General features: G+C 31.4%; 92 protein-coding genes and 2 tRNA genes (1 of these 94 running past the window's edge). 50 read left to right on the top strand and 44 right to left on the bottom strand.

The window, feature by feature from the left end; genetic code table 11:
* The 13 genes from C4S75_RS01730 to dut all read right to left on the bottom strand — a co-directional run.
* Positions 1–245: hypothetical protein (locus C4S75_RS01730; protein ID WP_146105544.1), on the bottom strand; the 245-nt coding region annotated here is incomplete at its 3' end.
* Between the two features lie 28 nt (positions 246–273).
* A complete protein-coding gene (locus C4S75_RS01735; protein ID WP_146105545.1) occupies positions 274–732 on the bottom strand; it encodes a hypothetical protein in 459 nt (152 codons plus the stop codon).
* Positions 725–7,390: an RHS repeat-associated core domain-containing protein gene (locus C4S75_RS01740; protein WP_105296606.1), complete on the bottom strand. Its 6,666-nt coding sequence runs from the start codon at positions 7,388–7,390 to the stop codon at positions 725–727. The genes C4S75_RS01735 and C4S75_RS01740 overlap by 8 nt, the downstream gene beginning before the upstream one ends.
* A 29-nt stretch (positions 7,391–7,419) precedes the next feature.
* Complete coding sequence (locus C4S75_RS01745) at positions 7,420–7,878, bottom strand: T9SS type A sorting domain-containing protein (RefSeq protein ID WP_105296607.1); 459 nt, start codon at positions 7,876–7,878, stop codon at positions 7,420–7,422.
* A 144-nt stretch (positions 7,879–8,022) separates the two neighbouring features.
* The gene (locus tag C4S75_RS01750) at positions 8,023–10,074 is read right to left on the bottom strand and encodes a prolyl oligopeptidase family protein (RefSeq protein WP_105296608.1); all 2,052 of its coding nucleotides are present in this window, start codon (positions 10,072–10,074) and stop codon (positions 8,023–8,025) included.
* Positions 10,075–10,221: 147 nt separating this feature from the next.
* Positions 10,222–11,142 carry a PfkB family carbohydrate kinase gene (locus C4S75_RS01755; protein ID WP_105296609.1) on the bottom strand — a complete coding sequence of 307 codons (921 nt, stop codon included), beginning with the start codon at positions 11,140–11,142 and terminating at the stop codon, positions 10,222–10,224.
* A gap of 193 nt (positions 11,143–11,335) precedes the next feature.
* Positions 11,336–12,250: a DUF3078 domain-containing protein gene (locus tag C4S75_RS01760; protein ID WP_158254196.1), complete on the bottom strand. Its 915-nt coding sequence runs from the start codon at positions 12,248–12,250 to the stop codon at positions 11,336–11,338.
* Between the two features lie 439 nt (positions 12,251–12,689).
* A complete protein-coding gene (locus tag C4S75_RS01765) occupies positions 12,690–13,298 on the bottom strand; it encodes a DUF4254 domain-containing protein (protein ID WP_105296611.1) in 609 nt (202 codons plus the stop codon).
* Positions 13,299–13,335: 37 nt separating this feature from the next.
* Positions 13,336–13,530 carry a twin-arginine translocase TatA/TatE family subunit gene (gene tatA, locus C4S75_RS01770; protein WP_105296612.1) on the bottom strand — a complete coding sequence of 65 codons (195 nt, stop codon included), beginning with the start codon at positions 13,528–13,530 and terminating at the stop codon, positions 13,336–13,338.
* Between the two features lie 77 nt (positions 13,531–13,607).
* Positions 13,608–15,146: a murein hydrolase activator EnvC gene (locus tag C4S75_RS01775; RefSeq protein WP_105296613.1), complete on the bottom strand. Its 1,539-nt coding sequence runs from the start codon at positions 15,144–15,146 to the stop codon at positions 13,608–13,610.
* Positions 15,146–15,940, bottom strand: coding sequence for a DUF4292 domain-containing protein (locus C4S75_RS01780; RefSeq protein ID WP_105296614.1), 795 nt, complete (start codon positions 15,938–15,940; stop codon positions 15,146–15,148). Before C4S75_RS01780 ends, C4S75_RS01775 begins: the two co-directional genes overlap by 1 nt.
* Before the next feature lie 5 nt (positions 15,941–15,945).
* Positions 15,946–16,956, bottom strand: coding sequence for a sugar phosphate nucleotidyltransferase (locus C4S75_RS01785; RefSeq protein WP_105296615.1), 1,011 nt, complete (start codon positions 16,954–16,956; stop codon positions 15,946–15,948).
* Positions 16,957–17,006: 50 nt separating this feature from the next.
* On the bottom strand, positions 17,007–17,441 hold the full coding sequence (dut, locus tag C4S75_RS01790; protein ID WP_105296616.1) for a dUTP diphosphatase: 435 nt from the start codon (positions 17,439–17,441) through the stop codon (positions 17,007–17,009).
* A 218-nt stretch (positions 17,442–17,659) separates the two neighbouring features.
* On the opposite strand from dut, the gene C4S75_RS01795 reads away from it, so the two are divergent.
* The 7 genes from C4S75_RS01795 to C4S75_RS01825 all read left to right on the top strand — a co-directional run bounded on the left by C4S75_RS01795 (position 17,660) and on the right by C4S75_RS01825 (position 25,058).
* Entirely contained in the window at positions 17,660–19,219 is a 1,560-nt protein-coding gene (locus C4S75_RS01795) for a helicase HerA-like domain-containing protein (protein ID WP_105296617.1), read from the top strand.
* A gap of 26 nt (positions 19,220–19,245) precedes the next feature.
* Positions 19,246–20,511: an exonuclease domain-containing protein gene (locus C4S75_RS01800; RefSeq protein WP_105296618.1), complete on the top strand. Its 1,266-nt coding sequence runs from the start codon at positions 19,246–19,248 to the stop codon at positions 20,509–20,511.
* Positions 20,512–20,677: 166 nt separating this feature from the next.
* Entirely contained in the window at positions 20,678–21,694 is a 1,017-nt protein-coding gene (gene hemH, locus C4S75_RS01805; protein WP_105296619.1) for a ferrochelatase, read from the top strand.
* A gap of 71 nt (positions 21,695–21,765) precedes the next feature.
* Positions 21,766–22,641 carry a lysophospholipid acyltransferase family protein gene (locus C4S75_RS01810; protein ID WP_158254197.1) on the top strand — a complete coding sequence of 292 codons (876 nt, stop codon included), beginning with the start codon at positions 21,766–21,768 and terminating at the stop codon, positions 22,639–22,641.
* On the top strand, positions 22,605–23,621 hold the full coding sequence (locus C4S75_RS01815) for a glycosyltransferase family 2 protein (RefSeq protein WP_105296621.1): 1,017 nt from the start codon (positions 22,605–22,607) through the stop codon (positions 23,619–23,621). The genes C4S75_RS01810 and C4S75_RS01815 overlap by 37 nt, the downstream gene beginning before the upstream one ends.
* Before the next feature lie 68 nt (positions 23,622–23,689).
* Positions 23,690–24,904, top strand: coding sequence for a diaminopimelate decarboxylase (gene lysA / locus C4S75_RS01820; protein ID WP_105296622.1), 1,215 nt, complete (start codon positions 23,690–23,692; stop codon positions 24,902–24,904).
* Positions 24,905–24,973: 69 nt separating this feature from the next.
* A tRNA-Ser gene (locus C4S75_RS01825) sits at positions 24,974–25,058 on the top strand.
* A gap of 612 nt (positions 25,059–25,670) precedes the next feature.
* On the opposite strand, the gene C4S75_RS01830 is transcribed toward C4S75_RS01825, so the two are convergent.
* From C4S75_RS01830 to C4S75_RS01845, 3 genes are all read right to left on the bottom strand, one after another.
* Positions 25,671–26,036 (bottom strand): hypothetical protein, encoded by a 366-nt coding sequence (locus tag C4S75_RS01830; protein WP_105296623.1) that lies wholly within the window; start codon positions 26,034–26,036, stop codon positions 25,671–25,673.
* Positions 26,037–27,064: 1,028 nt separating this feature from the next.
* Positions 27,065–28,927 carry a hypothetical protein gene (locus C4S75_RS01840; protein ID WP_105296625.1) on the bottom strand — a complete coding sequence of 621 codons (1,863 nt, stop codon included), beginning with the start codon at positions 28,925–28,927 and terminating at the stop codon, positions 27,065–27,067.
* 544 nt (positions 28,928–29,471) lie between these two features.
* A complete protein-coding gene (locus tag C4S75_RS01845; RefSeq protein WP_105296626.1) occupies positions 29,472–30,689 on the bottom strand; it encodes a DUF6051 family protein in 1,218 nt (405 codons plus the stop codon).
* A 418-nt stretch (positions 30,690–31,107) separates the two neighbouring features.
* On the opposite strand from C4S75_RS01845, the gene C4S75_RS01850 reads away from it, so the two are divergent.
* The gene (locus tag C4S75_RS01850; RefSeq protein WP_105296627.1) at positions 31,108–32,052 is read left to right on the top strand and encodes a 3-oxoacyl-ACP synthase III family protein; all 945 of its coding nucleotides are present in this window, start codon (positions 31,108–31,110) and stop codon (positions 32,050–32,052) included.
* 561 nt (positions 32,053–32,613) lie between these two features.
* Here C4S75_RS01850 and C4S75_RS01855 read toward each other — a convergent pair.
* A complete protein-coding gene (locus C4S75_RS01855; RefSeq protein ID WP_105296628.1) occupies positions 32,614–33,162 on the bottom strand; it encodes a hypothetical protein in 549 nt (182 codons plus the stop codon).
* Between the two features lie 253 nt (positions 33,163–33,415).
* Here C4S75_RS01855 and C4S75_RS01860 point away from each other — a divergent pair, with 253 nt between their 5' ends.
* The gene (locus C4S75_RS01860) at positions 33,416–34,936 is read left to right on the top strand and encodes a lipopolysaccharide biosynthesis protein (protein WP_105296629.1); all 1,521 of its coding nucleotides are present in this window, start codon (positions 33,416–33,418) and stop codon (positions 34,934–34,936) included.
* A 479-nt stretch (positions 34,937–35,415) separates the two neighbouring features.
* Here C4S75_RS01860 and C4S75_RS01865 read toward each other — a convergent pair whose 3' ends face one another.
* Positions 35,416–35,667, bottom strand: a complete 252-nt coding sequence (locus tag C4S75_RS01865) for a hypothetical protein (protein WP_105296630.1) — start codon at positions 35,665–35,667, stop codon at positions 35,416–35,418.
* A 55-nt stretch (positions 35,668–35,722) separates the two neighbouring features.
* Here C4S75_RS01865 and C4S75_RS01870 point away from each other — a divergent pair, with 55 nt between their 5' ends.
* Positions 35,723–37,054 carry an HTTM domain-containing protein gene (locus C4S75_RS01870; RefSeq protein WP_105296631.1) on the top strand — a complete coding sequence of 444 codons (1,332 nt, stop codon included), beginning with the start codon at positions 35,723–35,725 and terminating at the stop codon, positions 37,052–37,054.
* 93 nt (positions 37,055–37,147) lie between these two features.
* On the opposite strand, the gene C4S75_RS01875 is transcribed toward C4S75_RS01870, so the two are convergent.
* From C4S75_RS01875 to C4S75_RS01895, 5 genes are all read right to left on the bottom strand, one after another.
* Positions 37,148–38,095 (bottom strand): DMT family transporter, encoded by a 948-nt coding sequence (locus C4S75_RS01875; protein WP_105296632.1) that lies wholly within the window; start codon positions 38,093–38,095, stop codon positions 37,148–37,150.
* A 124-nt stretch (positions 38,096–38,219) separates the two neighbouring features.
* Positions 38,220–39,428 (bottom strand): hypothetical protein, encoded by a 1,209-nt coding sequence (locus C4S75_RS01880; protein ID WP_105296633.1) that lies wholly within the window; start codon positions 39,426–39,428, stop codon positions 38,220–38,222.
* Positions 39,429–39,451: 23 nt separating this feature from the next.
* A complete protein-coding gene (locus C4S75_RS01885; RefSeq protein WP_105296634.1) occupies positions 39,452–40,846 on the bottom strand; it encodes a T9SS type A sorting domain-containing protein in 1,395 nt (464 codons plus the stop codon).
* A gap of 223 nt (positions 40,847–41,069) precedes the next feature.
* On the bottom strand, positions 41,070–42,260 hold the full coding sequence (locus tag C4S75_RS01890) for a hypothetical protein (RefSeq protein ID WP_105296635.1): 1,191 nt from the start codon (positions 42,258–42,260) through the stop codon (positions 41,070–41,072).
* Between the two features lie 42 nt (positions 42,261–42,302).
* Entirely contained in the window at positions 42,303–43,685 is a 1,383-nt protein-coding gene (locus tag C4S75_RS01895; RefSeq protein ID WP_105296636.1) for a T9SS type A sorting domain-containing protein, read from the bottom strand.
* 191 nt (positions 43,686–43,876) lie between these two features.
* On the opposite strand from C4S75_RS01895, the gene C4S75_RS01900 reads away from it, so the two are divergent.
* The 11 genes from C4S75_RS01900 (at position 43,877) to C4S75_RS01950 (ending at position 61,722) form a co-directional block, all read left to right on the top strand.
* Positions 43,877–46,672: a hypothetical protein gene (locus tag C4S75_RS01900; protein WP_105296637.1), complete on the top strand. Its 2,796-nt coding sequence runs from the start codon at positions 43,877–43,879 to the stop codon at positions 46,670–46,672.
* Between the two features lie 139 nt (positions 46,673–46,811).
* The gene (gene metH, locus C4S75_RS01905) at positions 46,812–49,475 is read left to right on the top strand and encodes a methionine synthase (RefSeq protein ID WP_105296638.1); all 2,664 of its coding nucleotides are present in this window, start codon (positions 46,812–46,814) and stop codon (positions 49,473–49,475) included.
* Between the two features lie 151 nt (positions 49,476–49,626).
* Positions 49,627–50,304 carry a response regulator transcription factor gene (locus C4S75_RS01910; protein WP_105296639.1) on the top strand — a complete coding sequence of 226 codons (678 nt, stop codon included), beginning with the start codon at positions 49,627–49,629 and terminating at the stop codon, positions 50,302–50,304.
* Positions 50,301–51,659, top strand: coding sequence for a HAMP domain-containing sensor histidine kinase (locus C4S75_RS01915; protein WP_105296640.1), 1,359 nt, complete (start codon positions 50,301–50,303; stop codon positions 51,657–51,659). The genes C4S75_RS01910 and C4S75_RS01915 overlap by 4 nt, the downstream gene beginning before the upstream one ends.
* A 129-nt stretch (positions 51,660–51,788) precedes the next feature.
* Positions 51,789–52,913 carry an efflux RND transporter periplasmic adaptor subunit gene (locus C4S75_RS01920; protein WP_105296641.1) on the top strand — a complete coding sequence of 375 codons (1,125 nt, stop codon included), beginning with the start codon at positions 51,789–51,791 and terminating at the stop codon, positions 52,911–52,913.
* 15 nt (positions 52,914–52,928) lie between these two features.
* Positions 52,929–56,021 carry an efflux RND transporter permease subunit gene (locus tag C4S75_RS01925; RefSeq protein WP_105296642.1) on the top strand — a complete coding sequence of 1,031 codons (3,093 nt, stop codon included), beginning with the start codon at positions 52,929–52,931 and terminating at the stop codon, positions 56,019–56,021.
* A gap of 12 nt (positions 56,022–56,033) precedes the next feature.
* Entirely contained in the window at positions 56,034–57,317 is a 1,284-nt protein-coding gene (locus tag C4S75_RS01930) for a TolC family protein (RefSeq protein WP_105296643.1), read from the top strand.
* 94 nt (positions 57,318–57,411) lie between these two features.
* Positions 57,412–58,392: a tRNA dihydrouridine synthase DusB gene (gene dusB / locus C4S75_RS01935; RefSeq protein ID WP_105296644.1), complete on the top strand. Its 981-nt coding sequence runs from the start codon at positions 57,412–57,414 to the stop codon at positions 58,390–58,392.
* A gap of 181 nt (positions 58,393–58,573) precedes the next feature.
* Complete coding sequence (dprA, locus tag C4S75_RS01940) at positions 58,574–59,659, top strand: DNA-processing protein DprA (protein ID WP_105296645.1); 1,086 nt, start codon at positions 58,574–58,576, stop codon at positions 59,657–59,659.
* A 339-nt stretch (positions 59,660–59,998) separates the two neighbouring features.
* Positions 59,999–60,514, top strand: a complete 516-nt coding sequence (locus C4S75_RS01945; RefSeq protein ID WP_105296646.1) for a YceI family protein — start codon at positions 59,999–60,001, stop codon at positions 60,512–60,514.
* Positions 60,515–60,723: 209 nt separating this feature from the next.
* Positions 60,724–61,722: a homocysteine S-methyltransferase family protein gene (locus C4S75_RS01950; RefSeq protein WP_105296647.1), complete on the top strand. Its 999-nt coding sequence runs from the start codon at positions 60,724–60,726 to the stop codon at positions 61,720–61,722.
* A 130-nt stretch (positions 61,723–61,852) separates the two neighbouring features.
* Here the strand turns inward: C4S75_RS01950 and C4S75_RS01955 are convergent, their stop codons facing one another.
* Positions 61,853–62,269: an Hsp20/alpha crystallin family protein gene (locus C4S75_RS01955; RefSeq protein ID WP_105296648.1), complete on the bottom strand. Its 417-nt coding sequence runs from the start codon at positions 62,267–62,269 to the stop codon at positions 61,853–61,855.
* 323 nt (positions 62,270–62,592) lie between these two features.
* On the opposite strand from C4S75_RS01955, the gene C4S75_RS01960 reads away from it, so the two are divergent.
* Together C4S75_RS01960 and C4S75_RS01965 are read left to right on the top strand one after the other, a co-directional pair.
* On the top strand, positions 62,593–63,246 hold the full coding sequence (locus C4S75_RS01960; protein WP_105296649.1) for a DedA family protein: 654 nt from the start codon (positions 62,593–62,595) through the stop codon (positions 63,244–63,246).
* A 117-nt stretch (positions 63,247–63,363) separates the two neighbouring features.
* Positions 63,364–64,761, top strand: coding sequence for a dicarboxylate/amino acid:cation symporter (locus tag C4S75_RS01965; RefSeq protein WP_105296650.1), 1,398 nt, complete (start codon positions 63,364–63,366; stop codon positions 64,759–64,761).
* A 347-nt stretch (positions 64,762–65,108) separates the two neighbouring features.
* Here C4S75_RS01965 and C4S75_RS01970 read toward each other — a convergent pair whose 3' ends face one another.
* The 8 genes from C4S75_RS01970 to C4S75_RS02005 form a co-directional block, all read right to left on the bottom strand.
* Positions 65,109–66,983, bottom strand: a complete 1,875-nt coding sequence (locus C4S75_RS01970; RefSeq protein WP_105296651.1) for a thioesterase family protein — start codon at positions 66,981–66,983, stop codon at positions 65,109–65,111.
* Positions 66,984–67,095: 112 nt separating this feature from the next.
* Positions 67,096–68,196: an ABC transporter permease gene (locus tag C4S75_RS01975; protein WP_105296652.1), complete on the bottom strand. Its 1,101-nt coding sequence runs from the start codon at positions 68,194–68,196 to the stop codon at positions 67,096–67,098.
* Positions 68,193–69,299, bottom strand: a complete 1,107-nt coding sequence (locus C4S75_RS01980) for an ABC transporter permease (RefSeq protein WP_105296653.1) — start codon at positions 69,297–69,299, stop codon at positions 68,193–68,195. The genes C4S75_RS01975 and C4S75_RS01980 overlap by 4 nt, the downstream gene beginning before the upstream one ends.
* A 42-nt stretch (positions 69,300–69,341) precedes the next feature.
* Positions 69,342–70,073 (bottom strand): ABC transporter ATP-binding protein, encoded by a 732-nt coding sequence (locus C4S75_RS01985; protein ID WP_105296654.1) that lies wholly within the window; start codon positions 70,071–70,073, stop codon positions 69,342–69,344.
* Positions 70,042–70,953: an ABC transporter ATP-binding protein gene (locus C4S75_RS01990; RefSeq protein WP_105296655.1), complete on the bottom strand. Its 912-nt coding sequence runs from the start codon at positions 70,951–70,953 to the stop codon at positions 70,042–70,044. Before C4S75_RS01990 ends, C4S75_RS01985 begins: the two co-directional genes overlap by 32 nt.
* Before the next feature lie 65 nt (positions 70,954–71,018).
* On the bottom strand, positions 71,019–71,915 hold the full coding sequence (locus C4S75_RS01995) for an HlyD family secretion protein (RefSeq protein WP_105296656.1): 897 nt from the start codon (positions 71,913–71,915) through the stop codon (positions 71,019–71,021).
* 6 nt (positions 71,916–71,921) lie between these two features.
* Complete coding sequence (locus C4S75_RS02000; RefSeq protein WP_105296657.1) at positions 71,922–73,187, bottom strand: TolC family protein; 1,266 nt, start codon at positions 73,185–73,187, stop codon at positions 71,922–71,924.
* Positions 73,188–73,200: 13 nt separating this feature from the next.
* On the bottom strand, positions 73,201–73,812 hold the full coding sequence (locus C4S75_RS02005; RefSeq protein ID WP_105296658.1) for a TetR/AcrR family transcriptional regulator: 612 nt from the start codon (positions 73,810–73,812) through the stop codon (positions 73,201–73,203).
* Between the two features lie 438 nt (positions 73,813–74,250).
* Here C4S75_RS02005 and pdhA point away from each other — a divergent pair, with 438 nt between their 5' ends.
* From pdhA to C4S75_RS02040, 7 genes are all read left to right on the top strand, one after another.
* A complete protein-coding gene (gene pdhA / locus C4S75_RS02010) occupies positions 74,251–75,255 on the top strand; it encodes a pyruvate dehydrogenase (acetyl-transferring) E1 component subunit alpha (protein ID WP_105296659.1) in 1,005 nt (334 codons plus the stop codon).
* A 22-nt stretch (positions 75,256–75,277) separates the two neighbouring features.
* Positions 75,278–76,903 (top strand): 2-oxo acid dehydrogenase subunit E2, encoded by a 1,626-nt coding sequence (locus C4S75_RS02015; protein ID WP_105296660.1) that lies wholly within the window; start codon positions 75,278–75,280, stop codon positions 76,901–76,903.
* A 106-nt stretch (positions 76,904–77,009) separates the two neighbouring features.
* Positions 77,010–77,435 (top strand): nucleoside-diphosphate kinase, encoded by a 426-nt coding sequence (locus tag C4S75_RS02020; RefSeq protein WP_105296661.1) that lies wholly within the window; start codon positions 77,010–77,012, stop codon positions 77,433–77,435.
* A gap of 108 nt (positions 77,436–77,543) precedes the next feature.
* Positions 77,544–78,020, top strand: coding sequence for a cytidine deaminase (gene cdd / locus C4S75_RS02025; RefSeq protein ID WP_105296662.1), 477 nt, complete (start codon positions 77,544–77,546; stop codon positions 78,018–78,020).
* Between the two features lie 93 nt (positions 78,021–78,113).
* Positions 78,114–79,067 (top strand): methylenetetrahydrofolate reductase [NAD(P)H], encoded by a 954-nt coding sequence (gene metF, locus C4S75_RS02030; protein WP_105296663.1) that lies wholly within the window; start codon positions 78,114–78,116, stop codon positions 79,065–79,067.
* Positions 79,068–79,427: a dihydroneopterin aldolase gene (gene folB / locus C4S75_RS02035; protein ID WP_105296664.1), complete on the top strand. Its 360-nt coding sequence runs from the start codon at positions 79,068–79,070 to the stop codon at positions 79,425–79,427. It abuts the gene before it with no gap.
* A gap of 49 nt (positions 79,428–79,476) precedes the next feature.
* Positions 79,477–79,547, top strand: a tRNA-Cys gene (locus C4S75_RS02040).
* 35 nt (positions 79,548–79,582) lie between these two features.
* Here C4S75_RS02040 and C4S75_RS02045 read toward each other — a convergent pair.
* From C4S75_RS02045 to C4S75_RS02060, 4 genes are all read right to left on the bottom strand, one after another.
* Positions 79,583–81,283, bottom strand: coding sequence for an enoyl-CoA hydratase-related protein (locus C4S75_RS02045; protein WP_105296665.1), 1,701 nt, complete (start codon positions 81,281–81,283; stop codon positions 79,583–79,585).
* A gap of 205 nt (positions 81,284–81,488) precedes the next feature.
* Positions 81,489–82,667, bottom strand: coding sequence for an acetyl-CoA C-acyltransferase (locus tag C4S75_RS02050; RefSeq protein WP_105296666.1), 1,179 nt, complete (start codon positions 82,665–82,667; stop codon positions 81,489–81,491).
* A 157-nt stretch (positions 82,668–82,824) separates the two neighbouring features.
* Positions 82,825–83,889, bottom strand: coding sequence for a 2Fe-2S iron-sulfur cluster-binding protein (locus tag C4S75_RS02055; RefSeq protein ID WP_105296667.1), 1,065 nt, complete (start codon positions 83,887–83,889; stop codon positions 82,825–82,827).
* 125 nt (positions 83,890–84,014) lie between these two features.
* Positions 84,015–84,425 (bottom strand): hypothetical protein, encoded by a 411-nt coding sequence (locus C4S75_RS02060; protein WP_105296668.1) that lies wholly within the window; start codon positions 84,423–84,425, stop codon positions 84,015–84,017.
* A 189-nt stretch (positions 84,426–84,614) separates the two neighbouring features.
* Between C4S75_RS02060 and C4S75_RS02065 the strand changes: the two genes are divergently transcribed.
* On the top strand, positions 84,615–85,829 hold the full coding sequence (locus C4S75_RS02065) for an MFS transporter (RefSeq protein ID WP_105296669.1): 1,215 nt from the start codon (positions 84,615–84,617) through the stop codon (positions 85,827–85,829).
* 50 nt (positions 85,830–85,879) lie between these two features.
* Here the strand turns inward: C4S75_RS02065 and C4S75_RS02070 are convergent, their stop codons facing one another.
* Positions 85,880–86,326: a type I restriction enzyme HsdR N-terminal domain-containing protein gene (locus tag C4S75_RS02070; protein WP_105296883.1), complete on the bottom strand. Its 447-nt coding sequence runs from the start codon at positions 86,324–86,326 to the stop codon at positions 85,880–85,882.
* Between the two features lie 10 nt (positions 86,327–86,336).
* Here C4S75_RS02070 and holA point away from each other — a divergent pair, with 10 nt between their 5' ends.
* The 10 genes from holA to hisIE all read left to right on the top strand — a co-directional run bounded on the left by holA (position 86,337) and on the right by hisIE (position 95,385).
* Complete coding sequence (holA, locus tag C4S75_RS02075) at positions 86,337–87,347, top strand: DNA polymerase III subunit delta (protein ID WP_105296670.1); 1,011 nt, start codon at positions 86,337–86,339, stop codon at positions 87,345–87,347.
* A 99-nt stretch (positions 87,348–87,446) separates the two neighbouring features.
* A complete protein-coding gene (locus C4S75_RS02080) occupies positions 87,447–87,737 on the top strand; it encodes a putative quinol monooxygenase (protein WP_105296671.1) in 291 nt (96 codons plus the stop codon).
* Positions 87,738–88,029: 292 nt separating this feature from the next.
* Entirely contained in the window at positions 88,030–88,887 is an 858-nt protein-coding gene (gene hisG / locus C4S75_RS02085; protein ID WP_105296672.1) for an ATP phosphoribosyltransferase, read from the top strand.
* 73 nt (positions 88,888–88,960) lie between these two features.
* Positions 88,961–90,241 (top strand): histidinol dehydrogenase, encoded by a 1,281-nt coding sequence (gene hisD / locus C4S75_RS02090; RefSeq protein ID WP_105296673.1) that lies wholly within the window; start codon positions 88,961–88,963, stop codon positions 90,239–90,241.
* Between the two features lie 72 nt (positions 90,242–90,313).
* On the top strand, positions 90,314–91,351 hold the full coding sequence (hisC, locus tag C4S75_RS02095; RefSeq protein WP_105296674.1) for a histidinol-phosphate transaminase: 1,038 nt from the start codon (positions 90,314–90,316) through the stop codon (positions 91,349–91,351).
* Complete coding sequence (gene hisB / locus C4S75_RS02100) at positions 91,348–92,442, top strand: bifunctional histidinol-phosphatase/imidazoleglycerol-phosphate dehydratase HisB (RefSeq protein ID WP_105296675.1); 1,095 nt, start codon at positions 91,348–91,350, stop codon at positions 92,440–92,442. The genes hisC and hisB overlap by 4 nt, the downstream gene beginning before the upstream one ends.
* Before the next feature lie 117 nt (positions 92,443–92,559).
* The gene (gene hisH, locus C4S75_RS02105) at positions 92,560–93,138 is read left to right on the top strand and encodes an imidazole glycerol phosphate synthase subunit HisH (RefSeq protein WP_105296676.1); all 579 of its coding nucleotides are present in this window, start codon (positions 92,560–92,562) and stop codon (positions 93,136–93,138) included.
* 96 nt (positions 93,139–93,234) lie between these two features.
* Positions 93,235–93,957: a 1-(5-phosphoribosyl)-5-[(5-phosphoribosylamino)methylideneamino]imidazole-4-carboxamide isomerase gene (hisA, locus tag C4S75_RS02110; protein WP_105296677.1), complete on the top strand. Its 723-nt coding sequence runs from the start codon at positions 93,235–93,237 to the stop codon at positions 93,955–93,957.
* Positions 93,958–94,048: 91 nt separating this feature from the next.
* Positions 94,049–94,801 (top strand): imidazole glycerol phosphate synthase subunit HisF, encoded by a 753-nt coding sequence (hisF, locus tag C4S75_RS02115; protein ID WP_105296678.1) that lies wholly within the window; start codon positions 94,049–94,051, stop codon positions 94,799–94,801.
* Positions 94,798–95,385, top strand: a complete 588-nt coding sequence (gene hisIE, locus C4S75_RS02120; RefSeq protein WP_105296679.1) for a bifunctional phosphoribosyl-AMP cyclohydrolase/phosphoribosyl-ATP diphosphatase HisIE — start codon at positions 94,798–94,800, stop codon at positions 95,383–95,385. Before hisF ends, hisIE begins: the two co-directional genes overlap by 4 nt.
* A 56-nt stretch (positions 95,386–95,441) precedes the next feature.
* Here the strand turns inward: hisIE and ligA are convergent, their stop codons facing one another.
* Positions 95,442–97,475 (bottom strand): NAD-dependent DNA ligase LigA, encoded by a 2,034-nt coding sequence (gene ligA / locus C4S75_RS02125; protein WP_105296680.1) that lies wholly within the window; start codon positions 97,473–97,475, stop codon positions 95,442–95,444.
* A 302-nt stretch (positions 97,476–97,777) separates the two neighbouring features.
* Here ligA and C4S75_RS02130 point away from each other — a divergent pair, with 302 nt between their 5' ends.
* Positions 97,778–98,587, top strand: coding sequence for an enoyl-ACP reductase (locus tag C4S75_RS02130; RefSeq protein ID WP_105296681.1), 810 nt, complete (start codon positions 97,778–97,780; stop codon positions 98,585–98,587).
* Positions 98,588–98,651: 64 nt separating this feature from the next.
* Here the strand turns inward: C4S75_RS02130 and C4S75_RS02135 are convergent, their stop codons facing one another.
* Entirely contained in the window at positions 98,652–99,218 is a 567-nt protein-coding gene (locus tag C4S75_RS02135) for a hypothetical protein (protein WP_105296682.1), read from the bottom strand.
* 107 nt (positions 99,219–99,325) lie between these two features.
* Here C4S75_RS02135 and C4S75_RS02140 point away from each other — a divergent pair, with 107 nt between their 5' ends.
* The 4 genes from C4S75_RS02140 (at position 99,326) to C4S75_RS02155 (ending at position 105,009) form a co-directional block, all read left to right on the top strand.
* Positions 99,326–101,233 (top strand): ATP-binding cassette domain-containing protein, encoded by a 1,908-nt coding sequence (locus C4S75_RS02140; protein WP_105296683.1) that lies wholly within the window; start codon positions 99,326–99,328, stop codon positions 101,231–101,233.
* Positions 101,234–101,459: 226 nt separating this feature from the next.
* Entirely contained in the window at positions 101,460–102,335 is an 876-nt protein-coding gene (locus tag C4S75_RS02145) for a sulfite exporter TauE/SafE family protein (protein ID WP_105296684.1), read from the top strand.
* Between the two features lie 12 nt (positions 102,336–102,347).
* Positions 102,348–102,746, top strand: coding sequence for a DUF1634 domain-containing protein (locus C4S75_RS02150; protein WP_105296685.1), 399 nt, complete (start codon positions 102,348–102,350; stop codon positions 102,744–102,746).
* A 46-nt stretch (positions 102,747–102,792) separates the two neighbouring features.
* A complete protein-coding gene (locus C4S75_RS02155) occupies positions 102,793–105,009 on the top strand; it encodes an FUSC family membrane protein (protein WP_105296686.1) in 2,217 nt (738 codons plus the stop codon).
* On the opposite strand, the gene C4S75_RS02160 is transcribed toward C4S75_RS02155, so the two are convergent.
* From C4S75_RS02160 to pepE, 4 genes are all read right to left on the bottom strand, one after another.
* On the bottom strand, positions 105,002–105,457 hold the full coding sequence (locus C4S75_RS02160; RefSeq protein ID WP_105296687.1) for a YqaA family protein: 456 nt from the start codon (positions 105,455–105,457) through the stop codon (positions 105,002–105,004). The two genes, C4S75_RS02155 and C4S75_RS02160, sit on opposite strands and share 8 nt — an antisense overlap.
* Before the next feature lie 10 nt (positions 105,458–105,467).
* Entirely contained in the window at positions 105,468–106,217 is a 750-nt protein-coding gene (locus C4S75_RS02165) for a 1-acyl-sn-glycerol-3-phosphate acyltransferase (protein WP_105296688.1), read from the bottom strand.
* Positions 106,218–106,219: 2 nt separating this feature from the next.
* Complete coding sequence (locus tag C4S75_RS02170; RefSeq protein WP_105296689.1) at positions 106,220–107,185, bottom strand: type I phosphomannose isomerase catalytic subunit; 966 nt, start codon at positions 107,183–107,185, stop codon at positions 106,220–106,222.
* A gap of 66 nt (positions 107,186–107,251) precedes the next feature.
* Complete coding sequence (pepE, locus tag C4S75_RS02175; RefSeq protein WP_105296690.1) at positions 107,252–107,959, bottom strand: dipeptidase PepE; 708 nt, start codon at positions 107,957–107,959, stop codon at positions 107,252–107,254.
* A 295-nt stretch (positions 107,960–108,254) separates the two neighbouring features.
* Here pepE and C4S75_RS02180 point away from each other — a divergent pair, with 295 nt between their 5' ends.
* The 3 genes from C4S75_RS02180 (at position 108,255) to aspS (ending at position 112,153) form a co-directional block, all read left to right on the top strand.
* A complete protein-coding gene (locus C4S75_RS02180; RefSeq protein WP_105296691.1) occupies positions 108,255–108,884 on the top strand; it encodes a hypothetical protein in 630 nt (209 codons plus the stop codon).
* A 256-nt stretch (positions 108,885–109,140) separates the two neighbouring features.
* Positions 109,141–110,034: a CorA family divalent cation transporter gene (locus C4S75_RS02185; protein ID WP_105296692.1), complete on the top strand. Its 894-nt coding sequence runs from the start codon at positions 109,141–109,143 to the stop codon at positions 110,032–110,034.
* 367 nt (positions 110,035–110,401) lie between these two features.
* Positions 110,402–112,153 carry an aspartate--tRNA ligase gene (gene aspS, locus C4S75_RS02190; protein WP_105296693.1) on the top strand — a complete coding sequence of 584 codons (1,752 nt, stop codon included), beginning with the start codon at positions 110,402–110,404 and terminating at the stop codon, positions 112,151–112,153.
* 292 nt (positions 112,154–112,445) lie between these two features.
* Here aspS and C4S75_RS02195 read toward each other — a convergent pair whose 3' ends face one another.
* The gene (locus C4S75_RS02195; RefSeq protein ID WP_105296694.1) at positions 112,446–114,914 is read right to left on the bottom strand and encodes a lipopolysaccharide assembly protein LapB; all 2,469 of its coding nucleotides are present in this window, start codon (positions 114,912–114,914) and stop codon (positions 112,446–112,448) included.
* Positions 114,915–115,069: 155 nt separating this feature from the next.
* On the opposite strand from C4S75_RS02195, the gene C4S75_RS02200 reads away from it, so the two are divergent.
* A protein-coding gene (locus tag C4S75_RS02200; RefSeq protein ID WP_105296695.1) for a Kdo domain containing protein crosses the window boundary here: on the top strand, positions 115,070–115,343 show its 5' portion. The gene runs 482 nt beyond the window's last position; only the first 274 of its 756 coding nucleotides appear in the window; it begins with the start codon at positions 115,070–115,072; the stop codon falls past the right edge of the window.

A 115,343-nucleotide genomic window follows, 5' to 3' on the forward strand; every position in this document is an offset into this window, starting at 1 on the left:
AGTATTTGTCCTTCATATTTTACTGTATTTCCAAGAGTATCATATACCCAGGGGATTTCTGCCCATGCTTTTTTTATTAGTTCTCTGTTCGGTCTATATTCGGACAAAAAAACTCCTCTTGCCTTCGATTCTTCTATCGTCTCACTTATCTGAATTACTCTTGTTTTATCTTCAGCATCTATACCACATCCTATTATAATTATTAGGAAAAAACTACTAAAAACTATTTGTATCTTTTTATTCATACCATTATTCGGATCCGTATAAAAAAAACTATTTCTTCTTTATCAACAGCAATTCTCCCATACATTTTCTCTTTTTTCCTCCGTATATATAATAAATTAAAGTGTCTTTGGATAATTCTTCTTCTGTTAATATAAATGTAAGATATTTCCCCTTAACACCCACATTACCATTGGAAGTATCTCCTTGTTCGCATTCTGACCAACTATCGCTAAGACCTATACTGTCTTTGGCTTCTATGTATAACTCATGTCCTCTTTGTTTTTTGATATTTCCAAGGGTATCATATACCCAGTGGATTTCTGCCCATGCTTTTTTTATTATTTCTCTATTTGGCCTATATTCGGCCAAAAAAACTCCATTAGCCTTCGATTCTTCTATTGTCTCACTTATTTGTGTAATCTTTGTTCTATCGGGTACGTCAATATTGCATCCTACCATACCTAATAGGAATACACATGCTAAAATATTTCGTGTTTTTTTATTCATACCATTTTTTTGGGTTATAATGATAATATATGTTGTAAAATCCATTATTAGGAATAAAAGTCCCCACTCCTCCTCCATAGATCCCTATGGAGCTTAATGCATCTTTAACTACATGAAAACAGTTAGATAATAAAAAATGATATCTGGAAGAGGCACTCTGAAACGCTACATTCAATGCTTGGGCTACTTCTCTATAACTAAGCTTTTTTATAGTCATCATCTTATTATATACTCGTGATACTTTATCAAAATTCATCATAGATTCAAAGGAAGAAAAATATTCATTAGTAATCAGCGATTTTCCCCCAATTATTTCATTACCATCTTGATCACGCCCATCTTTGGATATAAAGCGATAGGATCTTGCTCCGGAGTCTTTTAATTTTCCTCCTATTGCTGAATGACCGTATCCATTTACAGCTTTTGTATTTTCAAATATATACAGCTCTCCTCGCTTAGGATCCAGCATTTTATGCGCCACATGATTTAATCCGCTTACAATTAATCCTGTAGCCGCACCTTGCCAGAAATTTCCGTCAGACAATACCGCTCCAAAACCTCCGCTTAAAGTTCCAAAAAATAGGGTTCCGCCTATTGTATTTTCGTCCATTCCTGCAAGCATACCTCCAATTCCTACTGTTGAAGATACCAGACTACTTATGCCTCCGCTGCTTATCCCTTGTTGTATATCTCCCCCGCTTATTCCCTGTATGATTCCTTGTGTCAATCCATTCATAACTCCCTCTATGCCTGAGGCTAATATGTCAACCTGTAAATTTGTCAAGGTTTGCGTAGAAGTACATATTCCGGTTCGTATTACACCCGCCAGACTTCCTACACCATAAGCAGCAACTCCACCGGCACTGCCCAAGGCTAAACCTTTTAAAAAGCCTCCCCAAAGAAAAGAATCGGTGCATAATGCATAAGTGGTATAAGTTACGGTTCCTATAGCAGCTCCTAATACTGCCGCACCTAACCAGGCTGATCCTGCTAGAGTAAATAACTCTCCGCTCGGATCGGTATATTTTAAAGGATTATTCAATACATATCCATAGCGATTGTAATTCTGTGAATTGTAAGGATCTTGGATATTATTATCGGGAGATAAAAATTGTTTTAAAACCGGATCGTACATACGTCCGTTCATATGGATCAACCCAACTTGGCTAAAATGTTCATGACCGGTATATCCGCGGTCCATAAATATAAGTTTCGGATTTTTAGTTTCTATATTTCCTTGTCTATCGGTTACTTGAATAAGTTTCCCCCAAGGATCATACAATCTTTTTTCAAGAATACCTCCTTTTTCATTTGTTATAGCCAGTATGGAACCTTGATAATCTCTATGAAAATAAACTAAAGATTCATCCGTTTTCTGATAATTCCCTTTTTTGAAATTAGTGATATTGGCAGCCGGTGCTTCGTAGGGATTCCCCCCTATATAGGTTATAATCGTGGTTGAATTCTTATCGGTAACAATTTCTACATCTTGGGCATTTGAATAATATTTTTTTTGTACTTCCTTTGAATTTAATTGAAAGGAAGCCGAACTGCGGTTACCATGGATATTGTAGATAAATTTTAAGTCATGAATATTCTTAAATTCCTTATTAGAGCCATAAGATAATTTTTCTACTGCTTTAATTGATGATGGTTTTTTAAATGCGTTGTATCTGATTTGTTGAAGTGGGGCAGTTTCGTAATAATTTCTACCCTTTGAATTAAGATATATGTCGGATTTTTTATAATGTGCCAATGTTTGATATTGATATTCTCCTACATGCGAATTTTCGGTAATTCTCCCATCGTTTGCATAGCGAAGTGTATGAATTCCATTGGCATCGTACCAGGTAACTAATCGCTCAAATCGGTCATAATCAAACTCTTCATTCCAATTGGAGTAATTATTGATTCGAGTATTTAAGTTCCCGTTTCTCCAATTAAATTCATATTCAATATCAAAGAGATGAGACCTTCTGGATGAATGCCTCATTCTTGTTATATATCCAGCCTTATCAATAGTATTATGAATATTTATACCATTACCCAACTTAATCGAAAGAGCTTGCATTCTTTCATTGACTCCTGTTATTTGCCAAACAGGTACATATTTTCCATTTTCTAAACGATCTATTTTTTCCAACATTCCGTTGTTTTCATTATAGCCGTAAGCAACTATGACAGAAGAATATAAATTACCATAGTAAACTATTTTTTCTTCGTTTACTATTTTTCCATAAAAATCATATTTATATTTATTTAAATATGTCACATCCTGCGTAATTTCTTCTGTTCCTGCCAATAGGTTATTGTTGTTGTAAGTATAATTATACGTAAAACGTTGATTGTTATAATATCCGTATTCTTTTTTCAATAAACCTGTGTTGGAATATTCATAATTAACATTTAGATAATTACCTATATCATCCATTTTTTTAGAGAGTAGTCTTCCGGTGGGAGAATAAGTATAAGTAGTAGTTCCTTCCGGAGTGGATTCTTTCAACAATTCTCCATAATTATTATATTCTTGAGTATAAGGTTTGGTGCTGACCGAAGGATCCTTAAAAGATATTCTTCTGCCCCATCCGTCATATAAATAAGTCAGAGTGTGGTCACCATATTTAGCTGTTTTTTGATTTCCGTTGGCAAAGTAGGTATAGTGAATTATTTCACCATTATCGTTAAGCATACGTATATTTCCACTTGCATCTCGAGTTAATGTTTGTTTTTTAACTTCATCATCAGTAGTAACGGACAATCCTTTATAAGTAGTCGTTATGGTTTTACCTGTAAAAAGTTTTTGTTTTACAGGTCGGCTGAATTCGTCGTATTCTATCGTATTCCATCTTAAGGGTTCTTGCCCTTCAATGTATGGTTCACTTTCTTTAATTTTTCTTCCTAATTCATCATATACGGTTTGTTTGGATATATACATTTCAGGTTGATCTCCTTTGATCGTGGATTTTATTTCATTTCCAAATATATCTTTATGTATCCGGGAATATTCATGGGTATCTTCATTGAAAGTGGTAATTTTTATTCCTCCTCCTTCTGTTCTTTCATATAGGGTAGTATTGAATAGTGGATCAATTGTAGAACCTATTATTCTTACATCTTCAACTTTCCCCCAATTATCATATCGAGATTCTGTAAGTACATCCTCTGGACTGGTATGACTCAATACCTGCCCCAAATTATTATAAGTGAAATATTCGGTTAGATTATTTATATCTGTTTTTTTAACAACAAATCTTCCGGTAGGATCATATTCTTCTTTAGTTGTTCGAGGAGATACTCCCGGAGCAGATACTGTTTTTTCTATCAAATTGCCAAAAACATCATACTTCATATCCTCGGTTATATAATCGGTACGGTGCCCTTTTTTCATTACCTTGGAAACTAAGTTACCTGAGTAGGAATATTTCTCTTCCGAAGTATATTCATCTCCATATGCTGATATTTGGCTATTGGTTTGAATTAATCTTCCTACATAATATCTGGTATCATAGGCATACGGAAAATCATCGTACGTATAATTTATGGTTTTTATTTCTACTCCATTATCGATGGTTTTTTGTTTTATATTATAAAATCCATCATAACTATATTTTGTTTTAGTTTCAATACCTGTTAAGTAATCTTTTTCATATTGTTTATCAAGTAATTTTGTCCACTTTTTATCACTTGATCTCATGATTGAATATTTAAAATCTTTTTTACTTATTAAATAGTCTTCTTTCCGCTCATTCATAATGAAATTAAGATTATTTCCTCGAGTTATCCAGTTGGATAGCGGGAGACCACGATATTGAGGTGAATATTGAGTAACATTCCAGTTAATTGAAGAAATATTTTGAGATTTCCAACTTGATTCTGCAACTTTTTTAAAACCTAGTAATCCCAATCCTTGAGCATGAGATACTAACCCGAAATATTTGTACTCTTTTTCCCGTTTTTTTCCTCCGGCTGTTATAAAGAGTTTTTTGACAACATCCAAATTAGATGCTTGTGAAATTTCTTTAAAGGGATAGTTTTCTGTTAAAGAAGAATGATAAACTCCTTCTATATTTCCTAATCCGTTATTTTTTGAATTAGGTTCCAAAGGAGCATATTCAATTTTAGTAACAATATTTCCATCAGATTCTGAAATGCCTGTCAATAATATATCTTTTCTCAAATCTTTATTAAAAGCGCCTTTCCAAATTTCATTTCCTTGTACAAAAACTAAATTCCCTGTTTTTTGATTATTACTATAATCCGCAAGAAGCAAGGTAATTGGATCACTATATCCGTATTTAGACCATATGCCGGTATCAATGGGTGAGGCAAACATCGGTTTTTGTTCTCCTCCCAAATTCTCATAGTATTGCAAACTTGCTTTTCCGTTTCTCGATCCGTCCCATCCATTTCCATATGATTCATATATTGAAATTATAAAATCTGATTTACCGTCTTTATTGAGATCTGCTACCCTATAGGTTTTATATCTTCTTCTTTTGGTTTGACTTTTACCTTTCCATAAGGGAAGATATTCTGCTAAATTTTGATAAAATACTTTTTCAAAATCGTTTCCTTTGGATAAATATAAATACCAGTTAGAAGATCCTTCCTTTTCAGGAATCAAAAGGTCTGTTTTTCCATCTCCGTTGAAATCGCCAAAAAGAACGGGTTTTATACCATCATATTCCGGTATATTACCACTTACTATAATTTTCAACTCTTTGTCTTTGGTTAGTGTCGAAATACTAAAATCGCCAACTTTTCCATAACTTGCCTTTTTAATAAAACTGATAATATCTGATTTTCCGTCTCCATCAAAATCAATCACATAATTGTTTGTATACATTAAAAAATCAGCTTTATTTAAAACTCGATAACTTTCCTTATCAGGCAATAAGGGATTCATATCAACATAATACGGTAAAATATATTCTTTACTTGGGCTGGTTATACAATGGAGGTTCGGCCTTCTTGAATGTAGATAGTCTCCATTTTTCCGGTAATCTATACCGTCTACATCACGTAATCTTTTTATACTTTTATCAGCACTCCCCAAAACTATGATCTCAGATATTCCGTCTCCATTAAAATCGCCTTCGATGAAATCATAATATACTTTATTGGTATAAGTAAATTTTTTACTCGGATCACCGGCACATTCATCTGCATGGAAACCTCCGTGCGGATACTTAATTTTTCTAATGTAGTTTTGTTCAAATTTATTTTGTTCCTTATTAAAGTTAGATACAGTCAAAATTAATTCATTATCTGTATGATTTTTGAAATCTGAAGGTGCCAAATAACTCAAATCGTTATTCTTATAAGTTACTATTGATTGAAAATTATTCATTTTACCCCGAGTTAAGGTTGAAATTGGATAATTTAAAAGCTTTTCTGTATTTATCTGAATTACACTACCACTTTCTTTTCCAAGATTTTGAAATAAATCTTTATACAACTTTCCTCCGGCTATTACATCTACTTGGCCGTTTCCACTGAAATCTCCGATCATTTTTATATTCTTTAAATCCCATAAAGCATCGGATTTATCTTTTATATATGAATCAAATGTATTATTGGTTGTATTATAAGAAAAATTAATTGGATTGGACGGATCTCCATTTCCATTAAATTCTTGTACTGAAACCACTCGTTGGTAATTGCCTGTGATTGCCTTATGTTTAATTTGATATTTTCTAAATAATTGATTACCTGCAGTTACCTCTATTTTATCCAATATACGGTTATTGACCATTTTTATTCCATGTACATAAGCAAACTCCGGACGTTCTCTTTTTTTATAATAAAATTGAATAGTGTTACTGTATCCGGTATCTTTCTTTTCATTTTTTCCCCATACTATTTTATTAATATAGGTTGTATTTTGATTCCTGTCATAAAAATATTCGATATAATTACCTTGTAAATCAACCCATTTTTTTATAAGCCATTCGGTTACACCTCGGGAATCGTCTGATGAACCGTATAATGCCATGGTCCCATCCGGAAAAAGTACTTTAAAATATTTTGGCCTTTTCCCATCTATTCCCGGCATTGATACCATACCCACAGACACAATATAAAGATTCGAATAAATTTCAGTTTGATATACTGTATTTTCTTTTCCGTAGTCTCCTTCTCTAATAACTAAACGTTGTCCATCTAAGGAATACTTATCATTTTCATTAAAATTAACTCCATCCACAAATCCATCAATATCTATTCGGGTAGAAACTAATGAAATAGAAGAAATTCCGGCTATATTACACCCATACCCGGCTACTCCATTATCTGAAGAGCTGTTGTAAGTTAAAGCTATTTGGGGAGCAACATTTTTTATTCCGGGCGGTAAAGCTATGGGAACTTTATAATTAGTTGATCCGAAAGTGGAAACATTTAATTCTCCTTTAGAATCTGCAAAGTGGGCTAATGGTCCGTTTTCCGGAGGGTACAATTCGTTGCGATCTTCTTCGATGAAATCACCTATTACACGGAGCAAAGGGTTATCAGAGTTCTCTAGATCTTTCTTATCCATTTTATTTTTAATTCCATTTACGTTTTTATCTAAATCATTATTTTCAGATAAAAGCGATTGGGCTGTAATCGGTAATGTCATAGAGAGAAAGACAGACATACCTAGGGTATATATAAATTTCATTTTTATGTAATTAGTTTGAGGGTTGTGGCTTATTTTTTAATAATGGAGTGATTAATTATTCTTCCATCTGAACAATATATTTTAACATAATATACTCCTGAAGGCTTTTGATTCATTGAGAGAACTGCTTTTTGATCCGAAGCCCTAAATTTAACTTCTTCTATCAGTTTAGCATTATAAGCAGACAATTCTATCTTAACTAATAAGTTAGCTATTTGTGTATCCCACTTGATGATTAATTCAGTTTCCACCGGATTAGGATATATCTCTAATCCATTTGTAGCAGTATACATTATAGGTTCATCAAGAACGGGAGTAATGACAGGCTCAGGATCCAGCGGTCCGGGAATGGGCTTCGGATTACCATCATATTGCAATATTCTTAACTCTTGATTTCCGGAAATATCATAATCAAAGTGAAGACTCTGGGCAGTTAAAGAGATTATTCCTATTAACAAACAGAATAGAAATAAGAAAAAATATTTCATAGTAATGAATTTAAAATAGTTATTATCTTCCAAAGATATAAAATAAAATTAAGTCAATACCATGTAATTATATTTTTATTTAAAAAAATAAGGGATTGCTATAAAATAAAGCAATCCCTCGGAGTTATTTTTGGTTTTTTGTATCTATTTTAACTCTTTAATTCCGAAATTTTTAAAAGCAAAAGCAAATTTATCTGCAGTTTCTTCAATAAGTAAATCAACAGGTTTTCCGGCTCCATGTCCGGCCCTGGTTTCAATTCTTATTAAAACCGGATTTTTGCAATTTTGTTTTTCTTGTAATTCTGCAACAAATTTATAGGAATGAGAAGGAACTACTCGGTCATCATGATCTCCGGTAGTAAGTAACGTTGCAGGATAGCAAATTCCTTTTTTAACATTGTGTACCGGAGAATAGGATTTAAGATAAGTAAACATTTCTTTATTATCTTCAGCTGTTCCATAATCATACGCCCACCCGGCTCCGGCGGTAAACGTATGATATCGTAACATATCAAGAACACCCACAGCAGGTAAGGCAACTTTGGCTAAATTTGGCCGCATGGTCATTACTGCTCCTACTAACAATCCTCCATTGGATCCTCCCGATAAGGCTAAGTATTCTGAAGAGGTATATTTATTGGATATTAAATATTCACCGGCGGCTATAAAATCTTCAAATACATTTTTTTTCTTTAATTGAGTTCCTGCGTCATGCCACTTTCTACCGTATTCCCCTCCTCCTCGAAGGTTAGCAACTGCATAGACTCCTCCATTTTGTAACCACACGGCAGTCGCTACAGAAAATACGGGAAGCAGACTGATTTCGAATCCTCCATATCCATATAAAAGGGTTGGATTTTTCCCATTGAACTGTGTCCCTTTTTTATAAGTAATTGTCATCGGTATTTTCGTTCCGTCTGATGAAGTATAAAAAATTTGTTTACTCTCAAATTGATTTGGATCAAAGTTTATCTCAGGTTTTTTGTACAGCTCTGATTTTCCGTTTTCCGTATCTAACTTAAAAACGGTTGATGGATATATGTAGCCGGTAAAGGAATAATATATTTCTTTTTGATGAGATTTCCCTGTAAAGCCTGTTGCCTGACCTAATCCGGGTAATGGTAAGGTTCGTATTAAGTTACCATTTAAATCGAATTGCTTCACTTCAGAATGTACATCAACAATATAGTTAGCAAAAAAATATTTATTAGCACCGGTCACATGTAAGACTGATTCAGACTCCGGTATGATCGTTTCCCATTTCGGCTCTTTCTGCCCTGATTGTGTTACATTCAATCTAACCAATTTTTTATTGGGTGCCTGTTCATTGGTTTCAATATATAACCAATCTCCATCGGTAGTGATTACTTCGTAATTATTGGTAAAGCCGGTTACGATGGGTTGTATTTTATTTTTATTTTGGGTGTCCAGAATATATAGTTCATTACCCGATGTTGAATTTGCTGCCGTAATTATTATATATCGTTGATCTTCGGAAACCTTTGCATTGATATATCTTCTTGGTGTTTCTTCTCCCCCGAAAATTATCGGGTCTTTGGATTGAGATTCCTTTAAGGAATGAAAATACAAGATATGATGTTCTGTTTTCCCCGATAATTGACTTCCTTCTTTCGGCTTTTGATAACTCGAATAATAAAATCCTTCATTGGATTTCCAAGCTATGTTTGAAAATTTAACGTGAGTTAAAGTATCTCCAATCTGTTTTTTAGTTTGGGTTTCAATTACTACTACTTTCCTCCAATCTGAACCACCTTCCGAAATTTGATATGCGGCTAAGCTTCCGTCTTTACTGAAAGAAATATCACCTAAAGAAGATGTCCCGTCTTTAGAAAAGGTATTGGGATCTAAAAATACCTCTTCTTTTCCTCCGGAAGTTAATTTTCTATAAAGCACCGACTGAGGCTGCAATCCATTATTTTTATAATAATAGGTATAATTTCCTTCCTCAAAAGGTGCTGAAATTCTTTCATAATTCCACAGCTTTTTAAGCTGGTCTTTTAGTTGATTTCTAAACGGTATGTTATGTAAATATTCAAATGTCAACTCATTTTGAGTTTTTATCCATTGTTTAGTTTTAGGAGATTGATCATCTTCCAACCATCTATAAGGAGCCGGAACTTTTTCTCCAAAATATTCGTCAACCACCGATTGTTTTTCTGTACCAGGATATTTCATGTGTTATGCATTTACGGTTAAGCATGAGACTAAACTTAACGTAATTATTTTTGGTTTTATCATAAAAACTTATTAATAATTATAAAATTAAAAAAAACCTTTAATTAACAAATTAAAGGTTAGATAAAATTATGGATGTTTAAAATATTAAAAGCTGTAATTATATTCGGTCAAATTTTTGAATTCATTAAGTCTATTTTCATATTCCATGGAAGATAACTCTTGTAATTTCTCTGTACCGAATTTTTCAACCGTGAAAGAAGCTAATGCACTTCCCACGATAATGGCTTTTTTCATATTTTCATAGGATAAATCTGCCGTTTGGGTTATATAGCCTGCAAATCCCCCGGCAAAAGTATCTCCTGCACCTGTTGGATCAAAAACATCTTCTAAAGGCAGAGCGGGAGCAAAAAATATTTTATTTTCATTAAACAATAAGGCACCATGTTCACCTTTTTTTATTATTACTACCTTAGGACCCATGCTTTGAATTTTTTTTGCTGCTTTAACTAAGCTGAATTCCCCCGATAATTGTCGGGCTTCTGCATCGTTTACTGTTAATACATCTACTTTGGAAATAATTTGAAGCAATGAATCCCAAGCGGTATTCATCCAGAAGTCCATAGTATCTAAGATTACCAATTTTGGTTTATCAGTCATTTGTTCTAAAACAGATAATTGTATGGCGGGATGTAAATTTCCTAACATTACTATTTCAGAATTTTTTTGAGAATCGGGTATTTTTGGCTCAAAATTTTCCAACACATTTAATTCGGTGATTAATGTGTCTCGATTATTCATATCTATATGATATTTTCCTGACCAAAAAAAAGTTTTTCCGTCTTCTATTTTTTTTACTCCTTCAATACCTATGGAATTTTTATGAAATACCTCTATATATTCAGGTTTAAAATCACCGCCTATTACAGAAACAAGGTTAACTTCTGCTCCCAGCTTGGAAGCAGCCAAACCTATATAAGTGGCAGCTCCGCCTAAAATTTTATCAGTTTTCCCAAACGGGGTCTCTATGGCATCGTATGCTACGGTACCCACTGCTAGTAATTTCATTTATTTTAATTAAAATTGTGTGTCTACAAAGATAAACCTATTGTAAAAGATAAGAAAAGTTTTAACGAAAAATATATCCTATTTTATAATTTTTTTTTACTTAAATGCCTATTTTTCAATAGTTATTTGATATATGTTTAAATTCATTCAAGTTGTTATCTTTTTTCGATAACTAATTCTATTCTCCTTACGATTATTTATTTTTTGACTTAAATCCATAGGATAAGCCTATCCCAAATGTTTGCCGTGTTTGAACTCTTTCTATTTGATCGTGATCATAAATTAAGTCAAAGGTTAGTTTCGTGGATATGTGGTTATTGACTTTCATATCAATAACACTTCCAAAATTCACATCAACCCTTTCGGTGTGAGATAAGTAATTAGTAAATAAAGACAAAGCATTATCCCAAACAACATTTTTCATGATTTCAACTTTATATTTAGCGGTAACCATTGCCCCTAGTTCCATAAACATACAGTCTCCGTCATGTTTTAATCCGTAATTATTTTTTTTCTGCAATTTTCTGTCCAGAACAAATGTATTTTTAGAGGTTATGGGTAATAATGATAATTGAAAATTTCCATCCGGTTTATATTCAAAACCAACCCCTAACGTTAAATAGCCAGGAGACATAAAAGAGGAAATTCTGTCTTTGGAAGTGTAATCCGGATGGGCAGAATAATCATATCCGTTAAACATTTGTGTTTTAAAAGACATATCTATACTTGCATACCAATTCTTTGATATGCTCCTTCCATACATCGACTCAAGTAACAAAATATCATCTGTTTTTCTCATCTTATCGTTTTTGTTGTTAACTTGACCATAACCGATGGTTATTGTATTTTTAAAAATATTTTTTCCTTTTTTGTAATCTAAGGAATATTTTATTCTTGCTGATCCTCCAAAAGAATTTGTTCCTCCGGCTATCCAATGTGAAAATGAACTTTGATTTACTATAAGTGAATGGTCTCCACTAATTTTCCAATTTTTAGTTTTCTTGGGAACAGTTACCGTATCTGTAACTGGATTTTCTGTACCTAATTGTTGAGCATAAATAAAATGTGAAAGGATGGATACAAATAAAAATAATAAAATTTTCTTCATCATTCTTGATCGATTTATTGGTTTTAAAAAAAGTTAAATATAGCAAGAATTCAATTTACGCATTAGTTTACTTTTATTTATCAATTAAAGGATTGAATTGATATTACTTTTCTTGTGTTATGTAAGTTTCTTGTTTAATGAAATAAATAATATACGAATATATTCGTATATTATCTAAATTCAAAATTAAATATGCGTATTGTTGATAACCTTACGAATAATTTATTTAAAAAATGAGAATTTTTAATTATTTATTTGTTGAAAAAATACTCCATAGAAGTATAAATGGAGAGTGTTTTATAGAGAAGTAAAATCAAAATGAACATAAATGCAAAAAAATAAAAATTACTATTATAAAAGCTATATCATATATAGCTTTTGTTTTTATTCAGCTATATATGATGTAACTAATTAATACTTACTAACTAAAATATAAATTTTATTTTTTACTGTTATAAAGAACCGGATTTAATTCATCATCATTGTACATCTTCATTTGTTTGTATACTTTCATATACTTTTTCCCGGTTGAGTAGTCGTCTAAAAGTTCTTCTATTGCTGTAGATAGATCTATATATTGCTGTTGTAAAACGTCTAATTTTTTCTGACAGCTTTCTTTGTGTTCTTGCCCTGCATCCGGACGCTCAACCTCAGCTTTCATATGATATATCTTTAAAGATAAAATCGATAAACGATCTATCGCCCAAGCCGGACTTTCCGTATTTATTTTTGCATCGGGAAGAATTTGAACGTCTTTATATTTATTTAAAAACCAGCTATCCAAATTTTCAACCCGATCAGTCCTTTCTTGATTAGATTTGTCAATCCACCTTTTTAATCGTAAGGCTTCAATCGGATCAATATTTTCATCTCTTATAAGATCTTCCAAATGCCATTGAACGGTATCAATCCAGTTTTTTAAATACAATAAGTGTTCTAAGCTATCTTGAGGATATGGGTTGTTAATTTTCTGGTTTACATCATCTTTTACATGATAATCCTGAATACTTTGATTAAATATTTTCCAGGCTTTTTCTGTAAATTTCATGTTGTTATTTATTATTTTACTAATAATTAATTTGTGATTAGTTTTCGTCTTTGGAATTAGATGATGATTGAGAATCTTTATTCTTTTCGTCATCTGACTTAGTAGCATCTTTAAACTCCTTCAATCCTGTTCCCAAACCTCTCATCAATTCAGGAATTTTTTTCCCACCAAACAATAATAATACTACAATCAATATTATTATTATAGACATAGGATGTTCAAATAATCTCATAATTTTTTTTGATTTGCTTCAAAGTTAATGAATTTTTCAAAATTCTTAACTTCAATAATACATTTTCTATAAATAACTTACATACCGGATAACCAGTTGGATGGATTTTGAGGAACAGTACCTTTCCATACCTGGAACCCTAAAAGGGTGGTATTCGTATCGTCTGTGTAAATTTTACCTAACGCTTGGCCTGTTTTTACTTTGTCTCCTACGGAAACAATAACAGTTGAAAGGTTTGAATATAAGGTAAAATAATTCCCATGACTGATCAATACTGCTTTCCCTCCTCCGGGAACTATCAAAATTCTGCTTACTGATCCGTTAAATACGGATTTAGCCAAACTACCCGGTGCAGCAGCTATCTCAACGCCTTGATGCTCTACATAAATATTCGGTACTACCGGATGTGGCGTTCTACCAAATCCCGAAACCACTGTTCCTGCAACCGGCCAAGGAAGTGAGTTTTTATTGGCTTCAAAATTTCTAGACAGTGTTTCTGAAGCACTCGTATTTATGTTAGGAATATCTAAGGACTTCTTCTTTGCAACTGCTTTTTCTTCTGCAATTTTAGCATCTTGTGCTTTTTGTGATGCTAATTTTTCGGCTGCCGACTTTTCAGCAGCTGCCTTTTCAGCAGCTTTTCTAGCGTCATCCGCCCTTTTTGCTGCTGCTTTATCATTAGCCTCTTTTTCAGCTGCTAATTTAGCGGCTAAGGCTTGTTCTGCTGCTTTTTTAGCTGCAGCCGCTTTTTGAGCAGCCATTTTTTCTGCCGCCATATGAGCCTCCATTGCTTTTTTAGCTCGTTCTTCTTCTATTGTTTTTTTTCGTAATCTTTCTGCTTCTTCTGCCTTTCTTCTTTCTTCAGCCTCTTTCGCCTTAACGACTCTAAGCTCTTCCGCAATAATTGCTTGAACCTGTCTTTCCAAATCCTTTCTTTGTGATTGTTTTTGCTTTATTTTTTCAGCTAAATCACCTTGCTCCTTCATATATCGCTCAACTAAAATTTCTTTTTCTTTCTTTTCTGTGTTTAGTTGATTAATTTGGGCTTGTTGTTGAGCCAAAACCACTAATTTTTCTTTTTTTGCGGCTTCTCTTAATTCGATGGTATGTAAAATTTGCTGTTGTTTTTCATTAATTTCAGCAACTTTTTCATCTTGGAATTCCGAATATTTCTGTAAATATTTTATGCGTCGAAAAGCTTGGGATATGTTTTCTGACGATAATATAAATAAAATCTTATTTTGAACGGATTTATTTTTATAGGATCGTATCAATACATCTGCATAATCTTCTCTCAGCTTTTTTAATTCTCTTCGTAATTTATTAACTGCTAATTGATTTAAATATATTTCTTCATCTAATACTCTGGCTTCTTTCCGTGTGGTGTTGATCAATTTTGCCCGTACGCTGATTTTTTTATTAAGATTCGCAATATATGTAATAGATGTTTTCGATTCATTTTTACTTGAAATCAAAGCCTTGTTGAGTTCGGCAATCTCTTGTTTTAATTGAGCACTCTGTTTTTGAAGGTCTTCTTTCTTATAGGGTAACTGACTATAGATAAATATAGTTAGTAAAAGAAAGAAAAATGTATATATTTTTTTATTAATAGCCATTAATTAATTTTTCTTTGCGAATATCCCTTTGGAATTTCAAAAGGCGTTTCCATATTAACGAACTCAAATTTATTATAATTCAATGTAATTTTAATCTCTTTTTCTCCTTTTATGAAAATTTTAATATTTCTTGGCAAAATTTTATTCTCAATATTTATATAATCATCATAATCTATCTGTAAATACGTATTTTTTGATGGATCATCCATACGTATCTGTCTTAAATTAGAATTGGAATCGAAGGTAAGTCTTCTTGAAAAATTTCTTGCATCTTTACCGCTGCCTACTTTCATAGTTTTTTTGGAAATAAGTATATAATAATTATTCTCAATTGAAAAATTAAAATCGTTGATATCTAAAGGAAAAAATAATTTACCTATCAATAAATCTTCAATATTTTTATAGGTTAAAAAATCAACTTTTAAAAGATTATTTAAATAATCAAAATTTGAATCAACATATGTTTTTCCTAATCTTTCGTACATCTTAAATCCTTCCGGATAAATGGAAGCTCTTGCTAAAGGAAGAATTAAAGATGCGTTAGCCCAAATTTGATTTCCTTTATCGATATATAGGGTTAAGGCTACCGAAGGATATGAATTCCCCGATTCTATATCTGCATTAGCTTTTATCTTTAGAGTAGTAAAATCGACAGGTTGAGCAATCGTTTTAACTAAATTTTCAACACTTGCATTTTCAGACTTGATTTCTTTTTCATTAATGGATATTCCTTTTTGGGTTTTACATGAAAATATCAATGCAGAAGCCAAGAATAGAATCAGTAATTTTTTCATATCTTTTATTTAGTTTCCAATACACTAAAGTCACCTAAGCTTAATGATCGAGAGACACCGATATACTTAGCAGAATTACCAATCATTGAATTGGTAAGATTTCCATGACTGATCTGAGTGTTTTCTTGTATCAACGAATTTTCTATATTACTTTTATTAATTTTAGTTCCATTGCCTAAAGAAACATTGGGACCTATTTTTGAGTTAATTATTTCTACATTTTCACCGATAAAACAGGGAGGAATAATTAAACTGTTTTCAATTTTAGCACTTTCAGGATATAAAGCTAATTCATCTTTTTCATAATTTAAAATTTTAGAATTAGTTTCTACCGTTACATCTTTGTTTCCACAATCCATCCAGTCATCTACTTTTCCAAGTGTAAATTTGGCACCTTTATCTCTTAAAATATCTAAAGCATTGGTCAGCTGATATTCATTAGCTACTTTAATATCGTTATCAATCAGATAATTTATTTCATTCATTAATTTATCTGCATCCTTGAAATAATAAATACCGATAATTGCTAAATCAGAGACAAACTCTTTCGGTTTTTCAACGATTCCTTTTATAATACCGTATTCATCTAATTTCACCACTCCAAAAGCACTCGGATCTTCCACTTTTTTAACCCATATAACTCCATCAGAATTTTTATCTAATTGAAAATCTGCTTTAAATAAAGTATCCGCAAATGCAATTATTATTGGGCCTTTCATACTTTCTTTCGCACAATGAATGGCATGTGCCGTTCCTAAGGGACATAATTGATGATATATAGTACCTTTAGCTCCTAATTTTTCAGCAATACCTATTAATTGATTTTCCGTTTCTTCTCCAAAATCGCCTATTATAAACGCTATTTCTTCTATTTTGTCATCCACTACTTTAGCGATGTCTTCAACTAATCTTTGAACGATGGGTTTTCCTGCAATAGGTATCAACGGTTTTGGAATAGTCAATGTATGCGGCCTTAACCTTGACCCTTTACCGGCCATTGGAACAATAATTCTCATAATTTATCTAATTAAAATGTTCTTAAAAAGTTTTTTTAGTATTATTAATTTTATTTGATTCCTGAACTTCCATATCCCCCTGTACCTCTCACCGTTTCACTCAGTTCTTCCACTTCTTCCCAAACTATTGTTTCATGTTTTGCTATCACTAATTGCGCTATCCTCTCTCCATCATTTATAGTAAAATCTTCTTTAGAAAGATTTACTAAAATTACTCCTAATTCACCTCTATAATCGGCATCTATAGTTCCCGGAGAATTGGGACAACCAATTCCGTGTTTAATGGCTAATCCACTTCTTGGACGGATTTGCCCTTCATATCCGGGAGGTATTTCAATATATAGTCCTGTAGGTATTATTTTTCTTTCCAAAGGCTTTAATAATACAGAAGCTTCCAAATTTGCTCTTAGATCCATTCCTGCGGAAAAGGCCGTTTTGTATTCGGGAAGCTCATGCTTTGATTTATTTATAACTTTAATTTTCATTATAATTATCCCTATTTTTATTACTTTACAAAATAATAATAAAATTCACAAATTACAAAAAATAACTTAAATTATCTAATTACTTATTTAAAGGATAGCCATTTTAAATTTACATATAAAAATGTAATATAATAATATACATTTAGCGAAGATATCCTCTTACATACTATTTAAAAATACTAACTTTACAACTTTATAATAATTATAATTTTCTTATAATGAAAGAAATGTTTATTAAAGACCTTACTTCTCGTTATAACTATAAGGGAGAAAAAATAATGCTTGGAAAAGCTATGTTAGATGGCCAAATAGTACCGGAAGTTGAAATATCGGTTCCTTTAAAAATGATAAACAGACACGGTTTAATTGCGGGTGCTACGGGTACCGGAAAAACCAAAACTCTTCAGGTATTGGCCGAGCAACTTTCCCTTAAAGGTGTTCCAACCTTATTAATGGATATCAAAGGTGATTTAAGTGGAATTGCAAAAGCCGGTGATCCTAATAACCCCAAAATACTGGAACGTTATAAAAAATTAGATTTATCTTACCATACACAAGGATTCCCGGTGGAATTATTAACTATTTCACAAGAAAAGGGAGTCAGACTCAGAGCTACGATTACTGAATTTGGACCTATTTTATTAAGTAAAATCCTTGAACTTAATGATGTTCAAACCAGTATCATGTCAATACTTTTTAAATATTGTGATGATAAGAAACTTCCCTTGCTTGATCTTGACGATTTGCGAAAAGTTTTACAATTTGTAACCGACAATGATCAAGGTAAATCGGAATTGGCTCAAAATTACGGTTCAATTGCTCCCAGCTCTTTAGGCTCAATTTTAAGAAAAATTGTTTCTTTGGAGCAACAAGGCGCCGGTCGTTTTTTTGGAGAACCCAGCTTTAATACAGACGATTTATTGGAAGTTAGAAACGGGTTGGGAGTTGTGAGTATTATTCGCTTAACAGATATTCAAAATCAACCCCAATTTTTTTCAACTTTTATGTTGAGCTTATTGTCTGAAATATATCAGACCTTTCCTGAGGTAGGTGATCTTGACAAACCTAAACTTGCCATTTTTATAGACGAGGCCCATCTTATATTTAATGAAGCTTCTAAAGCTTTACTTAATCAGATTGAAACTATGGTTAAGCTTATACGTTCCAAAGGGATTGGTTTATATTTCTGTACCCAGGTTCCGGGAGATGTTCCCGAAGGCGTTTTAAGTCAGTTAGGATTAAAGATACAACATGCTTTGCGAGGCTTTACCGCAAAGGACAAAAAAGAGATAAACAAAGCGATAGAAAATTATCCGACTTCTACATATTATAAGGCTAATGACCTGATACAACAATTAGGTATAGGAGAAGCATTTGTAACTTCATTAGATGAAAAAGGAATCCCTACACCTTTGGCAGATACATTCATGATTTCACCGAGTTCTCGTATGGATGTACTTACTTCCGATGAAATTGATGAGATTGTAAATAATTCAGATTTGGTTAAAAAATATGCGGAAGATATTAATAAAGAAAGTGCTTATGAAATTCTTAGTGAAAGAATGAATGCTGTTTCTGATAATAAAAATTCTACAACTACAGAAACTCAAACGAACAAAAAAGGAAATACAACTACTCAAAAATCCGAACCCTCTTTATTTGAAAAAATAATGAATTCACCATTTGTTAGAGATATTGGAAGAACATTTGTACGAGAAGGATCAAAAATGTTTTTCGGAGCTTTAGGGGTTAAAAAAAATACAAGAAGAAAAAACTAATTTTTGACGAGTATAGAATTTTTTATATGGACTATGCAATTTTAGATGTGGAAACCAGCGGTGGTAAATTTAATGAAGAAAGTTTAATTGAAATCGCCATATATAGATTCGATGGAGAAAAAATTACAGATTCTTTTAGCTCTTTAGTTAACCCTGAAAAGGAAATACATTTTTATGTTCAAAAGCTCACGGGCATTACGCAAAAAATGGTAAAAACTTCACCCAAATTTTATGAATTAGCAAAGCGAATTGTTGAAATCACGGATGATGCCATTCTTGTTGGACATAATATTAGTTTCGATTATCGTGTAATACGCAGTGAATTCTCTCGTTTAGGATATGATTATCAACGGCCCACCCTGGATACTATCACATTAAGCCGAAATCTAATTCCGGGTATGACCTCCTATTCTTTAGGTAAACTTTGTGATTCGCTGGGAATTCCTGTAAGCGATAGACATAGAGCTCATGGAGACGCTCGCGCTACCGTTAAATTGTTTCAGCTTTTATTAGCTAAAGATTTACATAAAAATATTATCGGCTCATCCATAAAGCATAGCAACTATCAATCTTTAAATAAAAAAATACTTTCTTTTTTAGAAAAGCTTCCCCTTGAAACCGGAGTTTTTTATTTTCATGATGAAAATGACAAAATTATATACATCGATAAAGGGTTAGATATTTCTACTAAAGCCAGACAGATTTTAACTTCAAAAAGTAAAAGGTCAAGAATTTTACAAGTTAAAACCAAGGAAATCAGCTTTGAGCTTACCGGAAATGAAATTATAGCGAACATAAAGGCTTTAAATGAAATTAAAATTAATCGCCCCACTTATAAGCCTACTAAAGTAAATTATACTACTATATTCGGTATTTTCTTTACGCCACCCACTTTAAGCATTGATTTTATAAATTTTAAAAATAAAAAACATGCTTTATTCACTTTTGAAACTTTAGATAAAGCTGAAGATGCATTACTTTCTTTACAAAAAAAAATAGACAGTGGTTTTAATATACTTTCAGAATTAAATTTTCAAACAGATACATATATTTTATTAACAGATAAGGGAAGAACATTCGGTGAAAAATCTTTTTTGTTTTTTGAAAACGGTCATTTTAAAGGATACGGTTTTTATTCACTGCACTCACAAATAAAAAATGTAGAACAGATAAAAAAAATTATGGTTCCATCCACCATAAATTCTGAAATTTTACTTCAAATACGTAATAAATTTTTCATTTCAAATAAGTTACAAAAAATTGTTATTTCAGAACCCAACCTTTTCAGTTAAATACAATTTAAACATCTTTTTAAAAGAAGTATGTCATTCTATTTTTCTATAAGGTGTGTATTACGAATTAATTAATTATTTTATAATATAATCAGTTCTTATTATGAGAAAAAGAAATTTATTACCAATAGATTCTTATTTTTGTAAATATATATACTAAAAAAAGATGAAAGGGATACTTTTGGTCAATCTGGGATCACCAAAAACTCCATCAGAACAAGATGTTCGAGTTTATTTGCGTGAGTTCCTAATGGACAAACGGGTAATTGATGCGCCGTGGTTAATTCGTAAATTCATTGTGGAATGCATGATCTTACCTAAAAGACCTAAAGAATCTGCTCATGCCTATCAAAATATTTGGTGGAAGGAAGGCTCTCCTTTAGTTGTAATTTCAAAAAGAATTACTCAACTATTGCAAAAAAAATTAAAACATCCTATCGCATTAGCGATGAGATATCAAGAACCCTCCATTCAAAATGGTCTGCTCGAATTAAAAAATCAAGGAGTTTCAGAAGTTTTGGTTATTCCATTATACCCTCAATATGCAATGAGCACAACTGAAACTGTAGTAGAAAAGACTAAAGAAGTTCAAAAAAAGTATTACCCGGATATATCAATAAGCTTTCTACCTCCTTTTTATAATGATGAAGAATATTTAAAGGTTTTAAGCAATTCTATAAAAAAACAGCTGCCCGAATCTTACGATTTGATTTTATTCAGTTATCACGGCCTTCCTGAACGTCATATTTACAAAACCGATCCGACTAAGCAATGTCGAATTGACGATACTTGTTGTTTTGAAAAAGGATTGGCATCTCATCCCTACTGCTACCGACATCAATGCTATTACGTTACCGAAAAAGTTCGCCAAAAATTAGGTTTAGATACATCTAAAATCAGGCAAACTTTTCAATCCAGATTAGGCAGAAATCCTTGGTTAAAACCTTATACTGATAAAACTTTGGAATCTCTTCCTTCTGAAGGGATATCTAAAATAGCGGTTGTGGCACCTGCTTTTGTATCTGATTGTCTTGAAACTTTGGAAGAACTTGCAATAACGGACAAAAAATTATTTATGGATTGCGGAGGCAAAGAATTTCATTATATAAAATGCCTGAATGAAGATGAGAATTGGATAAACTGGTTACAAGAAAAAATTAATACTTATTTATATCAATCTTAGTTAATGGTTTATCCAACAGAAAATTTAAATTATAAAATTCTTTATTACTTTTGTTTTAATATTCAATTGTTTTGAAAAGGTTAATAAAGAATATATTACTTCAGATATCCAAAGTATCTTTTCCCGTTCTATATGGTATCTCAACTTTTTTGTATTTTATTATATATTATATCATTGGTTATAGAAAAAAAATTGTCAGAAATAATCTCTTAATTGCTTTTCCTGATAAAACCAAGGAGGAAAGATTGAAAATTCAAAAACAGTTTTACAGAAATTTTATGGATTTTATGGTTGAACTGATTAAAACATTTTCGATGAAGGAGAAAGATTATGATGAGAGAATCAAATTTGTAAATTTGGAAGTTTCTCAACAATGCCACGAAGAAAAAAAAGATATTATTATGCTTATTGGACATATGTTCAATTGGGAATGGTTAACAGGAATTTCCATGGATTTAAGTCAGAAGCATTCGTATGCCGTATATAAAAAAGTGGCAAATAATTTTTTTGATCAGGAAGTACATGAATCTCGCGCCAGATTTGGAACTATTCCTCTTTCAGTTAAAGAGGTGGTAAGATCTATGATTAAATTGCCTAATGACGGTTCTCATGTATTTTTGTTTGTTGCGGATCAAAGCCCATTTAAAAGTAGAATTCATTATGAATTAAATTTTTTTAATCGAATAACTCCCGCTTTTAATGGATATGATAAAATTGCTCGAAAAAAAGATTATGCGATTGTGTATGTTGATATGGTTAAGGTGAAAAGAGGAAAATATGAAGCTCATTTGAAACGTATTCTTCCTGATGGCGACCAATTCAGGGAAAACGAAATTGTCGAAAAATTTTACTCTGAATTAGAACAAAATATAAAATCCAATCCAAGTCTTTGGCTTTGGTCTCATAAAAGATGGAAATACACAAGCGGAATAGACTATCAACTTTAGCAATTGCTATACTTAACTATAACGGAATTGGCTGGTTTGAGAAATTTTTACAAAAGGTAATCGATTACAGTCCGGGCTCATCTATATATGTAATTGATAATGCCTCAACGGATGATTCTATATATTACTTGCAAAAAAATTTTCCGTCGGTAAAAATCATACAAAACGATAAAAATTATGGTTATGCGGGTGGTTATAATGAAGGTTTAAAATTTATTTCGGAAGATATTTATTGTTTATTAAATTCTGATGTGCAAGTTACTGAAAACTGGACAGTACCCATTTTAAAATTATTTCAAGACAATTCGAATATTTCAGCTATTCAGCCTAAAATTAGAAGTTACAAGGAAAAAGATCATTTTGAATTTGCAGGAGCTGCAGGTGGTTTTATAGATAATTTAGGTTATCTGTTTTGTCGCGGAAGAGTTTTTTTCAGTCTTGAAAAAGATACAGGACAGTACAATGACAACTGCGAAATATTTTGGGCAACCGGAGCTTGTTTATTTATAAGAAGGGAGGATTTTTGGGAAAATGAAGGATTCGATTCCGATTTTTTTGCTCATATGGAAGAGATTGATCTTTGCTGGAGATTAAAAAATAAAGGTAAAATTATTTATTATTGTTCAGAGTCTATGGTATATCATGTGGGTGGTGGCACTTTGGATGTTTACAATCCTGAAAAGACTTATCTTAATTTCAGGAATAATCTTTTGATGCTTATTAAGAATTTACCGTCCGATCAAGTGGTATGGATTATTTTATTCCGGTTGTTATTAGATGGATTGGCCGGAATTAGATTTCTTTTTTCAAATGGTTGGAAACATTGTTGGGCCATCGTTCGGGCTCATTTTGCTGTTTATCGAATGTTGCCTAAATTTTTAAAAAAACGTAAAGCCGGAATTAAAAATTATTATAACAAAAAATACATTATATTTCAATACTTTGTTGAAAAAAGGAATACGTACACGCGCTTAAAATAAATTCTTATTAATTTATTTAGCTATCTACTTTTTTATAACTTTACAAACTGTTTATTATTTATAAAACTATGGAATTAGCAAGAATACAACAACTTGAAAATTTAGCCAAAGAATTTGGCGCTCCTCTTTATGTTTATGATGCCGATATAATTAAAAATCAATATAACAGACTAGTTAAAGCATTTAAAAGCGTTAAAAAAGTTAAGTTAAATTATGCGTGTAAAGCTAATACCAATCTTAATATTTTAAAATTTATAAAAAGCATTGGTTCCGGATTGGACACTGTATCCATACAAGAAGTTCAGTTAGGTTTAAGAGCCGGATTCGAACCAAAAGAAATTATTTACACTCCCAACGGGGTTTCTTTTCAAGAGATTAAACAAGCCGTTCAATTAGGCGTTCGTATCAATATTGATAATCTTTCAATTTTAGAAACTTTTGGTCACGAAATAAAAAATTATCCTGTTTGCATTCGAATTAATCCTCACATTATGGCAGGTGGCAACACTAAAATTTCAACCGGCCATATTGATTCTAAATTTGGAATTTCCATTCATCAGCTTCCTCATGTTTTGCGAATCGTAAATAATACGGGAATCAAAGTGGAAGGAGTACACATGCACACAGGTTCCGATATTCTTGATGTGGAAGTTTTTCTTAAAGGAGCTGAAATACTTTTTAATGTTGCTAAGGAATTTCATGATCTAGATTATATTGATTTCGGAAGCGGATTTAAAGTTGCTTATAAGGAAGGAGATCATGAAACCGATATTAATTATTTGGGTAAGAAATTGGGAGAGCGTTTTAATGAGTTTCAAAAAACGTATCCTCATGAATTGACCCTTATGTTTGAGCCGGGTAAATTTTTAGTTAGTCAATCCGGATTTTTTATTGTTTCAGTAAATGTAATCAAACAAACTACTTCAACTGTTTTTGCTGAAGTTGACAGCGGGTTTAATCATTTGATACGCCCTATGTTTTATAATGCTCATCATACCATTACTAATCTTTCCAATCCTGAAGGAAGACACCGATTCTATACTGTGGTAGGCTATATTTGTGAAACCGATACTTTTGGAACAAATCGAAAGATAAACGAAATACACGAAGGTGATTTGCTTTGTTTCCAAAATGCAGGTGCTTATTGTTTCTCCATGTCTTCCAATTATAACTCAAGATTGAAACCTGCTGAGGTTTTATTATTAAACGGTAAACCTCACTTAATCAGACGAAGAGAAAATTTAGACGATTTATTAACTACTACAGAGGAAATTTCTATTTAAAAAATTTGGAAAAAGAAAAAAGGTTTGTATATTTGCAACCGTTAAAAATAACCTACCTATAAGGTAGCCGGAGAGATGGCAGAGTGGTCGATTGCGGCGGTCTTGAAAACCGTTGACTGTAACAGGTCCGGGGGTTCGAATCCCTCTCTCTCCGCTAACAAACCCGCTTATATAGTGGGTTTTCTTGTTTTTACGCGGTTTATAGCTCTTTTTTACGTTTTTTTACCTGTGCCATATTCTGTCATATTCTGCCAATTTTTTGTTACACTTTTTTAAATTTGTAACAAAAATTTTGTTACTTTTTGAATAATGGAATAGCTTAACTCACAATAGGTACAAAATAAGAGCATTTACAGAATTATATTTTCCTTTAAAAGCGCTAAAAACTGTTGCTATCCATTTATTAACACTATTAAAGTCAGTCATAAATCCTTAAATATATTAAGCCTGATGCTAGTGAGATTTTCAACCAAAAGTATATTATTATCTAAATTTTAAGGGTTTATTTTACAATAAAATATATTTTTAAATAAATTACTTAATTGTATAAGATTATCCCATATTAAAACAATCGTTACATTAATTTTAAATGAAATTAAAAATATTTACTATTGATATGCTTATTTATGATATTTCTTATTTATTTTCTTATTCAACAGTAGTCTTTTACATGTAAAACCTATTACAATAACTAATAGTGATATAATTATTCCATAATTTGAGAATACATATTGTATATATTCCCCTCGTTGTGAATTAATCTGTTTTACTTTAGTTTCTTTAATTGGTTTACTTCTTTCGACATATGCATAATCTGCCTCATAAATTTGATCAGCGGAGTTATCCGGATCATTGGGTTGATAACTTTCTTTGGATTTATTTTTTTTCTTTTCAAATAATCTTTTAGCCCGGTAGCAGCAGCAAAGGCATCGTAATCAATTCCTGCTTTTTTACCCCCAATATATTTATAAACACGTTTATTATACTCAAGATCAGTTGAGATTTCTTTCCTAAATCTTTTTAAATCATAACCTTTTTGCGGACCATTTAAATAAATGTATAAATCGAATATATATTTATCATTCAATTTATTTTCTTTGAATTGATAATTATTTAGTTTAAAAAATCTCAATACATTTATATCTAAACATATTTAATTCAAATTTTAAAATATAAAAATATTGAGATTTAAAATCAAATACCTTTTTATAAATTTAGATTTGGAAATATCACAATAAAAATTTTCTTATTAATTGATTGATTTCTTATTTTTCCAATGTAAATATCTTAACGGTGTGACCAACAATAATAGCTTCCTTGTTGTGCACAATTTCGGCATTGGTACCCGTCTTTTTTTATTTTAATACATTGTCCGTACTGGCAATTTCTTTCTTGTGATACCTTTTCTGAATTTGTAAATGAAGCTAGAAAGCTCACAGCTGTTAAAGTAAAAGATGTGATAATTAATAATTTTTTCATGGTTATAATCATTTAATGACTTCAAACTCAAAAGTCAAATTTTTTATTAAAAATAAGCTGTAAGTTTGTAGTCTCTTAATTGTAATCTGACATAACCTTAAATAAATGAACAAGTATTTTCCCCTGTTATATTTGCCATCGTTTCTACTTAATACATATTTATCTAAATTTGGTAGAATTCAGATAACAAAAAGAAAGCTAACAGCTTAATTTAACTTATAAACTTACTCAAAAGTACAAATAAAATAAAATGTGTAATTATAATTATTTTTAATTAACTGAATAAATAAATAATTAATTATTATTATCAAGTGTAATTTATCAATAAATAAATATAAATATTGATCTAATATATGTTAAAATTATTGATATCACACATTATCGCACGATTATTAGTGAACATCTATTGAGACATCAGATGTGATTAAAAAATACTCTTAAAATTGTTGAAATTGTAAACTTAGAATTAAAAGTAAAAGCACCCTAAAGAGTAATTATCTAATTTATGAATTATATTTATTTTCTTTTAAATCAGAATTTCTTTCTAAATTTTAATTTTTTAATAAGCTTAAATACATAAAACTAATACAATAATTCATTAACCTTTTACTAAAAACATTATTTTTAGTTAATCAAACAGAAACTTAAAAAACTATAATGTTTTACATAGTTTCAAACGATTTATTCTTTTGAATGAGAATTAATCCCGTTGGTTTGAGCTTTTTCTATAGCCCAAGCAATAGCATTTGCGGTAAAGATTGAATTATATATAGTATGAATAGGTCCCCCTATATTAACATTTCCATAATTAGGCTTGGGAATAGGATAATAAGGATATGTATTATCGTTAATTGTAACTTTATCTATTAACATAGGATATTTATAAGAACTTGCATCATTTCCATTCATTTTATTGGGATAATTAGTAAGTGACGAATTAAATCCCCCATCTCCAACAAAGATTAAATTATATTTTTTATGTTTAAATGCAGAAATTCTTCCATCTTCAGTTCCTGAAAATATTTCAAGATCTTCTATAGGCAATGATTCTAAAACCACTGTTTGACTAGCATCGTCTCCCCATTTTTTTCCTCGTATGTCTCCAAAAGGACCATTTAAAACAGGACTATCCGCATCTGTAAAATCCCATACAATACCATTTCCTTTTTGATCAAGATACAATGAGCCTTTGATTGGTAAATCAGGATATAAGGCTTTAAAAAAACGTTCTACACGACCTTGATCTTCCATAAAAAGAAGCATAATCCCTTTTCTTTTAAGATACTCTACAAAAATTGAAGCTGTTTTGGGCGTGATTTCAGATGTTTGCCCGGTAATAACTATATCCGGTGGATTATCCCCCAGCAACAAATCTTCTAACTCTGTTTCTTTGGGATAATCTAATATATTTTTATTATCAATCCATCCTTTAAATTTAACTATACTGTTGGGTGAAGGTCCAAAATTTTCGGAACTATTTACCATTAAAGATAAATTACCACCATATGGACCTGTTGACAAAGCATTATAAACTCCCGCACCGGTAGCATATAATTTCACATAATCATAATAATAAGTCATGGGTACCGATGCTGAACATGTGGTTGATAATTCACTGTTAGAATATATAGTTAACTCTTTGGGTGAATAACCTTCCGGAATTCCATATCCTTGCAGCTTTACCTTTTGTGTTATTATATTATTATTGTTCTGCTGTTCATCTCCTTCTAATGTTAAATTTTCGGTCTTAAAACCAATACCATCGACAATATTTGTATATAAAGATAATGGAGCTCCAATGTTAATCCGATTAAAACTTATGGTTGCTTCAATATAATTTTTTGGAGATAATTGTGATCCACTTGTATAAGTTCCCTTTACGGATATAGAAGAACAATCTAAACTATATGCCGATTTCATTACCCGCTGTTTTACAATGACATTAAATTTACATGAATTACCTTCATTTATTTCCTGAGTTGTTAAAATAAATTCATCTCCTGAATTATTTTCAGGAGTAAAATCTATAGGAGTACCATATCCCGGAATTTCAATTGTGTAAGTTCCTATGGAAAGAAATTCTCCTGATTTTGAAAAAAAATACCTGTTATCCGGAGAAGAAACAGCATTAATTGTATAGGGCCCCGGTTTAGTAACATGTACCGTTACAGCGATTTTATTTTCCGAGGTAAGAGCTTCATCATTAACATAATTCCCTAATACTTTAATAGTGGAACAATCTATGCTGAAATCAGCATTTAACTTATTACCGCAAATACTTATCCATCTCGCTTCGATCTTATTCCAATAATTAAAGCAGTTTTCAGTAGTATTAAATATCAACAAACCATTTTTGCTAACAGCGGTTTCAATAGAATCTCTTTGTTTCTGACTTAGTCTTGGTATTAAAATTCCCTTGTTATTTTTAGGGGAAGAGATATCTAACATCGTTTGGGGATCCGGAAATTCATTTCCAATTCCTACTTGCGCATTAAGTGTGTAAATAAATAATAAGAAAATAATCAAATAGTTAGGCTTGCTCATAATCAAATTTTAGTAGTTATAGTATTATTATTAATTGTATTTTTTAAAATTATAAAATTTTTTACAATTAATTAGCCTTTTATACCTAAAATTTTGAAGATTTCTTAAAATTCTTATATAAAAATTATAAATTAATAATTAGGTTCGTAAAAATTTTACCCTTTACTTCTTGATAGCTAAAACGTTAAATATTTAAATAAGAACTATAAAATAATTTGTGCAATTAAAATTTATAAAGAACAAACATGCGTAATTATAAATCAATAGACTATTATTGGTTATTTAAAATCGATGAATTTTTAAATATACTCTGTATACCTATTATATTTAGTAAGAAAATTTTAAAAACTTACCATCTATTGATTCCAATTTGCAGAATATATTGTGTTTTTTTTAAGTATTATATGATTTAATATAAAAAATTCTAATTCTAATTCAGTATACATCAAGCTAAACCCGGATAAACTACTACTAAATTTGAAATAGTTTGTATTTTTTATACCAAGTAAATAGGATATTTTTAAATAGATGGTAGAACAATAATTTATTTTTCCATTAAGAAATTACAAATTTTATCAAATGTATAGGTAAAACATTCATTAACTTCATCTGAGATTTCTTTTCCACAAGGAAATGGATCTTCGTGAATATAGGTGTATGGATAATCCATTAATTCAATTTTTACCGGAATATCTCTTGCCGTTCCTTGTAATGTATTCATAATTTCGTAGAAGGGGATCACTTCATCTTTAGCCAAAGTAATTACATAAAATTGATCACTGATTTTTCTAAATGTTTCTTCCCTTTCTTTAATTAGGTTTTTATAACAAAGCATACTCCTGAAATTAGGCCCCTCCGGTTCAGTATACATATAGTGTCGAAGAATCTCGTCTCTTTTCATATGACTTTCCATATGTTCAACAATAAAGGAATATAACCCAACTCCGGCTTCACTATCCAAAATAAATTTGGAGACGGGTGTTAATCGGTTAAATACGGCACCTCCACAAAAAATGGCACATTTGGTATCTGAAAAATAACCATTTCTGTTGCTCATTTTTAAAACTTCAGCTAAAAAAGCACCAATGGAATAAGCAAAAAAGTCAATTTTAGCATCTTTATCAATTGCCGGATGTAGATCTTCTTTAATATCTTCAACAAAATCTATAACATCATAATAGGATTGTAAACCCGACCAAATAAACCTTTGAGGTTTATTATTTATACGTGTACTTATTGCTACATTTGAAAGGCTGGAACATATAAGTATGGGAATTCTTTTTTTTCGTTCCTCACTTACCCGATACATTTCTCTGGAATTACTCCACAACAAGGGAGCCCTATTCATATGAAATGCCATTGGAAATAAAACAATAGCTTTTCCGGTTTTTTCTGCTAAATAGGTTGCCCAGGGTAAATACTTACTCCAATACTTTTCATTAAACCCATGAAATAGAATAATTATTTCTTTTGCCTTTTTTTCTTTTTTAGGCATTATTATATGATAACGAAATTCAATATTCTCGGATATATCTGCGTCTTTTTTATTAAGCATCTTTTGTATGACATCCGGATCAAGATCGTTAATTGGATTACTTAAGAACTCATAATCATCATTATTACCTAAACCACCTGGAAGTATAAATCGATAATTTGATTTAAATGAAAAGTTTCTAATAACCAAATTCTCGTCTATTTCAATTTCATCCGCTGTATAATTTTCAATTTTCTTTAAATAATTAAACAAGTCTAAATATTTCATTTATATGTTAAAATTTGTAGTTAGGTATTGACTCACAAATAATTATACTATTATTAGGTATTTTAGGCTACAATTATAATAATTTTTCTGAATATATATAGGATATAAACCTATATTTTTTCGCAATTATAAAGATAATTTAATCTAATTATTAAAAAAAATATTCGCAGATGATTCAATATTTTCTTAAAAACAAAAAATACATTATAAATATAAATTTAGCCAATTAGTTAAATTATAATCATTTTTTTTAAATTAATTTTACAAATAATTAGCAATGGCATAAAATTTGATGTTAAATTACCCTTAATAATATGTTAATATATGCGTTCTTTTAATAAAACTCAGCTAAATAAATTAAAAAATAACTTATTAGAAGACTATATTTGCAAAAATTTTAATAATTAAATATTTTAAAATGTTTATAAATTCTAAAGGATGTTATATACCTACTAAGAGAGTTACTAATAGTTATTTTGCAAAACTTAATGATTTATCCGAAGATTGGTATTTTAAGAGGACCGGGATTTTGACCCGAGCCAGAGCTTCAGAAGAAGAAACTATAGACTACATGAGCATTAAAGCCGTTGAAGATGCTGTTAAAAATTTGCCTTACGACATTAGCGAAGTAGATTTAATTGTATTTGCTTCTTATACACCCAATGATACGGTGGGTACTACAGCTCATATTATTCAAAAAGAGTTTAACATCAACAATGCCAAAGCTTTTTATGTATCTTCTGCTTGTTCTTCTGCCATCAATGGTATGGAAATTATTAATTCTTTTTTTAAAAGCAAAATATCTTCAAAAGCATTATTAATAAGTGCTGATAGAAACTCCAGCTATTCAGATGACAAAGACATTCAATCCGGACATTTATGGGGGGATGCTGCCGTTGCTCTATTTTTTTCCTCAGAACCTATGCGTCCAAATGAAGCTGAAGTTTTAGATATTAATACACTTGGTCTTGGTAATATAGGCTATGGACCTAAAGCGGTTACTATGGAGCCTAAAAATGGTTTGCATATGCCTTATGGTAAAGATGTATTTACTCAAGCGTGTATATATTTAACAAAGTTAACAGATGCTATAATCAAGAAAAATGGTTATACGATATCTGATCTAACTTATTTTATCGGTCATCAAGCAAATAAAAGAATTTTAAATAATGTTTGTCATGAATTAGGATTAGCTGAAAATAAATCGCTTACAAATGTAGAAGAATTAGGCAATACAGGGTGTGCAAGTGCCCCTTTGGTTTTTGCTCAGAATTATGATATTTTTAAAGAAGGTGATCTTGTATGTCTTTCCGTTTTTGGAGGCGGCTATTCTTGCGGTACATGCTTAATTAAATTTAATTAAAAACTAACTGATATTAATTTTTAAGTTCTTACCATTTCAAATTTCATTGCTATAAGAATCATAAAATTTTAATATCTTGTTTATTCAGAATGTATTATAATACATTCTTAAAATTTTATTTTGCTAATTTTTAACTATACAAAATGTAAACTATTGTATAGCCGGGTATTGTTTTTTATAATTTTAAAGTGTTGTTCTTAATTAATAATATAGCTCTATGAATTCTATTAAGAAATAATTTTAAAACACATATCTATATAAACCATAATGTAGTGTGTAAATCGTTTCAGTAATTTTTAGTAATTAAGATTAAAGATTTACAAGACTTATAGAGATCTTTTATAGATTTTAAATAATTATCTTTTGTTAACTACTTCATAAGTATGATTAATTAATCGTATGTATACTTTTATAAAAGACATTAACATTTATATGTGTATTTTCAATTAAGATAGTATACTAATTTTGATAAATATTAATATTAAACAAAATCTTTATTGAACGATAATGCAAATATTTATTTTTAATAAAATTCTATAAAGCTAGTATAAATATTAATTTTTACTGTTTGAATCTTGTAAATGCCTCACAAATTACTTGATGAATCAAAGGCATATACTCATCCATATGAGAAATGGCATGTATATCATCCAATTCCAACACCTTTAAAAATTCACCAAATACTTTTTTATAATATTCCGGATAAAGAACTTCATCATTTTTAGAGATAATAAGGTGTATATTTTTGTTTAAAATATTTTCAGAAGTAGCAGAAAATATTTTTTCTTTCATTTCGGGAGGTATGCGTTTTTGATCTTTGATTTGTTCCGAAGAAAAAACAGGATTGGTCATAACATAATGAATATCTTTAAAGAAATTTACAAAATTCCAAGCAAGATTTGCCCCCATACTGTCTGCCATAATAATTTTATCCCCTTTATCCTCTTCGAAAATTTTTCCTTTTTCTTCTAAAAATTTGGGAATATCCATAAATTCATCCCATTCCCAATATATAAGACTAAATTCTTTACTATTGCGATAAAAATTTTGTAAGCAATTGAATTTTTTTCCTGAAGTTTGATATCCGTGAAGAAAATATATTTTTTTCATTTGTAATTTTAGCTTGTCTAGTAGCTATTTAGATAATTATATTTATATAGATCAGTGCAATATCATTTACAAGCTTAATAATCTTATAAACTTCTCTATTAGTTCATTATAAATTTCATTAAGCTTTTACCCTATTTAAAAATTGACACCTGTAAACCTAATCAAATTTATTAAATTTGTCAATAATATAAAATTAAAAATTATATTATAACATTTATCGTAACCGAAACAGAAATTATCTAAAAAGAACTCATTGTATAAGAAGTTATTTAGTCAGACATTAGTATATGGATTAAGCAATGTTTTAGTCCGGGTATTTCCATTTATACTTACTCCAATGTTAGTACGAGCTTTTGGTCCGTCTAAATATTCAATATATGCTGATTTTTACTCAGCTGCGGGGATACTTTCTGTTTTACTAACCCATGGAATGGAAACTACTTTCTTTCGTTTTTTTCAAAAATTTAAAGACCACGAAAAAAGACAAAATGCAGTTTATTTTACTTCATTCACATCTGTTTGCATTGTTTCTCTTTTATTCTTAGTGTTTGGCATACTTGCCAGACACCCGTTAGCCTCAGCATTTAAACATCCTGATGAGGTAATTTTTTTGGTATGGTTTCTATTTATTCTTGCTGCCGATGCTATTTCAGCCGTTCCCTTTGCAAAACTCAGAATTCAAAACAGATCCTTATATTTTGCTTCTTTAAAAATACTGAATTCAGTTACCATGTTCTTTTCCACAATTATATTAATATTTTGGATTCCTAAACAAATTGAAAATGATGGAATTGGTGCTGGTTTTTTTAGTAAGATTTACAATTTTAATTACGGAATAGGCTATGCTTTTGCTGCAAACTTATTTGCAAGTATTATTACATTCTTTGCTTTAATTCCCACGATGCTTGATGGTAAATATGCTTTTGAATTTTCTTTATGGAAAAAGATGTTAAAATATGCATGGCCAATTACCATTGCCGGTCTAGCCGGAATTATTAATGAAACCATGGATCGACAATTTATTAAATATCTCCTTCCGGAAGGCATTGCCGAAGTTCAAATGGGTATTTACAGCGCTGTATACAAAATTGCTACTTTTATAACGTTGTTTAAGACTGCTTACCTGTTGGGTGTTGAGCCTTTCTTTTTTTCTCACGCTGACGACAAAAATTCAGGAAAAACGTATGCTACTTTAATGAAGTATTATGCTATATTTAGTGCCTTCATTTTATTATTTTTAGTAGCCAACTTAGATTGGATCGGTCGTCTTTATATTAGAAACACCGACTACTGGAGCGGCTTCCAGGTTGTACCTGTTTTATTAATAGGGTCTACGTTTCTGGGAATATATCTCAATTTATCCATATGGTATAAATTATCAGACAATACTCATTATGGTGCTATTATATCAGGAATTGGCGCATTCATAACTGTTGTTTTAAATTTTATTGGATTGAAATATACAGATCTTGGCTATTGGGCGTGTGCAATTGCAACTTTTGTATCATACTTAACCATGATGCTTATATCCTATTTTTGGGGACAAAAAGAGTATCCTATACCCTACAATTACCGAAAACTGATTTTTTATATAGGCGGAAGTTCATTGTTAAGCTTTATTGCCTATTATTGCAGCAATCGCATGGCCGTGAGAATTGGGGTTGGTAATATTTTATTTTTTATTTTCTTATACCTGACTTTAAAAATTGAATATAAGGATGTACAAATTTTTAGAAAAAAACTCGTACAACTGAAAAAACACAAAAAGAACTAATTTTCAGTTGTTTTTACTGTATTCAATTTATTCCTTTTTATTATTATAGATATCATCGTTATCAAATATTCATCATTCTATAGCCCTACTATCTCTTACATATAACCAAGAACAACCTTGATTGTTAATCATACTTTTTTAAAAGACAAACAATCTTAAAGTTAAAATTTAAATTTTATTATTTTATATCATTATGATTAATAATTAAAATTTTATGAAATATATTTATAATTTATAATTATTGTTTAACCCTTTGTTTAACGTAGTTTAACCATAAAATATTTAAATAAATATATTGATTTATTCTATTAATTATAATAATTAAATATATAAATAAATATTTATAATAGCATATTAAAATAAATTTACTATATTTGCATTAATATTTATTTTATCTTATAATTATAATTTTGAGCATTCACAGATAGATATTCTTTCTATGCTGTGAAAACAAATAAAGCGGTCATTGTATGGCCGCTTTAAATTTTTAAAAAGTTTAATGCTGTGCTCAATTGTAATAAATCATATGCATTATAATAAGATATAATCAAAATTAAATTTCTTAACAAGTCATCATTGGTAACAGTTAAACGATTTCTTTGTATAAGTGGCCTTACTTGATCATCAATATTTGGAAATTCTAAGGTAATTAATACTAAATATCTTTTTCTTATTTTAAGAATCCATTTAGCAATAGGAATTATATCATTATTAAATTTACTCGAATTCATTTATTTTGAATTACTTTTTATTTACTACCTTTATTATATAACAAATAAATATAGCATGGTACTATCAAGACAAAGTTTATTTCGCGAAATAGATAATTCGCCATTGATTGTATTCCGTATACTATTTGGATTTTTGCTATTGACGGAAACTTGGGGGGCAATTTTAACAGGTTGGGTAAATATCAATTTAATTACTCCTAAAGTCTTTTTCCCGTTTATTGGTTTTAGTTGGCTCCACCCTCTACCGGGATATGGTATGTATGTTTATTTTATTTGTTTAGGTATATTGGGACTTTTGGTTATGATAGGTTATAGATATCGTTTAAGTCTTTTATGCTTTACTATATTGTGGACGGCTCAATATTTAATGCAAAAAACTGCCTATAATAATCATTATTATTTTTTAATTCTAATATGTATTATTATGCTCTTTTTACCTGCGAATGCTTATTATTCTTTGGACTCAAGAAGAAACAAAAATATAAGGTCATTGACCATGCCTCAATGGTGCTCATTCGTTTTATTATTTCAAATATCCATTTTATATTTTTTTGCGTGTATTGCTAAACTTTATCCTGATTGGTTAGATGGAACCTTTACGCGTTTATTATATTCCAATAAAACTAATATCCCTTTGATCGGCCAATTTTTTACCCAAAAATGGTTTTATATTTCTATAGCTTATCTTGGAATTCTATTTGACGGATTGGTTGTTCCTTTAATGCTTTGGAAAAAAACCCGGACATTAGCCTTAATTGCCTGTTTAATTTTTCATCTTGCTAATTCGTTTATTCTAAACGTAGGAATTTTTCCCTATTTTGCCTTAAGCTTTACCGTTTTTTTCTATCCTCCGGAAATCATCCGTAAAATATTTTTCAAAAAGCGTCCAAATCTTTCTTTTGAAGAAAATAAATATAATTACTCTAATAAAAAAACCGTGTATTTTCTTATAGTAATTTATTTCACTATTCAACTGATTTTACCTATACGTCATTATTTCATTAAAGGAAATGTATTTTGGACTGAAGAGGGGCATCGGTTAAGTTGGAGAATGATGCTGAGACAGCGTAATGGGTCAACACATTTTACTGTTATTGATAAAAAAACTAAAAAAATTCTACCCTTTCGTATGCAGGATATATTTACTGATAAACAAATACTTAGAATCAATTGTTACCCTGACTTTATATGGCAAGCGGCTCAATATGTAAAAGAGGATTTCAAATTGCGTCATAAAGATGTAGAAATTTATGCCGATACTCAAATATCCGTGAATGCTCATCCCTATAAGAGGTTTATTGACCCAAAAATTGATTTAGCAGATGTAAGCTGGAATTATTTTAAACATTCCGATTGGATTCTTTTATATGATGATTACAGAAAATAGATTTTTTATTAAATTTAACAGACAAGTGCTAAATAAAATTGATGCTTGCTATTTGTATTGTTTAATATAGTAAGAATAAATTAAATCATATAATTACTTTTTTTGGGATACTATAATCCCAAAAACACCCATTATTATGAGGAGAATACCAACTAACATCATTGAGGAAAAGGGTTCTGAAAACACAACTACTCCTATAATAACAGCGGTAATGGGCTCAAATGCGCCTAAAACTGAGGTAAGAGTAGATCCTATTCTTCTAACCGCCTCAACTAAAGTTATAATTGATACTATGGTGGGAATTAAAGCTAATAATGTTATATTTAGAACACTTGAGGTATCTTTTACCGGAAACCATTGAAAAGAACCGGTCAATAAACAGAATATTAGAAGATAAACCACGCCAATAACTTGAATATAAAAGGTATATCTAAGCACCGGCATATCTTTTACAGTTGATTTAACGGATAATACCAGAAAAAATGCATAAAATATTGCTGCTGAAAGAGCAAATACAATTCCTTTAAAATTGATGTGACCTATTCCTTCTCCCAAAGATAAAAGGGCAACACCAACAACAGCCAATAGTATTGATATAAAACCCTTAACGGAAATTTTTTCACGAAAAAAGATTCCCATAATGATGGTTACAAAAACAGGATATAAAAAATGGACGGTAGTGGTTACTCCTCCTCCTAAATACGTATAGGATAGAAAGAAAAAGAGTGAACAAGTATTGCAAAGTAAACTTAGAACTGTTAATGCTTTAAATTCTTTCAAGGAAACTGAAAAATGTACTTTTTTTATTTTCATCAGTATTGCGACAGCAATACATGCTAATAAAAATCGATAAAACAAAACAGTATCAAAATTCAATCCTTTTTTCATTAAAGGAATGCTAAATAAAGGAATTAATCCATAGGTCATGGATGAAATAATTGCGCTCAATGATCCTTTAAAAAAGGATCCTTTTCCATATTTTCCAACCAGTGCTTTTGACTTTCTTGGTAAGCGTAATAATATATACCTTGCTGCCCTCATTTTTAGTGCAAAATTTGCTGCAAATGTATTTCTTATATTTCACAAAAAAAACTAGATTATTCAAAAAATAATCTAGTTTACATATGTTTTAATTTTTTTAGACTATCAAATGCCGATTAAATAATTATTCGACTAATGGACAAAGCATTGGATCGTTTTTAGCATCAAAATTATCTGTTAAAGATAATATGAAAGTATAATTTTTATTTCTCTCATCATCCCAATTTGAAGTTAATCCTATAATATATTTATTATCATTTAAAGTTTGAAAAGAAATGATATTATTATATTTAAATTTCCTATAACTATCAAACCATAAAAAATTTCCATTTTCATCAATTCTAAATAAGCATAAAACATCTCTACCCACGGAAGTTGCAAATTTATAAATTCTGCCCCCAAAGATATATCCACCATTTTCCGCTTCGATAATTCCATAAGCAATTTCATTAATTGGCTTATCTTTACCTATATCAAACCCATACAGTTTACTGTATAAAATTGCACCTTTTTCATTTACTTTTGTTATTCTTATATCAGAATGTATTACATATTTTTCCGTAGTCGCTATTATATAATTTCCTAATTTATCTTGAATAAAATTGCCTAATTTATAATCAGAATTTGCAAAAATATTACTTACTAATTTTTTTTTCCAAGTTATTTTACCTTCATCATTAAACTTAACCAGATTCCATTTTTTTTCACCTATTTCATTAATGTCATAGGCTAATACAATATATTGGTAATCTATTGTGTTTATAACATCCACCATCTTTTGGTTATTAAATTGGGACATTGATATTTTCCATTGCTCTTCTCCATTTTCATTTAATTTATATATCCAATTATTTTCTTTATTATATTTTCCTAATAGAATATAACCTCCTTTATTAGCTGATATTAATTTTGAAGATTTTCCTACATTTCTCTTCCATAATATATCACCAGAATTATTAATTTTAACTAACTGATGTTGATTATTACCTAAATTTTTTGTTAATATTAAGAAGCCCGAATTTCCTTCTGCTATGTATTTTCCAATTATACTATCTTTTATTCCATCGGTTAAAATTTTTGACCATATAGTTTTCCCGTTTTGATCTAATTCTGCACTCCATAATCGATTCTTGTAATTAATTTCTTCACCTTTTTCCTCATTTACTTCCAATATTGGACAAAAGAAACCTGTTAAAACAAAACTTCCATTTTTAGTTTTTATTAGTGAGGATATTTCAAAATTTTCAAAAGAATTTTTTTCTACTAATGTTGGAAATTGCGCCGATAAATTAGTTATAAATAAAATACTTATTATTATAATTATATTTTTCATTTTATATTTTCAAATTATATTATCTACCTTTTTAATACTTTTTGTATATAATGACTGTTTTCGGTTTCAATTTTGATAACATATATACCCGGAGCATACATTGACATATTTATTTTATCTTGCATCTCTCTTCTTTCTATTAGTATTTTCCCGGTAATATCTGTTATAATTATTTTTTTAACTATTTGATTATCGGGTGTTTTTATATATAAATAGGTTTCAACCGGGTTGGGGTATAAATATATCGATTCATTTTTTTTATCCTGATCCTCAATTCCCAGATAAGTCTGATTATCTTTTATTTTAATAACAAAACCATTATTTTTATTCAATCCACTATATCCTCCGAAAATTAAATATTCATTATTTCCCAAATTAGAAATTTGATAATTTCCACATTTTATATTTATATCTTGCCGCCATAGGATATTCCCTTTCTTATTAATTTTAATAAGTTCATTACTTAATAATACAAAAAAGTTAGTATCTTCAGTTTCAATTAATTTGCAATTTTGATTACTAATCTCATCATAGTGACTTTTAAATATAATTTCCCCTTCATCATTTAGTTCAACTATCTGAAGTTTATTATTCTCGTTAAAATATGAAAATAAAAATTTTTTGTTTTTATTAGTGATATAACTAATTTCATTTAAATCCAAAATTTCTTTTTTAATGAGTATATCACCTTCTTTATTTAATTTTAATAAATAATTTTTACAAGACCTGTTATGATCACAGAATTTTGCTATAAAGATATATTCATTATCTATGGTTTCTCTCATGCATAGAGCTTCTATAAATTTTAATTCATTTTTCCACTTTAATTGCCCTAATTTATCAATTTTAAAAAGTACACTATTATCACCAATATTATAATAATCAGAATAGTCTATTACATTTATTATATAACCATCTTCAACAGGTTGAAGAAAATTTATCTCTATTAAGCATTTATCCAACCCACATGAATTATTTTCCCAATTAATCGGCCTGACTACTTTTGAAGAGATTTCAGTACCATTACAATCTGCATCCATCATCCATACACCACTTCTATCATTTTCCTCTATATCCGAATAGTGATTTCTATCCAGTCCAAAAATTGTATAACCATCCTGTTTTGCTATTATTTTATAAACATATCTATTTCCTCCATAGATATCCTTACCTAAATAGGTTTCTTTTAGATTTTTCCCTAGAGAATCCGTTAAAATTAATTTTGAATGTGAATAAACCTTGTTATCCAAAAAATTTTCCTCTTTAAAAGTAGCTAATGCAAATCCACCATTAGATAGCTTGTTAAAATCCTCGACTAAAGAACCAATTTCTTTATCCCAAAGTACCTCTGCACTTTGCGCATTGCTTTCTTGCAAGGTAAGAACACTTGCCCATAGAACTAGTAAAATTTTTTTCATAAATTACTTTTATTTTTTAGTGCATAAAAGTAGTAATCTTGGATAAAATACTCTACGGGATTTTAATATTTATTTTAAAAAAGTATTATCCGACTATAAACAAATGGAAACTATGTTGTTTAGAGTAATAAATTTATTTTTTATATTTCATAAAAAAACTAGATTATTTTTCAAATAATCTAGTTTTATAATTAATAAAATTTTAAATCACATTTTTTAATCTTTAATCTTCTGCCGGACACAACAACGGATTAAAGTTAGAATTTAAATTATCTGTAATTTTAAAAATTTTTGATTCTGAAAAATAATCCATTGGATTAAACTCTGAGTAGACAGAAACCATATAGGTATTTTTACCCATTGGAATTAAAGATCCGATAAAAGTAGCCTTATTAAGATTAAAAGATTCATACCATTGTAAATTTCCATTCTCATCAATCTTAAATATACTACTTTCAAAATAAGTTGTTGTATTAAATGTTTCCCTACAGCTAAAAAGATATCCTCCTTCTTCCGATTCAATAATTTTTCCTAAATAGGTTGAATAAAAGTCATTACCTATTGCATAACCATATAATTTATTAAATATTACATTAAAATCTTTATCTAATTTCACTAATCTGATATCTTCTGAACTAAAATCATATTTGACTTCATGATCAGAAGTATCTTCTGTACTGGAAACTAAATAATTACCGGACCTGTCTTGATAAAAACCTAGATTTTTATTAGATTGATAAATGATATGATTAGGTATTTGTTTTTCTGATATTATTTCACCATAATCAGTAAATTCCATTATATAGAAATTTGAAACATCTGATTTATCTTTCTTTTTTACTAACGCCAAATAATTTCCGTTTACAGATTTTTGTCTGATTGAAACATATACTGCCTTATACTGATCTTTAGTTATTTCCCATTCTATTTCACCTTGTGAATTTAGCTTTGATATCCATATATCCTCTTTATTAAAAGTGTTTGAAATAAAAAAACCTCCTTTATTTGATGCCAATATATTTCGAGGCATCATAAAACCTGTTTTCTTTCTAAAATAAATAATTCCTGAATTATCAATTTTGATCAATTGACCATCCTCTGTAAAAATTGAATACCCTTTATCATTCTCTATTAAAAAAATACCTTTTTCATCTGAATTTACTTTTTCTAAATTTCTTGACCATATAACCTTGCCTTCATCATTTAATTCATTTATTATTATGGAATAAACATTTCCAAATTCAGGCTCAAAACACCATATATTTTCTAATAGCACATAATTGCCTTTCGTATTCTTTATAATAGTTTTTACTTGACTCGGACCTTCAAAAGTAGTTAAGGTATTAATCTTAGGGTTTTGCGCATATATAGTTGTAAAAAATAGTATGCTTAGTAGTATAATTATATTTTTCATTGTTTCTATTATTTGGTGAATTATTAAATAAAAAATAATTTTTTACTTTTTAAGTATTTTTTGAACATATACTTTAGATTCGGTTTCAATTTTTAAAAAGTATACACCAGGCAGACACATTGAAACATCTAATTTATCCTGATATGTATTGTGTTCAACCACCTTTTTCCCACTAATATCGGTTACCAATATTCTTTTGATTTTTTCTCCTTTTGGAACATTTATATATAAATAACTGTCAACCGGATTAGGATATAAAAATACGTTCTCTCTTTTTTCAGTAACATCATCTATTCCTAAGAATGGCTGCTGATCCTTAAGTTTTAAAATATTAAAATTATTAAAAGCTATAAATTCATTATTTCCTAAATTAAATAGATTATTATAACTGTAATTGTTATTTACTTTTTCTTTCCATAAGATTTCTCCTTTTTTATTTATTTTAACAAATTCATTTCCTCCAATAAGATAGCAATCATCATCAGTTTCCATCCAAGTGGAATCATTTTCCATAACCTTATCATAGATAATCTTAGATATCACTTTTCCATCTTCATTTAGCTCAACTACCATAAATTTATTTTCTTCATTTTTAACTGAAAATAAGAGCTTATTTTTTTTATTTGTGATGGGTTTCATTTTAAAATCACCCAACTCAACTATTTCATGTTGAGTCAAAATCTTTCCTTCCTTGTCTAACTTGACATAAAAATTTTTATTGGATGATCTATAACTTTCTTTAATATACCCTATTATACAGTACTCGTTATGAACAGTTTCTTTTAGAACCTCAAGATTTTCAAAACTTAACTTTTCATCAAAATTAACTTCCCATAAAACTTGACCATTCTTATCGAGTTTGTAAACAACTTCAACAAATTGATTGTTTTTATCATATGTTTTTGCTGTAAGTAAGTAGCCGTCACTAATTGTTATAACAGATAGAATTTTAATCGTTTCATATCTACTATTATTCTTATCAAAAGATTTCATGCTCCAAATAATTTTTGTTTCTATTACACCACCATTGCAATCGGTCTTCATCATCCATAAATTATCCAATTTATTTTTTGATTTATCTGAAAATTTCTTTTCATCTATACCAAATATAACATAACCGTCAGAATTGGGAATTATCTTATTAGCTATTCTAATTCCACCATTTAAATCAGTATCTAAGAAATTTTCCTTGATTAATTCACCGTTTGGGTTTAGAAAAAATATTTTAGATAATACCCCTAATGCTAAAGAACAATCTCCAATTAGAGCAACTCCCCTAGATCGGGTTTTGGCCATATCATTAATGCCAGGATAACAAAGATTTCCCTCATCTAATTTTTTCTCCCAAAGTGTTTTTGGATTTTGCGCATTAAGATTTTGTAAAGTAAGAACACTTACCCATAAAACTAATAAAATTTTTTTCATAGATCATCTTTTTAATTATTAATGGGTTAAAGATAGTAATCTTGGATAAAATATTATCTAGGATTTAAATCTTTTCAAAATTAAAATTCTCTTATCATTTACTTTTACAACCCAATAATTCACTTTTATTTTTATTTTATTATTCTTGGATTTATTTTTTATATATATTTGATAAAAAAGAATCCAATTGTATGAAATGGAAAAAAATTTCATTAGGATTAATTTTTCTCTTTATTCTGGGAGTTGTACTTAACTTTGGAATTAATAGTTGGATTAAAAACAGTTTACCTGATTTCATTTCTAAAAGAAATGATACACCATATAATTTTAATTATTCTGATGTTACTTATTCGCTCCTCCGGGGAAAAATGAACATAAGTGATATCAATATTGCTCCCAAGTCCAATAAAAAGGGCATTTATACCATCAAAGTAAAGAAAATAGTAATACACGGGGTAAAATTTATACGATTTTTACTGTTCAAAGATTTAGCGGCAGATCTCATCGAAATTGACCAACCGGATATTGTTTGTAAACAATATGCGGATTCATTAAATCACAAAAATGATTTAGTAAGGTACAAACTTGGAAATTCAATTCAAATTGGAAAATTTGAAATTAATAAAGGAAATTTAGCTCTTTACGACAAGGCAGACGGAGCTAAAAAAGCTTCTTTACGAAATCTAAACCTTCATCTTTCCGGGGTATTATGGGATATGGTGGATAATGAAAAACGTATACCGCTTACTTACGATAAAGTAAAATTGGATGTGTCAGATATATTTTATCAGCTCGATGAAATTCATCATTTACAATTAAAAAAGTTTAAGTTTACCAACGGATTTCTTGAAACCAATCAAATACTTTTATATCCGAATATATCCGAAGAGAATTTTAAAACCGGAAATTATTTTCAAAAAACCTTACTTTCTATAGAGGTCCCGACCGCAAAGGTCAAAAATTTAGATTGGGGATATGATAAAAACGGTTACTTTTATCTTAAAACCTCTAAAATTGAAGTTGATTCCACTCATATCGCAATCATTGAAAAAAATTCAAATTCAAAACCTAAAAACATTACGGAACATATAGACCGAATAATCCCTTTTAATTTGAGTATTGATACCATCCAAATACTTAAATCGAAATTAAATTTCAATAATCATTTAACAAGCAATAATGTAAATATCGAAATTCTAAAAATAATCAACAAAGTTAATGATAAAATCACCCTGGAACGTTTAAAATTATATGATAATTTTTTAATTATAAAACAACCTTATGAAACTAAATCAGCTAAAAACAATGCAGGCAAATTTACCTATTTATTCGACGATGTTCTTGAGATAAAAAATTTCATCATAGCTAATTCACATATACAATATTTCAATCCGGCTAATAACTCATTATTGGAAATGGGAAACATTAATTATTCGATTCATGATATAAATATCAATACGATATTTACTAATACAAAAAAATATATTCCTTTCTCCTACTCAAATTTTCAATTGGAAGCAAACCATATATTTTATACGGGATTTAAATATTATAATTTCAAAATAGATAAAATGATTTTATCTGACAATAAATTTGAAGCAAAGAATTTAAACATTCTTCCAACTATATCTCCTCAAAAATTTGCAGCACAAAAAGTAAGCAAAAACCTTTATAAAATCCATATGGATCATATACTACTCCCGAGGATAAATTGGGATTTGAATAACAATAAATTCAGTTTACAAGCTTCTTCTCTGATTATAAATGAAATGAAAGCTTCTGTATTTCAAAATCCAAAAGTTAAAGTCAAATCAAAAAATATACATTTCAACACTTACGACCTGGATACAGAAATTAGATTAGATACATTTTTAATCGGCAAATCCTCCATCAATCAATATAACGCAGCCAATACAACACTCACTACATCAATAAAAGATTTAAAGCTTTCACTATACGATATTAAGGTAAAGGACTCATCCGATATCCATACCTTCGGTTTCCCTTTTTCTTTTTCAAAATTTAATATAACGGGTAAAAAAATTTATTATGATATGGGATCTCATACGTTACAAATGAACCATCTGTTACTTACCCATACTTCCCTATATGCAAACACTATAAATATACGGCCCCAAAAAAGTCAATTGAATTTTATGAAAAAAAAGGGTATTGATGCTTATACGATAAATCTTTCCAAAATTGCAATACCCAAAATAAATTGGGGTCCATTAGATAAACAAATCGATTTTATTGCTCCTAAAGTCATCGTTGAAAATATGCAAACCACTATCCATCAATACGACATTCCTGACAATGTTTACAAACCAGTTTACAAACCTTTTTTCAGCGAAAAACTTAGAAAATTAAAATTTAAGTTAAATATTAATGAAATTCATTTTTATAATTCTTCCTTAACGTATGAAGAAGAATCCCTTACAAACAATATTGGAAAAATTTTCTTTACCAATATCAATGCAAAAATTAAAAATATTTCCGGTGGATATAATGTTTCTCATTTACCCGATGTAGTCATAGATTTTAAAAGTACTTTCATGAAATCCGGAAAACTATCTGCCAGTTGGAAATTTAATACATTAAATAAATCGGATAATTTTACCGTTAAAGGAAATTTATACGGACTTCCTGCCGAAAAATTGAACCCATTTATAAAACCGTATTTACATGTATCGGCAAACGGAGATATCCAAAAGGTTTCATTTAATTTTAATGGCGATAATACAGTTGGAAACGGCACATTCGGTATGAATTATAAAAATTTAAAAATCACCCTATATAAAAAGGATGGCGAAAGAGAAAAAAAACTCCTTTCTTCTCTAGCAAATCTTGCCCTAATAAAAAATTCAAAAGACTCCCTAGAAATGTCGAAAATTAAAAAAGTAGAAAGAAGTAAAGACAAATCATTTTTTAATTTTCTATGGAAACTTACACTCAGTGGACTTAAAGAAACTTTATTGATTTTTTAATAAAAATAAGATTTACAAGAATAACATATATTAAATTAAACAATGTTTTCTTCATAAAATAAGTAATAACGAATAGCATAAAACATTCAACAAGATAAGTTACAAAAATCGTAACTTTGTTTATTCTTTGAATTACCCCATGCAGAATACATTAAAATTATCAGGATTAGAAGTTTTTACTGTTTATCCTGGAAGCAATTTTATAAACATCGGTGAAAGGACCAATGTTACCGGATCGCGTAAATTTTTAAATCTGATAAAAAATGAAAAATTCGATGAAGCTCTTTCAATTGCCCGAGATCAAGTGGAAGGAGGAGCTCAGATCATTGATATTTGCATGGATGAAGGCTTAATTGACGGCGTGAAAGCTATGACTACCTTTTTACGTTTGATTGCTTCTGAACCCGATATAGCACGAGTTCCTCTCGTTATCGATTCTTCAAATTGGGAAGTCATTGAAGCCGGATTAAAAAACATTCAAGGAAAAGGAATAGTTAATTCCATCAGCCTTAAAGAAGGAGAAGAAGAATTTATAAAAAAAGCCAAAATCATCAAACGATACGGAGCGGCTATGATTGTTATGGCATTTGATGAAGAAGGACAAGCCGATAATTTGGAAAAACGAAAAATTATATCCCAACGCTCCTATGATATTTTGGTGCATCAATTAAACATTAACCCTTCTGATATCATCTTCGACCTCAATATTTTTCCGGTAGGTACCGGAATGAAAGAACACCGAAGAAATGCGCTTGATTTTTTTGAAGGAACTCAATGGGTGAAAGAAAATCTTCCGGGGTGTTTCGTTTCGGGAGGAGTGAGTAATGTATCCTTTTCGTTTAGAGGAAATAATAAAGTTCGGGAATCGATTAATGCAGCATTTCTATATCATGCCATCCAATACGGATTGGATATGGGAATTGTCAATCCCACCCAACTGGCCATATATCAAGAGATTGAACCGCAATTGCTTAAAAAAATTGAAGACGTCTTATTTGATAGAGATGAAGAGGCTACCGAAAGGCTTATAGAATATGCAGAAACTATTGTTGAAAATAAGGATACAAAAGAGCAAAAAATAGAAGAATGGAGGTCGTGGCCGATTGAAAAAAGATTGGAATTTGCTTTGATAAAGGGCAATGCAGACTACATTGAACAAGATGTTGAAGAAGCCCGTTTACAAGCCAATAAACCTTTGGATGTAATTGAAGGTCCTTTAATGGATGGAATGAATACGGTTGGCGAGTTATTTGGAGCAGGTAAAATGTTTCTTCCTCAAGTGGTTAAAACTGCTCGAGTAATGAAAAAGGCCGTTGCATATTTACAACCTTTCATTGAAGCCGAAAAAAACGGAGAATCTCAATCTAACGGTAAAATACTAATGGCTACCGTTAAAGGTGATGTTCATGATATCGGTAAAAATATAGTCGGAGTCGTATTGGCTTGTAATAACTATGAAATTATAGATTTAGGAGTTATGGTTCCTAAAGAAACAATTATCGAAACCGCCATTCGTGAGAAGGTGGATTTGATTGGACTTAGCGGTTTAATTACTCCTTCTTTAGATGAAATGATTCATGTGGTTGAAGAACTCGAAAGAAGAAACCTTTCATTTCCGGTCATGATTGGAGGGGCTACTACCTCAAAAATCCATACCGCCTTAAAAATTGCTCCTAAATACAGTCATACGGTTGTTCATGTCTTAGATGCCTCTAAATCGGTTACCGTTGCATCTTCTTTACTCTCTTCACAAAGCGAGGATTTTAAGAAAAAAATATCAGAAGAATATGCCCATTTAAGAGAAGGCTATTTAAACAGAAGTACTGAAAAAGAATATCTTACGCTAGAACAAGCTCGTAAAAATAAACTAACTATTGATTGGAATCAATACATTCCCTGTAAACCCAAACAGCTAGGTGTACAAGTTTTTTGCTCCATACTCCTGGAAGATTTAACGGAATATATCGATTGGCAACCCTTTTTCAGAACTTGGCAACTGACAGGAAAATATCCAGATTTGCTTTCAGATGAAGTAACCGGAGAAGAAGCCACAAAATTATATCTCGATGCGTTACAAATGATTGAAAAAGTAATTGCTGAAAAACTATTGCAACCCAAAGCCGTAATTGGATTATTTAAAGCCAATTCAAATGAACAAGATGACATTGAAATTTACTCGAATGACAATAAACTAATCCATACATTTCGAACCTTACGGCAGCAATCTGTAAAGTCCGAAGGCAAACCGAATTTAGCCCTATCCGACTTTATATTACCTAAAAACAAAGAAAATTTACATGACTATATAGGATGTTTCGCTGTTTCTATTTTTGGAGCAGAAGCCTTGGCTAAACATTATGAAACAAACCATGACGATTATTCGGCTATTATGATAAAAGCTGTTTCGGATAGATTTGTGGAAGCCTTGGCTGAATACATGCATCACAAGGTAAGGAAAGACATTTGGGGATATGCTCCCGATGAAATGTTGGACAAACAATCACTAATTAAAGAAAAATATCAAGGCATACGTCCCGCTCCCGGTTATCCTGCTTGTCCGGATCATTTGGAAAAGCTTACTATTTGGGAATTGTTGGATGTTACGGATCGTATTGGAGTACAATTGACTGAGAGTCTTGCAATGTATCCGGCTTCTTCAATTTCGGGATATTATTTTGCCAATCCACAATCTAACTATTTCGGATTAGGGAAAATTACGCAAGAACAAGTTAAAGATTATGCTAAACGTAAAGAAATAAAACTAGAAGATGCACAATATTGGCTTAAACCTAATTTAGCCTAAGAATCTTAATATCTCACTTTTATTCTTGTTTTAAAAAGGAATGAATTAAATATTTATAAAAGCTAAACAAGAGACTACTTTTCTTTATAGAGAACATTACTAAGCCAATAATTCCTTATCTAATATAAAAAGAAAAGGTACATTTGCAATTATGAATATTCTTTTAGTTGAAGATGATTTAAGAGTTTCGGAACTGATAAAAAAGGGTCTTGAGGAACAAGGATTTACTGTAACCTTAGCTTATGACGGTTTATCGGCAAAAAATTTGTTTCTAAGCCATGATTTTGACCTGATAATCACGGATATTATATTGCCTGAAATTAATGGAATAGCTCTTTGTAAAGAAATAAGAATGTTAAAACCGGAACTTCCCATTATCATGTTAACCGCATTGGGAACTACCGACGATAAAATTGACGGTTTTGATGCCGGAGCAGACGATTATCTAGTCAAGCCTTTTGAAATGAGAGAGTTGACAGCAAGAATAAAAGCTCTGTTAAAAAGATCATCCAAAAATAAATTAGGATTTATCTTAAAATTTTGTGATCTGGAAATGAATTTGCAGACGAAAATTGTGAAAAGAAGCAATAAAGAATTAAATCTTACCCTAAAAGAATTTAAACTCCTGGAATTTTTATTGCAAAATCAAGGCAGAATTATTTCTAGAACGGAAATTGCCGAAAAAGTCTGGAATACTCATTTTGATACGGGAACTAATTTTATAGATGTGTATATTAACTATTTACGAAAAAAAGTAGATAAAGATTTTGAAAAAAAACTTATTCATACTCGCTCCGGTATGGGATTTATATTAAAATCCGATACATGAAAATTCGAACTCAGATCACCCTATTGTTTTCTTTGATTACAGCATCCATATTGCTGATATTTGCCACTATTATTTATATTTCAGCCAAACAAAACAGGGACAAAGAATTTTATTCTTTATTAAAAAAAGAAGCCATAACCAAAGCAAATCTCTATTTTAAAGCGAAAGTACCCTCACAAACTCTTCAACAAATTTATCATAACAATTATCAAACAATTCAAGAAGTTGAAGTAGCTGTATACGATAAAGAATTTCATCTTCTTTATCATGATGCGGTAGATATTGATTTTGTGAAAGAAACTCCTGACATGATTCATGAAATTTATTCCAAAGGAGAGATCAAATTTCATCAGGGCGACTGGCAAGTAATAGGACTTATCTATTCCTATAATAATAACAAATACATAATTACTGCGGCTGCCTATGACCAATACGGATACAATGAACTCAAGTCCTTATTAAGAAATTCATGTATTATCTTTATATTTTCCATACTTTTTATCATCCTTGTCGGATTTTATTTTTCCAAAAAAGTATTCCAACCAATTAAAAATCTAACCACGGAAATGAAAAAAATATCAGCCAATCATTTAATGGTTAGATTGAAAACCAAACCTGAAAAGGATGAGCTTTCCGAATTGGCAATTACATTTAATCAAATGCTGAATCGATTGGAAAATTCTTTTGAAACGCAAAAACATTTTGTTTCCAATATTTCCCATGAATTACGAACCCCATTAGCAGCCATTATTGCTGAACTGGAACTTTCTTTACATCATCAAAAAACAACGGAAGAATATCAAAGGATTTTGAAAAACGCCTTATCAGATGCTAAAAAAATCACCAAATTATCTAATAATTTGCTTGATCTGGCAAAAGCCAGTTATGATCCCTCTAAAATAACATTTAAGCCAACAAGGATCGATGAAATCCTTATAGATGCCTGCAGTCAAATACAACAAGCAAATGCTGCCTATCAAACAAAATTATCTTTTGAAGATGATTTCATTCTCGATAGTGAAACAGTACTAATGGGCAACGAATATTTGTTAAAAGTAGCCTTTATCAATCTTATTGAAAACGGATGTAAGTTTTCCGAAGATCATCTGTGCCATATATCCATTTCAACTAATAATTCAAAACTTCAACTGAAATTTTCAGACCGTGGAATTGGAATTCCAACGGAAGATATCACCAAAATTTTCACCCCTTTTTACAGAGGAAAAAATAAAAGCTTTACCTACGGAAACGGAATCGGACTTTCTCTTACTAAAAAAATTATTGAACTGCATTCCGGAACTATCAACGTAACCAGTCAATTGCATCAAGGTACTACCCTTACCATTCAATTATAACCTTTGAATTGTATTCTTTTCTAATAAAATTCTAATTTTTTTTTAAATCTTTTTTAATATTCATTAACAATTAGTTACCTTATTTTTGTATACAAAAAAAATTAAGAATTTTTAAAAAAGGCGGAAAATATGAAAACTATAAAAATCCGAAACATCAACTTACTAATTTTAGGATTATGCTTTATAACTTTTTCATGCCATAAACAAAATACAGAAGAAGAAAAGCCGGAATTTACTGTTAGTGGAAACACAATTATTTTACCGGATAATTCTAACATAAAAAATCACTTAAAAATAGAACCCGTAAAAAGTGAATGGTTAAGTCCCGACTTAGCAACCGTAGGAGTCGTCAGAGCCATACCAACCGGTTATGCGGAAATAGTACCTCCGTTTGCAGGCAGAATTACCCAATCCTTTGTAAAGCTGGGACAAAAGGTAGACGTGGGTTCTCCTCTATTTGCCATTAGTTCTCCCGAATATTTCAACGCTCAAAAAGATTATTTTGAAGCACAACAAGAATATTCCTTATCAAATTTAAATCTTAAAAGACAAAAAGACCTATTAGATCACGGAGTAGGAATACAACGAGTGGTAGAAGAAGCTAAAACCGATTACGAAACCAAAAGATCCGCACTTGAAAATGCAAAAGCTGCTTTAAAAGTTTTTAATATAAATCCCGGCAGTTTAAAATTAGGGCAACCGTTAGTCGTTACCTCTCCAATTAAAGGGGAAATTATTACCAGCAAAATAGTTATCGGTCAATATATCAAAGAAGAAGCTGAACCAATAGCCACCATAGCAGAATTAAATAAAGTATGGATTGCCGGACAAATAAAAGAAAAAGACTTAGGATTCATTAATAAACTAAAAGAAGTTACCATACAGGCAGACGCTTTTCCCGATAAAAATATAACCGGCAAAATATTTCACGTCAATGAAATGGTGGATGAAGACACCCGAAGTGTTGAAGTTTTGATAGAATGCGACAATTCGGACAGATCCCTGAAGCCGGGAATGTATGTAAACGTTCATTTTAAAAATGAACCGGAAGAAACTTTAACAGTTCCTACCCGAGCAATCTATCAAGTAAACGATGATCAATTTGTATTTGTACAAATTGATAAAAATAAATTCATCAAGAAAAAAGTTGAAACCAAAGATATTTCAAAAGACAAAACCGAAATAAAAAAGGGAATTAAAGCAGGAGAAAATATAGTGACCGAAGGAGGAATATATTTACTGGAAGCCCAATAAAACAAAAAGAAAAACATGAATAAACTTATTCAAACAACTATACACAAACGTTGGGTACTGGTTGCCCTTTTTGTTATGCTTGCCCTATTCGGGTATTATTCCTGGAAGCACCTTTCCATTGAAGCCTATCCGGATATCGCAGATGTAACATCTCAAGTGGTCACCCAAGTTCCCGGATTAGCGGCGGAAGAAATAGAACAACAAATAACCATTCCGGTGGAACGGGCACTAAACGGTCTTCCGGGAATGCATGTAATGCGTAGTAAAAGTACCTTCGGACTTTCCATTATTACCATCGTTTTTGAAGACGGTGTAGATGATTATTGGGCGAGGATGAGAATACAGGAACGATTAAATGATGTAGAATTACCTTATGAGGCAACTCCCGAATTAGACCCATTAACTTCACCTATTGGAGAAATTTATCGATACATTATAGAAAGTAAAACGCACGATTTACGCGAATTGACCGATCTGCAAAATTTCGTAATTATTCCACGAATTAAGCAAGTAGCAGGAGTTGCCGATGTAACAAATTTCGGAGGAATTACTACCCAGTTTCAAATTGAGCTGGATCCAAAAAAACTCGATCAGTATCAATTATCGTTAGGAGAAGTCATTAAAACCATTGAAAATAACAATGTTAATGCAGGAGGAAGTATTTTACCTCATGGAGATTTAGGATATGTTATTCGTGGAATCGGATTAGTTAAAAACCTGGAAGATATCGGTAAAATAGTAGTCAAATCGGAAAATGGAGTTCCTATTTTATTAAATGACATAGGAAAGCTTAAATACGGAAACATTGAACGAAAAGGAATTTTAGGTTATACAGATAAAAAAAGAAACTATTCTGAGAGTATTGAAGGAATCGTACTTTTATTAAAAGGACAAAATCCATCTAAGGTTTTAGAAGGAGTTCATGAAGCAGTAAACGATTTGAATACTCAAATCTTACCGGAAGGCGTAAAAATACATCCGTTTTTAGACAGAACCGAATTGGTGAACACCACCTTGAATACTGTTTCGCACACCCTGTTTGAAGGGATGTCATTGGTTATTGTCGTACTAATTGTTTTTTTAGGAAGTTGGAGAGGTGCTTTGTTGGTTGCCGTAACCATTCCTCTTTCCCTTCTCATTGCTTTCATATTGATGTACTTCACACATATTCCGGCAAATTTGCTTTCTTTGGGAGCTATAGATTTTGGAATCATTGTAGACGGTGCCATCGTTATGATGGAAACCATATTGCGGAAACGAGAAGAAGAACCTAATGAAGAATTGCAAGAAAAAACCATTGCACAAAGGGCTGCCGAGGTTGCAAAACCTATTTTATTTTCCACCATCATCATTATTACTGCTTATCTGCCTCTTTTTGCCTTCGAAAGAGTTGAAAAAAAATTATTTACTCCGATGGCTTTTACAGTCAGCTATGCTTTATTCGGTGCCCTTCTCGTTGCCTTATTACTGATTCCCGGATTGGCCTATTTTATATACAGAAAGCCCCAAAAACTCTATCATAATAAATGGTTGGAAAAACTGACCGATCGCTATTTTATAAACATACAAAGGATTATGAAAGCTCCGAAAAAAATATTTCTTCCTTTAGGAATTTTACTGGGAGTTACTTTTCTACTGGCTTTTTATGTTGGAAAAGATTTTCTGCCTCCTTTGGATGAGGGATCCATATGGCTTCAAGTTCAGCTTCCGCCGGGTATTTCCGTCGAAAAGTCTAAAGAATTAAGCGATACGTTACGCGCACGTACGATGAAATATGATGAAGTAACTTATATTACGGTACAAGCCGGTAGAAATGACGACGGTACCGACCCATGGACGGCATCTCATTTTGAGGTTTCTATTGGATTAAAGCCTTACAAGGAATGGAAAAAAGGAAAAACCAAATACGACCTTATCGCTGAACTGGAAAAAGAATATTCAAAACTTCCCGGTTTTACCGTCGGGTTTTCTCAACCTATGATTGATGGGGTAATGGATAAAATATCCGGAGCTCATAGTGAGCTGGTAGTAAAAATTTACGGAGATGATTTCGGGGAAACCCGAAGAATTGCCGAGGATGTTATGAAAACTTTAAAAACTGTTAAAGGAGCAGTAGATATAGCTATCGATCAAGAACCGCCCTTACCTCAACTTCAAATAATTGCAAACAGGGACAAAATTGCTCAATACGGTTTAAATGTAGCGGATGTTGCAGAGCTTATCGAAGTAGCCATTGGCGGGAAAGCCATTTCTCAAATTTTTATAGGAAATAAAGTATACGATATCATCTGTCGATATGATGAAAACAGCAGAAATACGCCTGATAAAATTTCAAATTTGATGCTCACCTCTGAAACAGGAGCCAAAATACCATTATCACAAGTTTGTGATATCAAGTTAAGTACCGGAGAAAGTACCATTACGAGAGAAATGAATAAAAGGCATTTAACGGTAAAACTTAATTTGCGAGATCGAGACTTAGGTAAATTCTTAGCAGAAGCACAACATAAAATAGAAAAAGAAGTAAAATATAATCACGAAAAATACCATATCAAATGGGGAGGACAATTTGAAAACCAAAACAGGGCTTATGCTCGTTTGGCCTTTATCATTCCTTTGTCTTTGGGAATTATGTTTATCTTATTATATAGTGCCTTCGGAAATTTCAGGCAAGCCGGTTTGCTGATGAGCATTGTTCCTTTGGCTTTATTTGGCGGAATGTTAGCATTAAATGTAAGGGGCATGACTTTAAATGTTTCTTCAGCAGTTGGATTTATTGCTTTATCGGGAGTAGCTATACAAAATGGCGTAATTATGATTTCGCATATAAACTTTTTACGAAAACAAGGACAAACACTTCTCCGAGCGGTACTATTGGGTGCAAAAGATCGATTCAGACCGGTACTAATGACCGCAACAGTGGCTATTTTAGGTTTGCTCCCGGCTTCTTTAGCTACGGGTATTGGTTCGGATGTACAACGTCCTTTGGCTACCGTAATTGTATATGGACTATTATTTTCAACTGTTATTACCTTGTTTGCCTTACCGGCTCTATATTATATTATAGAAAACAAATGGGGAAAAGATGAACAAACGGAAGAAATTTAAAATCTGAAATTTATGAAATCAATGTATAAGATTCTATCGATATTCATATGTCTCCTGTTTATACCGTTAATAGTACCGGCTCAAGTTGTTGATACTACCTTTGCTAAAAAACAACTGAACTATATTGATTTTATTCAGCAGGTTAAGAATAACAATTTGGAATATGCTGCACAAAAATATACGGTAAATCTCGCTGAAGCCGAGGTTGAAAATGCGAAAATTATTCCTGATGTGGAATGGCACATAGAAGGAAACAGCAACCAAAAACATATGGGTAACAATTTGGAAACCGGCTTAGGATGGACTATTGAGCTGGGAGGAAAACGAAAAGCCCGTATCGATTTAGCTAAAAGTCAAGTTGATTTAAATCGTTATTTGTTACAAGATTACTTGCGAAATTTATATGCGGATGCTTCTTTGCAGTTTCTCGAATGTATTCAGAATAAAAACCTGTTGGATGTACAACTCAATTCTTATAAAACATTATCCAATTTAGCCGCATCCGACAGCATTCGATATAAATTAGGAGATATTACTCTAACAGATTCTAAACAAAGTAAGTTGGAAGCTCAATTTATGCTCAATGAGGTATTTAAAGCCGAGTCGGAATGGAAAAACTCTTTACTTGCCTTAAATTTAGTAATGGGTAAATCTCAAAAAGATACTTTATATACGGCTAAAAGTAATTTTACCGACTTTAACAGAGATTTTGATTTAGCTGATTTGATAACGACCGCACAAAATAATCGTGCCGATCTACAAGCTGCTTTACAAAATAAAGAAGTTTCACAAAAAATGCTGAAGTTAGCGAAAGCCAATCGGGTAATGGATTTAGGAATTAATGCCGGAATGCAATTTAACGGAAAAGCTACCAATGAAGAAGCGCCTTCGCCGTATCATACGGGTGTAACAGCCGGACTTTCCATACCTCTTCGTTTTTTAAACAACCGAAAAGGGGAAGTGCAAACAGCACATTATACCATTCAACAAGCAGATTTAGAATATAAGCAAGTGGAACTTCAAATTCAAACTGAAGTTACTCAGGCGTATCAAAATTATGTAAATACCAAAAAACAAATGCAGCAGTTTTCCAATGGTTTGCTTTCCGAGTCCAAGTCCATTCTTGAGGGTAAAATCTACTCCTATAAGAGAGGTAATACGTCGCTTCTTGAAGTCTTAGACGCACAAAGAACGTATAATGATGTACAGGAAAATTATTATCAAACCTTATATAATTTCTGTTCTGCATTAGTAAGATTGGAAAGAACTGTAGGTATTTGGGATATAAATTTTTAATTTTCAACCCGATAATTTTTTCATACCCTTGTATTTTTTACAGACTTTAGGTATTTTAAATGGCAGATTATATCTTTGCAAAAATTTTAAATAATTGATTAAAATAGGAAACATAGAATTACCAGACTTTCCCTTTATTTTGGCACCTATGGAAGATGTGAGCGACCCTCCCTTCCGTCGTTTGTGTAAAATGCATGGAGCAGATCTTATGTATTCCGAATTTATTTCCTCAGAAGGTCTTATACGAGATGCCATAAAAAGTAAGAAAAAGCTTGATATATTCGATTACGAACGTCCTATAGGAATACAAATATTTGGCGGAGATGAAGAGGCTATGTCTCTATCTTCCAAAATAGTTGAAACCGTACAACCTGATTTAGTTGACATTAATTTTGGATGCCCGGTTAAAAAAGTAGCCTGCAAAGGAGCAGGTGCGGGAGTACTGAAAGATATTGATTTGATGGTTCGTTTAACTCGAGCTGTTGTACGAAGCACTCATCTTCCGGTAACCGTAAAAACCCGTTTAGGTTGGGATGAATCTTCCATTACCATTGATGAAATTGCTGAACGTTTGCAAGACGAAGGAATAAAAGCACTGACCATCCATGCCCGAACACGATCTCAAATGTATAAAGGGCACTCCGATTGGTCTCATATTGCGCGGGTTAAAAACAATCCAAGAATTAAAATTCCTATTTTTGGTAATGGTGATATCAACTCTGCTAAAAAAGCGATGGAATATAAAGACACCTATGGAGTTGACGGTATCATGATTGGAAGAGCTGCTATTGGAAATCCTTGGATATTCAGCCAAATTAAACATTATCTGAAAAACGGAGAAGAGCTTCCACCACCCGATTTGCAACAACGTATTGAAGCTGTTAAAAATCACGCTGCTTGGTCAGTGGAATGGAAAGGCGAACGCACCGGCCTTTTAGAAATGCGTCAACATTATTCTAATTATTTTAGGGGAATTCCTAATTTTAAAATCTATAAAACTCAATTGCTTTCAGCTCTTACGTTAGAAGAATTGAACCAAATATTTGACGACCTCCTTGCTAATCAAGCAATTTAAATTCCTATTCGAATTGATGGTTTACCTGATTAAGTAAATTTTTATTATTACTAAAATCTGTTGAAAAGGTTGATTTTTTAATTTGATTTATAAAAATATAGCCGTCACATTTTCCATAAATTCTATTACATCGATATTTTTTCTTTATCTTTATCAAGACTATTGAAAAAGCTATTTACTAATGAATCAGGAAATTGTATATCTCATTGCCCTACGAATGTGTCCTCTTATTGGCGATATGACGATTAAAAAATTAATAAGCCATTTCGGAAGCGCACAAAAAGTTTGGTCTGCAACTTCTCAAGAATTGCTTTCTGTGTATCATATAGGTCATAAAACCATTCAACATTTAGGTAATCAATCGCTTTTAGATCAAGCTTATAAAGAGTTTGAATATTGCATTACTAATAATATTCAAATAGTGCATTTATGGGATGATTCCTATCCTACTTTATTAAAGGAATGTTCGGACGCTCCTGTAATGCTCTATTATAAAGGTGCTATAAATTGGAAGCTACCTGCAGTAAGCATTGTAGGAACTCGTAAGATGACCTCTTATGGCGAAAATTTTACAAAAAAATTAGTAGAATGCTTTCAAAACAAAAAAATCAATATTGTCAGTGGATTGGCTTTAGGAGTGGATGGATGCGCTCATAAGAAAGCTAATGAACTTGCCATTCCCACTCTGGGAGTACTTGCTCACGGCCTATCTACTCTTTATCCACCACAGCACAAAGGATTAGCGGAAAGAATGGTACAAAACGGAGGAATCCTTAGTGAATTTGCACCTAATACTAAACCCGAAAAAGCTAATTTTATACAGCGTAACCGTATCATTGCCGGGTTGTCTTCTGTAACGGTCATTGTAGAATCAGGATACGGAGGCGGTGCCATTTCCACAGTAAAATTTGCTAATTCGTATCATCGTGAAGTGTTTGCTTTGCCCGGAAAAGTTACGGATGCTTGCAGCCAGGGATGCAACCAGCTTATCAGAAACTTAGAAGCACAAATACTCACCCGACCTGAAGATGTGGTATCCTTATTTGGAGAAGCTCCTATAAAAAATTTACAACAAGAATTATGGATTGATCTCACAGATCAAGAATTAAAAATTATTGAATTGTTAAAACGTAAAGGAAATTTGCAAATTGATGCTCTATCTTTAGAATTAAGTTTACCTACGTTTCAACTCATGCCGATTTTGTTACAATTAGAACTTAAAAACATCATTGAAACTCTACCCGGAAAATATTTTTCTTTACTTTGATCTCCTACTTATTCCTATAATAATATCAGTAATAAATAGTGCCCATCTCGGAAAAATTGTTTTTAAAAGAAAATCAAAAGAGAAAATAATATCCAATCACTTATTATCATTGTAAATGTTTTCGGAATCTTAAATTATTGAATTATTACTACCTAAACAATTGCTTTGGAAAAACAATAAAAAATTTCTATTAATTTCTTTTAAGAAATCAATTAAAAATAATAACCATTATCCTTTATCATTTATTCATATTATGGTACAGTATATGTTTTAAAAATATCTGATCTATAAGTATCAATAGTTAAAAAGATTATTCATTACTAATAAAAAAAAGGTAACATGCAAACAAAATGGTTAACTGATCCCGCTCACTCCGAGATCTTCTTTAAAGTAAAGCACATGGTAATATCAACCGTAACCGGAGAATTTACCAAATTTCAAGGCTCCATAGAATCTGAAAGTGATGATTTTTCAAATGCAAAATTTGATTTTTCCATCGATGTTGATTCTATCAATACAAAAATTGCTGATCGAGATACTCATTTAAAATCGGAAGATTTCTTTGACGTTTCTCACTATCCTAAATTGACTTTTACAAGTAATTCGGGTGTTAAAGACAATAAAATCACGGGCATCCTTACTATCAGAGACGTAAGTAAAGAAATTACCTTAGATGCAGATTTTGGAGGAATCATCAAAGATCCATGGAATAATCAACGAGCCGGATTTGAATTTACAGGAAAATTAAATCGTAAAGATTTCGGTTTAAACTGGAGTCAAATGACTGAAGCCGGAGGTTTGGTAGTGAGCAATGAAGTTAAATTGCAAATAAATTTAGAGTTTATCGCTCAATAAATATAATAGTAAAAAACAGACTGAATTTAAATTCAGTCTGTTTTTTTTGCTCATAAACTACTCTTGATATTCTCATTTCAATCCTTTTTTATTTATTCAATTGTATTTATCTGTTTAATTACAAGTGTATACACAAAGCGTTTATAAGAATTCTAATTTTAAGAAACTTATAATGTTTTATGTACTTTTGTATGCAGGTAACTTGTAACATGAAAATAGAAGAACTCATTAAACATAAGATTCTAATCTTAGACGGAGCCATGGGAACCATGATTCAACGTTATAAATTAAATGAAGAAGATTATAGAGGCACTAGATTCAGGGAATGGAAAACAGATTTAAAGGGAAATAATGATTTGTTGTCCATTACACAACCGGATATTATTAAAAATATTCATTTGGAATATTTTGAGGCGGGAGCTGATATTATCGAAACGAATACATTTAATTCGAACCGAATTTCCATGACTGATTATGATATGCAAGATTGGGTACATGAACTTAACCTTGCTTCTGTTCAAGTGGCTAAACAGGCCCGAGAGGAATATTGGAACAAAAATGGAACAAAACCTCTTTTTATTGCCGGTTCCATGGGCCCGACCTCAAAAACCGCTTCTATTTCTCCAGATGTAAATGATCCTGCCTATCGTGAGGTAGATTTTGATTATTTAGCGGAAATTTATAAAGAACAAGCAGTATCTCTTATTCAAGCCGGAGCGGATATTCTTTTAGTTGAAACAATCTTTGATACTTTAAATGCTAAGGCTGCTTTTTTTGGTATTGAGGAAGCTTTCGATACAACCGGCAAAAAACTCCCCCTAATGGCTTCAGGCACAATTACTGATGCGGCGGGAAGAACATTATCCGGACAAACGACGGAAGCTTTTTTAGTTTCTTTATCACATTTACCTTTATTATCCATTGGGTTAAACTGTGCTTTGGGTGCTGAACAACTTTTTCAATACTTGGAAATATTGGCTAATAAAGCTCCTTTTTACCTTAGCGCCTATCCTAATGCCGGATTACCCAATCCTTTAGGCGGATATGATGAAACGCCGGTAATGATGGCTGAAAAAGTTCAATTATATTTGGAAAATCAACTGGTGAATATTTTGGGTGGATGTTGTGGAACAACTCCTGAACATATTAAGCTTTTTAGTGAATTGGCTTCAAAATATACTCCTCGAACAATACCTCTTACCAAATAATGGGTTTTATGAATGTTGTTTTTATAGATTTATTTCCGCGCTATTACACATAAAAAAGGAGCTAAAGCATTAAAACTTTAACCCCTTTAACTAACTATAAATATTGATAGGTAAATATATAAGTAAAATTTTATTTTACTTCAATTTGTTTCGGTGCAATTTCTGTTTGTTCTTTCTTAGGTAAAACTAATTTTAAAACTCCATCATGATAGGTAGCATGTATTTTGGCTGCATCTATATTACTATCATCTAAAGTAAAACTACGTTTAAAGCTGGACTGATAATATTCAGTTCTGTGAGATTTTTTATTATGCGTTTCAGCTTTTTTATCATAGCTAATCGTTAGTAATCCTTTTTCTAAATTAACTTTAAAATCTTCTTTTTTCAATCCCGGAGCGTATAAATCCACTTCAAAATTAGCTTTATCTTCAGAAATATTTACAGGTGGAAATTTTACTTCTGCTTTATTCCATGCAGGAGCATTTGAGAAAAATTCATCTAATAAATTTCCGAAACTTTTGTTGTTGCTTTTAATTAAATCTGCCATAACTTTTATTTATTTTTTTAAGATTTTTATGTTTTATGATTTTCAAATTACAGACCAAATACTTAAAAAGAATTGTAATTTATTAAAACTAAACCTTTTAGATAAAAAGCAAATTTTAAAATCATGTCATTTTGTCTTATTTTTGATTTAAATATTCTTTTTTAACGACATTTTGTCATTATATAAAAAGAATTATGGTAGAGTGTTTTATTTTTATTTCATTTAACTTGCCTGTTCGTTTTTACTATATTTGCAATCTTAATTAAAAATTTTACTATTTTTTATTACTATTTATTAAAATAACAAGTATCAATATATTATTCATGGAAACTTTACACTATTTAGTTGATTTTATTCTTCATATAAATGTTCACTTAGATGAATTAATGCGCAACTACGGAAATTGGGTTTATGCTATTCTTTTTTTAATCATTTTTTGTGAAACCGGATTAGTAATTACCCCTTTCTTACCCGGTGATTCTTTATTATTTTCCGCGGGAGCTCTTGCTGCTTCCAGTGATGAATTTAGCATCTATTTATTAGCCCTATTATTTGTGGTTGGAGCTATTATTGGTGATACGGTCAATTTTGAGATAGGAAAATATTTTGGACATAAACTATTCAGTAATCCCAATTCTAAAATATTTAAGCAAAGCTATCTTCAAAAGACTCATGAATTTTATGAAAAACACGGAGGCAAAACCATTATACTTGCCCGTTTTGTTCCTATTGTTAGAACCTTTGCTCCTTTTGTTGCCGGAATGGGACGTATGAGTTATAAATACTTTATTTCCTATAATATTATAGGAGGCGTTGTATGGGTGTTTATTTTCTTATTCTTGGGATATTTTGTAGGTAACATTGGATGGGTTAAAAATAATTTACCTCTATTAATGATTTTAATTATTGTAGTATCTATTTTGCCTGCCATTTTAGAAATTTTACGTAATAAATTTATTGTTAAAAAGGATAAATAAAATGCTAATATTCATGTAAGAGTTTTTATAAAAAATTTTATTTTAATATATTTGTTAAATTATTATCTATAAATGGGTAATAATTTCGTAAAATTTTATAAAAAATCATAAACTTACATGAATATATCTCGTTTTTTTAATATTCTCCCTTTTATTTTTATTACTATTACAGGCGCACTGTACCTGATCAACTACTTTTTTGGAGTTATTCCGGAATCTCTTTTTTTCGCTTGTCGTTGGTTATTTATGATTTCAATAATCATCTTTGCATTTAAAAAGAAAAATTTAACCATATGGATTTTTGTAGCGTTACTAGTTGGTGCTTGTTTAGGGTATGATTTTCCGGGAGTTAGCGGAAAACTCGATATATTAAGTAAAGTATTTCTTAAGCTGATAAAAACGATTATTGCGCCTTTGATATTTGCAACCCTAGTTCATGGTATAGCCAGTCATTCAGATATTAAACAAGTAGGTAGAATGGGTTGGAAATCTCTGGTTTATTTTGAGATCGTTACTACCTTTGCGCTTTTTATCGGATTAGCAGCCATTAACCTCACTCAAGCAGGAGTAGGAACAAAAAAAATAAATATAGCCCATGAACAATTACCACAAGTCGCATCCCAATCTTGGGAGGATATTGTACTGCATATTTTCCCTGAAAATATAGCAAAGTCTGTCGCTGAAGGGCAAGTATTACAAATCGTCATATTTAGTATTTTATTTGGAGTAGCCCTTATAATGGTAACCAAAGAAAAGCGAATGTATTTAGTAAATTTTACAGATAGTCTTGCCGATACGATGTTTAAATTTACTAATATCATCATGTATTTTGCCCCTTTCGGTGTCTTGGGCGCTATGGCTTATACTATTGCACATATGGGACTGGATGCCTTAATTCCACTTATTAAGTTGTTATTAACTCTATATGGTGCTCTCATCGTATTTGTTCTCATCGTATTTCTTCCGATAGCTTTACTTATAAAAATGCCAATAAAACGATTTATCAAAGAAATTAAAGATGTGGCATTTTTAGCTTTTTCAACGGCTAGTTCAGAAGCTGCTCTACCTAAAGCCATGATTGCGATGGAAAGACTCGGCGTTCCTCGAAAAGTGATTGCTTTTGTAATGCCGACCGGGTATAGCTTTAATTTAGATGGAACTACTTTATATTTATCCTTAGCCATTATATTTGTAGCACAAGCAACGGGGGTTCATGTATCTTTTACTACCCAATTAATTATGATACTTACCTTAATCGTAACCAGCAAAGGTGTAGCCGGGGTGCCTCGTGCTTCTTTAGTTATCTTAATGGGTACGGCAAGTACTTTTAATCTGCAAGAATGGCCCATCCTAATGATATTAGGAATTGATACGTTAATGGATATGGCTCGTGCTACGGTAAATGTTATTGGAAATTGTTTAGCTACTGCTGTAATTGCCCGATGGGAAGGAGAGTTTGATCCTGAAGGAGCAGAAAAAAAGTTGTTGGAAGAAGAAAATGTTCAGAAAGCCTAAGTAATAAGTAATCTATAACCTATTATTTTTCATTTAAATTTATCAAAAACTTTAAATACATAAATTTAGTATTTTGATAATTAGCCGACTAATGTCTCATTACTGTGATATATTAAACATTAATATCCATCTTCATTTCACTGAATGTAGGATAAATTTTTTGTAAATACCGAAAAAGATATTTCGGCAGAACGTTGAGTGAATTTTTTTGAATATAGACTAATCAATTTTTATTACAGTTTTTTTAAGTCCAAACTGTTTTAAGTAATTATTTTATATTCTTTTAAAGCTTGAACTAAAATAAGTCACAACCTTATAATAGTTAAGAAATTCTTGGAAGTATTAAATTACATATAAGGCATAAAAGCTTTTATGACTTCGGGAGGAATATCCAATAATCGGTAATCTTTAGGAGAAACAAATATTAATTGTTGTTTTCCTTTTCCCAATAAATTTCCTGCGGAATCGAAAACTTGATGTTCCAAAGTGGCAATCTTTCGATTATATTCCGAAGCTCGTATTTTTACGCTTATCCTCTCGAATTCTCGAGTTTCAGTAATGTATTTGTGTTCAAAAGATCGTGTTAATATTAAATAGGTAGTACCTTTTAAATTAAAATCGGGTAATACATAATTAAAAAATAATTCGCGCGTCTTTCCAACCCAAAGAGCATAAACTCCAAAATAAACATTTCCTACAGAGTTGGTATCTGCATAAGTCGCCATAAAGGAATGCACAAACCATTTACCTTCAAAATGACTTCCCGTGCTAACTTCCAATGTTTTACCGTTAATAGCTGTATGAGTTGCTTTAGATAAATTTTTTAATACAGGAATTTCGGACGCAGCATCTATCACTTCTTCAACTTTCTCTTTCACAACTCGTAGCAAATCAGTATTTAAAACCAACCAAAACACATAGAGTATTGGAAGTATTGAGCCTATGATCATCAATACGGCCATTTGCATAAAATAACCTCCTGCAAATACCACTAATGAAAGTGCCCCTATTGAAAAAAGTTTCACTTGAGGCAAAGAATGCTGAGAATTAGGTACAAAACAACGCGCAATACCTAATGAGGCATAAGCCACAAAAAAAGTGGCATAAAATACCATAAAATATTCCAATTCAAAATTTGCCAATACGGAGAATATCGTAATTAAACCCGCCAAAATATAGGTAGGGATTGGAGAATCTGCAATTCCTTTAGGTATTATGGATAATACAGGACTATTACTGGATTTGGAAACTTCTTTCACAAACCACCGAGTCGAAACATATCCGCTATCTAAAGTTGTTAATACTGCGAATACTAAAAATAAATAATAGGACAACGGAACCCATTCGGGAAGTGTAGATCGAAAGTGGATCATATAATTCACAATTTGCTCATGACCGTATTTTATACCTCCCAATCCAACCGATGCCATATTCGGATTAAACCAATTACTGTTGAATACAAAACTTGCCAGTAATCCATGAAAAATAAGCAGGAAAAAAAATATAACGGATCCGAAAAAATATCCGGTACATATATTGGTTTCTTCTTTTTTCATTTGTATAGCGCGCTGCCATTGTTGTAAATCCAGCCAAGGCCCCACAAAAAAACCTACGAAAATGGCAACCATATAGCCTATGAAAATAGGTTTTTGAGTTTCACTTTTCACCCATGCCTCATAATTGTATATTTCTTTAGGTTGTAAATAAGATAATAAGGAAACTATTATAATTAATAAAACTGCTCCTATTAGTAGATGCCAGTATTTAATAGATTTAATCGAAAATTCTTCACCCAGTAAACAGGAAGCTGAAATAATCAATGATACTACAAGTAATAAAGAAAAAATTTGTAATATACTTCCCCCATCATCCCAGCCCGGCCAATAAGAAGTAAGCAAAGGAATAAACAAATATTTTACAGTAGCGAAAACGGTTAACGTAATTGCCAATAACTGATATAAATATAAACTGAGGCGAAACGGCTTATACCATTTTTTATAAAAACGTTCTAATGATTCTTGTCCTTTATCCCGATTGGCAATCTTTTGAGTACCGTAACCAAATAAAAATAATCCGATTGAATTTAATAAAGCAAAACCCAATAGACCTGTTAAACCGAATAAATAAGTTATTTGCACAGAAAAAAACAGTCCTAATCCCCACAACCAGGAAAGAGCAACCGAATTTCCCCAAAAAAAAGAATTTATGATTTTAGATTTCATTACTTTTAGTTTAAAGTATATGTTGTTTCATTAATTTGTTAATGTCAAAAATAATGCTTAAGAAACTTATAAAGAACATGTTCTATGCCTTTAAATAACTTTTATCAGACTCTCAATTTGTCTTTTTGTAGCTTACAATTGCACCTACATTCAACACTACAGCAAAGATAATAATTATATATAATTGATGAGAGATATCAGCCAAGGTACTTCCTTTCATATAAACCAGCCTCATCACTTCAATAAAATAACGTACCGGATTAAACATGGTAACGATTTGAGCCCATCTGGGCATACTGCTTATCGGAGTATAAAGTCCGCCCAATAAGAAAAAGATAATTATTATAAAAAACAACACAAACATGGCCTGTTGCTGTGTAGATGAAAAATTTGAAATTATTAACCCAAATCCGGTAAATGCAATAAGGTAGAAAAAACAAAATACATAAATTATTAGAGCATGACCGGCCGGAACTAACCCGTATACCAACCATGCTATTAGCATACCAACAGTAAGAATAAACATTCCCATAACCCAAAAAGGAATCAATTTTCCTATAATAAAAATATATTTTGGAATAGGAGTAACATTGATTTGCTCAATGGTTCCTGCTTCTTTTTCTTTAACAATATTCAAGGAAGAAAGCGCCCCGCCTATAATACTGAGTAGCATAACCAAAATACCGGGCACCATAAAATTACGATAATTCATTTCTGTATTATACATATAATAGGGCTTAACAATAATTTGTCCCGAACTTTGAGTCTGACTAACCAATTCACGATTGTAAGCTGCTAAGATTTGTCCTAAATACGAAGATCCCAATCCTGCTTTTTGTCCATTTATGGCATTTACCGAAAGCATAACATCGGTTGATTTTTCTCTTATAAAGGTATTTTCAAAATTATGCGGAATTTCTAAAATCAAGTCTGCCTCATTTTTTTCGACGACCTTTAATGCGTCTGAATAAGACGTTGAATAATTGGCCAATTTAAAATATCCGGATGAAATTACTTTTTGTATCAATTCTCTGGAAGCCGAACTATGATCGTTATCTATTATGCTTAATAAGATATTTTTCTGTTCAAAAGTGGCTGCCCATGGCAATACTAATAATTGAAAAACAGGCATAAAAAATACCAATCTCAAAATAGTTTTATTCCTGAATATCTGAAGAAATTCTTTTTCTAATAAAAATTTTAATGTTCTCATAACCTGTTTTTAAACATTTTGATACTTACCACTAATAAGAAAAGAGTCATACCAATAAGTATCAGACATTCTTGCCAGATAGCAAAAAAACCAAGCCCTTTAATCATTACATCTTTAACGGCAGTAATAAACCAGGTAGCGGGTAAAATGGTTGATATTATTCTAAGCGGTAAGGGCATATTTTCTACGGGAAATATTAATCCAGAAAGCAACAAAGTGGGAAGCAATAATCCCATGCCCGAGATTAACATGGCAGCTTGTTGGGTTTCCGTTATGGATGAAATTAAAATCCCTAACGATAAGGTAGATAGAATGAAAATTGTACATAGAAAAAGAAGTAAAAGTAAATTTCCTTCAATAGGCACTTCCAATATGGTAACAGATATAATTAATATAGAAAAAACGTCAATAATGGAGATCAGGAAATAAGGTACCACTTTAGCTAATACAATGCTTATAGGTTTTAGCGGAGAAACTAATAATATTTCCATAGTTCCTTGTTCTTTTTCTTTTACAATGGAAATAGATGTCATCATTGAACAAATTAACATAAGAACCAATCCCATAATTCCCGGTACAAAATTATACGCACTTTTTAATTGTGGATTATATAGCATTTTAACCTGACTTTTAATTACATAAGATCCTGAACCCGCTTTATTCATTTGTTGTTTTTGATATTCCGCTATAATTTGTTGCAAGTAGCTAACTATGGTAGATGCTTCATTAGGATCTGATGCATCTACAATAAGTTGAACTTCACTAGTTCCTTGATGATACAAGTCTTTATCAAATCCTTGAGGAATAACCACCGCCAATTTAGCTTTACCTAGTCGAAAACGTTGTTCAACCTGTTCTAATTTATCCAGATAGCCTGTAAGGTCAAAATATTTACTGGCATTTATTTGTTCTATAAGTTGTGTGGATTGGATGGTTTTAGAATTATCTAATACAATGAAAGAGGTATTTTTAATTTCTGTCGTAATAGCAAATCCAAATATCATAAGAAGCGCTATAGGCATAATTAAAAGCATAAGCATAGTTCTAAAATCACGGGTGATGTGAAAGATTTCTTTCTTTATGAAACTAAAAAATTGATTCATGCCCTATTCTTATTTTTTCTTTATTTACTTATTACTTAAAATCTATTCTCTTTTTGCTCCTCTTGCCAATATTTGAAAAACTTCATCCATTGTTTCCGCATGATATTTATGACGAAGTCCCGCAGGCGTATCCAATGCTTCAATTTTACCATCGACCATAATTGAAACCCGATTACAATATTCTGCTTCATCCATATAATGAGTTGTAACAAAAATGGTTATTCCGTTATTAGAAGCTTGATAAATCATTTCCCAAAAAGTACGTCTTGCTATGGGGTCTACTCCTCCGGTGGGTTCATCTAAAAAAACAATTTCAGGAGAATGAAAGGTCGACACTGCAAAAGAAACTTTTTGCTTAATTCCCAAGGGTAAGGATTTAACCAAAACATCCCTTTCTGTTTCTAAGGAAAGTTCCTCTAAACATTGTTCCGTTTTTACTTTAATATCCTTAGTGCTCATTCCATAAATACCACCAAATAATCGCATATTTTCTTTAATGGTTAAATCTTCATATAACGAAAATTTTTGGCTCATATATCCGATATTTTTTTTAATCTTATCCGACTCTTTGTAAATATCGTATCCTGCAACAGTTCCTTCCCCTGAGGTGGGAGATAACAACCCACAAAGCATTCGTATCGCTGTAGTTTTTCCTGCACCGTTTGCCCCCAAAAAACCAAAAATTTCACCTTTGGATACTTCAAAGCTTATATGATTGACTGCTATAAAATCGCCAAATTTTTTAGTTAACTCTTTCGTTACTATGGTTTTCATTTTTATTCATTAAATAAATAAAACAATCTTCGATTCCCGGTTCAATTTCTTTTACTTCAGCTCCCTCTATCGTAACCTTTTCATTTTTAAATGTCACGTGTAAATATTCTCCGAATATATAACTACTGTTTATTTCTTTTTGTTTGCGTAATTGCTGAAGAAGTTTATAGTTATTATCAGATCGCACCGAATATAATTTATACGGATATTCTTGCGTTATCTGCTTAGGAGTATTGACAGAAAGTATTTTTCCTTCTTGAATTAGCGCAATCTTATCACATAAACTTGCTTCATCCATATAAGGCGTAGAAACCATTATAGTAATTCCCTGTTGTTTAAGTCGGGTTAACATATCCCAAAATTCTTTTCTTGATACGGGATCCACTCCAGTGGTCGGCTCATCTAAAAATAAAACAGAAGGCTTATGTATTAAGGCACAACACAGAGCAAGTTTTTGTTTCATTCCTCCCGAAAGTTTACCTGCTCTTCTTTTTTTGAAGGGTTCGATTTGAACGTATATATCTTTAATTAAATCATAATTTTTTTCTACCGTTGTATTGAATACCCGAGCAAAAAAAATAAGATTTTCTTCAATACTTAAATCTTGATATAGCGAAAATTTACCGGGCATATACCCGACTCTTTCCCGTATTTGTAAAAAGTTTTTCTTTACATCAAACCCATCTACAAATGCCTCTCCTTTATCCGCCACCAACAAGGTGGTTAATATTCTAAACAGAGTGGTCTTTCCTGCTCCATCGGGTCCTATTAAACCGAATAATTCTCCTTTATTAATTTCAATAGATATATCTTGTAAAGCTTCAACCGGAACTTTCCCTGTATAGGTTTTTGAAATATTTTGTATGGAAATAACACTCATTATCTTTTTTTAATCTTCACTATAATTTAGTCTTGTTTACTTTTAGAAAATGAATTTAGAACTTATCAAAAATCCACATCACCATACATACCTATTTTAATAAGTCCGTCAATATTTGTTGCTGCAATTTTAACCGCATACACTAAATTTTGACGCTCATCCTGGGTCTGAATGGTTTTTGGAGTGAATTCGGCTTTATCGGATATCCATGTAATAGTGCCCGGATAGGATTTTTGTTTATCTTCAGAAATATTTATAAATACTTTAACTTTCTGTCCTATTTTAATTTTTTCTAATTGTTCTGAAACTATATATGCTCGTAAAAATAAATTTTTGGTATCTGCAATTTTATAAAGTGCTTTACCTTGGGTAACAATTTCTTTTTCTTCTACAAATTTGTTTAAAACAGTACCCTGAATTGGATTAACAATTTTACATTTTTTTAATTGATCTTCTATTTGAGATACTTGAACTGTATTGGTGTTACTTTCTTCATTGAGACTGTTAACCGATGTTGAAAGTGAATTTACTTGCGCATTTAAAGATTTTTTGAGAACTTCAATTTGTGAATTTGCATCATCCAATTGTTTTTGAGTAGCTGCGTTATCTGCCAATAATCTTTGTATTCTTCTTTTTTCAAATTCAGCTTTCGCAATCTGTTCTTTTATGGAAGAAACTTGGACGGATATGTCCGGTCTTTTTACCTGTATGGCTTTATTGGTAGCTATTAATTGTCTTTTCTTTAAATACAGCTGAATGCTGTCAACATATCCAACGTATTGCCCTTTGGTTAATTGATCTCCTTCCATTAATTGAAAAGATTCCAATTTACCATTAGCTTCCGATGAAACAATTACTTCGGTTGCTTCAAACGTTCCCGACGCATCATGCTCAAACTTATTTCGATTACAAGATAACAGGAACATAAAAGTTCCCAGGGTAAATATTATTAACTGTCTCATAGTTCTCTAATTTCCTTGTGTATATTTATAATTATAGATACTTTGTAAATATTGCATTTCATGTATAGACTGTGTTACTCGTGCCTGATTTTCTGCATTAATATCTCCGATTAAATCATTCATATTGTAAATTCCATTTTTATACTTACTCTCTCCGGCCTTTTTAACACTATTCCTCAACCGAATAATTTCATCATCTTTTACCATCAATTGTTGATATTTATTTATTTCATTCTGAATTTGGGTAAGCTGAACATGGGTGTTAAATAAAAAAGTTTCTCTTTGAGATTGAAGTGAATTCCTGTCATTTTTTAACAATCGATATTCGTTTTTCTTTGTGTATAAGTTTCCAAAATTCCAACTTAAACGCACCCCGCCAATAGCATACGTTTTAAAATTTGAGTTCAACATATTTAAACCGGGTTTTCCATATCCTCCTTGAGCAAAAAGTGAAAATTTAGGCATATTTTTAGCTTTTATCGTACTCTCTTGGGCTTCATATACTAAATTTTGCTTATCATACATCCTTAATTCCGGACGAGAAATCTCTTGTTCAAAATTGATACTATTGTCCGGTAATTTCAATTCAACTCCTTGACTTATTTCTTCATGTATAAATAAAGAAAGCATTTTTATATAAGCCATTCGTAAAGTGGTAAGCTCAATTCTTTTTTGATCGGTATTTAATAATTCCACTTTAACCAAATCTAAATCAGATACCATGGCAACACCATTTTTTAGCATGGCACTAACCAGGTTATAATTGGTTTGTAAATCGGAGGTTAAAACATCTAATTGATTCAGTTGCTTGTCAATCGTTAGAATTCCAAAATACAATTGATTAATTTTTTCCCGTACGGTATATAAGTTTACTTCAAGCTTTTGCTTTTCAAAATCTGAATTCGCTTGGGTAATTTTTTTTTGAGATCGTGTTGCTCCTCCATCCCATAGCAATTGTGTAACATCAAGAGTAATTTTGTATTGATCTTTGTCCATTTCGGGAATATTGTAACCAGGAATCTTTATGGGTATTTTAGTTACTTGAGTTTGATAAGAAGCCTGTCCACCAAGAGAAATTTGCGGTAAGTAATTTTTTGCCAAATTATCCAAAGTGTAATCTTCGGCTAGAGAAATTAAATCGTATTGTTTAATTAACGGATAATTTTCTCTTGCTTTTTCCTGACATTCTTCCAGACTTATTACCGATAATTGAGAAAACAACAGACAAGGAAGTAAACATAATTGTAAAAATATATACGTTTTAGTTTTCATAATCTCATTATTATTATACTAGCTTTAACATTGACTTTAACCAAATCGGAACTAAAGTTTTTCGTTGTTCGATGAAATCAGCAAAACTTTTTTCATCCATTATATTTACATATTTTATAATGGGCTGTCCTATTATCGGAACAATTGACATAGAGACAAGGTTTATAAAAAAATGTATGGCTGTAAAATTCAATTTTTCTTTACTTATTTGCTCATTGATCTGTTTAAACATATAACTATCTTTGAGGAAACCTTCCGTAATTTTAACTCTATTAAAAAGATGATGGGGATTAGCCTGTAATTCACTCAATAAAAAAAGAGGGAGATTTGAATTTTTGGATATTCCTTCTATATATCTTAAGACTCCTGCATCTATTTTATCAGATAAAGTTGTCTGTTTATTATTAATTATATGATCTAGATATGAAAACATTTCTTCAATGCTCTCCTGCATCACTATTTCAAATAAATTTTCTTTACTTCTATAATAATAATTCAGTAGAGCCAAATTAATACCCGCCTCTTTTGCTATATCTCGGGTACGAGTTAATCCAAAACCTTTTTTTTGAAAAACACGCTTTGCAGCTTCTTTAATTTTTTGCTCTGTTGAAACATCTCTGACCATATCCTGATTTTCATTTCCAATTTTATAACTTATTCATTGCAATCGTATTGCATTTTTTATACCACTAAATATATTTTAATGCAAATATATTTAAATTTTTGATTTAATCAAATGATTAAATAAGTTTCTAACAAAAAGAGTTTTTACTTAGATATATCCACCATAAATACCCTTAAGTTGATTAGATATATATCGAAATGAAAATTAATGCACTGAAAAATTAAAGAATAAAGATTCCTGGTAAATAAAAATAAAATAAACTATTATACGTGTAAATTATTATATTCAATTATCAAATCAACATTAAATAAAAATAAATAACCATTATTATAAATAATTTGATATAAATAATCAAGATATAAGTAGTTAAACTTATAAAATCTAAATTTTGTTAGTTCATAGTATTTAATGTAAATTTGCGTGTCAAATTGTACAAGGATGAAAGAATTTAGTAAAGAAGTATACCTCAAGTGGTTTGAGGATATGACTATGTGGAGAAGATTTGAGGACAAAGCTCGTTCTCTATATTTAAAAGATAAAATCAGAGGTTTTTTGCATTTATATAATGGTCAAGAGGCAATTGCAGCAGGTTTTACTCATGCAATGGATATAACCAAAGACAAGATTATAACCTCTTATCGTTGTCATGCTCATGCGTTAGCCATGGGGCTGGATCCTAAAGTAGCCATGTCTGAATTATGCGGTAAAGCCACCGGTTCATCTCAAGGATTGGGGGGATCTATGCACCTTTTCAGCCGTGAACACAATGTTTACGGTGGACATGGTATTGTAGGTGGTCATATCCCGTTAGGTGCCGGAATAGCCTTCGCAGATAAATATTTTGAACGCGACGCGGTTACTATTTGCTACATGGGTGACGGTGCAGTAAGACAAGGTACTCTACATGAAACTTTCAATATGGCTATGAACTGGAAATTACCGGTAGTATTTGTTTGTGAAAACAATCAATATGCTATGGGTACATCAGTTGAAAGAACTACTAATAATTTGGATATTTACCAATTAGGACTAGGGTATGAAATGCCATGCGCTCCGGTGGATGCAATGAATCCTGAGACAGTTGCAGAAGCAGCTTACGAAGCTATTGAAAGAGCAAGAAGAGGTGATGGCCCTACATTCCTTGAGGCTAGAACGTATCGTTTCCGAGGACATTCCATGTCTGATGCTGAGCCTTACAGAACGAAAGAAGAAGTGGAAGAGCATAAAAAAGAAGACCCGATTCTATTCGTAAAACATAAAATTTTGTCTAATAATTGGGCAAGCATCGAAGAATTAGATGAAATAGATAAAAGATTAAAGGATGAAATGAATGAAGTTGGTAAGTTTGCAGAAGATGCTCCTTACGCTGATGATGACGTATTATATAAATATATATACTCTGAGCCGAATTATCCTTTTTTAGATAAATTAGAAAACCAATAAAAACACGAATCAAAACCAAATTATGGCTGAAGTTATAAAAATGCCTCGTCTGAGTGATACCATGACTGAGGGAAAAGTATCTAAATGGAACCTAAAAGTAGGAGATCCTGTAAAAGAAGGCGATATCTTAGCAGAAATTGAAACAGATAAAGCTGTTCAGGATTTTGATTATGATGGTGATGATGGTATCCTTTTATACCAAGGAGTTAAAGAAGGTGATGCTGCACCGGTGGATTCTCTGTTAGCTATTATCGGAAAAGCAGGGGAAGACATCAGCGCATTAATTGGAGGTGCTAATAGCAATTCCACATCTTCCGAACCAACAACTAATAACGACTCTAGCAATACGAATACAACTTCTACCCCTTCTGCTTCTGTAGAAATCCCTAAAGATGTAGAAATTATCAAAGTTCCTAGACTTAGTGATACCATGACTGAAGGTAAAGTTTCTAAATGGAATGTTAAGGTAGGTGATACTATTAAAGAAGGTGATGTTATTGCTGAAATAGAAACAGATAAAGCGGTTCAAGATTTTGAATACGATGGTAACGGCGGAGTTTTATTATACCAAGGAGTAAAAGAAGGAGATTCTGCTCCGATTGAATCTTTATTGGCTATCGTAGGACCTGCAGGTACGGATGTTAGCGGAATTATTGCCGGAGGCTCTTCTGCTTCTACAGCAACTTCTAAACCTGCTGCTTCTGAGCCGGCAGCTGTCGCATCCAATGACTCTAAACCTTCTTCAGAAGCTAATACAGTTTCATCCGGCAACGGTAAAATATTCGCTTCTCCTTTAGCAAAGAAAATTGCTAAAGAAAAAGGAATTAGCCTAGATCAAATTAAAGGAAGTGGAGACAATGGAAGAATTATTAGAAAAGATGTTGAAAATTTTGTTCCATCAGCTTCCACAACTACAGCTTCTGCCTCTTCAGCTAAATCTGCGCCGGTTGCTCCGCAAATAACTCCGGGTGTAGACACTGAAACACCAAATTCTTCCATGAGAAATGCTATTGCTAAAAGTCTTAGCCACAGTTTATTTACTGCTCCTCATTACAATTTGGTATTTGAAATCAATATGGATAATGCTATGGAAGCTAGAAAAGCTATCAATAGCCTTCCTGATACCAAAGTATCTTTTAATGATATTGTAATTAAAGCCGTTGCAATTGCTTTAAGAAAACATCCGCAAATTAACAGTACTTGGTCCGATACTAAAATTATCCACCGTGGAAACATAAATGTAGGAGTTGCCGTAGCAGTTGAAGATGGATTAGTAGTTCCGGTAATTAAAAACACCGATTACTTATCTTTAACTCAAATTTCATCAGCAGTAAAAGACTTAGCCGGAAGAGCTAGAGATAAAAAATTAAAAGCTAATGAAATGGACGGATCTACTTTTACTATTTCTAACTTAGGAATGTTTGGAGTGGAATCTTTCAATTCTATTATTAATCAACCGAATTCGTGTATTTTATCCGTGGGAGCTATCATACAAAAACCGGTAGTTAAAAACGGACAAATTGTGGTTGGTAACACAATGCAAATATCATTGGCATGTGATCACCGTGTAGTAGATGGTGCTACCGGAGCTCAGTTTTTACAAACTCTTAAAATGTATCTTGAAAATCCGGTATCATTATTGGCTTAAAAGATTAAAATATTTAATTAAAAAACACTCAATTCTTTACAGAATTGAGTGTTTTTTTTTAACTTTATTTTATTATTACTTAGCTTAACTTTTAATATATATACCGATGTCTAATTTTACTCTTACTATGATAAAACCCGATGCTGTTTCCAAAGGACTAACGGGAACAATTTTAAAAGATATTACTGAAGCCGGTTTTAGTATCATTGCTTTAAAACTAACCTCCCTCACCTTAACAGATGCCCAAAGATTCTATTCTGTGCATCAAGACAAACCTTTTTTTGATGACTTAGTATATTTTATGACCTCCGGACCTATAATTGCAGCTGTTTTAAAAAAGGAAAATGCTGTGGAAAATTTTAGAAAGTTAATCGGTGCTACCAATCCCGATCAGGCAGAAGAAGGTACTCTCCGCAAAAAATATGCTGAAAGCACACAACGAAATGCTATTCATGGATCAGACAGCAACGAAAATGCAGCGATTGAAGCTCATTTTCATTTTGCAGAAAGAGAAATCTTTTCTTTCTTATAAAAATTGTTTTATAGGTTTTTTGTTTTAGCAAATACTTTATACAGGGTAATTATTTTACCCATTTTTATAATTAATTAGTAACTTAGGTGCACATAATAAGTATTAAACATGATTAAAGTCTTAGATCTAAAATATGAAGAGTATTCCCGGTGGGAAGACCTTTCCGACCAAGACTTAGTAGTAATTAATAAGGCTAAAGAAGCTCGTAATTCTGCTTATGCCAATTATTCTAATTTTAAAGTTGGAGCCGCCTTATTATTAGATAATGGTAAAATCTTAACAGGTAATAATCAAGAGAATGCCGCTTATCCCAGTGGTTTATGTGCTGAAAGGACCGCTATTTTTTATACTATAGCAAATTATCCGTCTGCTAAAATAATAAAAATGGCTGTAGTTGCCGGAAAGGATGATAACAGTTCCATTCCTGTCTCTCCTTGTGGAGCCTGTAGACAAGTACTTATTGAATACGAATTCAGACAGAAAATGCCTATTGAATTTCTTTTTACCGGTATGAAAGGTAAAGTAATTAAATTTAATCAATGTGCTGATTTACTACCCTTTTCTTTTAATGAAAGTGCTTTATAATTATAATGAATAAACTATAAATGATAATAATAACAACTAAAAATATTTTTCATCTCCAAATAAAATGGCCTGTTTTGAACAAAAATAATTAATATGAAAGTTACAGAACATATTTCCAATGCAAAGGGAAAAACTTTATTTTCCTTCGAAATACTACCGCCTAAAAAAGGAGAAGATTTACAAAATATATTTTCCAATATTGATCCTTTAATGGAATTTAATCCTCCTTTCATTGATGTAACCTATCATAGAGAAGAATACGAATATAGAGAGTTACCTAATGGATTGATACAAAAAATTGTTACAAGAAAACGTCCCGGTACAGTGGGTATATGTGCTGCAATTCAACAAAAGTATAAAGTTGATGCAGTGCCTCATTTAATATGTGGTGGGTTTAATAAAGAAGAAACTGAAAATATTCTTATCGATTTTAATTTTTTAGGTATTGATAATATTTTAGTTTTACGGGGAGATCCCATTAAAAGTGAGGGTATATTTAAACCACACTCCCAGGGACATTCATATGCTAATGAACTGGTGTCTCAAGTTCAAAACATGAATTCAGGTAAATATCTTCATGAAGAATACGCTCATGGAGCTACTGATTTTTGTATTGGCATAGCCGGATATCCTGAAAAACATTTTGAAAGCCCTAATTTAGATACGGATTTAAATTATTTAAAGCAAAAAATTAATGCCGGTGCAGATTACATTGTTACTCAACTGTTTTATGATAATACTAAATATTTTGAGTTTGTAAAGAAGTGTAGGAATATCGGAATTACTGTGCCGATCATACCCGGCATAAAGCCCGTATCTATAAAAAAACATCTCACTATTCTTCCAAACATTTTTCACATAGATATGCCTCAAGAATTAGTTATGGCCGTAGAAAAATGTAAGGATAATAAAGCAGTATATGAGGTGGGAATAGAATGGACGGTTAATCAATGTAAGGAATTAATGAAGCAAGGAGTACCCGTACTTCACTTTTATTCAATGGGAAGATCTGAAAACATAAGAAAAATTGCTAAACAACTTTTTTAAATGCAAAAAATAAAATTAAAAAATATAAAAATTTACGCCTATCATGGATGCTTAGAAGAAGAAGCTAAAATTGGTTCTTTTTATATAGTTAATGTGACAATACGGTTGAACTTAGAAAAATCAGGAAGATCCGATGAGCTTAATGATACTGTTAATTATGGAACTGTTGCACAAATAGTTAAAGATCAAATGGCTATTCGCTCCAATCTTTTAGAACATGTTGCCGATCGAATTATAAGAGAACTAAAATTTCAATGTAAAAAGGTAAAAGCTGTAAAAGTCTCTGTTGCAAAGGTAAACCCGCCTGTACATGTTAATTTAGATCAGGTAAAAGTAACTTTTAAAAAGAAATTTTATTAGATTTTAATTTTAATTCAAAAAAAATTGTAGATTTGCAATCCAACAAAACGGCTTCGTGGCCGAGTGGCTAGGCAGAGGTCTGCAAAACCTTGTACAGCGGTTCGAATCCGCTCGAAGCCTCAATAAAAACCATCTCAAATGAGATGGTTTTTTTATTATTCCTTATTTTGTTTAACTCTTGCCCAATTGGCTATCAATCGATCCGGAGTCTTACAAGCTCTTTTTTTAAGCACAAAACAATTTCTTTTTACAGAAAAAGAATTTCGGTCGTAAAGCATATCTTCTTTCATCTCTTCTAATTCTTTCTTTCTACATTCGGCTGCTTTTTCCGGATTAAAAGGTTTTTTCGAGGCTTTTTTATTTATTTCTTCTGCTTTTTTAGCTTGTACCCATAACCATTCATTGAAATTGTGTATTTCTCTGGGACCTATAGAATCAATTAATCCAATCTCCAATGCTCGGGTTACACTTACGGGTAAACATTCTTCGGTTAACCTTCTAGCCTGTTGCTCTCCTACCCGTTTAGGCAAAGTATATGTCCAATATTCTGAACCGTATAATCCCATCGTGGCATAATGAGGATTAAGTATTATTCCATCTCTGGCAGCTACAAAATCAGCTGTTAAAGCTAACATTACTCCTCCCGCTCCGGCACTACCTGTCACACCGGCAATTACCCATTGTTTCGTATCTAAAAGTTCTAAACATACATCGTCTATAGCATGTATATTTTTCCAGGCCTCTTCTGCCGGATTTTCTGCTGCTTCTATCGTATTAAGGTGTACACCATTGGAAAAAGCATTGTATCCTCCTTTAATTATCAACACATTCGTTTCCTGTTCTTTAGCAAATTGAATAGCTTTTATCATCCTTTCACATTGTTGGGTACTCATGGCACCATTATAAAAATTAAAGGTTAACTCTCCTATTCTTCCTTTTTGGGAATAATGTACTGTACTGTATTCCTCATTAGAAAAAACCGTATCGTACAATGAAAGGGTTAAATCTTTTAAATTTTCTGCTTTTTCTTTTAAAACTTGTACAGCCGGTAGTTTAAAGGGCAATTGGTCTTTAGCTGCTCTTTTTAACGAACCAATCCAAAGGCTTTTTTCTCCTGTTCCAATTAAAACTGCATCTTCACGGCGGGCTAAAAGTTTTCCCGCTTCACCTTCACGATGATCCAAATATGCATCATATATATAAAATTTTTCACCTTCTATTTCTGCTAATACACCGGGTATTCCTTCTGCTGAATTTACTATATTTAAAATGTCTTTTGCCGAACTAGTCCATTCAAAATGACGATCCGATTGTTTCATATTAGGTTCTAGCCTTCCCTTTACGTTTTCGTTATTATAATCTAATGGGATGGGTTTTTCATTATTTATAAATTTATCAATAACCTCAAAAATACATTTTATAGCGGCATCACTTACAAAATTGTTATAAAGCTCTGATTTTCTTATTAAAGCAGGTTTTTTAAATTCATGACTTGCCCAAATAGGACCGGCGTCCATTTCTTCTACGGCTTGTAAAGCAGTTACTCCCCATGTATCAAGATTTTTTAAAATTGCCCAGTCCAAAGAGGAGGCTCCTCTATCTCCTCTAATACCCGGATGGATAATTATGATAGGTCTTGTCTCATTTTTCCAAAGAACTTCAGGTACTCTATCTTTTAAAAAAGGACAAATAACAAGGTCCGGATGGGAAGTTTCAATTGAATCTATAACCTCTTGTTCTGTGGTAAAAAGTAAAAAACTAACCTGATATCCTGCTTCTTTCAATGAAAGCCAGACTCTTTGAGTTAAGCCATTAAAGGCTGACGAAAGCAAGATAATATTTAATGTATTCTTCATGATTTCTAATATTATTTAATTCAAAATATAATTTTTGTTTACCTAACAAATATATATAAATCAATTAAATACTATTAGAATATTAATATAATTTAAATTTATATTATATTAAATAGCTTATAGACTCTTCAAACTTATTAATTGAATTGATAATAAAAAAGGCAGATTTAAAAAAATCTGCCTTTTTATTATATTTTATAAAAGTTTATATATTTTCAAGTATAATTGCACTAGCTCCTCCTCCTCCATTACAGATTGCTGCCGCTCCATACTTTGCATTATTTTGTTTTAACACATGGATTAGAGTAACTATAATTCTCGAACCGCTATTACCTAAAGGATGCCCTAAAGAAACAGCGCCTCCATTTACATTTACTTTTGAACTATCTATGTTTAGTATTTTGGCATTCGCTAATCCAACTACGGAAAATGCTTCATTGAACTCAAAAAAATCAATATCATCTAAAGATAAATTTGCTTTTTTTAGGGCTTTGGGAAGAGCTAAGGAAGGTGCTATGGTGAATTTTTCAGGCTCACAAGCAGCATCTGCATAGGAAATAATTTTTACTAACGGTTTTAATCCTAATTCTTTAGCTTTCTCAGCTGTCATTAGTATTAGTGCTGATGCTCCATCATTTAAAGTGGATGCATTGGCTGCAGTTACGGTTCCTTCTTTCTGAAAAACAGGGGATAATTGTTTTAGCTTATCGAAATTTACATTTTTAAATTCTTCATCTTCTGAAATGACTATCGGATCTTTTTTTCTCTGAGGAACAGTCACAGGCACAACTTCATCTTTGAATTTACCGGATTTCCATGCTAATTGCGAACGTGTATACGATTGTATAGCAAAAGCATCTTGCTCCTCTCTGGAAATATTATACTCTTCTGCACAAGCATCTGCACATATTCCCATATGATTGCGATCGTATACATTTATCAACCCGTCTTTTAGTAATCCATCAACTAACTTTTGATCTCCCAATTTGTTCCCAATTCTTCCATTTGTTAGATAATAAGGTACTTGCGACATGGATTCCATTCCTCCTGCCACTACTATTTCATTATCTCCTGCTTGAATGGATTGTGCGCCAATAATTACCGCTTTCATTCCTGAAGCACATACTTTGTTTATGGTAGTACAAGGGACGTTATTTGGTATTCCGGCTCCTAAGGAAGCTTGTTTAGCCGGTGCCTGTCCTACATTGGCCTGTAAAACATTACCCATAAAAACCTCATTGATCAAAGTTTTTTCCAATTTAATTTTATTCAGTGCCCCTTCAATGGCTGCTGACCCTAATTGCACCGCTGAAAGGCTTGATAGACTGCCTAAAAAACTTCCTATGGGTGTTCTCGCAGCAGAAACAATAACTAGTTCTTTCATTTTTTAATGGTAGTATATTTTTAATCTTTAATTTTTTACTGTTGACTTGTGGTAAATTTACTTATTTTTATTTTACCATACGGTATTCTGCTTTTATTCTTATCATTAAAAAAGATGAAAATTAATCTAGTACACACAAGAGTATTTTAAAAAATTATTATGCTTCATCTAAATTAATGGTCAATGTTTTTGTTTTAGGATGAGCCATACAGGTTAGTATTTTACCTTTTTTTAAATCATTTTCTGTTAAGACTAAGTTTTCATCTAAATATACTTCCCCTTCTCTTTTAGTACAAATACATGCTCCACAAACTCCTCCTTTACAAGAATAAGGAGCCTCTACTCCACTATCCAGCAAAGCAGTAAGTAAGGAAGAACCGTTATTTATCCAATTCATTGTTTTTGTAATTTTCCGAAATGTATAGGTCACTTTTACTTCTTTTACTGTAGACCGTTTGACTTTATCATCAAAAAAAACTTTTTCTACCGGCTCATACAATTCGTAATGTATATTTTTTTTAGGGATACCTTGCTCATAAATAGCATTAGCCAGGGTAACAATCATGTCTTTTGGACCGCAAATTAGCGCTTCGTCCAATTCATCCCAATCCATAATTTGATTGATGATTAATTTAATTTTGTGAGCATCTAATTTTCCCTCAAAAAATTTATCTTGCATTTCTTGTCGGGTATAAAAAAAATAAGGAAAAAAATTAGTAGGATTTTGTTTTTGTAATTCAGTCAATTCATCCTTAAAAATTGCTTCATTTTCTTTCGTATTACCATAAAAAAGATAGAATTGAACGTTAGGCTCATGATATAAGGTATCTTTGATAATGCTTATTATCGGAGCTATACCGCTACCGGAGGCAAATGCTGCCAAAGTTCTTTTTTCATTGGGTCGCGAGGGAATTCCAAAAGTCCCCATGGGAGCAGAAATTGATACAAGATCTCCTTCCTTCACATGGTTTTGCACAAATTCAGATACAAATGCATTTTTAGCCTTTTTTACAGCAAAAGACAGATATCCTTCATACGGTGCAGTGCATATTGAATATTCCCTTTCAAAGATTTCTCCATTGATCTCAAATTGAAAGCGAATAAACTGTCCCGCTTTCCAACGGAATATAGATTTTAATTCTTCAGGAATTGACAAGTCTAATCGAACACTCCCTGAAGTAAGCGGTATCACTTTTTGTACATGTAAGGAATAAAATCGCATTATTTTATTATTTCTTTTAAGCCTGCAAAAATACCGGATTTAAATTAAAAAAATCTTTGATCGTATTGAGAATTTATCCGAAAAAATAATGTGAATATTTGAAAAAACAGTTTTAAACACAACTTTTACGGTATGGTTTCCGCATGGTTTTGTGAAGAAATTATACTGTCAACAATATATTTAGTATATCCTCTCCAAGGTAATGCTCCGAAATATTCCTTATAGTGCAATATAACATCCTTTCCGGTAAGCTTCATTAATTGATGCGCTAACTCTTCATTATCCACTGAAAATTCAAATTCATTAGATTGCATACCTCCGGTGGTTCGTGATTTGAAGCCGGTTTGAATTAATTTTCCTTCATAAGTTTTAAAAATAATCCCTTTATGCATAATATAATTTAATTGCCCGGACTTTACACTGCTGTCTCCATAAGGTACATAATAATACACATAAAATATTGCAACCCCTAAAACGCTGATAATTAAGAATAGAATTATTATTGTTTTTTTCCATGAACCTGATTTATTTTCCATATCGAACTTATGTATTTTTCTGAATTAATTGTATTCATTTTCTTTTTTGTCCCATTAAGTGAATTACCATAGTTCGATACTTATAATCATCGTAAAAGTTAGTTTGTCAACTTTTTATAATCCAAATTTATTCCAATTCGTACAATTAGTAATATATTTGCAGTTATTTTTTTCACCATACCTGTAACTATGGAAAAATCATCTCAACCAACCGGTACTGCATTCACCTTGTTGTCATTATTAGCACTATCTCATATGTTTAATGACACATTGCAATCGGTTATACCTGCCATATATCCGCTTTTAAAAAATTCGTTGGCTCTAACGTTTACTCAAATAGGTTTGATAACCCTTGTTTATCAAATGTCTTCCTCCTTATTCCAACCCATAATCGGAATTTTTACCGACAAGCACCCTCAACCCTATTCTTTACCCGTTGGAATGACTTTCAGCATGATGGGCGTTATATCGCTGGCCCTTGCCACGAATTTCACTCATGTGCTATTAGCTGTTTTTTTTACAGGATTAGGATCGTCCATATTTCATCCGGAAGCCTCTCGTCTTGCCTATCTGGCTTCTGGAGGTAAGCACGGTCTGGCTCAATCCATCTTTCAAGTGGGCGGAAATTTCGGAAGTTCCATAGGTCCTTTAATTGCGTTATGGATCATAACCCCTTATGGCCAAAAAAATGTGGGATGGTTAGCCATCATCGCTTTATTGGGTATTGGAATAATGCTTGTAATCAGCAAATGGTACAAAAAAAATTTAGTTCTTTTAAAAAACAAAAAAGAATCCGAAAAAAATATCGGAGATCAAAATTCCATAAATAATACTTCATTGCCTCGATCTAAGGTAGTTTTAGCTATAGGTATTTTATTACTACTGGTTTTTTCAAAATATGTTTATATGGCAAGTCTTACCAGTTATTATACTTTTTATCTTATTAATAAATTTGGTGTTAGTATTGATGAAGCTCAAATCTATCTTTTCGCTTTTTTATTTGCTATTGCAGCAGGTACAATTATTGGTGGTCCTGTTGGCGATCGAATAGGTCGAAAATATGTAATTTGGATTTCCATTCTCGGAACGGCTCCTTTTGCTCTCTTAATGCCTTATGCGAATCTTACTTGGACATGCATTTTAAGTATTATCATAGGATTGATTTTGTCGTCAGCCTTTTCGGCCATTCTTATCTATGCTCAAGAATTAGTACCCGGAAAGGTGGGACTTATAAGTGGACTTTTTTTTGGTTTGGCTTTTGGAATAGCCGGAATAGCTTCTGCTATTCTAGGTAAAATTGCTGATAAGACGGGTATTCAATACGTATACTATCTTTGTTCTTTTTTGCCTTTATTGGGATTGGTAGCATCTTTTCTACCCGAAACAAAGAAAAGAAATAAATAAGCTCCTAATTTTTAATTTAATTGTTTTTTGTGTTAAGGTTGTTTAAATTATTAAGACCAATCAAAATCGTCAACAACTTTATACTGATTATTAACAGGGTCGTAAGTAAAATACAAGTGTTTAAATCCATTGGTTAATAAAATATATTTGGATTTAATTTGCGTATTATATCGAGCGGCCTGTTCAAAGGTAGTTTGAGTAATAGGTATTTCAGGAGCTTTGCATTCAACCAATAATCTGGGTTCAGATTTTTTATACAGTAAGATATCCAAACGTTTGGTTTGTTGATTGAGGTTTATTTTTTTTTCGATTATAAACGCTGATTGAGGAATTTTTTTTTCGGTTTTTAAATAAAAAATAATATGTTGCCTTACCCATTCTTCAGGTGTTAGAATTAACCATTTTTTTCTAACTTCGTCAAAAATATACCAAAGAGATTTTTCCTCCTTTATTTGAAAATTATATTTTTTGGGGAAATTTAAAACCGGAAGCTCCATTATTCTAATTATGAAAGAATATAATAATTTAGTCAAAGATATTAAAAATAAAAAGTTTCTGCCTGTGTATTTTTTACAGGGTGATGAGCCTTTTTACATCGATAAACTTACCGAATTACTGGAAGAAAATGTCCTAAGCGAAGAAGAAAAGGCTTTTAACCAAAATATTATTTACGGTACAGAATCTGATTTGGATCAAATTATATCTTTGGCAAAGCAATTTCCAATGGGAGCCGATAAACAGCTTATAATAATTAAAGAAGCAAAGGGATTGCCTTTTGACAAATCCGAAGCCTTTGATAATTATATAAAAAATCCTCAGCCTTCAACTGTATTGGTCATCAACTATAAATACAAATCTTTAGATAAAAGAAAGTCAGTGGCTAAATTACTCAGTAAACAAGGATATATTTTTACAAGCGAAAAGCTATATGACAACCAAGTATCCACTTGGATCGGTTCATTATGTCAATCAAACGGTTTGGAAATTGACGAAAAATCCAGGATTTTACTTGCCGAATTTTTAGGCACTGAACTTTCCCGTATTGATAATGAAATTCAAAAACTTAAATTAATTGTAGGTAATTCCAAAAAGATAACTCCTGAAATCATTGAACGAAATATTGGAATTAGTAAAGAGTACAACAATTTCGAATTAAGAAAGGCCATCATTGAGAAAAATACAAAACAGGCTTATAAAATAATAGACTATTTTGAAAAAAACCCAAAAGCAAATCCTATTGTTTTGACTTTTGGAACATTAATAAGTTTATTTTCCAATATTCTTATTGTACACACTTTACCGATAAAAACTCCACAAAATATAGCTAAAGAACTTCGTATTAACCCTTTCTTTGCTAATGAGTATTTAACCGCCATTAAAAATTATTCTTTAAAAAAAACTACTGCATGTATCGCTTATTTGCGAGATGCAGACATGAAATCCAAAGGAGTGGATGTTTCATCTCATGCAACTTCTAAAGATATTTTAATGGAAATGTTATATAAAATACTTCATTAATCAAAACATATTCATTACATACTTTTAAAATTTATTTAAACAACATATATCTGGTTTTAATTATATTAATTACATTTGGCATATTAAATTATTTATACCATGTCAGAATTAAAAATAATTGCAACCATACAAGTAAAACCTGACTATCTTGATGATGTTAAAAAAATATTGTATTCCTTAGCAGATGGCTCCCGCAAAGAAGAAGGTAATGTATCTTACGATTTACACGAAAGCATAAAAGATCCTTCAAAACTTTCTATAATTGAAGTATGGAAATCCCAAGAGGCTATTAATATTCATAATAATACCAAGCTATTTAAAGATTTTATAAAATTCATTGATGGCAAATATGATGTTTTAGATATTGATGTCATCAAACAAATTTACTAGACATATAAGATTATGTTATTAATCTATATAGTAACCCCTTCATTTATATAGGATAGTATAATTGTAATTTATTATTAGTGCTTTATTATATTTTTTATAAATTTGTACCAATCAATATAAACAAAAATGATTCAAACACATATACATCATCATCATTATTTACACACTTACAATCAGGTGAGGTAAGTAATTTTGTTATGCAAAATGTCAAAATAAATAATAGCCGCCTGAGTTTTCGGGCGGTTTTTTTTTAGGATCACTTCAATAGAAAAAAATTTAAAAACTATGGCTAATGAGTAAACTGAAAATTGCTATCCAAAAAAACGGACGGCTAAGTCAAAAATCACTGGAATTATTGAGTGAATGCGGAATAAAAATTCCAAATGGTAATCAGAAATTGAAAACTGTATCTACCAATTTTCCTATTGAAATCTTATTTCTTAGAGATGATGATATCCCACAATATGTAGAACAAAATGTAGCCGATATTGGAATCTTAGGTGAAAACGAAGTTTGGGAAAAAGACCGAAATGTAGAAATCATAAAGAAATTAGGTTTCGGTAATTGCCGAATGTGTTTGGCTATACCTAAAGAAGAAACATATACCGGAATTGCTTATTTTAATAATAAAAGAATTGCAACTAGTTATCCTAAAATTTTAAAGAAATTTTGCAAAAAAAACAATGTAAAGGTTGAAATTGAAGAAATCGGCGGAAGCGTTGAAATAGCTCCGGGAATAGGTTTGGCTAATTGCATTTTCGATATTGTCAGTACCGGAAGTACACTTCTCATGAACGGACTGAAAGAAGTGGAAACCGTTACTAAAAGCGAAGCAGCCCTTATAAAATCAAAAAAACTCTCTCAAGACAAACAAGAAATTCTAGATAAATTATTGTTCAGAATTCAATCGGTACTATATTCACGAGAAAATAAATACATCTTGTTGAATGCTCCTAATGAAAACCTGAAAGATATTATTTCTTTATTACCCGGAGTTAAAAGTCCTACTATTTTACCCCTGGCAAAAGAAGGATGGAGCAGCATACATTCTGTAATTAAAGAAGATAAGTTTTGGGACATCATAGAACAATTAAAAGAATTTGGAGCGCAAGGAATTTTAGTCATTCCTATTCAAAAAATGATTCTTTAAATTTTTAAAATTAAAGGAAACCCATTCAGTTTACTTAACAATCAACCATTTTATCTATTAATAGAGCTCAAAAATGAACATTATAAAATATCCTCCAATAAATGATTGGCACCAATTAGTTAAAAGACCTGAAAATGAAAAAGTTTCATTATATGAAACCGTTAAAAATGTATTTACCGATGTAAAAAATGAAGGCGACGCAGCCTTAAAAGAATATACCCTTCAATTTGACCAAGTGTCTTTAACTAGCTTTACTGTCTCAGAACAAGAACTTTTTGAGGCGGAATCATTAGTTTCCGATGAACTGAAACAAGCCATCATACAAGCTAAATCCAATATTGAAAAATTTCATCTTTCTCAAAAAGAAAAGAAGAAAATTATTGAAATACAACCCGGTATCGAATGTTGGAGAGAATCCAGAGCTATAGAAAAAGTTGGATTATATATTCCCGGAGGGTCTGCACCGCTTTTTTCGACCGTTTTAATGTTGGGAGTACCCGCTAGAATTGCAGAATGTAAAGAAATTGTATTATGCACTCCTCCCAATAAAGAAGGCAAAATACATCCTGCTATTTTATATGCAGCAAAAACGATAGGTATCAAAAATATATACAAGGTAGGAGGTGTTCAAGCCATCGCAGCGATGACTGTAGGTACAGAATCCATTTCACCTGTCTATAAAATTTTCGGTCCGGGAAACCAATATGTAACCGCGGCTAAACAATATGCCCAAGAATTTAAAGTCAGCATAGATTTACCTGCTGGGCCCAGTGAGGTATTAGTAGTGTCCGATTCGTCCGCTAATCCTGCCTATGTTGCTTCCGATTTACTCTCACAAGCAGAGCATGGCCCTGACAGTCAAGTTGTATTCCTAACCACGGATTCACAAATTTTAAATCAGACCCTAGCCGAGATCAATACTCAACTTGAAAGTCTTCCTCGAAAAGAAATTGCTAAAAAAGCTTTACGTAATAGTTTAGGTGTTTTATTGAATTCCTTAGAAGAATGTTTTCAATTGAGTAATCTTTATGCACCGGAACATCTGATCTTGGCTATTGATCAAGCAAAAAACTATACACACTTTGTTGAAAATGCGGGATCTGTATTTCTAGGCAATTACAGCTGTGAAAGTGCCGGAGATTATGCAAGCGGAACGAACCACACATTGCCTACTAATGGCTATGCACGAAATTACAGCGGGGTTTCTCTGGATAGTTTTTACAAAAAAATCACTTTTCAAGAACTAACCAAAGAGGGATTGCAAAAGATCGGAAATACTATAGAATTAATGGCTGAAGCTGAGGAGCTGCAAGCTCATAAAAATGCGGTGAGCATACGTTTACGAACCAATTAAACTAATTTATATATTGTATTTAAAAATAAATAGGGTAGAATTAACGCTTTTAATTCAATAAAAATAATAACCATGAAAAATATAAATGAACTGGCCCGCCCAAATGTGCTTGCTATGCATCCGTATTCTTCCGCAAGAGATGAATCCGGAGGAATAGAAGGTATTTTTTTAGACGCCAACGAAAACCCTTTTGGAAACTATAACCGTTATCCGGATCCCTACCAAAAGGAGTTAAAACATAAATTAAGTGAAATTAAAAATATTGCCACGGAAAAAATTTTTATTGGGAACGGAAGTGATGAAATAATAGATCATATTTATCGGGTATTTTGCAATCCTGGTAAGGACAAAGTTATGTTTTTCAGTCCAACTTTCGGAATGTACCAGGTAGCAGCAGAGTTGAACGATGTTACGATTGTTGATATTCCTCTAACATTCGATTTTCAAATCAATATCGAAGAAGCTCAAAAATATTTCAACGATGAAAATCTAAAAGTAATTGTTATTTGTACTCCCAACAATCCGACCGGCAATGCGATTAATCCAAAAGATATAGATTTTATACTAAAAAATTTTAACGGAATTGTAGCAATCGATGAAGCATATATAGAATTTACCGACCAACCTTCCTATCTGGAAAAAATGGATCAGTACCCAAATCTTGTACTATTCCAAACGCTCAGTAAGGCTTGGGGTATTGCAGGAGTACGTATTGGTATGGCCTATGCTCAACCTGAAATTATTCATTTACTTAATAAAGTAAAGCATCCATATAACATCAGCGAATTGAATCAAAAGGCAGCTTTGGAAGCGCTGAATCAAAGCAGTGAATTTGAAAAAAGAAAAAAAATTATTCTTGAAGAAAAAGAAAAATTGCGTTCTGCTTTGGATAAGCTATCGCTAGTAACTAAAATTTACCCGTCTGATACGAACTTCTTGCTCGTTGAATTTTCCGATTCCAATCAAGTTTTCAAACAATTAATGCAAGAAGGTATTATTGTACGAGATCAATCTTCCAAAATTAAAAACAGCCTTCGTATTACGGTTGGCTCTCCGGAAGAAAATTTAAAATTAATCAATTCACTATCTAAGCTAAACGATACCTTATGAAAAAAGTATTATTTATAGACCGCGATGGCACTTTAGTTAAAGAGCCTCCGATAGATTACCAATTGGACAGCTTGGAAAAATTGGAATTTTACCCCCTGGTTTTCCAAAGCCTTTCCAAAATCTACCGTGAAATGGATTACGACTTGGTTATGGTAACCAATCAAGATGGATTGGGTACCGAATCCTTTCCTGAAGAAACTTTTTGGCCTTCACAAAATAAAATCATCCAAGCTTTTGAAAATGAAGGAGTGAAGTTTTCTGAAATTCTGATAGACAGAAGTTTTGAACATGAAAATCTCCCTACACGAAAACCCGGAACGGGAATGTTAACTCATTATATAAAAGGAAAGTACGACCTATCCCATTCGTATGTAATTGGCGATCGATTAACTGATATACAATTAGCAAAAAATTTAGGCTGTCTTTCTATATATATGGGAACGGAAGAAAATTCCGGTGCAGAATTACAAACGCAAAGCTGGGACGAAATTTATCACTATTTAAAAAAGCAACCCCGAAAAGCTAAAGTGATTCGTAATACTAAAGAAACCAAAATTTCCGTGGAAATAAATTTGGACGGTTCGGGAAAAAGTTCCATATCCACAGGCTTGGGCTTTTTTGATCATATGTTGGAACAAATAGCCAAACATGGTTCTATGGATTTATATATTAAAGTAGACGGAGATTTAAATGTAGATGAACATCACACAATAGAAGATACGGGAATTGTTTTAGGTGAAGCTATTTTACAAGCACTTGGAAGTAAAAAAGGTATTGAAAGATATGGATTTCTGTTACCGATGGATGATTGTTTGGCTCAAGTAGGCATCGATTTCGGGGGGCGTCCATGGATCGTTTGGGAGGCAGAATTTAAAAGAGAAAAGATCGGAGAAATGCCAACCGAAATGTTTTATCATTTTTTTAAATCTTTTAGCGATAATTCGAAATCTAACTTAAACATAAAAGCGGAAGGAAGTAATGAACATCATAAAATAGAAGCTATTTTTAAGGCCTTTGCTAAAGCTATCAAAATGGCTGTTAAACAAACCGATGATAATTTTGCCATTCCAAGCACAAAAGGCAGTTTATAATACAAAAACTTATTTTTTACTTTTTACCGTTTATTTTTAAAGTTTTAAATAATTAAGTAATTCAAACATTTAAGAAAAATTCATACTTTCAAAAATTATAAAAAAGGCTTGTGAAAAATGATATCAATTATAAAATACAATGCAGGTAATATTAAATCAGTACAAAACGCACTAACACGCTTGGGGGTTGAATCTGTTGTGACCGATGATCCCAACACGATAATACATGCCGATAAAGTTATTTTTCCGGGAGTAGGCGAAGCCGGAAGTGCTATGTCATATTTACAAGAAAGAGGTATGGATGTTTTAATAAAATCGATTACACGTCCTTTTTTAGGGATTTGTTTGGGGCAGCAGTTAATGTGTTCTCATTCGGAAGAAGGCAACACCCATTGTCTAAATATCTTCGATGTTAACGTTCGAAAATTTCCTTCTACCGATATTGTGCCTCATATGGGTTGGAATACAATCTATGATTTAAAGGGAGAAATTTTTAAAAAAAATAATGACCATGATGATGTATACTTTTTGCATAGTTACTATGCGGATTTATGTGCAGATACTTCTGCTACCTGTACTTATATTTTACCGTTTAGTGCCGCTTTACAGAAAGACAATTTTTTTGCCACTCAATTTCATCCCGAAAAATCGGCAGATGTGGGAGATCAAATATTAAAAAGTTTTATTGAGCTGTAAGCTTCTGCTTAGATAAAAAGTTATCATTCAATCAACGGTATGTTACGAGAAAACCCTCGTAACTTTAACAAAAAATAATAAAGCTGAAATAAAAAAATGAGAATTATACCCGCCATAGATATTATTAACGGAAAATGTGTACGTTTAACTAAAGGAGATTATTCTACGAAAAAAATTTATCGCGAAGATCCTTTGGATGCCGCTAAAGAATATGAGGATATCGGAATTCAATATTTGCATGTGGTAGATTTAGACGGCGCAAAATCCAATCGAATCATCAATTATAAAACACTCTATAAAATAGCTTCCCAAACTAATTTAAAAATTGATTTTGGAGGGGGCTTAAAAAGCGATGATGATTTGAAAATTGCATTTGAAAATGGAGCTTCACAAATTACGGGAGGAAGTATAGCCGTAAAAAATCCTGAATTATTTCTTTCTTGGCTTTCAACTTTTGGAAATGATAAAATTATTTTAGGGGCAGATTGTAATCATCGAATGATAGCCACCCAAGGTTGGACAGAATCTTCCACTTTAGATATAGTTGATTTTATTAAGGAATATGAGAAAAAAGGCATTCGTTATGTAATTTGCACAGATATTTCCAAAGACGGAACTTTGGAAGGCCCATCAAATGAATTGTATGAAGAAATCCTTCAATCGGCTTCCATACATTTAATAGCCAGTGGGGGGGTGTCTTCGTTGGAAGATTTACTTAAATTAAAGGAACTTGGTTGTGAAGGCGCTATTATCGGAAAGGCTATTTATGAAGGAAAAATCAAATTGAAGGAACTTAAGCAATTTTTAAATAACGGGTAAAGTAATTTTATAGAAACTTTGTATGATTACTAAATAGTCGCTTTACATTTTCCATGCAAATTTTAATTTTTTAAACAAAATATAAAAAGTAGTGCTAAAAAAACGTATAATTCCTTGTTTGGATATAAAAAACGGAAGAACTGTTAAAGGAGTAAATTTTGTGAGCCTCACCGATGCCGGAGATCCGGTAGAATTGGCTAAAGCTTATGTACAACAAGGAGCGGATGAATTAGTTTTCCTGGATATAACCGCAACTATTGAAAACCGTTCCACCTTGCTTCATTTAGTAGAAAAAATTGCTAATGAAATTAACATTCCATTTACGGTAGGAGGAGGAATAAATTCTGTGGAAGATGTATTTTCTTTAACTCAAGCCGGTGCAGATAAAGTAAGCATAAATTCTTCAGCTGTAAAAAGACCGGAATTGATTTCAGAAATTGCTTCTCGTTTCGGAAGTCAATGCGTGGTAGTTGCTGTGGATACCAAAAAAGAAAATACAGGTTGGAAAGTGTATACTCACGGGGGAAGAACCCCGACTACGATTTTAACATTAGATTGGGTAAAAAAGGCGGAACAATTGGGAGCTGGTGAAATTTTACTTACGTCCATGAATAGTGACGGCACGAAAAACGGATTTTCAATTGATATTACGCATGATGTTGCATCTAGCGTGAATATTCCCGTTATTGCTTCAGGGGGAGCCGGTACTAAAGAACATTTTTCGGATGTATTTTTAAACACTAAGGCATCGGCGGCTCTGGCTGCCAGTGTATTTCATTTTAATGAGATTCCCATCCCCGAATTAAAAAGATTTTTAAAAACTAAAAATATTCCTATACGATGAAATTAGATTTTGATAAAAGTAACGGATTGATTCCTGTAATTATTCAGGATGAACTTACCCTGCAAGTACTCATGCTGGGTTATATGAATGAAGAAGCCTTTGAAAAAACAAAAAGGGAAGGAAAAGTGACTTTTTTCAGCCGCTCCAAAAATCGTTTATGGACGAAAGGAGAAACCTCTCATAATTATTTATGGGTAAAAAAAATTGATATAGATTGTGATCACGATACTCTTTTGATTAAAGTTTCTCCTGAAGGACCTACCTGTCATACGGGAAGTTATTCCTGTTTTGAAGAACAAAATGCAAAAGGATTTGTATATAAATTACAAAATATAATCAGTCAACGAATTGACGAAAAAGTAAACGGGTCGTATACCTATCAACTTTATCAAAAAGGTATTAATAAAGTAGCACAAAAGGTTGGTGAAGAGGCTGTTGAAGTTGTCATTGAAGCAAAGGATACGGATGATGTTTTGTTTAAGAATGAAGCAGCAGATCTATTATATCATTACCTTATCCTTTTGAAAGCAAAGGGTTTTCAATTGGAAGATATTGAAAAAGTATTATTTGATCGAAACCATTAAATATATGAACTGCAATTAAAAATTGCAGTTCATACTCTAAGTTTTTCCATTTGTTTTTAACGTGTTGACTCATTTTCTTTCGGGTTTATGCCTTCTTTTTCAAATAAGTCTAGAAATTGATATTCATCTAATATATGTACTGTCCCCAATTGTTCAGCCTTTTTAAGTTTCGATCCGGCTTTTTCTCCTACTACCAAATAATCTAAATTTTTACTCACGGAAGAAATATTTCTTCCTCCATTTTTTTCTACCAATTCTTCGGCATGTTCTCGTGTGAAAGCGGTTAATTTTCCTGTAAATAAAAAGGTTTTTCCTTCTAAAATATGAGAAATTTCTTCATGAGAATCTTCTGTTTCGAAATGTAAACCTGCTTTTTTTAATCTGTCAATGAGTGCCAAATGTTCGGGTTTGGCAAAATATTCTTGTATGCTTATGGCTATTTTATTTCCTACATCAGCCGTATTTTCCAGTTCTTCTAACGTCGCATTATGTAACCCCTCAATTGATTTAAATCTTTTAGCCAGTTTCTTCGCCATGGTTTCTCCTATATGACGAATTCCCAACGCATATAAAACCTTCTCAAATGGGATTTGTTTTGAATTTTCGATACCGTCAATTATATTTTGAGCCGATTTATCAGCCATTCTATCCAGTCCGATTAATTGTTCTTTTTTTAAGGTATAGAAATCCGAGATATCTTTGACCAACCCATTTTCATAAAGCATTGAAACCGTCTCTGCTCCTACGCTGTCTATGTTCATGGCCCTTCTGGAAACAAAATGTTCCATTCTTCCCATCACTTGTGGCGGACAAGCCTTTTCATTCGGACAAAAATGAGCAGCTTCTCCCGGTTCGCGAACTAAAGGAGTACCACAAGCCGGACAATTTTTAATAAATTCCAGCTTAATCGTACCTGGTTCTCTTTTATCGTAATTCACATCCACAATCTTGGGGATAATTTCTCCTCCCTTTTCAACAAAAACCATATCATTGATTCGTAAATCCATATTGGCGATAAAATCTTGATTGTGAAGAGAGGCTCTTTTTACTGTAGTTCCTGCAACTAATACCGGTTTCAAATTGGCTACCGGAGTTATTGCTCCCGTTCTTCCTACCTGATAGTCAACACTCAATAATTGTGTTTCTACTTTTTCGGCCTTGAATTTATAAGCAATGGCCCATCGAGGAGATTTAGCCGTATAACCTAGCTCTTCTTGTTCTGAAATGGAATTTACTTTTATTACGACTCCGTCAATCTCAAAGGGAAGATGATATCTTTCCGTATTCCAATGTTCAATAAAAGCCGTTACCTCATCTAGATTGGTACACAATCGGGCATAATTTCCTACTTTAAATCCCATGTCTTTAGCATGTTGCAAAGAGTCCCATTGGGTACTGTATCCTCTTTCATCAGTAAGTACATAATACAAATAGCAATCCAGGCCCCTTTTTGCTACCGCCTCGCTATCCTGAAGCTTTAAGCTTCCACTAGCCGTATTTCTTGGATTGGCATAGGGTTCTAATCCTTCTTTTTTTCTTTCTTCGTTGAGTTTATCCAAAGATTTTTTGGGCATGATAATCTCTCCTCTTATATAAAAACGTTGCGGATATTTACCTCTAAGATGAAGCGGAACAGATCGTATAGTTCTCACATTATGGGTAACATCATCCCCTTGAAAACCGTCACCTCGGGTAACTGCTTGAACTAACTGTCCGTTTTCATATAATATACTGATGGATAGTCCGTCGTATTTTAATTCACATACATATTCTACTTTTTCATCTATAGATTTGGCTACTCTTGTTGCCCAATCTTTGATATCGTCAAATGAGTAACTATTATCGAGCGAATACATCCGTCTTTCATGTCTTACGGTAGGAAAAATTTTAGTTATTTGCCCTCCTACTCTATGGGTAGGTGAACCGGGACTATCTAATTCCGGATTTTCTTTTTCTAATTGCTTCAACTCTTCCATCATCTGATCAAACTCATAATCCGAAACATCTGATTGATCTAATACATAGTATTTATAATTTAAATCCGTTAGTTCCTTCCTTAAAAATTCAATTCTGTCTTTAGTATTACTCATATTTAGAATATTTATTCAAATTTATAAACAATGGTTGATATGTTAAATACTAATGGATACTATTTAGTATACTAAGTATTTTCTATCTATATTTTTATAAAATCGATGCATTTTAGATTAAATTATACCAAAATACACAAATCATGCTCAATTTTCATTTATAAGGGATTATGCAAAATACATCGTATAATTTCTTTAGTTTTTATGAATTGATTTATTAATCGGGTTAGATACTAAACTTTTCGGTTACATATAAAAATATTTACATAAATTTGTTCTGTTAACATATTTAAATAAATACTATGTCTCACGGATTATTAAAGGGGAAAAAGGGAATTATTTTCGGGGCGTTAGATTCTAACTCCATTGCATGGAAAGTTGCAGAACAAGCTCATGCAGAAGGAGCTGAATTTATCCTTACTAATTCCCCAGTCGCTCTTAGAAAAGGGGAACTTAACGCATTGGCTGAAAAAACCGGCTCTGATACGGTTCCTGCTGATGCCACTTCAATGGAAGATTTGAATAAACTTTTCGATCATGCTCTTGAAAAATTCGGAAAGCTTGATTTTATTTTACATTCTATAGGAATGTCTATTAATGTCAGAAAAAATAAAGATTATACTGATATAAATTACGAATGGTTAACTAAAGGCTGGGATATTTCTGCCGTTTCTTTCCATAAAGTTATGAAAACTGCTTGGGATAAAGACGCTATGAATGAATGGGGTAGTATTTTAGCTCTTTCTTATATTGCCGCTCAAAGAACTTTTCCCGGCTATAATGATATGGCTGATAATAAAGCTTATTTGGAAAGTATTGCAAGAAGTTTCGGTTACGAATGGGGAATCCGTAACAAAGTTAGAGTTAATACAATTTCTCAATCACCTACTCCTACTACTGCCGGAAACGGTGTAAAAGGTTTTGGAGGATTTATTGAATTTGCTGAAGAAATTTCTCCGCTTGGTAATGCTACCGCTGAGGAATGTGCAAATTATTGTATTACGTTATTTTCCGACCTAACCAGAAAAGTAACTCTTCAAAATCTTTTCCATGATGGAGGTTTCTCCAATGTTGGAGTTAGTGAAAGAGTTATGAAACGTTTTGAAAAATAATTGGTTATTACAATTCTATAAAAAAAGAGGCTTATTTTAAAGCCTCTTTTTTATAGAAATACTTTTATTTCAGTTTCGGTTGTAATTTAATTACTTGGTCATCATTAATATGATAGTATTTAATTACAGCGTTATAATCTTTGTAATCAATAGGCATTTTACTACTAAATGCATTACCGGAAGAGCTTCCCGGGATGATAACAATTCTAAAAACTTGTTTATTAATTAATCCAGGGGTTAAAGTCAAATCATAACTTCCACCGGCATAAATATTAAAATCTTCAATACTAAAATCAAAATCATAAGAAAATTCGCTTTCAGCAATCCCATCATTATTCAAATCAACATAAAAAGTTCGAGGTATAAGTTGCCATACATCTTTACCGGAAGCATTTTCAGCAGAAAGCCTATATATTAATAAATGATCTCCGTTTATTATGGCCGGTCTAAGCTCTCCATTAATCACCCAACCCAATTGACTGTCAAATCTAAAAGAACTTTCAATTTCAAATACTCTTGAAATTGTATCCGTGTTAACTACTACACTTCCGTTGTCATCATCGTCACTGCAACTAGTTAAAAATACAGTAAAGCATAATGTTAGTACTACTATTGATAATATTTTTTTCATAAAATTATATTAAAAAACTAATTTACATATTTTTCTTATAACAAAGACAAAAATGAAGGAATTAAGTTTAAAATCGTATCTTTGCATGTTCAAAATTTAACAAGAAAATGATATTAGTCCAGAATCTAGGATTACATTTTGCAGGATCTTATCTATTTGAAAATGTAAATTTTAGAATTAATAAAAATGATCGTATTGGATTAGCGGGTAAAAATGGTGCAGGTAAATCAACTTTATTAAAAATTTTGTCCGGTGAGCAACCTTCAACTGAAGGAAATGTTGAAAAAGAAGGAGAAGTTCGCATTGGATTCTTAAAACAAGATTTAGATTTTGAGAAAGGAAGAACTGTATGGGATGAGGCAAAACTGGCTTTTAAAGAATTAAATATAATCAATGAAAAAATTGATACAATCAATCATGCTCTTGCTACAAGAACCGACTACGAATCTGAGGAATATCACAAGCTTATTCATGATTTAACCGATCTAACCGATCGATTTTCTCATTTAGGCGGCTACAATATTGATGGAGAAATTGAAAAAATTTTAAAAGGGTTAGGTTTTAAAGAATCCGATTTTAATAGGCTTACGGATGATTTTTCGGGAGGATGGAGAATGAGAATTGAGTTAGCTAAACTCTTATTGGAAGAAAATGATGTGCTGCTTCTTGACGAGCCTACCAACCATTTAGATATTGAATCCATCATTTGGTTGGAAAGTTTTTTAATTACTTATAGCGGAGCGGTGGTGCTAGTATCACACGATAAACAATTTTTAACCAATGTTACCAATCGAACCATTGAAATTTCCAATAAATCCATACAAGATTATAAAGCTAATTATACCAAATACCTTATTTTAAGGCAAGAAAGAAAGGAAAAACTTCTTCAGCAACAAAAAAATCAAGAACAAGAGATTAAACGTACGGAACAACTAATCAATAAATTTCGTGCAAAAGCTAGTAAAGCTTCTTTTGCTCAATCTCTTATGAAAAAATTAGATAAGGTAGAACGCATTGAGGTGGAAGATGAAGACATAACTCGTTTTAATATACGTTTCGAACCGAGTATTACTCCCGGAAAAATAATTTTTAAAGCAGAAAATTTAGGTAAATCTTTCGATACTCATACTATTTTTGAAAATGCCAATTTTTACATCGAACGTGGAGAGAAAATAGCTTTCATCGGGCAAAACGGCCAGGGGAAAACTACTATGGCTAGAATTATGGATGGCTTATTATCTTATCAGGGTAAACTTGAAATAGGCTACAACGTTCAAATTGGATATTTTGCTCAAAACCAATCCGAAGAACTAAATGGTTCCAAAACTATCTTAGAAGAAGCTGAAGATTCGGCTACAGAAGAATCTCGTCCTAAAGTTCGAGACTTGTTAGGGTCATTTCTTTTTCAAGGAGATGAAGTTCATAAAAAAGTGTCTGTACTTTCCGGAGGAGAACGAAATCGATTGGCTTTATGTAAATTACTTCTTCGTCCTTTCAATACGTTGATAATGGACGAGCCTACAAATCACTTGGATATACAATCTAAAGCGATATTAAAACATGCCTTAAAGAATTTTACGGGGACGCTGATTTTAGTATCTCATGATCGTGAATTCTTAGATGACTTAGCTGACAAGATTTTTGAATTCAGAAATGGAGAAGTAAAAGAATTTTTAGGTAATATCAATGAATATTTAGAGTATCGTAAAAAAGAAAATATGAGAGAAGTTGATATCGAAAAATCAACTACCCGTAAAGTGACTTCAGAAAATACACCTACTAAAACTTCTCAGGAAAAGCAATTTAAATCGAAAGAACAAAAATCGTTAGAAAATAAATTGTCTAAACTTGAAAATGACATTGAAAAAACAGAACAAAAGATTTCTGCTTTTGAAGATTTATTTAGTAAAGAAAACCCAAAAGAGGAAGATATTAAGGAGTATTCTGAATTAAAGGATAAGCTTACCCGAATTACTCATGAATGGGAGAACATGTTTTCTCAATTAAACGGATAGTTATGGTATGATTTCCTTTTTTAATGGATAGATATCTTTTAATTGAAAGTAATTATATTTTGCAATTAACCCTTTGATCATCAGTATAATAAAACTCTAAGTAAAAAGTTGTTTTTTTACCTTAATTTTTCATTTATTGGATTGTAGAATTAAATTTAAATTAATAGTAACAGATTAAAGTAGGAATCTTTAAATTTGTTACTTAATTTCTTAATTTTAATTCATTTTGACTATAATAATTTTTACTATTATTCTATTTTTTGGAGCAATTGCAGCGGGTACTCTGGGTTCTCTTACCGGACTTGGTGGCGGAGTAGTCATAATTCCTCTATTAACTCTGGGTTTTGGTGTTGATATTAAATATGCTGTTGGAACCGCATTGGTTACTTCGATAGCTACTTCTTCGGGGGCTGCAGCTGCTTATATTAAAGAAGGAATGACTAATGTGCGTATTGGAATGTTTCTTGAAATTGCTACCACCCTGGGGGCGGTTTTAGGTGCCTTACTTGCTGTTTTTTTACCTACTTCCGCAATTTATATAATTTTAGGTTTCACTCTTATCTTTTCATCTGTCATGACTTTAAGAAAGAAAAATGCATCTATAGATTATACTGCTCCGGGGAGTAAATTAGCTACTACATTGAAATTAAACGGAACGTATCCTACTCCTGACGGAATTCAAAAATATAATGTTCGAAATATTGGTGCGGGTTTTTCTCTAATGACTATAGCCGGTGTGCTTTCCGGTATCTTAGGTATTGGATCGGGAGCGCTTAAAGTATTAGCTATGGACACGGCTATGAAAATACCTTTTAAAGTTTCGACTACTACTTCTAATTTTATGGTAGGAGTTACTGCGGCCGCCAGTGCAGTTATTTACTTTCAAAGAGGTCAAATTGATCCTTTTCTTGCCATGCCTATAGTGGTAGGGGTTTTGTTTGGAGCTTTTCTCGGTTCAAAAATATTGATGGCTATAAACGTTCAGTTGTTACGTAAAATTTTCAGTTTGGTTATTGCTATTCTTGCAATTCAAATGATCTATAGAGGATTGGAACCTTCATTTATTAAATGGTTTCCACATATCAATTTTCCTAAACTTTAAGCTGAGTGTGTTATGAGTAATTTATTTTCGAGAAAATTTTGGGAAGAACGTGATGTAGAGCTTTATATTGGTAAATTGCTGCGCTACGGAGTTATTCTTTCTTCAATTATTACCATTACCGGCGGAGTAATTTATATATCTCAACATCCGGATCAACAACTCAATTTTAAAACGTTTGTAGGGGCTCCTAATTATTTGAGGGAATTATCTACTTTATTACCTGCTGTTTTAAAATTTGACGGGTTAGCAATTATACAGCTGGGAGTTGCCGTTTTGATCGCTACTCCTATTCTACGGGTAGCTTTTTCAATTGTGGCTTTTGCTATTGAAAAAGATCGAATGTATATTGTTATAACCTGTATTGTTTTAGCTATTATCTTATCAAATATGATTTTTGGTCTGGAAGGATAAAACTAACCGGAAATTTTAATTTACTAATCACTGCTTACAGATTTTCATGCAGCAAAAAATTAAACATATAGTCTCCGAAAGTACCTTTTTTATTTTTGGTTTTTATTTTAGTCGTGGATTACGTATTGCTCTAGCCATTGTAATCCCCCTACTCGCAGGATGGTTTTTTAAGAGGCCCGATATCGGTATAGTTGCTTCTTCAGGAGCTCTTGTAGCCGGACTGGGAGATAATCCCGGATCTATTCGTGTTAAATTTTATACTCAATCTATTGCCGCTTTATTTTACTTTTTAGTGGTTTTTGTGTGTCAGTTATTGATATCGCATGAAATCATTTTCGGTATTTGGATTACTTTGTGCGGTTTTTTCTTTTCCATGTTTTTTATTTACGGTTCTCGTGCGGTTAGTGTTAGCACCTCTTCTTTATTATGTGTGGTTTATGCATGTAGTTTTGAAGCTAACCATATCATAACTAATACGTTGGGAATGATGATGGGGGTTGTATGGTATGGATTTATTTCTTTGGTTTTATGGAGAATTCAACCGTATCGGGTGATTGAACAAAAAATTAGTGAAAATATTAAACTTTTAAATGAGTATACTGAGCTAATACATGAGTACTTTTTGTTAAAAATTAAAAATCCTGCTAATAGTCAAAAACAAACAGAGATTTTAAATAAGCTTTTTGAAAAACAAACAAAAATACACAGTACTCACGAGGATATCCGAGAAAATCTTTTTAAACTACGGATTAATGCTAAAAGTTTTTCTGCAAAGGGCAGAAAAATGACTTTAATTTTCAGCGCATTAATCGATCTGTATGAGCAACTTTTATCATTAAATTGTCAAGATGACAAGCTGATTGAGTCTCTCGTTAAAAGTGGTCTAAAAAGGGATTTTGAATATCATTTAGCCAATATGGAAAAAATCCTCTATGAATTAAGTTGGTCTATAAATTTCCATAAAAAGGTTACTGTAACTATTGATACTGCTCCACTTAATCGTTTTAAAGAAAAAATACTTTCAATTGAAGAAAGGGAAAAAAATAATGAGAAATCCGTTATTGATATCAATGCTTTAAAACATGTTCGTTTTATTTTTAAATCATTTTATAAACAAACCGGTTTTATTAAATCACTTATCAACGGAGAGTTTAGATCGGAGAGAAAACAATATGAAGATTTGGATTTGGAAAAGTTCACCAGACAATATAATTATAGCTTTTCTACATTTAAAGCCAATTTAAATCTTAAATCCAACATTTTTAAACATGCTTTACGAGTAAGTGTCGCCATATCGGTTTCTTATATAATTTGTACTTTACTTAAAATTGAATATTTTGCTTGGGTATATTTAACGATCATTTTAATTTTAAAACCTTTTTATGGAAATACGAAAAACTCTTCTATTCAAAGGTTGCAAGGTACTCTAATCGGGGGAGTATTAACGTTGGGTCTTCTTCTTGTTACGCATAATATTTATGTGATTTCAGTAGTAACTTTTATTTGTATTGTGGGCGCTTATAGTTTTATACCTATCAGCTATAGAACGGGGGTTGCTTTTGTTACCATATTTGTTATACTACTGATTTTTCTGGAACACAGCGGAAGCGATGGTTGGACAAATATTTATCACCGTTTGGGGGGAACAACGATTGCCGTTGTAATCAGTTTTATTTTAAGTTTTTCTTTTCTTCCTACTTGGGAATATAAAAATCTTCCTGTATTGATTGAAAAGTTATTGAAATATAATTTAGATTATTTTACAAAAATAACTTATAATTTATTGAATGACGATAAGCTTTCTGATACCGATATAAAACTGTCCAGAAAGGACGTTTTGTTGGGAACTTCCAATTTATCAAGTACTTTTCAAAGAATTATATCAGAACCTAAAATTTCAAAAAATTACAAATCCGATATATATAATATTCAAACTTTTATAAACCTTCTTTCTACAAGAATATCATCCCTTAGATCCTATATTAATGAAAACAGTAAAGCATCAGATATAGATAAACAGTTGATCTCATCTATTGAAAATACTTTAAATAAATGTTTACTAAATATCAAAGGGTCTTCCTTTGATTGTGATACGGAATGTCAAGAAAAAGAGGAAGAATTGAATGTTTTAGCAGATGATCAATCATTAATTTCTTACCAGCTTCGGGAAATTAATCTTTTATCACAGCAAATTTATTCCTATATAAATAAGCTTAATAATTTTCAGGAGTGGAAAGATTCTAAAAGGGATTTTTCTATTTAATGAAATTTGCAAAACCTTTGTAAGCATACATAATCAAAAGGTAACGAAATAGTTTACCGGCTAACATAGACAGGGATACGATATAGACATTGGATCTCATATACCCTAAGGCTACAGGTATGATATCTCCAATAATGGGTAAAAAAGAAAAAAAGGAAATATATGCTCCTTTTTTATTTAATCTTTGAGTGGCTTTATCAATTTTTGTTTTATTTATTTTTAAATATTTTTGAATCCATTCTATTTTACCCAGTCTTCCCAGGTAGTAACCGGTCATTCCTCCTAACCAGTTTCCAATGGTAGCTATCAGAATACTTATCCATGGATTCCCGCCCATAATGAGTATTCCTGTAAGAACTGCTTCGGAGCTAAACGGTAAAATGGTTGCTGCGAGATAAGAAGCAATAAATAATCCTATATATCCATAGTCTACTAATCCGTCTAACATATAAAATTACTTATTTTACATTTATGAAATCTATCTTATCATCTTTTATCCTTTCATAAATTAATTGATAGGCTTTTTCTTTAAGTGATTCTTTCGTTTCTCCATTTGGATACAATATTTTTACACGCTCTACTTTCACTTTACCCGGATATCCTAAATTAAATACAAATGGAAACATATTTTTTAGATTATGAAATGCATAAACTACAATAGGACTATTACAATAAATTGAAGCTATAAATGCTCCATCTTTAAATTTTTCCAATTTTATTTTTCTCTTGGGAACTCCTCCTTCCGGAAAGATAACCACATTTTTATTTTGTTGGGTTAATTCTTTTTTTACGGCAGAAAAAACTGCTTGTTTGCTTTGTCTACTGGATCTATCTACCAGGATGGATACTTTTTTATAAATTCTTCCGAATACGGGATATTTTTCCAACTCTTTTTTTCCTACGAATATGATCGGATGATGAGGATGGAGTACATACATTAAGACCACGTCTATTAAGGAAGTGTGATTGGCAATAAATATGTAATTTTCTTTAGGATCTAAATTTACTTCCGATAGTAATGAATAGGTAAATCCCGATCCATAAAAAATCACCCATCCCCACATTCGCATAAAGAAATAGGTTAGCTTATTATTTTTCTGATAAGTCATCAGATAAATTACCACTCCAATGGTAAGTGTGCAAAGGGCGGCTAAAATATAAAACCAGATTCTCCAAAGTATGGTAGCTACAGTCTTAAGATATTTCATATTTAATCTATATGAACTTCTAAGAGTTTTGTTTGTACAAGGGGTTTTACTTCAACATTCTCAACTTCCGCAGGAAGCAACACCGTATCCCCTTTTTTAAGGGTTACGGGTAAGGTCTTATTCAATAGGGTACATTCTCCTTCTAAGCAAATCAGTATACGAAATGAATTGGGCAAGTTATTTAAAATTTTATTTTCTATAACTTCAATTGATGAAACCGTAAAATAAGGAGATGCTAATAGCGTAGTCTCTTTTGCATTTTTATCATAATGTGAAAATGGATCTTCAACAAAAGAATAATCCATTACCTCTTTAGCTTGATCAAGGTGTAACTCTCTTTTTTTTCCGTCTTTATCAATACGATCATAATCGTAGATTCTATACGTCACATCTGAATTTTGTTGGATTTCAACTACTGAAATTCCTTTTCCCATGGCATGAACTCTACCGGACGGTATATATATAACACTTCCTTTGTCAGGGTGTATTTTTCTGAGGATTGTATCTAAAGTATTTTTTTCAATATTTTCCGTAAAAATAGTCTTATTGGTTCCTTTTTCAAATCCTAGTATAATCTCTGAATTGGGCTCTGAATCCAATACATACCACATTTCCGTTTTCCCGAAAGAATGATGGTGAGCTGCTGCATACTCATCGTTTGGATGAACCTGAACAGATAAGGGTTGAGCTGCATCTAAGAATTTAATGAGTAAGGGAAATTTATCTCCATATTTCTGATATACTTTTTTCCCTACTAAACGGTCTTTATACTCTTTAATTAAATCGTCGAAATTTTTTCCCTTCAGGCTTCCGTTGCTTACTATACTAACATATCCCGGAACTGTTGAAATTTCCCAGCTTTCTCCCAGTTTTTCTTCCTTACTTTCTTTACCGAATTGTTTTAGTTTATTTCCTCCCCATATTCTGTAATGATAGGAAGGTTGAAATACCAATGGATATAGTGACATACTTATGTTAATTTATATGCAAAAATACAATTTTAAAATTGTATTTATCTTATTTTTAGTTTACCTTTACGTAAGTAGAAAGTTAAAATCTTCTTCAGAGCCCAGTTCTTTAATGGTTTGATTGTATTTAAAAATTCTTGCCGTTTTTTCTCCTATCAACTTTAACTTTCCATTTTCATAATGCAACATAGTACCCTCTCTTAATCCTACTACATATGAATTATGATTTAAGGTTATAAACTCTCTAATTCTTTGTTCACGGGTTTCTCCACCGAAATCATCAGGATGTGTATCTATATAATGGGGATTAATCTGAAAAGGGATCAAATTTAAAGTATGGAAATTTTCCGGTTCAACTATTGGCATATCATTAGTTGTTCTCAAGCTGGGACATGCAATATTGGATCCTGCACTCCAACCTATATAAGGAATTCCTTCTTTAACTCTTTCTTGGATAAGCGAAAGTAATTTTTCTTGTTGTAATTTTTTTACCAAATTCCAGGTATTTCCACCTCCTACGACGATTGCATCTGCCCTTTTTATCGCTTCTTTAGGATCTGAAAAATGATGTATACTTTTCACTTCTATACCTATTTCTTTCCAGGCTTCATTAACTTTATTTTCGTATTCTTCATACGAGAAAGTTACTGCTGCAAAAGGTATAAATATAATAGATATTTTTTCAGTACCCAGGAATGATTGTATTTGTTTTTTTGAAAATTCAAGATATTTTTCTCCAACATTAGTGGAATTACTGAGTAATAAAAGCTTCATTTTTTTTAGTATTATCAATCATTATTAAATTAAATAATTTTTATTTATTTATTACTTAAAATAAATCATTATGAGAACGTTATTAGCAATACTAATGTTATAATTTCAGTAATAAATTCTTACATTTTTAAAGTCAAATATAACTAGAAATTAACTTAAATTCCATTTTATGAGTTGAATAAATACATTTGATGTAGAAATGGTTTTTTCAATTCGTTAGCTTTTTCAAACCGTCGATTACAAATATCATTTTATCAATTTGATTTTATATATAATTTTGAAAAAAATTATTTAAATGAATACTATTAATTTTTTGGCAGAGCGACTATTGGGTAGAAAATTAACTAAAAGTGATGGAGTTAAGCCTTCGGAACTCGATAAAGTTGAAAGTAAATTGGGTTTCGCACTGCCTGATATTATACGAGATCTTTATTTGATGACCGGAAAAAATGGAATGTTGATGGAATCATTCAATCGTTTTGCTTTACCCACGCAACTTCAAAGAGATGATAATAAAATAGTTTTTTTAGAAGAAAATCAAAATATATGCTATTGGGGATTTGAAATTGATGCGGAAAATACTAATCCAAAAGTATATCAACTGTTAAATGAAAATGAATGGTATGAGGAACAAATTCCGCTGATTGAATTTTTAAAAGTCATGTTGTATTATCAATGCGCTCAAGGTGGTTATGAATATTTAGGAATTACCAACATTTCAGAAGAAGATTTTGAAATTTTCATCCATACGGAATGGGAAGATGTGGTAAGGTATAACGGTTTACAAATTTATTGGAAACCGGATTGTTTACTTTGGTATGTTTACAATAAAGAGAATATAAGAATCGAGGATATTTATTTTTCTGCAAGATCTGAAGAAGCTTTCCTTAGGCATGCACAAAAATATGAGTTGGAAATTATTTAATATACGATTTGCTACGCAAATGGTTTACTAGAGATTTGATTTATTAAAACAAATCTATTGGCCACAAATACGTAATAAATTCCATATAAATCTGTTTTTTCAAATTACCAAAAATTAAGATAAATGTAAATAATGTATTTTAGTTTTATCTATTCAGTAATTTATTTTATAAAATTCTTTTAAAATTGCAATGATTTAATTTATTTTTTGAATATTCTTATTTCTAAAAGTAGTACTTTTACAAAAAAGGTATTTAATGGCAGTAAAAATAATCAATCAGTCCAATTATGAATGGATAGACCTACTCAATCCTACGAAAGAAGAAATGCAAAAAATTGCGGAAAAATGCAATCTTAATTTCTATAATCTAGCAGATAGTTTAGAACCTAATCATTTACCAAAATTTGAAACTGAAAATGGCATTAATTTCCTAATATTAAGAGTAGTACATAAAGGCGATAAAAAAGACACCAATATTGAAAGTCTTTCCAACAAAATTGCCGTTTTTTTTAATGATTCTTTACTCATTACTATACACCGTATTGAAATGCCCTTTATCGATGATATTGCCAACAAATGTCAAAGTATGGGACAGACTTTCTCAACAAATATGGTAATTATAAAGATTTTAAAAAGCGTATTACAAACTTATAATGATTCCATATTACAAATTATTAATCGATTGGAATCTTATGAAAATAAACTTTTTTTAAAAGATCCCTCTTCTAAAGTTTTACAAAGCATTTATTCTTTAAAAAGAAAAACCAATCTTTGTACTAAACTTTTAATTCTTTCGGATGAGGTGATTAATTCTATTAAACCCTCTAAGCAAGAAAAGGCTGCCCATCAAGATGCTAAAGATTTATATTTAAAGTTAACAACTCTTTACGAGCAAGTCATAGACGACCTTAATAATTTACTCAATTTATATATTTCTCTATCTTCTCAAAAGAGCAATGAGATAATGAAAACTCTTACTATTTTCTCAATATTCTTTATGCCCTTGACATTTATTGCGGGTATTTACGGGATGAATTTTCATTATATGCCTGAACTGGAATTTAAATTGGGGTATCCGATCATATTATTGATTATGTTTATTATTACCCTGATTATTTATTATTGGTTAAAGAAAAAAAAATGGCTTTAAAACTTTTTCAAAAAATTTCAATTAATTTGATTTAACTCTACGATCTCAAAACAATTTCAATTCGTGAAATTTTACTTATAACTATTTCTATAGTCTTTTAAACTTTTTAGATACTTTTTTATCTATAAGATAAAATAATACAAAAGGATTTTAATGCTGACGAGTCAAATAATTATGAATAATTATTCTATTTATTTTCTATAGGTTAAATCTAAACTAAATATTTCTCCTAGTAAATAATTGAAAAGACTACTGAATCAAAAAATAATTCTTGATAAAATCTAGTACCTTTTAAATTTTACATTAACGTAAAATTTCTAATTCCTATTCAACAGATTATAATTATTTTTGTATAAAAATTGTCAACATGTATAGAACCAACACCTGCGGAGAACTTAATGAATCAAATATAGGACAAAAAGTAATTCTTGCCGGATGGATCCAAACTATTCGTGATAAAGGATTCCTTACCTGGATAGATTTACGCGACCGATATGGAATCACTCAACTTGTTTTTGATGAACAACGAACCGATAAGGATCTAATTGATAAAGCAAAAAAATTAGGTCGTGAATTTGTTATTAAAGTCTCAGGAACAGTAATTGAAAGATCCAGCAAAAATCCTAATTTACCTACAGGTGCTATTGAAATTTTAGTTGAAGAATTATTCATACTTAATCCATCGTTGGTTCCTCCATTTACAATTGAAGATGAAACAGATGGAGGCGAAGAATTACGTATGAAATACAGATATTTGGATATAAGACGTAATCCGGTTAAAGAAAAATTAATTTTCAGAAGTAAGGTTGCTCAACTGGTAAGAAATTATTTATCTCAAGAAGGTTTTATTGAAGTGGAGACCCCAGTCTTAATAAAGTCTACACCTGAAGGAGCACGAGACTTCGTGGTTCCGTCTCGTATGAATCCCGGACAATTTTATGCCTTACCTCAATCGCCTCAAACTTTTAAACAATTACTTATGGTTGGGGGCTTAGATAAATATTTTCAATTAGTTAAGTGTTTTCGTGATGAAGATTTACGTGCAGACCGCCAACCCGAATTCACTCAAATTGATTGCGAAATGTCTTTTGTTGAACAAGAAGATATTCTCAGAACATTTGAAGGTCTAACCAAACATCTTTTAAAAGAGCTGAAAAATCTTTCTTTTGACAACTTCCCTCGAATGACTTATGCGGAAGCAATGAGGAAATACGGTAATGATAAGCCGGACATTCGATTCGGAATGGAATTTATTGAATTCAATGAAGAATTACAGAACAGCGGTTTTAAAGTATTTGATGAAGCAGAATTAGTGGTTGGTATTAACGTTGAAAAATGTGCTGTTTATACTAGAAAACAGCTTGATGAATTGACCGATTGGGTAAAAAGACCTCAAATAGGTGCATCGGGATTGGTTTATATACGTTACAATGAAGACGGAAGTATTAAATCTTCTGTAGATAAGTTTTATTCTGAAGAAAAACTAAAAGCAATCATACAAAAAGCAAATTCTCAACCCGGTGATTTGATCTTAATTTTATCGGGGCCAACTCATAAAGTGCGCCCTCAATTAAGTGCATTACGTATGGAATTAGCTGAACGTTTAGGCTTACGAAATCCTGAAGTTTATGCTCCTTTATGGGTTGTCGATTTTCCATTACTTGAATGGGATGAGGAAGAAAACAGGTATGTTGCCATGCATCATCCGTTTACCTCTCCAAAACCTGAAGATATTCCTCTTTTGGATACCCACCCCGGAGAAGTTAGAGCCAATGCTTATGACCTCGTTTTAAACGGTAATGAAATTGGAGGAGGTTCTGTTCGTATCTATAATAAAGAATTACAAGGAAAGATGCTTTCTTTATTAGGATTTTCTCAAGAAGAAGCCGAAGCTCAATTTGGCTTTTTAATGAATGCTTTTAAATTTGGTGCTCCTCCTCATGGCGGTATAGCTTTTGGCTTTGATCGTTTTGTAGCTATTTTAGGGGGACAAGAAGTAATTCGTGATTATATTGCTTTTCCAAAAAATAATTCGGGAAGAGATGTTATGATAGATGCTCCTTCCTATATTCATGAGCAACAATTAGAGGAATTAAACTTAAAAATAACCAAAGAATAAATCAATTCTTATAGTATCCCTAGTAAAATAAAAAGCAAAATTTTTGTAACCAAAAATTTTGCTTTATAAACTAAATAAAATAAAACCAATTTTGTGAGAACACACAGTGAAAATTACTCCTTTACTTTATTTATATAAAGTAAATTTTTCATTTATCAATTCAAAGGTATGTTTTTTATTTAGAATGATTATAAATAACTATATGATTTAAATCATATTATCCGGTAGATAGCATTTAGTTAGCTAAATTCAACTTTTTAAAAATTATACTTACTAAGTTAAGCGAACCCATTTAATCTTTACTATCGATATCCACATCATTGTTTTGCCAATTTTCTAATGTAGGCAAATTCATTGAGTTTGTTTCTAATACCGGGAAATTAGCTTTGATCTCAGGATCATTGGTTATTACAGATTTTTTGTTGCTTTCCTTTTTTTTATCTTTAAAGAATTTTAATAAATCTGCAGCTTTCTTTCCCTCTTCTTTATCTTTATATAAGACAGCAATATGTTCTAACGATTGTTCAAACTCTTCTTTATTTCCTAATTTTGCATCACAAAAAGCGGAAAGTAAGGCAAATTTAGCTATTATCTCATCTTTGGGATATTTGGAAAGTGCCTGACTTGCCATGTCTTTTACTTCTGAATAGTTACCGTTTTTGTATTTTTGATAGGCATTTTCATAAAACAAGATTGCATCTGAAGAATTAGTTTTTAACTCATTAACTTGAGGATGCAAAATAGCGTAAGCATATTTAGTATCAGGATATTGGGCAGTTATTATATCTGAGTATTTTTTTGCTAACACTTGATTTTCTCCTTGATTAAATCGATACAAGTTATACATTGCCAAAACTTTTATTTCCTCATTGTAAGGTTGAGTTGATAATAAATGTTCTAAAGTAAAGGTAGCTGATTTTACATCATGTAACTGATCGTAATATAAAATTCCTAAAGATAATTCCACAGAATCTCTCTGATTTTTTAAAACATCTATTTCTGATTGACTTTTAGGTAAATTTTCTGTATAATATTCAACTTCAAATCGTCTAGGATTCTTAGAATCCGACTGACCCGATAATTGCGTTTTAACATCATCTAAATTTGAAATCTTATTGCTTATTCGCCAGTTATCCTCCAACATTCTATCCCCCCATTGTTTTCTAAATTCTGTTTGACCTACTTGCTTCAGGTTATTATTATAAAAATACCATTTTCCTTTGGTATTGGGTGTAATCATCGTAAATGCAGATGTTGTATTTTCAAACGATTCGGTAGCAAACTCGGTATTATTTTCTCTTCTTTGATTCTTTTCTTGTTGTAATCTTTCTTTTTCTTCTTTTTCTTTTAGTTGATTTATATATTTTTGATAATAATTATTTCTTTGCTCGGGTAACATTTTAGCAACCATTATAATACTATCATTCTTTTTTACTAAGTAAAATTTTTTGGTTACTTCTTCTAAAACTTTATTTTTAGCTGTTAATTTTCTTTTCATTGCCGGATCAACAAATCTTGAAATTGCGCTGTCATAATAGGCACTTGCATAGACATAGTCAGGTTTTGAAAAATAATTATCTCCTATTTCTTGATAAACTAATGCTCGTATTTGAGGATCACTCTCTTCCTCTTTTAAAGATGCAAAAAAATAGTTCATCGCATCTTTATTTCTTTCTTCTTTTAAGGAAGTTAGCCCCATTGCATAGTAAATTTCATTTTTTCTGGATTGGTATAATCCTTTTTTGGTTAATCCTTTTAAAAATTTAATTCTATTCGTATAGGCTAAGCTATCCTCTTTTTTATACAATCTAGATAAAGCTATTTGTGATTTGATCTCCAATTCAGGAGTAGATTTTTTCTTAAAAGCTAAATTATAATAGTTTCTTGCCAAATCCTTTTCGTTCAATTTTTCTGACAATTGACCTTGAATAAAACTAAAACGGGCTTGGTTTGTATTGCATTTATTATATTTTTTTGCAACATCTAAAGCTTTTACAGCTTCTGAATATCTTTTTTCATCAATTAAAAATTGAGAATATATTTTAGAGATAAATTTTGCATCTCTTTTTTTTAATTTTTGATTGATGAGTTTTTCATAAATTTCATTCGCTTGAAAAGAATTTCCTGATTGTGCTTGTGCTAAGGCCATATAACCTTCAACTTGAGCTTTTTTAGTATTTTTTACTAAGGTTGAATTCATATAATTCAAATAGTTAAGAGATTCAAACGGATCTCTTTTATAATAATAAGCTCTTGCTAACAAAAGGTAAGCCTCACTCATCATGGAATTATATTCTTTTCCTTTTATAAGCATTGAGTGTTTTTCAACGGCTTTCTTTCCTTTTTCTATAGCTTTGTCATAACCTTGCGCTTTCGAATCATTACCTGCACCTAACATCTTCCCAAAAGCGTCAGATAAGGAATTTATGGCTCCTTGGGCATCTAAATTTTTTAAATTATCTTTTAGTTCTCCTGATAGATTTGCAGTGTTATTATCTGAACTTGCTAAGAAATTATCAAAAGAATTTTCTTTTTCCTCCACAAAAGGATTACCCGGTTCTACCGGTAAAATGGCAGAAAAATTATCCCTGTATCTTGAGTTTCTTGATTTCAATTCTTCATTTAATGCTTCTTGGCCGTTGAATAAAGTATTGTTCCAAGTAGTAATCCGATGATATGTACGATGAGTTATCCCGTTTTTTTTGGTTGAGCAGCCTCCCAAAAGGCTTAAAATCAGAATTGAATATATAATTTTCTTCATTTATTTCTTATAATTGACAAAGCTAATAAAAAAACGAAAATTTATTAAATTTGTTGTTTTTAAATGCCTACTATTTCACTTATTATCTCTTATCTTATAAAACCTTAAATATAAGCTAAATTTGTTATTAAAAACAATTATAATTTTTATATTAAATGCGCAAATACATTCTAAACGAAAAAAATCAGGAAAGCAAAGATGAATTATTAAACATTATCAATAATTTTAATAGTTATGATGAAATTCTTGGAAACCCGGAAAGAAATGTTATAAAAAAAGTTCCTTTTAAGGGAGATTATATTACAATTAAAAGTTTTAAAAAACCTCACTTAATAAATAAATTTGTATATAGATATTTTAGAAAATCTAAAGCTAGAAGATCTTTTGAACACGGAACAAAACTTCTGGAATTAAATATATTAAACCCGG

It is taken from the genome of Apibacter sp. wkB309 (assembly GCF_002964915.1).
Lineage (GTDB): Bacteria > Bacteroidota > Bacteroidia > Flavobacteriales > Weeksellaceae > Apibacter.

Bases quoted from the DNA above. Each gene is read 5' to 3' on its own strand.
- C4S75_RS01735 (WP_146105545.1), bottom strand. From the start codon at position 732: ATGAATAAAAAAACACGAAATATTTTAGCATGTGTATTCCTATTAGGT.
- C4S75_RS01740 (WP_105296606.1), bottom strand. From the start codon at position 7,390: ATGAAATTTATATATACCCTAGGTATGTCTGTCTTTCTCTCTATGACA.
- C4S75_RS01745 (WP_105296607.1), bottom strand. From the start codon at position 7,878: ATGAAATATTTTTTCTTATTTCTATTCTGTTTGTTAATAGGAATAATC.
- C4S75_RS01750 (WP_105296608.1), bottom strand. From the start codon at position 10,074: ATGAAATATCCTGGTACAGAAAAACAATCGGTGGTTGACGAATATTTT.
- C4S75_RS01755 (WP_105296609.1), bottom strand. From the start codon at position 11,142: ATGAAATTACTAGCAGTGGGTACCGTAGCATACGATGCCATAGAGACC.
- C4S75_RS01760 (WP_158254196.1), bottom strand. From the start codon at position 12,250: ATGAAGAAAATTTTATTATTTTTATTTGTATCCATCCTTTCACATTTT.
- C4S75_RS01765 (WP_105296611.1), bottom strand. From the start codon at position 13,298: ATGAAATTTACAGAAAAAGCCTGGAAAATATTTAATCAAAGTATTCAG.
- tatA (WP_105296612.1), bottom strand. From the start codon at position 13,530: ATGAGATTATTTGAACATCCTATGTCTATAATAATAATATTGATTGTA.
- C4S75_RS01775 (WP_105296613.1), bottom strand. From the start codon at position 15,146: ATGGCTATTAATAAAAAAATATATACATTTTTCTTTCTTTTACTAACT.
- C4S75_RS01780 (WP_105296614.1), bottom strand. From the start codon at position 15,940: ATGAAAAAATTACTGATTCTATTCTTGGCTTCTGCATTGATATTTTCA.
- C4S75_RS01785 (WP_105296615.1), bottom strand. From the start codon at position 16,956: ATGAGAATTATTGTTCCAATGGCCGGTAAAGGGTCAAGGTTAAGGCCG.
- dut (WP_105296616.1), bottom strand. From the start codon at position 17,441: ATGAAAATTAAAGTTATAAATAAATCAAAGCATGAGCTTCCCGAATAC.
- C4S75_RS01795 (WP_105296617.1), top strand. From the start codon at position 17,660: ATGAAAGAAATGTTTATTAAAGACCTTACTTCTCGTTATAACTATAAG.
- C4S75_RS01800 (WP_105296618.1), top strand. From the start codon at position 19,246: ATGGACTATGCAATTTTAGATGTGGAAACCAGCGGTGGTAAATTTAAT.
- hemH (WP_105296619.1), top strand. From the start codon at position 20,678: ATGAAAGGGATACTTTTGGTCAATCTGGGATCACCAAAAACTCCATCA.
- C4S75_RS01815 (WP_105296621.1), top strand. From the start codon at position 22,605: ATGGAAATACACAAGCGGAATAGACTATCAACTTTAGCAATTGCTATA.
- lysA (WP_105296622.1), top strand. From the start codon at position 23,690: ATGGAATTAGCAAGAATACAACAACTTGAAAATTTAGCCAAAGAATTT.
- C4S75_RS01840 (WP_105296625.1), bottom strand. From the start codon at position 28,927: ATGAGCAAGCCTAACTATTTGATTATTTTCTTATTATTTATTTACACA.
- C4S75_RS01845 (WP_105296626.1), bottom strand. From the start codon at position 30,689: ATGAAATATTTAGACTTGTTTAATTATTTAAAGAAAATTGAAAATTAT.
- C4S75_RS01850 (WP_105296627.1), top strand. From the start codon at position 31,108: ATGTTTATAAATTCTAAAGGATGTTATATACCTACTAAGAGAGTTACT.
- C4S75_RS01855 (WP_105296628.1), bottom strand. From the start codon at position 33,162: ATGAAAAAAATATATTTTCTTCACGGATATCAAACTTCAGGAAAAAAA.
- C4S75_RS01865 (WP_105296630.1), bottom strand. From the start codon at position 35,667: ATGAATTCGAGTAAATTTAATAATGATATAATTCCTATTGCTAAATGG.
- C4S75_RS01870 (WP_105296631.1), top strand. From the start codon at position 35,723: ATGGTACTATCAAGACAAAGTTTATTTCGCGAAATAGATAATTCGCCA.
- C4S75_RS01875 (WP_105296632.1), bottom strand. From the start codon at position 38,095: ATGAGGGCAGCAAGGTATATATTATTACGCTTACCAAGAAAGTCAAAA.
- C4S75_RS01880 (WP_105296633.1), bottom strand. From the start codon at position 39,428: ATGAAAAATATAATTATAATAATAAGTATTTTATTTATAACTAATTTA.
- C4S75_RS01885 (WP_105296634.1), bottom strand. From the start codon at position 40,846: ATGAAAAAAATTTTACTAGTTCTATGGGCAAGTGTTCTTACCTTGCAA.
- C4S75_RS01890 (WP_105296635.1), bottom strand. From the start codon at position 42,260: ATGAAAAATATAATTATACTACTAAGCATACTATTTTTTACAACTATA.
- C4S75_RS01895 (WP_105296636.1), bottom strand. From the start codon at position 43,685: ATGAAAAAAATTTTATTAGTTTTATGGGTAAGTGTTCTTACTTTACAA.
- C4S75_RS01900 (WP_105296637.1), top strand. From the start codon at position 43,877: ATGAAATGGAAAAAAATTTCATTAGGATTAATTTTTCTCTTTATTCTG.
- metH (WP_105296638.1), top strand. From the start codon at position 46,812: ATGCAGAATACATTAAAATTATCAGGATTAGAAGTTTTTACTGTTTAT.
- C4S75_RS01910 (WP_105296639.1), top strand. From the start codon at position 49,627: ATGAATATTCTTTTAGTTGAAGATGATTTAAGAGTTTCGGAACTGATA.
- C4S75_RS01915 (WP_105296640.1), top strand. From the start codon at position 50,301: ATGAAAATTCGAACTCAGATCACCCTATTGTTTTCTTTGATTACAGCA.
- C4S75_RS01920 (WP_105296641.1), top strand. From the start codon at position 51,789: ATGAAAACTATAAAAATCCGAAACATCAACTTACTAATTTTAGGATTA.
- C4S75_RS01925 (WP_105296642.1), top strand. From the start codon at position 52,929: ATGAATAAACTTATTCAAACAACTATACACAAACGTTGGGTACTGGTT.
- C4S75_RS01930 (WP_105296643.1), top strand. From the start codon at position 56,034: ATGAAATCAATGTATAAGATTCTATCGATATTCATATGTCTCCTGTTT.
- dprA (WP_105296645.1), top strand. From the start codon at position 58,574: ATGAATCAGGAAATTGTATATCTCATTGCCCTACGAATGTGTCCTCTT.
- C4S75_RS01945 (WP_105296646.1), top strand. From the start codon at position 59,999: ATGCAAACAAAATGGTTAACTGATCCCGCTCACTCCGAGATCTTCTTT.
- C4S75_RS01950 (WP_105296647.1), top strand. From the start codon at position 60,724: ATGAAAATAGAAGAACTCATTAAACATAAGATTCTAATCTTAGACGGA.
- C4S75_RS01955 (WP_105296648.1), bottom strand. From the start codon at position 62,269: ATGGCAGATTTAATTAAAAGCAACAACAAAAGTTTCGGAAATTTATTA.
- C4S75_RS01960 (WP_105296649.1), top strand. From the start codon at position 62,593: ATGGAAACTTTACACTATTTAGTTGATTTTATTCTTCATATAAATGTT.
- C4S75_RS01965 (WP_105296650.1), top strand. From the start codon at position 63,364: ATGAATATATCTCGTTTTTTTAATATTCTCCCTTTTATTTTTATTACT.
- C4S75_RS01970 (WP_105296651.1), bottom strand. From the start codon at position 66,983: ATGAAATCTAAAATCATAAATTCTTTTTTTTGGGGAAATTCGGTTGCT.
- C4S75_RS01975 (WP_105296652.1), bottom strand. From the start codon at position 68,196: ATGAGAACATTAAAATTTTTATTAGAAAAAGAATTTCTTCAGATATTC.
- C4S75_RS01980 (WP_105296653.1), bottom strand. From the start codon at position 69,299: ATGAATCAATTTTTTAGTTTCATAAAGAAAGAAATCTTTCACATCACC.
- C4S75_RS01985 (WP_105296654.1), bottom strand. From the start codon at position 70,073: ATGAAAACCATAGTAACGAAAGAGTTAACTAAAAAATTTGGCGATTTT.
- C4S75_RS01990 (WP_105296655.1), bottom strand. From the start codon at position 70,953: ATGAGTGTTATTTCCATACAAAATATTTCAAAAACCTATACAGGGAAA.
- C4S75_RS01995 (WP_105296656.1), bottom strand. From the start codon at position 71,915: ATGAGACAGTTAATAATATTTACCCTGGGAACTTTTATGTTCCTGTTA.
- C4S75_RS02000 (WP_105296657.1), bottom strand. From the start codon at position 73,187: ATGAAAACTAAAACGTATATATTTTTACAATTATGTTTACTTCCTTGT.
- C4S75_RS02005 (WP_105296658.1), bottom strand. From the start codon at position 73,812: ATGGTCAGAGATGTTTCAACAGAGCAAAAAATTAAAGAAGCTGCAAAG.
- pdhA (WP_105296659.1), top strand. From the start codon at position 74,251: ATGAAAGAATTTAGTAAAGAAGTATACCTCAAGTGGTTTGAGGATATG.
- C4S75_RS02015 (WP_105296660.1), top strand. From the start codon at position 75,278: ATGGCTGAAGTTATAAAAATGCCTCGTCTGAGTGATACCATGACTGAG.
- C4S75_RS02020 (WP_105296661.1), top strand. From the start codon at position 77,010: ATGTCTAATTTTACTCTTACTATGATAAAACCCGATGCTGTTTCCAAA.
- cdd (WP_105296662.1), top strand. From the start codon at position 77,544: ATGATTAAAGTCTTAGATCTAAAATATGAAGAGTATTCCCGGTGGGAA.
- metF (WP_105296663.1), top strand. From the start codon at position 78,114: ATGAAAGTTACAGAACATATTTCCAATGCAAAGGGAAAAACTTTATTT.
- folB (WP_105296664.1), top strand. From the start codon at position 79,068: ATGCAAAAAATAAAATTAAAAAATATAAAAATTTACGCCTATCATGGA.
- C4S75_RS02045 (WP_105296665.1), bottom strand. From the start codon at position 81,283: ATGAAGAATACATTAAATATTATCTTGCTTTCGTCAGCCTTTAATGGC.
- C4S75_RS02050 (WP_105296666.1), bottom strand. From the start codon at position 82,667: ATGAAAGAACTAGTTATTGTTTCTGCTGCGAGAACACCCATAGGAAGT.
- C4S75_RS02055 (WP_105296667.1), bottom strand. From the start codon at position 83,889: ATGCGATTTTATTCCTTACATGTACAAAAAGTGATACCGCTTACTTCA.
- C4S75_RS02060 (WP_105296668.1), bottom strand. From the start codon at position 84,425: ATGGAAAATAAATCAGGTTCATGGAAAAAAACAATAATAATTCTATTC.
- C4S75_RS02065 (WP_105296669.1), top strand. From the start codon at position 84,615: ATGGAAAAATCATCTCAACCAACCGGTACTGCATTCACCTTGTTGTCA.
- C4S75_RS02070 (WP_105296883.1), bottom strand. From the start codon at position 86,326: ATGGAGCTTCCGGTTTTAAATTTCCCCAAAAAATATAATTTTCAAATA.
- holA (WP_105296670.1), top strand. From the start codon at position 86,337: ATGAAAGAATATAATAATTTAGTCAAAGATATTAAAAATAAAAAGTTT.
- C4S75_RS02080 (WP_105296671.1), top strand. From the start codon at position 87,447: ATGTCAGAATTAAAAATAATTGCAACCATACAAGTAAAACCTGACTAT.
- hisG (WP_105296672.1), top strand. From the start codon at position 88,030: ATGAGTAAACTGAAAATTGCTATCCAAAAAAACGGACGGCTAAGTCAA.
- hisD (WP_105296673.1), top strand. From the start codon at position 88,961: ATGAACATTATAAAATATCCTCCAATAAATGATTGGCACCAATTAGTT.
- hisC (WP_105296674.1), top strand. From the start codon at position 90,314: ATGAAAAATATAAATGAACTGGCCCGCCCAAATGTGCTTGCTATGCAT.
- hisB (WP_105296675.1), top strand. From the start codon at position 91,348: ATGAAAAAAGTATTATTTATAGACCGCGATGGCACTTTAGTTAAAGAG.
- hisH (WP_105296676.1), top strand. From the start codon at position 92,560: ATGATATCAATTATAAAATACAATGCAGGTAATATTAAATCAGTACAA.
- hisA (WP_105296677.1), top strand. From the start codon at position 93,235: ATGAGAATTATACCCGCCATAGATATTATTAACGGAAAATGTGTACGT.
- hisIE (WP_105296679.1), top strand. From the start codon at position 94,798: ATGAAATTAGATTTTGATAAAAGTAACGGATTGATTCCTGTAATTATT.
- ligA (WP_105296680.1), bottom strand. From the start codon at position 97,475: ATGAGTAATACTAAAGACAGAATTGAATTTTTAAGGAAGGAACTAACG.
- C4S75_RS02130 (WP_105296681.1), top strand. From the start codon at position 97,778: ATGTCTCACGGATTATTAAAGGGGAAAAAGGGAATTATTTTCGGGGCG.
- C4S75_RS02135 (WP_105296682.1), bottom strand. From the start codon at position 99,218: ATGAAAAAAATATTATCAATAGTAGTACTAACATTATGCTTTACTGTA.
- C4S75_RS02140 (WP_105296683.1), top strand. From the start codon at position 99,326: ATGATATTAGTCCAGAATCTAGGATTACATTTTGCAGGATCTTATCTA.
- C4S75_RS02150 (WP_105296685.1), top strand. From the start codon at position 102,348: ATGAGTAATTTATTTTCGAGAAAATTTTGGGAAGAACGTGATGTAGAG.
- C4S75_RS02155 (WP_105296686.1), top strand. From the start codon at position 102,793: ATGCAGCAAAAAATTAAACATATAGTCTCCGAAAGTACCTTTTTTATT.
- C4S75_RS02160 (WP_105296687.1), bottom strand. From the start codon at position 105,457: ATGTTAGACGGATTAGTAGACTATGGATATATAGGATTATTTATTGCT.
- C4S75_RS02165 (WP_105296688.1), bottom strand. From the start codon at position 106,217: ATGAAATATCTTAAGACTGTAGCTACCATACTTTGGAGAATCTGGTTT.
- C4S75_RS02170 (WP_105296689.1), bottom strand. From the start codon at position 107,185: ATGTCACTATATCCATTGGTATTTCAACCTTCCTATCATTACAGAATA.
- pepE (WP_105296690.1), bottom strand. From the start codon at position 107,959: ATGAAGCTTTTATTACTCAGTAATTCCACTAATGTTGGAGAAAAATAT.
- C4S75_RS02180 (WP_105296691.1), top strand. From the start codon at position 108,255: ATGAATACTATTAATTTTTTGGCAGAGCGACTATTGGGTAGAAAATTA.
- C4S75_RS02185 (WP_105296692.1), top strand. From the start codon at position 109,141: ATGGCAGTAAAAATAATCAATCAGTCCAATTATGAATGGATAGACCTA.
- aspS (WP_105296693.1), top strand. From the start codon at position 110,402: ATGTATAGAACCAACACCTGCGGAGAACTTAATGAATCAAATATAGGA.
- C4S75_RS02195 (WP_105296694.1), bottom strand. From the start codon at position 114,914: ATGAAGAAAATTATATATTCAATTCTGATTTTAAGCCTTTTGGGAGGC.